Source organism: Actinacidiphila epipremni (assembly GCF_012034175.1).
Lineage (GTDB): Bacteria > Actinomycetota > Actinomycetes > Streptomycetales > Streptomycetaceae > Actinacidiphila > Actinacidiphila epipremni.
In genome coordinates this window covers 1-113037 of sequence record NZ_JAATEJ010000012.1, presented here as the reverse complement: position 1 = coordinate 113037, position 113037 = coordinate 1, and the positions used below count along the sequence as shown (strand labels likewise).

General features: G+C 72.0%; 107 protein-coding genes, 1 tRNA gene and 3 pseudogenes (1 of these 111 only partly in view). 40 read left to right on the top strand and 71 right to left on the bottom strand.

The genetic code is table 11. The features are described from left to right. From HCN08_RS16990 to HCN08_RS16965, 6 genes are all read left to right on the top strand, one after another. Positions 1–299, top strand: the final stretch of a protein-coding gene (locus tag HCN08_RS16990; protein ID WP_206318871.1) for a maltokinase N-terminal cap-like domain-containing protein. Its footprint begins 1054 nt before the window's first position; the window shows 299 of its 1353 coding nt (coding positions 1055–1353); its start codon lies off the left edge, out of view; its stop codon occupies positions 297–299. Positions 300–769: 470 nt separating this feature from the next. Then, on the top strand, positions 770–2920 hold the full coding sequence (gene glgB, locus HCN08_RS16985; RefSeq protein ID WP_407648809.1) for a 1,4-alpha-glucan branching enzyme: 2151 nt from the start codon (positions 770–772) through the stop codon (positions 2918–2920). 168 nt (positions 2921–3088) lie between these two features. Then, positions 3089–3448 (top strand): WXG100 family type VII secretion target, encoded by a 360-nt coding sequence (locus HCN08_RS16980; protein ID WP_167983938.1) that lies wholly within the window; start codon positions 3089–3091, stop codon positions 3446–3448. Continuing rightward, positions 3445–3747, top strand: a complete 303-nt coding sequence (locus HCN08_RS16975; RefSeq protein WP_167983937.1) for a WXG100 family type VII secretion target — start codon at positions 3445–3447, stop codon at positions 3745–3747. Before HCN08_RS16980 ends, HCN08_RS16975 begins: the two co-directional genes overlap by 4 nt. Next, a complete protein-coding gene (locus HCN08_RS16970; protein ID WP_167983936.1) occupies positions 3744–5126 on the top strand; it encodes a hypothetical protein in 1383 nt (460 codons plus the stop codon). The genes HCN08_RS16975 and HCN08_RS16970 overlap by 4 nt, the downstream gene beginning before the upstream one ends. Beyond that, the gene (locus HCN08_RS16965) at positions 5123–5335 is read left to right on the top strand and encodes a hypothetical protein (protein WP_167983935.1); all 213 of its coding nucleotides are present in this window, start codon (positions 5123–5125) and stop codon (positions 5333–5335) included. The genes HCN08_RS16970 and HCN08_RS16965 overlap by 4 nt, the downstream gene beginning before the upstream one ends. Before the next feature lie 64 nt (positions 5336–5399). Here HCN08_RS16965 and HCN08_RS16960 read toward each other — a convergent pair whose 3' ends face one another. Both HCN08_RS16960 and HCN08_RS16955 read right to left on the bottom strand, forming a co-directional pair. Further along, on the bottom strand, positions 5400–6425 hold the full coding sequence (locus HCN08_RS16960) for an ATP-dependent 6-phosphofructokinase (protein WP_167983934.1): 1026 nt from the start codon (positions 6423–6425) through the stop codon (positions 5400–5402). 42 nt (positions 6426–6467) lie between these two features. Further along, entirely contained in the window at positions 6468–7466 is a 999-nt protein-coding gene (locus HCN08_RS16955) for a 2-hydroxyacid dehydrogenase (RefSeq protein ID WP_167983933.1), read from the bottom strand. A gap of 367 nt (positions 7467–7833) precedes the next feature. Here HCN08_RS16955 and pta point away from each other — a divergent pair, with 367 nt between their 5' ends. The 3 genes from pta to pyk all read left to right on the top strand — a co-directional run bounded on the left by pta (position 7834) and on the right by pyk (position 12671). Next, on the top strand, positions 7834–9918 hold the full coding sequence (gene pta / locus HCN08_RS16950) for a phosphate acetyltransferase (RefSeq protein ID WP_167983932.1): 2085 nt from the start codon (positions 7834–7836) through the stop codon (positions 9916–9918). An 86-nt stretch (positions 9919–10004) separates the two neighbouring features. Beyond that, the gene (locus HCN08_RS16945; RefSeq protein ID WP_167984013.1) at positions 10005–11186 is read left to right on the top strand and encodes an acetate kinase; all 1182 of its coding nucleotides are present in this window, start codon (positions 10005–10007) and stop codon (positions 11184–11186) included. 66 nt (positions 11187–11252) lie between these two features. Next, positions 11253–12671, top strand: coding sequence for a pyruvate kinase (gene pyk / locus HCN08_RS16940; protein ID WP_167983931.1), 1419 nt, complete (start codon positions 11253–11255; stop codon positions 12669–12671). A 71-nt stretch (positions 12672–12742) separates the two neighbouring features. On the opposite strand, the gene tgmC is transcribed toward pyk, so the two are convergent. From tgmC to HCN08_RS16910, 6 genes are all read right to left on the bottom strand, one after another. Beyond that, the gene (gene tgmC, locus HCN08_RS16935; RefSeq protein ID WP_167983930.1) at positions 12743–13909 is read right to left on the bottom strand and encodes an ATP-grasp peptide maturase system methyltransferase; all 1167 of its coding nucleotides are present in this window, start codon (positions 13907–13909) and stop codon (positions 12743–12745) included. Further along, on the bottom strand, positions 13906–14862 hold the full coding sequence (tgmB, locus tag HCN08_RS16930) for an ATP-grasp ribosomal peptide maturase (protein WP_167984012.1): 957 nt from the start codon (positions 14860–14862) through the stop codon (positions 13906–13908). Before tgmB ends, tgmC begins: the two co-directional genes overlap by 4 nt. A 5-nt stretch (positions 14863–14867) precedes the next feature. Beyond that, positions 14868–15116 carry a putative ATP-grasp-modified RiPP gene (gene tgmA, locus HCN08_RS16925; protein WP_167983929.1) on the bottom strand — a complete coding sequence of 83 codons (249 nt, stop codon included), beginning with the start codon at positions 15114–15116 and terminating at the stop codon, positions 14868–14870. Between the two features lie 158 nt (positions 15117–15274). Next, positions 15275–16510 (bottom strand): helix-turn-helix domain-containing protein, encoded by a 1236-nt coding sequence (locus tag HCN08_RS16920; protein ID WP_167983928.1) that lies wholly within the window; start codon positions 16508–16510, stop codon positions 15275–15277. Between the two features lie 64 nt (positions 16511–16574). After that, positions 16575–17051, bottom strand: a complete 477-nt coding sequence (locus tag HCN08_RS16915; RefSeq protein ID WP_167983927.1) for an ATP-binding protein — start codon at positions 17049–17051, stop codon at positions 16575–16577. Continuing rightward, entirely contained in the window at positions 17041–17367 is a 327-nt protein-coding gene (locus HCN08_RS16910) for a hypothetical protein (protein WP_167983926.1), read from the bottom strand. The genes HCN08_RS16915 and HCN08_RS16910 overlap by 11 nt, the downstream gene beginning before the upstream one ends. A gap of 394 nt (positions 17368–17761) precedes the next feature. Between HCN08_RS16910 and HCN08_RS16905 the strand changes: the two genes are divergently transcribed. The 5 genes from HCN08_RS16905 to HCN08_RS16885 all read left to right on the top strand — a co-directional run bounded on the left by HCN08_RS16905 (position 17762) and on the right by HCN08_RS16885 (position 20225). Then, positions 17762–18604, top strand: coding sequence for a helix-turn-helix domain-containing protein (locus HCN08_RS16905; protein ID WP_167983925.1), 843 nt, complete (start codon positions 17762–17764; stop codon positions 18602–18604). 16 nt (positions 18605–18620) lie between these two features. Continuing rightward, a complete protein-coding gene (locus HCN08_RS16900) occupies positions 18621–18824 on the top strand; it encodes a DUF397 domain-containing protein (protein ID WP_167983924.1) in 204 nt (67 codons plus the stop codon). 72 nt (positions 18825–18896) lie between these two features. Further along, entirely contained in the window at positions 18897–19115 is a 219-nt protein-coding gene (locus tag HCN08_RS16895; RefSeq protein WP_167984011.1) for a DUF397 domain-containing protein, read from the top strand. A gap of 9 nt (positions 19116–19124) precedes the next feature. Further along, a complete protein-coding gene (locus HCN08_RS16890; RefSeq protein ID WP_167983923.1) occupies positions 19125–19328 on the top strand; it encodes a DUF397 domain-containing protein in 204 nt (67 codons plus the stop codon). A gap of 69 nt (positions 19329–19397) precedes the next feature. Beyond that, positions 19398–20225: an SDR family oxidoreductase gene (locus tag HCN08_RS16885; RefSeq protein WP_167983922.1), complete on the top strand. Its 828-nt coding sequence runs from the start codon at positions 19398–19400 to the stop codon at positions 20223–20225. Between the two features lie 50 nt (positions 20226–20275). On the opposite strand, the gene HCN08_RS16880 is transcribed toward HCN08_RS16885, so the two are convergent. From HCN08_RS16880 to HCN08_RS16865, 4 genes are all read right to left on the bottom strand, one after another. Continuing rightward, entirely contained in the window at positions 20276–21589 is a 1314-nt protein-coding gene (locus HCN08_RS16880) for a hydrogenase expression protein HypF (RefSeq protein ID WP_167983921.1), read from the bottom strand. Continuing rightward, entirely contained in the window at positions 21579–22184 is a 606-nt protein-coding gene (locus HCN08_RS16875) for a DUF6114 domain-containing protein (RefSeq protein WP_167983920.1), read from the bottom strand. The genes HCN08_RS16880 and HCN08_RS16875 overlap by 11 nt, the downstream gene beginning before the upstream one ends. 101 nt (positions 22185–22285) lie before the next feature. Continuing rightward, complete coding sequence (locus HCN08_RS16870; RefSeq protein WP_167983919.1) at positions 22286–22912, bottom strand: DUF6230 family protein; 627 nt, start codon at positions 22910–22912, stop codon at positions 22286–22288. 616 nt (positions 22913–23528) lie between these two features. Next, on the bottom strand, positions 23529–24500 hold the full coding sequence (locus HCN08_RS16865; protein WP_167983918.1) for a tetratricopeptide repeat protein: 972 nt from the start codon (positions 24498–24500) through the stop codon (positions 23529–23531). A 318-nt stretch (positions 24501–24818) separates the two neighbouring features. On the opposite strand from HCN08_RS16865, the gene HCN08_RS16860 reads away from it, so the two are divergent. After that, positions 24819–25529, top strand: a complete 711-nt coding sequence (locus HCN08_RS16860) for a TetR/AcrR family transcriptional regulator (protein ID WP_167983917.1) — start codon at positions 24819–24821, stop codon at positions 25527–25529. Between the two features lie 10 nt (positions 25530–25539). On the opposite strand, the gene HCN08_RS16855 is transcribed toward HCN08_RS16860, so the two are convergent. The 12 genes from HCN08_RS16855 to HCN08_RS16800 all read right to left on the bottom strand — a co-directional run bounded on the left by HCN08_RS16855 (position 25540) and on the right by HCN08_RS16800 (position 35426). Beyond that, entirely contained in the window at positions 25540–25767 is a 228-nt protein-coding gene (locus HCN08_RS16855) for a DUF397 domain-containing protein (protein WP_407648806.1), read from the bottom strand. 107 nt (positions 25768–25874) lie between these two features. Further along, positions 25875–27575 (bottom strand): acyl-CoA mutase large subunit family protein, encoded by a 1701-nt coding sequence (locus HCN08_RS16850; protein ID WP_167983916.1) that lies wholly within the window; start codon positions 27573–27575, stop codon positions 25875–25877. Between the two features lie 101 nt (positions 27576–27676). Next, positions 27677–28018 carry a DUF3817 domain-containing protein gene (locus tag HCN08_RS16845; RefSeq protein WP_167983915.1) on the bottom strand — a complete coding sequence of 114 codons (342 nt, stop codon included), beginning with the start codon at positions 28016–28018 and terminating at the stop codon, positions 27677–27679. A 245-nt stretch (positions 28019–28263) separates the two neighbouring features. Continuing rightward, positions 28264–28773, bottom strand: coding sequence for a MarR family winged helix-turn-helix transcriptional regulator (locus HCN08_RS16840; RefSeq protein ID WP_167983914.1), 510 nt, complete (start codon positions 28771–28773; stop codon positions 28264–28266). Positions 28774–28848: 75 nt separating this feature from the next. Next, positions 28849–30153 (bottom strand): L,D-transpeptidase, encoded by a 1305-nt coding sequence (locus HCN08_RS36195; protein WP_167983913.1) that lies wholly within the window; start codon positions 30151–30153, stop codon positions 28849–28851. A gap of 15 nt (positions 30154–30168) precedes the next feature. After that, the gene (locus HCN08_RS16830; protein ID WP_167983912.1) at positions 30169–31167 is read right to left on the bottom strand and encodes a hypothetical protein; all 999 of its coding nucleotides are present in this window, start codon (positions 31165–31167) and stop codon (positions 30169–30171) included. Further along, positions 31160–31744 (bottom strand): SigE family RNA polymerase sigma factor, encoded by a 585-nt coding sequence (locus HCN08_RS16825; protein ID WP_167983911.1) that lies wholly within the window; start codon positions 31742–31744, stop codon positions 31160–31162. The genes HCN08_RS16830 and HCN08_RS16825 overlap by 8 nt, the downstream gene beginning before the upstream one ends. Positions 31745–32017: 273 nt before the next feature. Continuing rightward, positions 32018–32500 carry a MarR family winged helix-turn-helix transcriptional regulator gene (locus tag HCN08_RS16820; protein WP_167983910.1) on the bottom strand — a complete coding sequence of 161 codons (483 nt, stop codon included), beginning with the start codon at positions 32498–32500 and terminating at the stop codon, positions 32018–32020. Positions 32501–32585: 85 nt separating this feature from the next. Continuing rightward, positions 32586–33317 (bottom strand): AIM24 family protein, encoded by a 732-nt coding sequence (locus HCN08_RS16815; protein WP_167983909.1) that lies wholly within the window; start codon positions 33315–33317, stop codon positions 32586–32588. Beyond that, a complete protein-coding gene (locus tag HCN08_RS16810; RefSeq protein ID WP_167983908.1) occupies positions 33314–33964 on the bottom strand; it encodes an AIM24 family protein in 651 nt (216 codons plus the stop codon). Before HCN08_RS16810 ends, HCN08_RS16815 begins: the two co-directional genes overlap by 4 nt. Next, positions 33965–34603, bottom strand: coding sequence for an AIM24 family protein (locus HCN08_RS16805; RefSeq protein ID WP_167983907.1), 639 nt, complete (start codon positions 34601–34603; stop codon positions 33965–33967). It abuts the gene before it with no gap. A gap of 4 nt (positions 34604–34607) precedes the next feature. Further along, a complete protein-coding gene (locus HCN08_RS16800; protein ID WP_167983906.1) occupies positions 34608–35426 on the bottom strand; it encodes a DUF2127 domain-containing protein in 819 nt (272 codons plus the stop codon). Between the two features lie 221 nt (positions 35427–35647). Between HCN08_RS16800 and HCN08_RS16795 the strand changes: the two genes are divergently transcribed. Together HCN08_RS16795 and HCN08_RS16790 are read left to right on the top strand one after the other, a co-directional pair. Next, positions 35648–35989, top strand: a complete 342-nt coding sequence (locus tag HCN08_RS16795; RefSeq protein WP_167983905.1) for a DUF3817 domain-containing protein — start codon at positions 35648–35650, stop codon at positions 35987–35989. After that, positions 35986–36279, top strand: coding sequence for an MTH1187 family thiamine-binding protein (locus HCN08_RS16790; RefSeq protein WP_167983904.1), 294 nt, complete (start codon positions 35986–35988; stop codon positions 36277–36279). The genes HCN08_RS16795 and HCN08_RS16790 overlap by 4 nt, the downstream gene beginning before the upstream one ends. Before the next feature lie 120 nt (positions 36280–36399). On the opposite strand, the gene HCN08_RS16785 is transcribed toward HCN08_RS16790, so the two are convergent. Next, entirely contained in the window at positions 36400–37389 is a 990-nt protein-coding gene (locus HCN08_RS16785) for an ArsR/SmtB family transcription factor (RefSeq protein WP_167984010.1), read from the bottom strand. Positions 37390–37524: 135 nt separating this feature from the next. On the opposite strand from HCN08_RS16785, the gene HCN08_RS16780 reads away from it, so the two are divergent. Further along, on the top strand, positions 37525–38796 hold the full coding sequence (locus HCN08_RS16780) for an MFS transporter (protein WP_322974491.1): 1272 nt from the start codon (positions 37525–37527) through the stop codon (positions 38794–38796). A gap of 40 nt (positions 38797–38836) precedes the next feature. Here the strand turns inward: HCN08_RS16780 and HCN08_RS16775 are convergent, their stop codons facing one another. Beyond that, the gene (locus HCN08_RS16775; RefSeq protein ID WP_167983902.1) at positions 38837–40117 is read right to left on the bottom strand and encodes a lipid II:glycine glycyltransferase FemX; all 1281 of its coding nucleotides are present in this window, start codon (positions 40115–40117) and stop codon (positions 38837–38839) included. Positions 40118–40392: 275 nt separating this feature from the next. Here HCN08_RS16775 and murJ point away from each other — a divergent pair, with 275 nt between their 5' ends. Both murJ and HCN08_RS16765 read left to right on the top strand, forming a co-directional pair. After that, complete coding sequence (gene murJ / locus HCN08_RS16770) at positions 40393–41934, top strand: murein biosynthesis integral membrane protein MurJ (protein ID WP_167984009.1); 1542 nt, start codon at positions 40393–40395, stop codon at positions 41932–41934. A gap of 86 nt (positions 41935–42020) precedes the next feature. Next, positions 42021–42596 (top strand): PadR family transcriptional regulator, encoded by a 576-nt coding sequence (locus HCN08_RS16765; protein ID WP_167983901.1) that lies wholly within the window; start codon positions 42021–42023, stop codon positions 42594–42596. Between the two features lie 7 nt (positions 42597–42603). Here HCN08_RS16765 and meaB read toward each other — a convergent pair whose 3' ends face one another. Next, the gene (meaB, locus tag HCN08_RS16760; RefSeq protein WP_322974490.1) at positions 42604–43557 is read right to left on the bottom strand and encodes a methylmalonyl Co-A mutase-associated GTPase MeaB; all 954 of its coding nucleotides are present in this window, start codon (positions 43555–43557) and stop codon (positions 42604–42606) included. Positions 43558–43767: 210 nt separating this feature from the next. Beyond that, the gene (locus HCN08_RS16755; protein ID WP_167984008.1) at positions 43768–44946 is read right to left on the bottom strand and encodes an acetyl-CoA C-acetyltransferase; all 1179 of its coding nucleotides are present in this window, start codon (positions 44944–44946) and stop codon (positions 43768–43770) included. A 157-nt stretch (positions 44947–45103) separates the two neighbouring features. On the opposite strand from HCN08_RS16755, the gene mce reads away from it, so the two are divergent. The 5 genes from mce to HCN08_RS16730 all read left to right on the top strand — a co-directional run bounded on the left by mce (position 45104) and on the right by HCN08_RS16730 (position 52324). Next, positions 45104–45565: a methylmalonyl-CoA epimerase gene (mce, locus tag HCN08_RS16750; RefSeq protein ID WP_167983899.1), complete on the top strand. Its 462-nt coding sequence runs from the start codon at positions 45104–45106 to the stop codon at positions 45563–45565. Between the two features lie 195 nt (positions 45566–45760). Further along, complete coding sequence (gene scy, locus HCN08_RS16745) at positions 45761–49324, top strand: polarized growth protein Scy (protein ID WP_167983898.1); 3564 nt, start codon at positions 45761–45763, stop codon at positions 49322–49324. Between the two features lie 105 nt (positions 49325–49429). Beyond that, positions 49430–50365 (top strand): coiled-coil domain-containing protein, encoded by a 936-nt coding sequence (locus tag HCN08_RS16740; RefSeq protein WP_167983897.1) that lies wholly within the window; start codon positions 49430–49432, stop codon positions 50363–50365. A 125-nt stretch (positions 50366–50490) separates the two neighbouring features. Next, positions 50491–51549, top strand: a complete 1059-nt coding sequence (locus HCN08_RS16735; protein ID WP_167983896.1) for an ABC transporter ATP-binding protein — start codon at positions 50491–50493, stop codon at positions 51547–51549. 1 nt (position 51550) lies between these two features. Then, positions 51551–52324: an ABC transporter permease gene (locus HCN08_RS16730; protein ID WP_167983895.1), complete on the top strand. Its 774-nt coding sequence runs from the start codon at positions 51551–51553 to the stop codon at positions 52322–52324. Positions 52325–52346: 22 nt separating this feature from the next. Here the strand turns inward: HCN08_RS16730 and HCN08_RS16725 are convergent, their stop codons facing one another. Beyond that, positions 52347–52664 (bottom strand): ATP/GTP-binding protein, encoded by a 318-nt coding sequence (locus HCN08_RS16725; RefSeq protein WP_167983894.1) that lies wholly within the window; start codon positions 52662–52664, stop codon positions 52347–52349. A gap of 238 nt (positions 52665–52902) precedes the next feature. On the opposite strand from HCN08_RS16725, the gene HCN08_RS16720 reads away from it, so the two are divergent. Then, the gene (locus HCN08_RS16720) at positions 52903–53937 is read left to right on the top strand and encodes an LLM class flavin-dependent oxidoreductase (RefSeq protein WP_167983893.1); all 1035 of its coding nucleotides are present in this window, start codon (positions 52903–52905) and stop codon (positions 53935–53937) included. 51 nt (positions 53938–53988) lie between these two features. Here the strand turns inward: HCN08_RS16720 and HCN08_RS16715 are convergent, their stop codons facing one another. Next, complete coding sequence (locus HCN08_RS16715; protein ID WP_167983892.1) at positions 53989–54381, bottom strand: SCO5389 family protein; 393 nt, start codon at positions 54379–54381, stop codon at positions 53989–53991. 195 nt (positions 54382–54576) lie between these two features. Between HCN08_RS16715 and nucS the strand changes: the two genes are divergently transcribed. After that, positions 54577–55239 carry an endonuclease NucS gene (gene nucS, locus HCN08_RS16710; RefSeq protein WP_167983891.1) on the top strand — a complete coding sequence of 221 codons (663 nt, stop codon included), beginning with the start codon at positions 54577–54579 and terminating at the stop codon, positions 55237–55239. A 300-nt stretch (positions 55240–55539) separates the two neighbouring features. On the opposite strand, the gene HCN08_RS16705 is transcribed toward nucS, so the two are convergent. The 3 genes from HCN08_RS16705 to HCN08_RS16695 form a co-directional block, all read right to left on the bottom strand. Continuing rightward, positions 55540–58236: an ATP-binding protein gene (locus tag HCN08_RS16705; RefSeq protein WP_167983890.1), complete on the bottom strand. Its 2697-nt coding sequence runs from the start codon at positions 58234–58236 to the stop codon at positions 55540–55542. A gap of 193 nt (positions 58237–58429) precedes the next feature. Next, positions 58430–58729, bottom strand: a complete 300-nt coding sequence (locus HCN08_RS16700; RefSeq protein ID WP_167983889.1) for an STAS domain-containing protein — start codon at positions 58727–58729, stop codon at positions 58430–58432. A 137-nt stretch (positions 58730–58866) separates the two neighbouring features. After that, positions 58867–59715, bottom strand: a complete 849-nt coding sequence (locus HCN08_RS16695) for a 3-hydroxyacyl-CoA dehydrogenase family protein (protein ID WP_167983888.1) — start codon at positions 59713–59715, stop codon at positions 58867–58869. Between the two features lie 151 nt (positions 59716–59866). Between HCN08_RS16695 and HCN08_RS16690 the strand changes: the two genes are divergently transcribed. Continuing rightward, a complete protein-coding gene (locus HCN08_RS16690; protein WP_167983887.1) occupies positions 59867–60439 on the top strand; it encodes a cob(I)yrinic acid a,c-diamide adenosyltransferase in 573 nt (190 codons plus the stop codon). 22 nt (positions 60440–60461) lie between these two features. Here HCN08_RS16690 and HCN08_RS16685 read toward each other — a convergent pair whose 3' ends face one another. The 25 genes from HCN08_RS16685 to HCN08_RS16565 form a co-directional block, all read right to left on the bottom strand. Next, positions 60462–60908, bottom strand: coding sequence for a DUF2550 domain-containing protein (locus tag HCN08_RS16685; protein ID WP_167983886.1), 447 nt, complete (start codon positions 60906–60908; stop codon positions 60462–60464). A gap of 201 nt (positions 60909–61109) precedes the next feature. Next, complete coding sequence (locus tag HCN08_RS16680) at positions 61110–61484, bottom strand: F0F1 ATP synthase subunit epsilon (protein ID WP_206318866.1); 375 nt, start codon at positions 61482–61484, stop codon at positions 61110–61112. 109 nt (positions 61485–61593) lie between these two features. After that, the gene (gene atpD / locus HCN08_RS16675) at positions 61594–63042 is read right to left on the bottom strand and encodes a F0F1 ATP synthase subunit beta (protein ID WP_167983884.1); all 1449 of its coding nucleotides are present in this window, start codon (positions 63040–63042) and stop codon (positions 61594–61596) included. A 4-nt stretch (positions 63043–63046) separates the two neighbouring features. Next, complete coding sequence (locus HCN08_RS16670) at positions 63047–63961, bottom strand: F0F1 ATP synthase subunit gamma (protein WP_167983883.1); 915 nt, start codon at positions 63959–63961, stop codon at positions 63047–63049. 4 nt (positions 63962–63965) lie between these two features. Next, entirely contained in the window at positions 63966–65537 is a 1572-nt protein-coding gene (atpA, locus tag HCN08_RS16665) for a F0F1 ATP synthase subunit alpha (protein ID WP_167983882.1), read from the bottom strand. Between the two features lie 160 nt (positions 65538–65697). Beyond that, the gene (locus tag HCN08_RS16660) at positions 65698–66513 is read right to left on the bottom strand and encodes a F0F1 ATP synthase subunit delta (protein ID WP_167983881.1); all 816 of its coding nucleotides are present in this window, start codon (positions 66511–66513) and stop codon (positions 65698–65700) included. An 85-nt stretch (positions 66514–66598) separates the two neighbouring features. Then, the gene (locus tag HCN08_RS16655) at positions 66599–67141 is read right to left on the bottom strand and encodes a F0F1 ATP synthase subunit B (protein ID WP_167984007.1); all 543 of its coding nucleotides are present in this window, start codon (positions 67139–67141) and stop codon (positions 66599–66601) included. 45 nt (positions 67142–67186) lie between these two features. Then, positions 67187–67432: an ATP synthase F0 subunit C gene (gene atpE, locus HCN08_RS16650; RefSeq protein ID WP_167983880.1), complete on the bottom strand. Its 246-nt coding sequence runs from the start codon at positions 67430–67432 to the stop codon at positions 67187–67189. A 93-nt stretch (positions 67433–67525) separates the two neighbouring features. Further along, the gene (gene atpB, locus HCN08_RS16645) at positions 67526–68332 is read right to left on the bottom strand and encodes a F0F1 ATP synthase subunit A (RefSeq protein ID WP_167983879.1); all 807 of its coding nucleotides are present in this window, start codon (positions 68330–68332) and stop codon (positions 67526–67528) included. A gap of 298 nt (positions 68333–68630) precedes the next feature. Then, positions 68631–69047, bottom strand: a complete 417-nt coding sequence (locus HCN08_RS16640) for a hypothetical protein (protein ID WP_167983878.1) — start codon at positions 69045–69047, stop codon at positions 68631–68633. A 214-nt stretch (positions 69048–69261) separates the two neighbouring features. After that, on the bottom strand, positions 69262–70608 hold the full coding sequence (locus HCN08_RS16635) for an MraY family glycosyltransferase (protein WP_167983877.1): 1347 nt from the start codon (positions 70606–70608) through the stop codon (positions 69262–69264). Positions 70609–70776: 168 nt separating this feature from the next. After that, positions 70777–71448, bottom strand: a complete 672-nt coding sequence (locus tag HCN08_RS16630; protein ID WP_167983876.1) for an arsenate reductase/protein-tyrosine-phosphatase family protein — start codon at positions 71446–71448, stop codon at positions 70777–70779. After that, a complete protein-coding gene (locus HCN08_RS16625; RefSeq protein ID WP_167983875.1) occupies positions 71445–72092 on the bottom strand; it encodes an L-threonylcarbamoyladenylate synthase in 648 nt (215 codons plus the stop codon). The genes HCN08_RS16630 and HCN08_RS16625 overlap by 4 nt, the downstream gene beginning before the upstream one ends. Before the next feature lie 61 nt (positions 72093–72153). Further along, the gene (prmC, locus tag HCN08_RS16620) at positions 72154–72999 is read right to left on the bottom strand and encodes a peptide chain release factor N(5)-glutamine methyltransferase (RefSeq protein ID WP_167983874.1); all 846 of its coding nucleotides are present in this window, start codon (positions 72997–72999) and stop codon (positions 72154–72156) included. A 13-nt stretch (positions 73000–73012) separates the two neighbouring features. Further along, complete coding sequence (prfA, locus tag HCN08_RS16615) at positions 73013–74107, bottom strand: peptide chain release factor 1 (protein WP_167984006.1); 1095 nt, start codon at positions 74105–74107, stop codon at positions 73013–73015. A gap of 154 nt (positions 74108–74261) precedes the next feature. After that, positions 74262–74492 (bottom strand): 50S ribosomal protein L31, encoded by a 231-nt coding sequence (rpmE, locus tag HCN08_RS16610; protein ID WP_167983873.1) that lies wholly within the window; start codon positions 74490–74492, stop codon positions 74262–74264. A 122-nt stretch (positions 74493–74614) separates the two neighbouring features. Continuing rightward, positions 74615–75730, bottom strand: a complete 1116-nt coding sequence (locus HCN08_RS16605; protein ID WP_167983872.1) for an LCP family protein — start codon at positions 75728–75730, stop codon at positions 74615–74617. 132 nt (positions 75731–75862) lie between these two features. Next, the gene (locus HCN08_RS16600) at positions 75863–77668 is read right to left on the bottom strand and encodes a trypsin-like serine protease (protein WP_167983871.1); all 1806 of its coding nucleotides are present in this window, start codon (positions 77666–77668) and stop codon (positions 75863–75865) included. 243 nt (positions 77669–77911) lie between these two features. Then, positions 77912–79954: a transcription termination factor Rho gene (gene rho / locus HCN08_RS16595; RefSeq protein ID WP_322974487.1), complete on the bottom strand. Its 2043-nt coding sequence runs from the start codon at positions 79952–79954 to the stop codon at positions 77912–77914. Between the two features lie 361 nt (positions 79955–80315). Beyond that, the gene (gene thrB, locus HCN08_RS16590; RefSeq protein WP_167983870.1) at positions 80316–81239 is read right to left on the bottom strand and encodes a homoserine kinase; all 924 of its coding nucleotides are present in this window, start codon (positions 81237–81239) and stop codon (positions 80316–80318) included. 242 nt (positions 81240–81481) lie between these two features. Further along, complete coding sequence (thrC, locus tag HCN08_RS16585) at positions 81482–82573, bottom strand: threonine synthase (RefSeq protein WP_167983869.1); 1092 nt, start codon at positions 82571–82573, stop codon at positions 81482–81484. Positions 82574–82579: 6 nt separating this feature from the next. Next, positions 82580–83944 carry a homoserine dehydrogenase gene (locus HCN08_RS16580; RefSeq protein ID WP_167983868.1) on the bottom strand — a complete coding sequence of 455 codons (1365 nt, stop codon included), beginning with the start codon at positions 83942–83944 and terminating at the stop codon, positions 82580–82582. 288 nt (positions 83945–84232) lie between these two features. Next, complete coding sequence (gene lysA, locus HCN08_RS16575; RefSeq protein ID WP_167983867.1) at positions 84233–85624, bottom strand: diaminopimelate decarboxylase; 1392 nt, start codon at positions 85622–85624, stop codon at positions 84233–84235. Positions 85625–85879: 255 nt separating this feature from the next. Further along, the gene (gene nrtL / locus HCN08_RS16570; RefSeq protein WP_167983866.1) at positions 85880–86971 is read right to left on the bottom strand and encodes an ArgS-related anticodon-binding protein NrtL; all 1092 of its coding nucleotides are present in this window, start codon (positions 86969–86971) and stop codon (positions 85880–85882) included. 124 nt (positions 86972–87095) lie between these two features. Then, complete coding sequence (locus tag HCN08_RS16565) at positions 87096–87614, bottom strand: response regulator transcription factor (RefSeq protein WP_407648798.1); 519 nt, start codon at positions 87612–87614, stop codon at positions 87096–87098. 160 nt (positions 87615–87774) lie between these two features. Here HCN08_RS16565 and HCN08_RS16560 point away from each other — a divergent pair. The 7 genes and pseudogenes from HCN08_RS16560 to HCN08_RS16525 all read left to right on the top strand — a co-directional run bounded on the left by HCN08_RS16560 (position 87775) and on the right by HCN08_RS16525 (position 94253). Next, positions 87775–87846 (top strand) — tRNA-Arg (locus HCN08_RS16560). Between the two features lie 181 nt (positions 87847–88027). After that, positions 88028–88354: a hypothetical protein gene (locus tag HCN08_RS16555; protein WP_167983864.1), complete on the top strand. Its 327-nt coding sequence runs from the start codon at positions 88028–88030 to the stop codon at positions 88352–88354. 10 nt (positions 88355–88364) lie between these two features. Continuing rightward, complete coding sequence (locus HCN08_RS16550) at positions 88365–89021, top strand: nucleotidyl transferase AbiEii/AbiGii toxin family protein (protein ID WP_167983863.1); 657 nt, start codon at positions 88365–88367, stop codon at positions 89019–89021. Next, a pseudogene (locus HCN08_RS16545) lies at positions 89022–89748 on the top strand (IS5 family transposase); the annotation flags it as partial. It abuts the gene before it with no gap. Positions 89749–89823: 75 nt separating this feature from the next. Further along, complete coding sequence (locus HCN08_RS16535) at positions 89824–90561, top strand: GntR family transcriptional regulator (protein ID WP_167983862.1); 738 nt, start codon at positions 89824–89826, stop codon at positions 90559–90561. 1882 nt (positions 90562–92443) lie between these two features. Then, entirely contained in the window at positions 92444–93613 is a 1170-nt protein-coding gene (locus HCN08_RS16530; protein WP_167983861.1) for a hypothetical protein, read from the top strand. A gap of 388 nt (positions 93614–94001) precedes the next feature. Beyond that, the gene (locus tag HCN08_RS16525) at positions 94002–94253 is read left to right on the top strand and encodes a hypothetical protein (protein ID WP_167983860.1); all 252 of its coding nucleotides are present in this window, start codon (positions 94002–94004) and stop codon (positions 94251–94253) included. A 220-nt stretch (positions 94254–94473) separates the two neighbouring features. On the opposite strand, the gene HCN08_RS16520 is transcribed toward HCN08_RS16525, so the two are convergent. From HCN08_RS16520 to HCN08_RS16510, 3 genes are read right to left on the bottom strand one after another with little or no spacing between them, the layout of a single operon-like run. Then, entirely contained in the window at positions 94474–94785 is a 312-nt protein-coding gene (locus HCN08_RS16520) for a hypothetical protein (protein WP_167983859.1), read from the bottom strand. Next, a complete protein-coding gene (locus HCN08_RS16515) occupies positions 94782–95072 on the bottom strand; it encodes a hypothetical protein (protein WP_167983858.1) in 291 nt (96 codons plus the stop codon). Before HCN08_RS16515 ends, HCN08_RS16520 begins: the two co-directional genes overlap by 4 nt. Beyond that, on the bottom strand, positions 95065–95571 hold the full coding sequence (locus HCN08_RS16510; RefSeq protein WP_206318876.1) for a bifunctional DNA primase/polymerase: 507 nt from the start codon (positions 95569–95571) through the stop codon (positions 95065–95067). Before HCN08_RS16510 ends, HCN08_RS16515 begins: the two co-directional genes overlap by 8 nt. A gap of 256 nt (positions 95572–95827) precedes the next feature. Here HCN08_RS16510 and HCN08_RS36595 point away from each other — a divergent pair, with 256 nt between their 5' ends. Both HCN08_RS36595 and HCN08_RS36590 read left to right on the top strand, forming a co-directional pair. Then, positions 95828–95989, top strand: coding sequence for a hypothetical protein (locus HCN08_RS36595; RefSeq protein WP_206318864.1), 162 nt, complete (start codon positions 95828–95830; stop codon positions 95987–95989). Positions 95990–96701: 712 nt separating this feature from the next. Beyond that, positions 96702–97220 (top strand): hypothetical protein, encoded by a 519-nt coding sequence (locus tag HCN08_RS36590; RefSeq protein WP_322974485.1) that lies wholly within the window; start codon positions 96702–96704, stop codon positions 97218–97220. Positions 97221–97230: 10 nt separating this feature from the next. Here HCN08_RS36590 and HCN08_RS16500 read toward each other — a convergent pair whose 3' ends face one another. Continuing rightward, entirely contained in the window at positions 97231–98148 is a 918-nt protein-coding gene (locus HCN08_RS16500) for an aminoglycoside phosphotransferase family protein (protein WP_167983856.1), read from the bottom strand. A 411-nt stretch (positions 98149–98559) separates the two neighbouring features. Between HCN08_RS16500 and HCN08_RS16495 the strand changes: the two genes are divergently transcribed. Beyond that, entirely contained in the window at positions 98560–99222 is a 663-nt protein-coding gene (locus HCN08_RS16495) for a hypothetical protein (RefSeq protein WP_167983855.1), read from the top strand. Positions 99223–99292: 70 nt separating this feature from the next. Here the strand turns inward: HCN08_RS16495 and HCN08_RS35395 are convergent. The 6 genes and pseudogenes from HCN08_RS35395 to HCN08_RS16470 all read right to left on the bottom strand — a co-directional run. Further along, a pseudogene (locus tag HCN08_RS35395) lies at positions 99293–99463 on the bottom strand (tyrosine-type recombinase/integrase); the annotation flags it as partial. Between the two features lie 160 nt (positions 99464–99623). Then, a pseudogene (locus HCN08_RS16490) lies at positions 99624–100246 on the bottom strand (NF041680 family putative transposase); the annotation flags it as partial. A gap of 96 nt (positions 100247–100342) precedes the next feature. Then, positions 100343–100876 (bottom strand): TerD family protein, encoded by a 534-nt coding sequence (locus HCN08_RS16485; protein ID WP_167983854.1) that lies wholly within the window; start codon positions 100874–100876, stop codon positions 100343–100345. A 340-nt stretch (positions 100877–101216) separates the two neighbouring features. Beyond that, positions 101217–101762, bottom strand: coding sequence for a hypothetical protein (locus tag HCN08_RS16480; RefSeq protein ID WP_167983853.1), 546 nt, complete (start codon positions 101760–101762; stop codon positions 101217–101219). A gap of 65 nt (positions 101763–101827) precedes the next feature. Further along, entirely contained in the window at positions 101828–102148 is a 321-nt protein-coding gene (locus HCN08_RS16475; RefSeq protein ID WP_167983852.1) for a hypothetical protein, read from the bottom strand. Between the two features lie 31 nt (positions 102149–102179). Beyond that, entirely contained in the window at positions 102180–103550 is a 1371-nt protein-coding gene (locus tag HCN08_RS16470; RefSeq protein WP_167983851.1) for a CHAT domain-containing protein, read from the bottom strand. Positions 103551–103758: 208 nt separating this feature from the next. Here HCN08_RS16470 and HCN08_RS16465 point away from each other — a divergent pair, with 208 nt between their 5' ends. Continuing rightward, complete coding sequence (locus HCN08_RS16465) at positions 103759–105819, top strand: tetratricopeptide repeat protein (RefSeq protein WP_167983850.1); 2061 nt, start codon at positions 103759–103761, stop codon at positions 105817–105819. A gap of 349 nt (positions 105820–106168) precedes the next feature. Here HCN08_RS16465 and HCN08_RS16460 read toward each other — a convergent pair whose 3' ends face one another. The 3 genes from HCN08_RS16460 to pflB all read right to left on the bottom strand — a co-directional run bounded on the left by HCN08_RS16460 (position 106169) and on the right by pflB (position 111526). After that, the gene (locus HCN08_RS16460) at positions 106169–108274 is read right to left on the bottom strand and encodes a WD40 repeat domain-containing serine/threonine protein kinase (RefSeq protein ID WP_265738219.1); all 2106 of its coding nucleotides are present in this window, start codon (positions 108272–108274) and stop codon (positions 106169–106171) included. Between the two features lie 163 nt (positions 108275–108437). Next, the gene (gene pflA / locus HCN08_RS16455) at positions 108438–109262 is read right to left on the bottom strand and encodes a pyruvate formate-lyase-activating protein (RefSeq protein WP_167983848.1); all 825 of its coding nucleotides are present in this window, start codon (positions 109260–109262) and stop codon (positions 108438–108440) included. Beyond that, positions 109259–111526, bottom strand: a complete 2268-nt coding sequence (gene pflB / locus HCN08_RS16450; RefSeq protein ID WP_167983847.1) for a formate C-acetyltransferase — start codon at positions 111524–111526, stop codon at positions 109259–109261. The genes pflA and pflB overlap by 4 nt, the downstream gene beginning before the upstream one ends. A 341-nt stretch (positions 111527–111867) precedes the next feature. Here pflB and HCN08_RS16445 point away from each other — a divergent pair, with 341 nt between their 5' ends. Continuing rightward, on the top strand, positions 111868–112551 hold the full coding sequence (locus HCN08_RS16445) for a universal stress protein (protein ID WP_206318863.1): 684 nt from the start codon (positions 111868–111870) through the stop codon (positions 112549–112551). Positions 112552–113037: the final 486 nt, after the last annotated feature.

Sequence of the window (113037 nt, the reverse complement as noted above, 5' to 3'; positions counted from 1 at the left end):
GGCCGCTCGCCGAACGGCGCAAGCCGGCGCCGCCGGTGCAGGACGTCGCCGGCATGCTGCGCTCCTTCGACTACGCCGCCCACCACAGCGGCAACGGCCCCTGGGCCGACCGGCACCGCGACGCCTACTGCACCGGCTACGCGCAGGTCGCCGGGACCGACCCGCGCGAGCAGCCCGTGCTGATACGGGCCTTCGAGACGGACAAGGCCGTCTACGAGGCGCGCTACGAGGCCAGGCACCGGCCGGCCTGGCTGCCGATCCCGCTTTCCGCGCTCGCGCGGTTGGCCTCGACCACGTAGCTCTTGACGTAGGGCCGCACTCCCCCGAACCCTGCCCGACCGTACGAGGAGAAGTTTCCGTGACCCCCGAACCGAAGCCAGGTGCTCTTTCCGAGGCCGCAGCCCGCGGCTACGACGCCACCACCCCGCACCCCGCCGCTTCGGGGACCTCCGCGCCCCTCCGGGGCGCCCCCCGGGAGCCGGCCTCTGCCGCGGGCGGCAACCACCAGGGGCGCGGGGAACTGCGCGAGCAACCACCCACCGGCCGGTGGTCCGGAAACGACAGCAACAGCCCCTCCCGGCCGGTGACGACGCGCGCCGACGACTCGGCTGAGCGCTCCGTTCTCCCCCGGAGCTCCGCCCGGGAGGTACCCCCACGCGCCCCTGAAAAGCTCGCGTCCGACGCCGAAGGCACCCCCGCCGGGGGGACGCCCGAGGGGCGAAGCCCCGGACGCGAAGGCACCCTCGGGGGGGAGGATCGGCGGAGGTTGGTGGAGGGGGAGCATCATGATCCGCATGGCGTGCTCGGGGCGCACCCCGAAGCGGGAGGCGTCAGGGTGCGGGCGCTCAAACCGTTCGCGCGGGGCGTGCGGTTCGTCGGCGAGGACGGGCGCAAGGTCGACCTCGGGTCCGAGGGGGACGGGCTCTTCTCCGTGCTGCTGCCGCAGGCGGACGCCGGCGCGTACCGGCTCGAGGTCACGTACGACGAGGCCGTGGTCCTCGTCGACGACCCCTACCGCTTCCTGCCCTCACTCGGCGAGCTCGACATCCACCTCATCCACGAGGGCCGCCACGAACAGCTCTGGAAAGCGCTCGGCTCGCGCGTGATGACCCACGGCGGAGCCACCGGCACCCGGTTCGCCGTCTGGGCCCCGAACGCCCGCGGCGTGCGGCTCGCCGCGGACTTCACGTACTGGGACGGCACGTCCCTGCCGATGCGCAGCCTCGGTTCCTCCGGCGTGTGGGAGCTGTTCGTGCCCGGCGTCGGGCCCGGCACCGCGTACAAATACGAGATCACCCGCCGCGACGGCTCCCACCAGCTCAAGGCCGACCCGATGGCCCGGGCCTGCGAGGTGCCGCCGGCGACCGCCTCGGTCGTGACGGACTCCGCGTACGAGTGGGCCGACACCGCCTGGATGGAGCACCGCGCCGACACCCCCGTGCACCGCGCCCCCTTCTCCGTCTACGAGGTCCACCTCCCCTCGTGGCGCCCGGGCCTGGGCTACCGCGAGCTCGCGGACGTCCTGCCCGCGTACGTGAAGGACCTCGGCTTCACGCACGTGGAGCTGATGCCGGTCGCCGCTCACCCGTTCAGCGGATCATGGGGCTACCAGGTCACCTCGTACTACGCCCCGATGCCCGCCCTCGGCTCGCCGGACGACTTCCGCTCCCTGGTCGACGCCCTGCACCGCGCCGGCATCGGCGTGATCATGGACTGGGTGCCCGCGCACTTCCCCAAGGACGACTGGGCGCTGGCCCGCTTCGACGGCGAGCCGCTGTACGAGCCGGCCGACCCGCGGCGCGCCGAGCACCCGGACTGGGGCACCCTGGAGTTCGACTTCGGCCGCACCGAGGTGCGCAACTTCCTGGTCGCCAACGCCGTGTACTGGTGCGAGGACTTCCACATCGACGGCCTGCGCGTGGACGCCGTCGCCTCGATGCTCTACCTGGACTACTCACGCGAGGGCGGCGACTGGCTGCCCAACGCGTACGGCGGCCGGGAGAACCTGGACGCGGTCGCCTTCCTCCAGGAGATGAACGCCACCGTCTACCGCCGCTGCCCCGGCGTCGTGACGATCGCCGAGGAGTCCACCGCGTGGGACGGCGTGACGCGCGCGACCCACCATGTGGGCCACACCGGCTTCGGCGGCCTCGGCTTTGGCCTGAAGTGGAACATGGGCTGGATGCACGACTCGCTGGGCTACCTCGCGCACGAGCCGGTGCACCGCAAGTACCACCACAACGAGATGACGTTCTCGATGGTGTACGCGTACAGCGAGAACTACGTGCTGCCGATCTCGCACGACGAGGTCGTGCACGGCAAGGGCTCGCTGGTGAGCAAGGCACCCGGCGACTGGTGGCAGCAGCGGGCCACCGACCGCGCCTACCTCGGCTTCATGTGGTCCCACCCCGGCAAGCAACTGCTCTTCATGGGCCAGGAGTTCGCACAGGGCGGCGAGTGGTCGCACGAGAACGGCCCGGACTGGTGGCTGCTGGACCCCGGCTACTCCGCGGCCGGCGACCACCGCGGTGTGCAGGACCTGGTGCGCGACCTCAACCGGGTCTACCGGGCCACGCCCGCGCTGTGGCAGCGCGACACCGACCCGGCGGGCTTCGAGTGGGTCGACGGCGGCGCCGCCGAGGACAACGTCTTCGCCTTCCTGCGCTTCGACACCGCGGGCGAACCGCTGATGTGCGTCAGCAACTTCTCCCCGGTCGTCCGGCACGGCTACCGGCTGGGCTCCCCCGCCGCCCTGTGGACGCCGGTGCTGAACACCGACGAGGTGCGCTACGGCGGCAGCGGGGTGAGCCTGCCGGACCAGGTCAAGACCGAGCCGGTCCCGTACCAGGGCCGCCCGCACACCCTGGTGCTGACGCTGCCGCCGCTGGCGACGGTGTGGCTCAGGCCCGAGCGCAGCTGACGTAACGCAATCCCCGCCGCGGGCCCGGCAGTTGACCGGGTCCGCGGTTTTGCCGTGTGCGGGGAAGTCCTTTGCCGCGTCTTGGCGGCGCTACCCCGCCGCCCGGGGGTGCACCGGTGCCAGGATCGGAGCAGGAGTGCCACGGGGGACATACGGGGGAGGTGGCCCATGACGGAGCCGCTGCTGAAGCTCACCTCGCAGGACCTGACGAGCCTGGCGGGGAGCATGAGCGAGGCCGAGGGCCTGTTGGAGGCGCTGGAGCGCCGGCTGACGGCGCTCGCGGAGACCGCGGAGGAGTGCTGGCTGTCCGACGCGGCGTCGGAATACCACGACATCCACCGGCGGGTGACCGGTGACACCGGCACGGTCCGCCGGACGCTGGCCTTCGTACGGGAGGCCGTCGAGCTGAGCCGGGACGGCTTCAGCGAGCAGGACCTCCAGACGCTGGAGGACTTCCGCAAGCTGCACGTCGATCCGCCGGCGGCGCCGCCGGCCGGGCAGCCGCGCAGCCGGGTGGCGGACCTGTGACCTCCCGGCTGAAGGTGGAACTGGCCACGCTGGCCGAGCTGTCGACCGAGCTCGGCGGCAAGGCCGACGACCTCGAAGAGCTGCTGACGCAGCTGGACGCGGGCATGAAGCGCTTCGAGAAGTCCTGGGAGGGCGAGGCCCGCAACCGCTTCGGCTCGGTCTTCGCGCAGTGGCGCAAGGCGTCGGCGGATCTGCACCAGGCGCTCAAGGACATGCATCACGTCACGGGTACCGCGCACGGCAACTACCACGCCGCCGAGACGGCGAACCTGCGGATCTGGGGCGGGGGCCGCTCGTGAGTTTCGGCGAGCCGACCGGCCCGATCGACGTCACGCCCTCGGACCTGAACGCCGCGGCGACGACTTTCGCCGGCGGGCAGACCCGGCTGGACGGTATCGCCGACACCCTCGGCGACGCGCTGCGGGCGGCGGCCGGCATGGCGGGCGACGACAAGTACGGCAAGCAGTTCGCCAAGAGCTACGACCCGGCGGTCAAGGCGCTCTTCCGTACGCTGTCGGCCGCGGTCCGCGCGATCGGCCAGTCCGCGGACGGCCTGGTGCGCACCGCGAACAACTACCTCAAGGCCGACCACCACTCCAACCCCCGCGCGGCCAAGAAGCCGCTCCAGCAGTACCCGTGGCCCGGCGTGATCGACGACGTCCTCTACCCCGACCCGCCCTCCGCGATCGGCGCCGGCAGCAACCACTGGCCACCGCCGCTGGACAAATACTGGGCGAACGGGCACCAGGACCGGCTGCGCGACGCCGCGACCGCCTTCCGTGCCGCCGCGACCGACCTCAACAACCTCGGCACGAGCCTGCACCTGCAGGTGCAGGCCATCACGGACTACAACTCGGGCAACGCGATCATCGCGATGGCCGGCTTCTGGGGGCGGATCTGGCACACCTCCGACCCCGGCGGCATGGCGCCGCTGTCCACCGCGCACCTGGCGTGCACCAGACTCGCGGCGGTGTGCGACAAGTTCGCGCAGGCGATCGACCACGCGCACAGCGAGTTCGAGCACAAGGTGAGCGAGGCCGGTATCGCGATCGGCCTGACGACCGCGGTGGGCATCCTCGGCACGGTCTTCACCCTCGGCGGCTCCGACGCGGGCGCCGCCGCCCTGGACGCCGGCGAGGCGGCGGCCCTCTTCGCCTCCGTCGACGGCATCCTGGACGCCGCGATGGCCGACTACGCCGCCGAGGGCATCGCGGAGCTGGAGACGGTGCTCGCCTCGGCCGCCGAGGAGGTGCCCGAGGTCGAGGCAGTGGACGCCGAGACCACCGAGGTCAGCCAGGCGCTGGACCGCGAGATGGCTTCCGCGGAGTCCCGCAGCGGGGGCGGCGGAGGCGGCGGAGGCGGCAAGCCGCCGACGACGACCGGCGGCGGCGACCCGCCCCCGGAGGACCCGCAGGGCGGCGGCAACACCGGCGGCCGGGACGTGCACGGCACCAACCGGGTCGGCCAGCGCGGGGTGGACGTCGACCACGTCTGGAAGAACGGCGACCTCTACATCCAGGACGACGGCCAGATGGTGCGCATCCTGGACAACGGCAACGGTACGTACGATGTGGTCGTCCGCGACCTGTCCAACCCCAGCGGGGCGCCCACGACGGTGCTCAAGGACGCCACCGAGCGGTACGTACAGAACAAGATCGAGAGCGGGAAGTGGTCATGAGTGTGGTGGACGGCGGCCCCGAGCCGCTGTATGTCTCCGAGCGGCTGCGCTGCTGCATCTGCGGGGACGACACGGCGGACGCCGACGACTACGTGCAGCTGACCCTGACCGCCGAGGGCACAAACGCACAACAGGCCCTCGGCGCCCACGCCCGGCACCTGAACGACGTCCTGGCGACGGGCTTCAGCGTGGAGGTGCACCTGATGTAGGGGGCGGCTCGCCGCAGGGGGCACGGCGCCGGGACCGTACCCCCTGCGGCGGTAGGGCATGGGCTCAGAAGACGGATTCCGCCTCGTTCATCCGGTCGTCCGGGACGGTCTTGAGGTAGGTCACCGCGTCGGCGAGGGGGACCATGTCGACGCGGGTGCCGTGGAGGGCGGTCATGTGGCCGAAGGCGCCCTTGTGGGCGGCCTCGACGGCGTGCCAGCCGAAGCGGGTGGCGAGGATGCGGTCGTAGGCGGTGGGGACGCCGCCGCGCTGGACGTGGCCGAGGATGACCGGGCGGGCCTCCTTGCCGAGCCGCCGCTCCAGCTCGCGGGCCAGTGTCGTGCCGATGCCCTGGAAGCGCTCGTGGCCGAACTTGTCGATCTCGCCGACGCCGTAGTCCATGGTGTCCTTGGCCGGGTGGGCGCCCTCGGCGACGCACACGACGGCGAACTTCTTGCCGCGGGTGAAGCGCTCGGTGACCATGCCGACCAGGTCGGTGGGGTCGAAGGGCCGCTCGGGGACGCAGATGCCGTGCGCGCCGCCGGCCATGCCGGCCTCCAGGGCGATCCAGCCGGCGTGCCGGCCCATCACCTCCACCACCATGACCCGCTGGTGCGACTCCGCGGTGGTCTTGAGCCGGTCGATCGCCTCGGTCGCGACGGTCACGGCGGTGTCGAAGCCGAAGGTGCGGTCGGTGCCGTTGATGTCGTTGTCGATGGTCTTGGGCACCCCGACGACCGGCATCCCGGCGTCGGAGAGCATCCGGGCCGCGGTGAGCGTGCCCTCGCCGCCGATCGGGATCAGCACGTCCAGGCCGTAGCGGGCGCACAGCGCGTCGGCCTTGGCGGCGGCCTCGCGCAGCCGGTCGCGCTCCAGCCGGGCCGAGCCGAGCACGGTGCCGCCGCGGGCGAGGATGCCGCTGACGGAGTTGAGGTCGAGCGGGCGGTAGCGGCCCTCCAGCAGGCCGACGAAACCGTCCTCGAAGCCGATGACCTCGTCCATGTGCCCGGTCACCGCACGGTGGACGACGGAGCGGATGACGGCGTTGAGGCCGGGGCAGTCGCCGCCGGCGGTGAGGACTCCGATACGCATGGCGGTCACTCCATCGAAGAAGGGCGGTGGTGCGGCGCGCGGTCAGGGACTGCGCGGGATCAGGGTGCTCTCGGTGATCCGGCCGGCCACGTAGTCGTCGACGTTGCGCAGCGTCGCCGCGGCGATCTCCTGCACGGCGTCCACCGTGAAATACGCCTGGTGGGAACCGATGAGCACCCGGGGGTGGGCCAGCAGCCGGGTCAGTACGTCCTCGGTCATCACCTCAAGGGCTTTGTCGTAGAAGAAGACCCCGGCCTCCTCCTCGTACAGGTCCAGCCCCACCCCGCCGAGCCGGCCCTCGCGCAGCGTGTCGACCAGCGCGGCGGAGTCGATCAGGGCGCCGCGGCTGGTGTTGACCAGGATCGCGTCGTCCTTCATCTCGGCCAGCCGGCGGGCGCCGACCAGGTGGTGGGTGGACGGCGCGAGCGGGATGTGCAGGGTGAGCAGGTCCGCTTCCCGGAAGAGCCTGTCCAGTTCGACGTACTGCATGCCGAGTTCTTCGCACGCCGGGTTGGGCGTGATGTCCCAGCCGAGCAGCCGCATGCCGAAGCCGCGGGCGACGGCGGTGAAGGCGGTGCCGATCCGGCCGGTGCCGACGACGCCGGCGGTGCGGCCGTGGAAGTCCCGGCCGAGCAGTCCGTCGAGCCGGAAGTCGAGGTCGCGGGTGCGGCTCGCGGCCCGGACGATGCGGCGGTTGAGGGCGAGCGCGAGCGTCCAGGCGAACTCGGCGACCGCATACGGGGAGTAGGCGGCGACGCGGGCGACCGTCATGCCCAGCCGCTCGGCGTGGGCGATGTCGATGTTGTTGTAGCCGGTGGAGCGCTGGGTGACCAGTCGGGTGCCGCCGCGCACCAGGCCCTCCAGCACCGGGGCGTCCAGCACCGCGTCGACGCCGGTGGAGACGGCTTCGAAGCCCGCGGCCAGCGGCAGCGTCTCGGCCGTCAGCGACACGTCCAGGCACCGGATGTCGTGCCGCCCGGCGAAGGCGGCCTCCAGCAGCGGTCGCTCGTCGCGCTGCACACCCATGGCCAGGACGTCCATCGCACCGCCCTCCTTGCTTGCTTCCCCTCACCCTACGTGCACGGCGGTGATCCCCGGGAGGGCGCGAACGGGTGGTGTCGTACGGTCCGGGCGTGCCGGGTAGCCGGACATGTGTGCGCCGTTTCCTTCGTCCGTGTCCGCGTCCGTGCGCGGGTCCGTGCCCGGGTCCGTGCCCGGGACCCGCGGCCCCGCGGGAGGGACCTCGGCGGGCGTCGCGGGGGCGGGCACGTTAGCGTCGGCACGTACGCGGTACAGGGGGTGGGGGGACCGCGGGACCCCCGCCGGGAAGCCCGGCGGGACACAGCGAAACGCACAGGCCGTACAGACGGCACAAACCGCACAGACCGCAGAGAAACGGAGCAACCGGGTGACGCGCAGCGTCTACGTCACGGGGATCGGCCGCGGCGACGGCCGCCAGGTGGTCGAGCTGGGGGTGATGGAGCTGCTGACCCGGCAGGTGGACCGGGTCGGGGTCTACCGGCCGCTGGTGCACGACACCCCGGACCGGATCTACGAGCTGCTGCGCAGCCGCTACCGGCTGGCGCAGGACCCGGCGACGGTCTACGGCATGGGGTACGAGGAGGCCGCCGAGCTCCAGGCCGAGCAGGGCCAGGAGGCGCTGACCGCCCGGCTCGTGGAGGGCTATCTGCGGGTCGCCGCCGACTACGACACCGTGCTGATCCTCGGCTCGGACTTCGCGGAGACCAACCTGCCGGCGGAGCTGGGGGTCAACGCGCGGCTGGCCAACGAGTGCGGCGCCTCGGTGCTGGTGGTGATAGGCGGGCGGGCGCAGAGCGCCGAGTCGGTCGTGGCCGAGGTGCGCAACGCCCACCACGCGTACACCAACCTCGGCTGCGACGTCATCGCGATAGTGGCCAACCGGGTGGAGGCGGCCGAGGCCGGCGAGATCGCCGAGCGGCTGGCCCTCGTGCCGGACGTACCGGTGTACGTGCTGCCCGACGAGCCGGCGCTGGCCGCCCCGACGGTCGCGCAGATCGCCGAGACGCTGGGCGCCGAGGTGCTGCTCGGCGACGACGCGGGCATGGCCAGGGACGCGCTGGACTTCGTCTTCGGCGGCGCGATGCTGCCGACGTTCCTGCCGAAGCTGACGCCCGGCTGCGTGGTGGTCACCCCGGGCGACCGGGCCGACCTGATCGTGGGGGCGCTCGCGGCGCACTCGGCGGGCTCGCCGCCGATCGCCGGGCTGCTGCTGACGCTGGACGAGAGGCCGGGCCCGGACATACTGCGGCTGGCCAACCGGCTGGCGCCGGGCACGCCGCTGCTGGCGGTGTCCACGGGCTCGTTCACCACCGCCGCGGGGCTGTTCACGCTGGACGGCAAGCTGGGCGCGGGCACACCGCGCAAGGCCGAGACGGCGCTGGGGCTGTTCGAGACGCATGTGGACACCGCGGAGCTGACCGACCGGCTGTCGGTGGCGCGTTCGGCGCGGGTGACGCCGATGATGTTCGAGCACGCGCTGCTGGAGCGGGCCCGGGCCGACAAGCGGCGCATCGTGCTGCCCGAGGGCGCCGAGGAGCGCATCCTGCGGGCGGCCGAGGTGCTGCTGCGGCGGGGCGTGTGCGATCTGACGCTGCTGGGCGAGGAGGACGCGGTCCGCAAGAAGGCCGGCGACCTCGGCATCGCGCTGGACGACCCGGGGCTGCAGATCGTCGACCCGCAGACCTCGCCCCTGAGGGATCGTTTCGCCGAGCTGTACGCGCGGCTGCGCGCCCACCGCGGGGTGACGTACGAGCTCGCGTACGACGTCGTCGCGGACGTGTCGTACTTCGGGACGCTGATGGTGCAGGAGGGGCTGGCCGACGGCATGGTGTCGGGCGCGGTGCACTCGACGGCGGCGACGATCCGGCCGGCGTTCGAGATCATCAAGACCCGGCCGGGCGCGAAGATCGTCTCGTCGGTGTTCTTCATGTGCCTGTCGGACAAGGTGCTCGTCTACGGCGACTGCGCGGTCAACCCGGACCCGGACGCCGAGCAGCTGGCCGACATCGCGATCCAGGCGGCGGCGACCGCGGCGCGCTTCGACGTGGAGCCGCGGGTGGCGATGCTGTCGTACTCCACCGGCACCTCCGGGACCGGCGCGGACGTCGACAAGGTCCGTACCGCCACCGAGCTGGTGCGCAAGCTGCGCCCGGAGCTGCTGGTGGAGGGGCCGATCCAGTACGACGCGGCGGTCGTGCCGTCGGTCGCGGCGACGAAGATGCCGGGCTCGCTGGTGGCGGGGCAGGCGACGGTGCTGGTCTTCCCGGACCTCAACACCGGCAACAACACGTACAAGGCCGTGCAGCGCTCGGCGGGCGCGGTCGCGGTCGGGCCGGTGCTCCAGGGGCTGCGCAAGCCGGTCAACGACCTGTCGCGCGGGGCGCTGGTGCAGGACATCGTCAACACGGTCGCGATCACCGCGATCCAGGCGCAGCAGGGGGACGAGCAGTGAGCGGCGGCAACGGTACGGGCTCCGGTGGCGGGGCGGGGCGCTCGGCGGCGGGCGCGGCGGCGGGCTCGGCGGCGGACGGCTCCGCGGTGGGCGCGGCGACGTGGGTGCTGGTGCTGAACTCCGGGTCGTCGTCGCTGAAGTACCAGCTCATCGACATGGCGGGGGCGGATGCCGACGGGGGCGCCGAGCGGCTGGCGTCCGGGATCGTGGAGCGGATCGGGGAGCCCGGCGGGGTCGCCGACCACGGCGAGGCGCTGCGGCGGGCGGCGGGCGAGCTGAAGGAGCAGGGCCTCGGGCTGGACTCGCCGCGGCTCGCGGCGGTCGGCCACCGGGTCGTGCACGGCGGCACGCGCTTCACCGAGCCGACGCTGATCACCGACGACGTCCTGGCCGGCATCGAGGACCTGGTGCCGCTCGCGCCGCTGCACAACCCGGCGAACATCACCGGCATCAAGGTCGCCCGCGAGCTGCGCCCCGACCTGCCGCAGGTCGCGGTCTTCGACACCGCCTTCCACGCCACGCTCCCGGAGGCCGCGGCCCGCTACGCGATCGACACCGCGACCGCCGACCGGTACGGCATCCGCCGCTACGGCTTCCACGGCACCTCGCACGCGTACGTCTCCCGGGCGACGGCGAAGCTGCTGGGCCGCGACCCGGCGGACGTCAACGTCATCGTGCTGCACCTGGGCAACGGCGCCTCGGCGTCCGCGGTGCGCGGCGGGGTGTGCGTGGACACCTCGATGGGCCTGACCCCGCTGGAGGGCCTGGTGATGGGCACCCGCTCCGGCGACCTGGACCCGGCGGTGGTCTTCCACCTGGAGCGGGTCGCCGGGATGAGCACCGACGACATCGACCGGCTACTCAACAAGCGCTCCGGGCTGCTGGGCCTGTGCGGCGACAACGACATGCGGGAGATCGGCCGCCGTATGGCGGAGGGCGACAAGGCCGCCCAACTGGCCTTCGACGTCTACGTGCACCGGCTGCGGCGCTATGTCGGGGCGTTCAGCGCGGTGCTGGGGCGGGTGGACGCGATCACCTTCACGGCGGGCGTGGGCGAGAACTCCGCGGCGGTGCGGGGGGCGGCTTTGGCCGGACTTCACAATCTGGGTGTCACTATGGACCCGGTGCGCAACGCCGTGCGGGGCCATGCGCCCCGCCTGGTGTCGGCCGACGACTCCCGGGTGGCCGTCGCGGTGGTCCCCACCGACGAGGAGCTGGAGATCGCCCGCGATACTTACGCACTGGCGGCGGCCCCGCAGGACGGCTGACCGCAGCACAGCCACGCGAAGCCCCAGGAATATTCCGGAGCGGAACAAACCGATAGGATAGCGCCCATGCGCCGAGCCAAGATCGTCTGTACCCTGGGTCCCGCCGTCGACTCCTACGACCAGTTGAAGACACTGGTGGAGGCCGGCATGAACGTGGCCCGACTCAACTTCAGCCACGGCAGCCACGCCGAGCACGAGGGCCGCTACACGCGGGTGCGCAAGGTGGCCGAGGAGACCGGCAGGGCCGTGGGCATCCTCGCGGACCTCCAGGGCCCGAAGATCCGCCTGGCGACCTTCGCCGACGGACCCGTGGAGCTGGTCGCGGGCGACGAGTTCACCATCACCACCGAGGACGTCCCGGGCGACCGCACCATCTGCGGCACGACGTACAAGGGCCTGCCCGCGGATGTCTCGCAGGGCGACCCGATCCTCATCAACGACGGCAACGTGGCGCTGCGCGTCATCGAGGTGGACGGCCCGCGGGTGCGCTCGCTGGTCGTCGAGGGCGGCGTCATCTCCGACCACAAGGGCATCAACCTGCCCGGCGCGGCGGTCAACGTCCCGGCGCTGTCCGAGAAGGACATCGAGGACCTGCGCTTCGCGCTGCGGATGGGCGTCGACATGATCGCGCTGTCGTTCGTGCGTGACGCCAAGGACGTGCGCGACGTGCACCGGGTGATGGACGAGGAGGGCCGCCGGGTCCCGGTCATCGCCAAGGTGGAGAAGCCGCAGGCGGTGCGCAACATGGAGGACGTCGTCATGGCGTTCGACGCCGTGATGGTGGCGCGCGGCGACCTGGCCGTCGAGTACCCGCTGGAGCAGGTGCCGGTGGTGCAGAAGCGGCTGGTGGAGCTGTGCCGGCGCAACGCCAAGCCGGTCATCGTCGCCACGCAGATGATGGAGTCGATGATCACCAACTCCCGCCCGACGCGGGCGGAGGCGTCCGACGTCGCCAACGCGATCCTGGACGGCGCGGACGCGGTCATGCTCTCCGCGGAGTCCTCGGTCGGCAAGTACCCGGTCGAGACGGTCAAGACGATGGCCCGCATCGTCGAGGCGGCCGAGGAGGAGCTGCTCGGCCGCGGCCTCCAGCCGCTGGCCCCCGGCAAGAAGCCCCGCACGCAGGGCGGCGCGGTCGCCCGCGCGGCGGCCGAACTCGCCGACTTCCTCGACGCGAAGACCCTGGTGGCCTTCACCAAGTCCGGCGACACCGCCCGCCGGCTGGCCCGCTACCGCGTCCCCGAGCCCGTCGTCGCCTACACCACCGACCCCTCGACCCGTAACCAGCTCGCCCTGACCTGGGGCGTCGAGGCGTTCGTGGTCGAGCATGTGGAGACCACGGACGACATGGTCAAGATCGTCGACCGCGAGATGCTCAAGCACTCCGACTACACGGACGGCGACACGGTCATCATCACGGCCGGCTCCCCTCCCGGCGTCCCCGGCACCACCAACCTCGTCCGCGTCCACCACCTCGGCGCGTAGCCTCTCCTTCCCACGACGGCCCGCGCCCCCTCTGCGGGGGTACGCGGGCCGTCCGCCTGCTCCCGCACCCGTCAGCCCACCTGGTGCTCCCACCGCATGGCGAGCCGCCCTTCGAGCCAGTACGTGTGCGCGCGGGGCGTGATGCGCAGCCGTACCGTCTCGATGCCGGGCCGGCCGGTTTCCTGCCACCCGGCAAGCGCTTCCTCGACCCGGTCCCAGAGTGCGACAGGCCCGCCCTGCCTCACGGTCCATCCACCGGGGCCGGCGCGGAGGTGGGCGAAGGACTCCCGCTCGGTGTCGAAGAGGTAGCTCTGCTCACCGTCCTCGCCCAGAGCCTTGACGAATTGCGCGCCGGGGACGGCGAGTTGGGCGAGCAAGGCCGGCATCCACTCCTCCAGCACCCGCGGGTCGATCGGAGTGACCCGCTCGGAGTCCGGGTAGGCGGCGCGGGCCGAGAGGTCCCCGGCGGGCGGGACGGCGGCCTGCGAGCGGGCCGGCATGAAGGACGCCCGGCGGATGATCCGCCCTTCGGCGCTGCCGTCCTCCCCCACCGTCACCCGGGCGAGCCCGGTCCCGTACGCCCACGAGCCCACGGTGGCCAGGATCGTGCCGCCGGGCCTGGTCTGCCGGACCCAGGCGTAGGGGATCCGGCGGACGGCACAGGTGGCGATCACCTTGTCGTACGGCGCCCGGAGCGGGTGCCCGAGCAGGCCGTCGCCAATGACGGTCCAGGTCGAGTAGCCCACCGCCTCCAGCGCGGCGTCCGCCCGGGCGGCGACGTCCGGATCGACCTCGACGCTGGTGACCTGGTCCTCTCCCAGCCGGTGGCACAGCAGCGCCGTCGAGTACCCCGTCCCCGTCCCCACCTCCAGCACGCGCTGCCCGTCCCGTACGTCCAGCGCCTCGACCATGCCGACGACGGTGCTCGGCACGGTGGAGGACGACGTCGGAATCCCCCGGACCGGCTCGCCGACCCGGTCGGCGGTCAGGTGCCCGTCGAGCTGGGTGACCAGCGACTCGTCCCGGTAGGCGATCTCCACCCACGCCTCATCCCCGACGCTCCCCGGCGTGACCGGCCGCCACCACCCGCCCTCTTCGGGCAGAAAAACCCCGGCCGCCAGAAACCGCTCCCGCGGCACCGCCTCGACCGCCGCCCGCCAGCCACGGCTCCGCAACTCCCCGCTCACCGTCAACCGCTCCGCGAGCGCCCGCCGCTCGGCCTCTGTATCGCGGGTCATGATCCTCCCTGCGCGAGAAACTCAGCGAATGCGGCGGCCAACGGGAGGCCGGTCTCGTCCTCCAACCACCCCCACTGACCGTTGGGATTCAGCTCGAGCCAATGGTGGTCACCCGCACGGTCGACGGCGATGTCGAAGCTGCCCGACGTGAGGTGGAAGTCCTCCAGGTACTCCACGAGAGCCCTGGCCAGCCGATCGGGCAGGTCCACCGCACGGTAGGTGAGCGCGCTGTAGTCCTTGCGCCAGTCCAGCAGGTCCGAGTCGATCCGCACCGCGAACACCCGCGACCCGATGACCACCACGCGCAGGTCCGCGACCTTGTCCACGCGCGCCTGGAAAAGGTGCGGCACCACCGTGACCGACTCGTCCAGATCCTCCGCGGCAACCGCCTCGGTCCACGTCGTCAGCCCCGTCTCGCCTCGCCGGTACGGCGTCCACCGCAGAACCTTGTACACCACCGCATCATGGGACGCGACGAACTGCCGTATCTCGGCGAGGTCGTTGGAGACCAGGGTCGGCGGCACTCTCAGCCCCAGGCGCTGGGCAGCGGCGAGTTGCAGCGGTTTGTGCTCGGCTGCCAGATTCCGCAGCGGGTGGTTGACGTACCGGCATCCCGGCAGCGAATACAGCACCCCGCCGAGACCGTGCCGCACCTGGGCGACCGCGAAACGGGCGTCCGGCTCGTCCAGGTACCCGAAGTCGGGCCAGGTCGGACGCCGCCAGTACAGCGCGCGGATATTCCCCAGCTCGGCGGTCCTCGATGCGGTGCGGAGCTGCCCGTCCGCAGGTGCCGGGCCGGTGCCGAACCGGGCGGTGACGGCCAAGTCCTGCCCGATGTCGGCGGGATTGAACCTGATGACAGGCACACCGCGCCGGTTGAGTGCGGTGATGACCGCGTCGGCGGTCGGGTCGTCCGCCTCGGTGGCGACCGCGACCGGGCCCTTCGTCGTCATCGCCATCAGTCCTGGGTGCTGTCCTGGTCGTGGTCGGAGTCGTTGCGCGAGTCCAGGTTGGTCGACTGCGGGTTCGTCTCGGTGCCCTTGCTCGTGCCGTGCTTCCCCATCTCGACCACCAGGCCGCCGGCGTCGCGGAACACGCCGAGTTGGGTGGCCGGGTCGATCTCCACGGTGGCGAACGGCTGGACGGTCGTTCGCGGGTACGGTCGCATCCGGCCGATGGCCCACGGGCGTGCCGCGGTCTGCTGCATGGGTGCTCCTCCTGGATCAACCGGCGGGCTGGGCCAGCCGCACCGAAGAACTCTCCGTCAGCAAATCGCGTAGCACGCACAAAAGGAAGAGCACTACGCGCGATCGGGGAATTACTTCGGGTGATGTGACGCACCACGCGTCACTTCGGACCCGGCCGCTACCCGGGCAGGTTCATGTGCCGGGCGAGCGGGGCCAGACCGGGCAGCCTGCGGGACCCCTTGCGTTCCTGGAGCCGGCGTACCAGCTCCCGGGCATAGACCTGGTGGCGCATCCACTCCGGCGCCATAGCCTGCACGCGGCCGAGTGCCCGGACCGCCTCCGCGTCCTGGCCCCGCCAGGTGTGGGCCTGTGCGACGTCGAGGAGGTGACGGCCCCGGGCGACCGGCGGGATACATCTGGTCGGCGGCACGTTCCGGGCCAGCCGCAGGGCCTCGGCCGGCTCCTGCTCGGATATGGCCAGCTCGACCCCGAGCATCGTCACCAGGGACGGGCCGAAGGCGGCGTGGTGTGCGCCGTTGGCAAGGTCCGTGGTGTCGGTGCTCACCACCGCCGTGCACCGGCGGGCTGCTTCCAGCAGTTCGTGGGCGGTGCCATGGTCATCCATCCGTGCGGCGGCGGTCATCGCCGACAGCGTCAGGCGCCCGTACATCCGCACTGCGTGGTAGTCCCCGCGGCTGATAAGGGGATCGAGTTGCCGGGCGGCCCGGGTGGCCACCGTTGCCACCAGGTCGTTCTCCTGCTGGCGCAGCAGGATCCACGCAAGGGCGTTCCAGGCACCCGCGACCAGCACCGGATCATCCGCGTGCTGCGCGGCCGACAGGGACTTCTCCACCGCCGTACGGGCCAGGTCGTCCTGTCCGAGATGGGCCGCCCCCCAGGCAGCGGCCTGATAGCCGCGAGCAAGCGCGGCGCGGGCCGCTCGGCGGTCGGCACCGCGCAGGTCCTCGACGGCCCGACGGGCAGCGGAGAGGAAAGCAGGCAGCGCTGCGACCATCTCCGACAAGGCGCCGTCCCAATACCTCCGCCAGGCGTCCTCGACCTCGGTGTGAAGGTCTGTCAGGGACAGGGCGCCGCGCTCCTGCTCCGCCAACTGCGGGCCGGGCAGGCCCTCCAGAGGGTGGACAGCACGCCGAAGCGCCCGGATCGCTGCCTGCGGTGGGGCGTCGTCCCGATGCAAGGTCTGGCGCTGACCGAGCAGCACCGAGGGTTTCACGTCGAGGGTCCGGGCCAGCTTGGTGAGCGTGCCCATCAGCGCGGTCGTACGGGCGTTGCGCTCCAGACCCCGGATCGTCGGAAGCCCGACCCCGGACCTGGTGGCCAACTCGACCTGCGTGAGTCCGGCCTGCCGACGCAACCGTGCCAGGTTCTCGCCGATCGTGGGTTCTTCGCTCACCGCAGGCTCCCCGTACTGGACTCCCGTTCCGGGACGGTACCCGGAACGGGCGCCCGGCATCGCGTCAGCCACGAGGCACCGCGCTTCCAGGGAGGGGTCCGGCATGCTCGGACCCGGCGAGGGCGAGTTCGGCCCAGGTGGATTTGCCGCCGGTGGGGGTGGGGGTGGTGTTCCAGCGGGTGGAGAGGGCGGCGACGAGGAAGAGGCCGCGGCCGGTCTCGGCGTCGGTGGGGGCGGTGCGGAGGGTGGGGTGTCCGGGGGCGGTGTCCTCGACGCAGATGCGCAGGACGTGGGCGGTCGCGCGGAGTTCGACGGTCACGAGGGGCGCGTCGCGCAGGTCGGCGTGCGGTGGGGCGGGGTGCGGGGTGGCCTTCACCGCGTTGGTGACAAGCTCGCTCATCACGAGTTCCGCGGTGTCGCGGTGGGGGTCGAGGCCCCATGCCGCCAGCGTCCGGCGGAGAAAGGAGCGGGCGGCGGCGGGTGTGCTCAGCAGCGCCGGAAGCGTGGTGCGCGCGAGGCGGAGCGACGGCTCACTGCTCACGGCGGCCCTCCGCGGCGGCGGGCCCCACGGCACGTACCGTCACGGGCTTGCTCACGTACGAGACGCAGCCCTCGATCTTCGCGGCGAGTTCCTCGCGCATGAACTCGGCGATCACACGGTCGTGGTGGAAGTGCTCGGCGCTCGGCACAAGGACGTTGACGATGCCCTCCGACCGGCAGCAGCTGATCAGCTCCGCCCAGATCCCCAGCCGGGCGCCGGGGCGTTGCTCGAACTGGACGCAGGCGACGGCGAGTTCCCGCAGAGCGGCGAACGCGACTAACTCCGTGAGCACACGGTGGACTGCCGCTTCGTCCATGCCGGGCAGTCTCCGCAAGTAGACAGCGGCGGCAAGGGGATCGGTGCGTACGGGCCGGCTGTGCACGGCGCCTCCTTGAGGTGTGCAGGTGGTCGTCCCATGAGCCTCGCTACGTAGAGCAGCGCTGCGCCACTCTGCGTAGCCGGTCGTGGGTACACGTCCGCCGCGCCGGAACCCGAAGGCATGACGCGGCAGCGCTCCGGTACGTGGCTGGAACCAGCCCGTGCCATGCTTGCGCATGCCCAGCATGCCTCCGCCGATGCGGATTATGCAAGGCATGCATTTGATGACCGTGCGAACGCAACACGACTTGCCGACACGGGTGACTGTCGGTCAAACTCGCCTGGATCCGCACGGCAAACGAAGGGTCGAGCCAGTGCCCACGAAGCGGCAGATGCCGACGATCCGCCTTCGCCGGTTGTCCGGCGAACTGCGTCGGCTGCGGGACGCAAGCCAGTTGACCAGGGAGGACGTTGCCCAGCGCACGGGCATCAACGAGGCGACGCTGTACCGCCTGGAGACGGCCCGCGTCCGCCCCCAGCGGCGCACGCTGATGGGGCTCCTCGACCTGTACGGCGTGCAGGACCCGCAGCGCTCGGAGATCTTGGCGCTTTCCAAGCAGGCGGACGAGCAAGGGTGGCTACGGCCGTATCACGCCGATCTGCCCGACGAATACACTGCCTACATCAGCTTTGAGGCCGAGGGACGCAGTGTCCGCAACTACGAGTCCTCCTTCGTCCCCGGCCTGCTCCAGACCGAGGAGTACGCGCGGGCCGTCATTCGGGGCGTGCTCCCGACAGCCACCGCCAAGGAGGTTGACCAACGGGTACGAGCACGCGTTGAACGGCGTCACGTTCTGACGAAGGAACACCCCCTCGAACTGTGGGCCATCGTCGACGAGGCGGCCTTGCACCGGCTGGTCGGCGGAGCGGAGATCATGACGGCGCAGCTTCGGGCCCTGCTCGACATGACCGAGCAGCCGCACGTGACCCTCCAGGTGATTCCCTTCGGCGTCGGTGCCCATCCGGGGATGCCCGGCAGCTTCGTACTGATCGATTTCCCTGCGACCGAGGACCCCGCGGTCGTGTACAACGAAAGCATGGCCGGTGACCTGTTCCTCGAAGCAGAGGCTGACATCCGGCGGTACGAGCAGATCTTCGACCACCTGCGGGCCATGGCGCAGAGTCCTGACGACTCCCGCGCCCTGATCGGCGCGCTGGCACACGAGATCACGTGAAAGGAGTTCCCACCGGATGGAAATTGACCTGACGTCAGTTGAGTGGCGGACGTCGTCGTACAGCGGCGGCAACGGCCAGTGCGTGGAGGTCGCCTCAGCGGCTGAGGCCGTGGCAATACGCGATAGCAAGGACCGCGAGGGGCCTGCCCTCACGTTCACCGCCGAGGCGTGGGGCGCGTTCATCCTCGGCGTCCGGGCCGGCGAACTCGCCGAGGCGTAGGCGCACCGGCGAGCGCGTCCCCTCGTCACGGGCGCTCATCATGGACGCCCTCAAGGAGATGGGTTGAACAAGGTGAAGCCTTACCTGGAATCCGCGGCCGAAGCCGGCCTGGAATGGACCAAGTCCTCCTACTCGGGCCACAACGGCAACTGCGTGGAGGTGGCCCCGCACGACCACCGCATAGCCACCCGCGACAGCAAGAACCCGACCGGCCCCGCCCTCCTCTTCACCCCCGCCGCCTGGTCCGCCTTCGTCGACGCGGTCGCCGCAGGCGAGTTCGACCAGGCGTAAGGGGGCGAGGTGAGGGGCGGCCCGGCGTCCGTTCAATGGCGGACGTCGTCGTACAGCGGCGGCAACGGCCAGTGCGTCGAGGTCGGCGCGGCAACGGCCTCGGTAGCGGTGCGCGACAGCAAGGACCGCGAGGGGCCTGCCCTCGTGTTCACCGCCGAGGCGTGGGGCGCGTTCGTCCTCGGCGTCCGGGCCGGCGAACTCGCCGAGGCGTAGGCGCACCGGCGAGCACGTCCCCTCGTCACGGGCGCTCATCATGGACGCCCTCAAGGAACGGTGTGGCGCATGACCATCCTGATCGTCGGGGGCAGTGGGTTTCTGGGGGCCGAGTTGGTCCGGCGGGCCAGAGCGGCAGGGCACGCGGTGGTTGCGACGTATGCGAGTGGGCCCGGGGCTGCGGGGCCCGACGGGTGGCGGCGGCTGGATCTGCGGGACGCGGGGGGTGTGGATGACGTCATGGCCGAGGTGAGGCCGCGGGTGGTGGTCAACGCGTCGAGTGGGCGTGAGGATTCGGCGGTTACGGCGGCGGGGCCCGTTCAGCTCGCGATGGTGGCGGTGCGGCAGGGGGCCGGCCTGGTCCATGTGTCCTCAGACGCCGTGTTCTCCGGGCGCCGGGGACGCTACGACGAGTCCGCCCCGCCGGATCCTGTCACCCCGTACGGCGCGGCCAAGGCTGCCGCGGAGACCGGGGTGCTCGCCGTCCACCCGAAGGCCGTCGTCGCCCGGCCGTCGCTGATCATCGGTCACGGGCGTTCCCGGCACGAGCAGCACGTGCGCGACCTTGCCTCCGGCGTTGCCGAGGGCGCCTTGTACACCGACGACATCCGCTGCCCCGTGCACGTCGACGACCTCGCGGCTGCCCTGCTGGAGCTGGCGGCCGGCGACGCCGCGGGCGTGCACCATCTCGCGGGGCCCGACGCTGTGAGCCGTTACGAACTGGGCGTCCTCATCGCCCGGCGCGACGGTCTCGACGCCTCGCGTCTTCCCGTGGCCCTGCGGGCCGAGAGCGGCCGGCCCGGAGCCCTCGACGTGCGCCTGGACAGCCGGGCGACCCGGCAGCGGCTGCGCACCACGCTGCGCGGCGCCCGGCAGTTCCTGCGGCCCGGGGGCTGACACAGGTCCGCCCGCCCCCGGGCAACGGAGGCGGGCGGCTGGGGTGGAGGTCAGGAGGGTTGGCCCGGGAGGACCTTCATGCCGGGGACGGTGAGGTCGCCGCCGAATTGGGCGGCCTGGATGACCGTGACGTCGGTGAAGAAGAGGACCGGGAGGGTCAGGGGGGGTGGGGCCTTCGGGGTGAAGGTGATGGGGACGACGCCGAGGAGGTTGCCGCTCAGGGACTCCGTGTACATCGTCACCGTGCCGTTGCGGAAGGTGGACGTCGAGCCGGAGCGGGCGGTGACGTGGGTCTTCGTGCCGTTCGGGCCGTTGACGATCTGGTGCAGGTCACCGATGTCGATACCGGTCGCGGTGAACTTCAGCACGTCCTTCACGCCGCCGCTGTACGTCTTGACCTGCACGATGCCGTCGTACTTCAGGCCGTACAGCGTCAGCAGCGAGCTCTTGAGCACCCACGGGTCGTCGGGCAGCAGCGGTATGCCCTGCTCGGTCTGCGCGTCGGCGAGCGCCTTCGCGTCGTAGGTCGGGCAGGGGTAGCCCTCCGCCCCGCTCCCCGACGCGGCGGGCTTGTCCGCGGGCTTCGCCGACTTCACGTCCTTGGACGTCTTCTTCGCCGCGTCCGTCGTCTTCTTCGTCGTGTCCTTGACCGTGCCCGTGACGTCCTGCACGGTCTTCGTCACGCCGTCGACCGTCGACGTCACCGGGTCCGAGGGCTTGGTCGTCGGGGTGGCGGACGGCGTGGGCGGCGTGGGCGTCGCGGACGGCGACGGCGAGGTGGTGGTGGTGGAGGAGGACGAGCCGGTGAGGCCGCCGAGCAGCCCGCCCAGCAGGCCGCCGAGGCCCAGCGGGTCCGAAGGGTTCGAGGACGTGGCCGAACCGGAGCCCGAACTCGCGCTGGGGCTCGGGCTCGCCGCCGGCGCGGTCGTCGGGTCCGCCGGCTTCGGCTGCGACTTCGCCTTGGCGGTGCCCTCCGGAGACGGGGACGTCGTCGGCTTAGGCGCGGAAGAGCCGTCGTCCCCCTTCGCGCCGGCGCTCGGGCTCGTCGTCGGCTTCGGCGTCGCCTTGCCGCCGGAGCCGGAGCTGGACCCGGAGCCGGTCGACGTGGGCGTCGGCGTCTCGGACTGCGTCACGCACGGGCCCGGCGTGTACGGGCTCTTGGGCAGCTCGTCGGCCTGCGCCAGGTGCGGGGTCAGGCCCATGCCCATCAGCACCGCGGTCGGCATCGCGGCCAGCGCCACCGCCTTGCCCAGCGGCATGTGCAGCTTGGTCAGCAGCGGCTTGCGCGGCGCCGCGTGCCGCGGTCCGGACGTCGCCCTGCCGGGTCCCTCGCTCTCCGCCGGCTGAGCCTCGTCACCCAGCACGGTGCCTCCCGTTCTCCTCGGTGGTCTCTTCGTCGGCCCCTACGCCGGCGTGCACCGGCTCGGGCGGTGTGAACGGGTCCGCGGGCACGGCGGGCACGGCGGCGTCAGCACCCGAGCCGGAATCGGAGCCGGCTTCGTCGCCCGACGCCCCGGGGTCGCCGCCCGGCAGCTCCGCCTTCTCCCCCGGCGCGTCGGGAAGGCTCTTGCCCGGCACCCACGCGACGGCCATGGCCCCGCCGACGAGCGCCAGCAGGAAGCCGATGACGATGCCGCCGAAGTTGGCCACCGGGATCGACACCAGGCCGAGCAGGATCGCCGCGACGCCGGAGAAGATCCGTACCGCGCTCTGGAACCACATCGTCAGGCCCAGCACGGCCAGCAGCACGCCGATGATGAGCGCGCCGGCGCCCGCGGTGGTCGCCATGCGTACGGTCAACTGGCCGAAGGTCACGTTGTTGTACGGGATGTACCCGATGGGGAACCCGGCGAGCATGGTCAGCAGCCCGGCCCAGAAGGGGCGTCCCCACCGCCAGTGCCGGAAGGCGATACGGCCGCGGTTCAGCTGGGCGACAGCCCCTGTCGACTCGGCACTCATGGAAAACAGCTCCCTGGAACTGGCGTTACGTGAAGAAGGTGGCCGGGGCCATGGGCGAGCCGCGCCCCGCACGGCTCGCCCGACGGCGGCTCAGGCCGGGCTCAGAAGCACTCGACCCCGGAACCGGAGCCCAGGTGCACCTTGAGGCTCAGGCCCGCGAGCGTGAAGGTGCCCGCGCTGGTGGCCCAGGCCGTCTGCTGGACGTTGTCCAGGTCGGCCGACTTCGCCGTCTGGGCGAACGAACCCGGGTCGGTGAGGTCCTTGTCCTTGATGCCCGGGCCCGGCTGGCCCTTCGCGCCCGCCGCGACACCGATGTTGATGTCGTTGAACGTGGCGTTGGCGTCGAGCTGGTCGAGGTCGATGTAGAGGTTGTGGGCCGTGACGGCCTTGCTCCCCTTACCCGCCTCCAGCCGCAGCGTCACATCGCCGATCGGCGTCGGGATGACGACCGACTGGCACAGCCCGTGGATGGTGGCGTCGGTGAACGCCGACACCGCCACCGGCACGTACTTGCCGTCCTGCTTGACGTCCAGCGCCCCGTACTGCTCGAAGCCGTCACCGTGCAGGGTGTCGGCCCGGACCTTGAACTGCTGGCCCGACACGCTGAACGACGCCGCGAGCGCCCCCTGTGCGATGGCCACGCCTATCGCGGCGGTGGCGGCCACGCTCGGCACCATGACGACGGCGAACCGGCGCCATCTGGTACCGCCACGAACGTGCGATTCCATGTTTCCTCCTTCTCGGACGTACATCTCCGGCCGGGAAGTGGATCCAGGCCTGGTGATGGGAGAAGTGCTACGTCCTCGGAAGGGGAGCGCCGGGCCGGGCGGCGCCGTCCAGCCCACGGGGAAGCCCCGGCGGGCAGTCCGGACGGCGGTGTCCGTGACGTCGGCGATCACCCCCGAGCGACAACCACTGGCCACGCTCTCGCGCAACCTGCTGGACAGGCTCCATCCGGTTCCATCCGGCGGACGGAGACCCCCCTGTCCCGGAGGGCGCGGCGGCTGCCGCGCGCTCCCGCTCGGCGGGGACCCGTGGGCCGAGGGCCCCGGCTGGCTGCCGGGCACCGGCTACGGACCGAGCTTGGCCGATCGTGGTCCATTCGGGGCCGACGCACAAGGGGCTCATTACTAGCGAGTAACGGATGCGTGTCGCACGTCCGTCGGCCACCCGGCGGATTCTCACACCGGGTAGCGGAAACAGGGCCGGTGAACTCCGGCATATATGACGATGTGCCGACACATCGGTGCCGACATATCACGAGGGGTGACGGCGACCACCCATTGTCACGGTTTGATAAAGAGCGGTCGCCGTATCGCTAAATCACCGAGCAAATGCCCACGCTCAGAACAGCACCCGCGCCAGCTTCGTCCGCGCGGCCACCACCCGCGGGTCGTCGGGGCCGACGACCTCGAACAGCTCCAGCAGCCGCACCCGCGCCGCGTCCCGGTCCTCGCCCGCCGTCCGGCGCACGACGTCGACCAACCGCCCGAAGGCGTCCTCGACATGACCGCCGACCAGGTCCAGGTCGGCCGCGGCGAGCTGCGCGGCCACGTCGCCGGGCGCGGCGGCGGCAGCGGCCCGGGCGGCCTGCGGGTCGGCGCCCTCCACGCGCTGCAGCAGCTCGGCCTGGGCGAGCCCGATCTTCGCCTCGACGTTGGCCGGTTCGTCGGCCAGCACGTTGCGGTACGCCTGGATCGCGCCCGGCAGGTCGCCGGCGTCCAGCGCGTCGTGCGCGGCGCCCAGCGCCAGCTCCTGCGGGGTGGCCGGGCGCGGCGGCGCGGCCTCGGCCGGCTCGGCGGCGGCGCCGGGGTCCACCTCGGGGCCGACGATGCCGAAGCGCTCCTCGGCGACGGCGACGAGCTGGTCGAGCACCTGGGCGATCTGGTCCTCGGGCGCCAGGCCCTGGAAGAGCGGCATGGCCTGCCCGGCGAGCACCGCGAAGACCGCCGGCACGCCCTGCACCCCGAACTGCTGGAAGAGCATCTGGTTGGCGTAGACCTCGGCGGTGGCCAGTACGAACCGGCCGCGGTACTGGCCGGCCAGCCGCTCCAGCACCGTGTTGAGCTGCTTGCTCTGCTCGGCCTGGTCGGCCCAGAAGCTGATGACGACCGGGACCTCGGCGGAGCGCTGCAGGACATCGCTCTCGAAGGTCGCCTCGGTCACCTCGATGACGAGCGGGGAAGCGGGGGCGGCGGAGGCGCCGGCGTCCTGCCGCTGCGCCCTGGCCTGTTCGGCCTTCGCCTTGGCCTCGTTGGCCGCCTTCACCGCGGCGAGGTCGACCACGCCGCTCATGGACATGTTCCGTGGCTGCATGAGGCAATCCTCCCCCCTCCCGGACCCGAACGTGCGCAGACCCGGGATCGGGCCAGGCTCCCCGCCGGTTCGCGAGGCCCCGACCACCCGGTCGTGTGGTGCCGTGCCGCGTCGCCGCGACATGTGTGCGGTGGTACGGATCCCCATCCGTACGAGCGTGGTTGCCGCCGGAACCGCGTGTGCGGAACACCCGCGCCGAGGCGGCGGGGTCTTTCGCTACGACCCGTAGCGTAACTGCACGGGGATCTTCGGCGCGGCACCGGCCGGTGTGAGACCGCTCACTCGTCACGCTACCTACCGGCCGGTATGGTCCGCCCTATGTGTGCCATCCGCTCCGGCCTGTCCTCGGGCAAACGCACCGGGCGCCCGCGAAGTGCCGCCGCCGACCGGGCGATTCTCGCGGCGACCCGGTCCGCGCTGGCCGAGGTGGGCTGGAGCCGGCTCACGCTCGGGGACGTCGCGGCGCGGGCGGGAGTGGCCAAGACGACGCTCTACCGGCGCTGGCCGGGCAAGAACGAGCTGGTGGTGGACGCGGTCGCGGCGCTGTTCGAGGAGCAGCTGGAACTGCCCGACCGCGGGAGCCTGGAGGCCGACATCCGCGGGGTGGTGCTGCGCTTCGCCGAGCTGCTGGACCGGCCGGAGACCAGGACCGCGCTGATGGCGGTGATCGCGGAGGCCACGCACGACGACGCGCTGCGGCTGCGGATCCGGGCGGCGATCGTGGACCGGCAGAAGCACCTGGTGGTGCTGGGCAGGAAGCGGGCGCAGCAGCGCGGTGAGATCCCGCCGGACGACCCGGCGGACCCGGCGGACCCGGAGAACCCTTCGGACCCTTCCGACCCGGACGCCCCGGCGGGCGGCGCGGCGGCGCCGTGGCGGGACAACCTGATCTTCGACGTGGTCGCCGGGGCGGTCGTGCACCGGGTGATGGTGTCGTCGGAGCCGGTCGACGAGGAGTGGGCGCGCCGGCTCGCCGGGCTCCTCGTCGTCGGGCTCGGCGGTCTGCACACCGCCCGGAACCTCTTCTGAGCCGGCGGGCTCAGGACAAATTCCGCGCGGTGGCTGCCTCACCTCCGGCCATTCCGGCCGGCGAACCGGCCATTCCGGCGGCGGCGGAGCCGGCCACGAAGTGGTCGAACTCCCCCGCCAGGACGCCCTTGACGAAGGCGTCCCATTTCGCCGCGGTGGTCACGGCCACCACGTCCGGCTGTTCCGTCTCCCTGATGTAGACCATCCCGTCGTCGCCGACGGTCGCTTCGAGGGCCACACACATCCTTTCCTCAGCAGCGGGACCGGGTCGGCCTCGAATGTACCGACCGCGACCGCGTGCCTGGTCAGCGCCGCAGGGGGCGGATGGAGGGATGTGCGGGGCGCTCAGAAGCGGGCCGGCTCGGCGTACGTGCCCCACTCGGCGCGCAGCACGTCGCAGATCTCGCCGAGCGTGGCCTCGGCCCTGACCGCGTCCAGCATCGGCGCGATCATGCTGCCGCCGTCGCGCGCGGCGGCCAGCATCGCGTCGAGCGCGGTACGCACCGCCGCGTCGTCGCGGGCGGCCCGGCGGGCGGCGAGCAGCGCGACCTGGTCGCGCTCGACCTCGTGGCCGACCCGCAGGATCTCCAGGTCGCCGGTGACCGAGCCGGTGTGGCAGTTGACGCCGACGACCCGCTTGTCGCCCTTCTCCAGCGCGCTCTGGTACCGGAAGGCGGCCTCCGCGGTCTCGCCGGTGAAGTAGCCGTCCTCGATGCCGCGCAGGATGCCGGACGTCATCGGGCCGATGGGGTGCTCGCCGCTGGGCACCGCGCGCTCGCCGAGCTCGCGGATCCTGTCGAAGATCTTCTCCGCGTCCTGCTCGATCCGGTCGGTGAGCGCCTCGACGTACCAGGAGCCGCCGAGCGGGTCGGCGACGTTGGCGACGCCGGTCTCCTCCATGAGCACCTGCTGGGTGCGCAGCGCGATCTCGGCGGCCTGGGCGCTCGGCAGGGCCAGCGTCTCGTCGAGGGCGTTGGTGTGCAGCGAGTTCGTGCCGCCGAGCACCGCGGACAGCGCCTCCACGGCGGTGCGCACCACGTTGTTGTACGGCTGCTGGGCGGTGAGCGAGACCCCCGCCGTCTGGGTGTGGAAGCGCAGCCACTGCGCCTTCTCCGACGTCGCCCCGTACACGTCCCGCATCCAGCGGGCCCAGATGCGGCGGGCGGCGCGGAATTTGGCGATCTCCTCGAAGAAGTCCAGGTGGGCGTCGAAGAAGAACGACAGGCCCGGCGCGAACACGTTGACGTCCAGGCCGCGGCTCAGGCCCAGCTCGACGTAGCCGAAGCCGTCGGCGAGGGTGTAGGCGAGCTCCTGGGCGGCCGTGGCGCCGGCCTCGCGGATGTGGTAGCCGGACACCGACAGCGGTTTGTACGCCGGGATGGCCGCCGCGCAGTGCTCCATCAGGTCGCCGATGAGCCGCAGGTGCGGCTCGGGGGCGAAGAGCCACTCCTTCTGCGCGATGTACTCCTTGAAGATGTCGGTCTGGAGCGTGCCGTTCAGTATGGCCGGGTCGACGCCCTGGCGTTCGGCGGCGACCAGGTACATGCAGAAGACCGGGACGGCGGGCCCGGAGATGGTCATGGAGGTGGTGATGTCGCCGAGCGGGATGTCGTGGAAGAGCACTTCCATGTCGGCGGCCGAGTCGATGGCGACACCGCAGTGGCCGACCTCGCCGAGCGAGCGGGGGTCGTCGGAGTCGCGGCCCATCAGCGTCGGCATGTCGAAGGCGACCGACAGCCCGCCGCCGCCGTTGGCGAGGATGGAGCGGTACCGCTCGTTGGTCTGCCGGGCGTTGCCGAAGCCGGCGAACTGCCGGATCGTCCACGTCCTGCCGCGGTAGCCCGTGGCGTACAGCCCGCGCGTGAAGGGATACTCCCCCGGCCAGCCGATCCGCTCGAACCCCGGCACGTCCGCGCCGGGCGGCGGTCCGTACACGGGCTCGACCGGGTCCCCGGAGAGCGTCGTGAAGTCGGCGTCCCGCCGGCGGCTGGCGTCGTAGCGTGCCTGCCAGCGCCGGCGTCCTGTCTCGATCTCCGCAGCGTCCATACCCTCGAATTTACTAGGACGTCCTAGTAAATGTCGATGACACGCGGCCCACCACATGGATGGGCCGGTTTTTTTACCCGTACGCGCCGGTCGCGCGCGGGCTACACCTTGACGGGCTCGGCGGTCTCCGGGACGACGACCCGGGGGGCCAGCTCACGGGTGACGCGGCGCTCGACGAAGAAGGCGGCGGTCGGGACCGTGCCGGCCAGCAGCACCCAGGCCATCCGGCCGATCGGCCACTTGGCCTTGGAGCACAGGTCGAAGGCGAAGACCAGGTAGACCACGTAGAGCCAGCCGTGGGCGAAGCCGATCACGGTGGTGGCGGTGCCCGCGCCGCTGATGTCGAGCCCGTACTTGCCGATGACGGCGAGGGTGAGCGCGATCAGCAGGACGCCGGTCACGTAGGCCATCACCCGGTAGCGGGTCAGCACGCTTTGTTTCATGCCCATGAGCGTAACCCCGGGCCGTCCCGCCCCGGTTTTCACCCCCGCCCGTCAGCCCTCCCCCTGCCTACCCCTCCCCCTGCCTGGTCGGTCTTCCTCCTCACTCCCTCCGCGGGCGGCCTCGTCCCTCGGCCGACCGCTCCGGGAACTCGCTCGTCAGCCCTCCTCCTGCCTGGTCGGTCTTCCTCCTCACTCCCTCCGCGGGCGGCCTCGTTCCTCGGCCGACCGCTCCGGGAGCTCGCTCGTCAGCCCTCCTCGAAATCCCCCGCCGCTATCCTCAACGGCCTGAGCAGCGCGAAAATCTCCGCGCACTCCTCCGCGTCGTAGACGCCGAGGCCGAAGTCCATCGCCATCAGGTCGCGGGTGGCGGACTCGACGATCTCCCGGCCCTTGTCGGTGATCGAGGCGAGCGTGCCGCGGCCGTCGTTGGGGTTGGGGCGCTTGTCGACCAGGCCGGAGGCCACCAGGCGGTCCACGGTGTTGGTGACCGACGTGGGGTGCACCATCAGCCGCTCGCCGATCTTGGACATCGGCAGCTCGCCGGCCTTGGAGAAGGTGAGCAGCACCAGGGCCTCGTAGCGCGCGAACGTCAGCCCGTACGGCTTGACGACCGCATCGACCTGGCCGAGCAGGATCTGCTGGGCGCGCATGATCGAGGTGATCGCGCCCATGGACGGGACGCCTCCCCACCGCTGGGTCCAGTGCTCGTCGGCGCGGGCGATGGGGTCGAAGGGGAGGCTCAGGGGCTTTGACACGGGCCTGAGCCTACCCGTCGGTCACATGCTGGTCACGGCTGTCTCGGTCCTCGGGCGCAGGCAGCGGCCCGCGCCTCACGCCAGGGCGCTGAGCGCGTGCCACTGGGCCGCGGTCAGGTTCCACTCGCCGTACCCGTTGCCCTTGTCGACGACGGCCCTGGTCGAGCCGGTGGCGATGACCAGGTCACCGCGGGTGGCGGCGGCGAAGAACCACGCGGCGTCGGCGGCGCTGAGGCCGATGCAGCCGTGGCTCTTGTTCTGCTTGCCCATGTACCGGTCGTTCCAGGGCGCGGCGTGCACGAACGTACCCGAGGTGGTGATGCGCACCGCGTCGTGGACGTCCTCGTCGTAGAAGTCGGCGGAGTCCTCGCTGGTGGCGATGTCCACGGAGGACGACGTCATGCGGACCGTCGACTGCTTGGTCATCACGACCATCGTGCCGTTCCAGGTCGGCCAGGCGGCGCTGCCGCCGGAGATCTTGAAGTCCTTGACGGTACGGCCGTTCTCGGTGACGCGCATGCGGTGGGTGGACAGGTCCGCGTACGAGATACGGGCGGTGCCGACGCTGAAGGTGTCGTGGACGTCCCGCCGCAGGTAGCGCCCGCCGCCGGTGTCGATACCGCTGAGCTTCGCGGTGAGCGTGACCTCGGTGCCGGACGGCCAGTACGTGTCGGGGCGCCAGTCGACCCGCTGGATGCCGGTGAGCGGGTCGGTGAGCCAGCCCCAACTGCCCTTGACCGCCGGGGTGGTGGTGACGTCGAGGGCCCGCTCGACGGCGGCCTTGTCGGTGACGGGCTTGTCGAAGGCGAGCGAGACGGGCAGGCCGACGCCGACGACGGCGTTGTTGAGCGGCGTCGCGGTCACGCCGTTGACCTTGGCGGCGGCCGTCGTACGGAAGCCGCTGGACGTCGTGGCCTTCGTGCCGGCGGCGTCGGAGGAGGTGACGGTGACGGTGTAGGAGGTGCCGGGCGTCATGGTGCGGTCGGAGGTCCAGGTGTGCCGGTCGGCGGCGAGCGTGCCGGTGACCTCGACGGGGTCGACGCCGTCGCCGGACCTGCCGTTCGGGGTGACGGTGACGGCGTCGAGGGTGCCGCCGCCCGTGGCGGTGACGGAGACGGGGGTGCCGGGGGCGACGCTGCGGCCGGCGGCGGGGGTGACGGTGACGCCCGGCCGCGGGGCGGCGGCCGAGGTGCCGCCCTTGGCGTCGCCGCCCGGGGCGCCAGGGGCGGTGGCCGCGCCGTCGTGGCCGCCGCAGCCGGCGGCGCCGAGGAGCAGGGCCAGCAGCAGGGCGGGCACGGTGAGCGCCCGCGGGCGGCGCCGGGCGGGTATGGCGGGTCCGGTGCAGGTGCGGGACGCGGTGGGGTGCACGGTGCGGTACACGGTGGTGGGTCCTTGTCAGCAGTCGTCTGCGGTGAGCGTCTTGGCGGGGCCGGCGCCCTGGGCGGGGCCCTTGCCGGCGCTGGTGCCGCCGCGGCTCCCGTAGCTGCCGCCGGTGCCGCCGGAGGCCGTCGAGGGCAGGGCCGCGGGGTAGTGGTCGAGGGCCATCCGGTCGAGGGAGTCGGCGAGGCAGCCGGCCGGGCGCGGCCCGTCGGGCTCGTCCCCCAGGCCCACGGCCACCGGCGACTTCGGGCTGTCGAGCACCAGCACGGCGACGTACCGCCCCTGGCTCTGCACCCACACGACCACGCCGGTGTGCTCGTCGGACACGCCCATGGAGCGGTGCGCGAGCTGCATGCCCCAGGCGCCGGCGTCGGTGGTGGCGAAGGACATGCCGCACGTGGGCGCCATCTCCTTGCGCAGCCCGTCCGCGACATCGGCCGCGGCGGTCGCGTCGGGGAGGACGAAGACCTTCTCGTACGCGGTCGCGGGCACCATCGCGGCCCGGAAGGTACGCGAGGCCGTCGCCGTCGTGCCGGCCATGGCCGGCACGCCGCACTCCGGGGTGATCTTCTTCGCCTCCGCGTCACCGGCCACCGACCACTGCCACTTCACCGGGTACGGCAGCGAGCTGGGCGGCAGCAGCCCGTCCAGCAGCCGCTCGCCGAGCGCCGAGGCGGACGGCACGGGGTCGGGGGCCGCGGACGCGGACGCGGCGGGCGGTGCGGTACGGGTGCCGGTGGCGTCGAGCCGGGGCAGCAGCTGCCAGCCCCCGACGCCGAGGACCAGCGCGGCGGCGGCGCTCACCGCCGCGGCCCTGCGCCGGGCGCGGCGCCGCTCGCCGCGGGAGCGGGCGGCGGCCGGCCCGGCCAGCACGACCAGCGGCTCGGTGTCGTGGGCCAGGTCGCGCAGCCGGTCGTCGATACGGGCGCGGTCGCGGTCGCCGGGGCCGGGGCCGGGGCCGGTGCTGTCGCCGGGGACGGTGCCGGGCGGCCGGTCGTCGGGCGCGTCAGCCATGGAGGGGCACCTCCAGGGTGCGTAGGTGCTCGGGATGGGCGGGTCGGCGGGCGGCGGGGGCCGCGGGTTCGGGGTCCGCGGGCTCGGGATCGTCCCGGAGCCGGGCGCCCAGCGCCTTGCGTCCGCGGCTGAGCCGGGTGCGTACCGCGGCGGACGACACCCCGGTCTCCCGGGCGATCTGCTCGATCGGCAGGTCCAGCAGGTGGTGCATCACCACGGCGGTGCGCTGGTCGTCGCCGAGCGAGCGCAGCGCGTCCACCAGCGCGACCCGGTCCGGGGCGAGCGCGGGCGCGTCGGGCGGCGGCCCGTGCCGGAAGTGGGCGCGCATGCGGTTGCGCGCCTTGCGCCAGGTGCTGACGGCCAGCCGCAGCGCGACGGTTCTGACCCAGGGGGTCGGGTCGCCTTCGGCGGTGAGCGCGTCCCAGCGGGTCCAGGCGCGGGCGTACGCCTCCTGGACGGCGTCCTCGGCCTCCGCGAGGTCGCCGGTGACGGCGAAGACGACGGCGACCATTTTTTTGGCCGTGGCGGCGTAGAAGTCGTCGAAATCCGCGAGGCGCTCCGCGGGTTGTGCGGTCATGTGCTTGCCCTCCCGCTATTGCTCACGCGTGAGGGGGCGCTGAGGTGACGGGGGACTTTGACCCGCGGGTCCGCACCCCACGGGGGTGGGCCGTTCTGCCGGTGCCGGGACCTTCTCGCCGTTTCGGCTGGGCGCGCAGTTCCCCGCGCCCCTGAAAAGCAGGCCCTCCGCGGGGCTCGGGGCGCAGTTCCTCGCGCCCCTGAAAAGCAGGCCCTCCGCGGGGCTCGGGGCGCAGTTCCCCGCGCCCCTGCAGGGCCGGCTCCTCGGCAGTTCCTACCGGGGGCGGGTGGTGCGGAGGTGGGTGGCTACGGGGGAGAGGGCTTCGCGGTAGGCGGCCAGGGCGTGCGGGGGGATGAGGTCGATGAAGTGCTCGCGGACGGAGGCGACATGGCGGGGGGCGACATGGCGCATGGTGTCCCAGCCGTGTTCGGTGAGGACGGCGTAGAGACCGCGGCGGTCCTCCTCGCAGTTCTCGCGGCGCACGTAACCCGCGGCCTCCATGCGGGTGATCTGGTGCGACAGGCGGCTCTTGGACTGGAGCGTGGACTTCGCCAGGTCGCTCATCCGCATCCGGCGGTCCTCGGCCTCGGAGAGGTTGACGAGGATCTCGTAGTCGTTGTTGGTGAGGCCGAAGGGTTGCAGGTCGCGCTCCAGCTGGTACATGAGCAGCCGGCTGACATCGAGATGGATGCGCCACGCGCGCTGCTCATCCTCGGTGAGCCAGGTGGTGGCGCTTTCCGCGGTCTCCGTCGTCATACGGGGAATTCTACCGTCCGTCGAGATTCGTATGTTTACCAGGGTAGTGAGCCGGTCACCGTGTGCAGCGGCCCTGTTGGGCCGGTCAGCTTCGGCTTCCGGGGCGCTGCGCGCCGGGGACGCCGGGGCCCGCGCTCGCCGGGACGCCGCCGGTGTCGGCCTCGGGCATCAGCTGCTCGGTGGACTGGAGCAGCACCTGCCCCGCGCCGCTGAACTCGAACTGGTGCTCCTCGCCGGAGGCGCCGCCGAGGCCGGTCAGCGCGCGGATGCCGCCGAGGACGCCGCGCATGTAGGCGTGGTCGTAGTGGTGGCACGGGCTCGGGCAGTCGGCCCAGCCGACGAGGGCCTGCGGGTCGACCCGGATGGGCGGTTCGACGAAGTGCACCGCGCCGTTGGAGGCGGCGACGAACTTGCCGGTGCCCAGGAGGGTCAGGAAGCCGGGGATGATCGACTGCTTGAGGGTCAGCCCGGGCTGGAAGGCCAGCAGGTTGCCGGAGCGGATGGTGAGGTTGCCCTCGTCGAGGTCGTAGGAGTTGATGTCGTACGCCCGGTCGGCCAGCAGCATCTTGCCGCGGCCCTGCGCGACGACCCACGCGCTGGCGTGCAGCGGGGAGTGGAAGTTGGCGGCGATCAGGTGGTCGAGCGGGCCGTGGCCGATGGCGTGGAAGTCGATCTGCCCGTAGTAGGCGATCATCTTCCCCTTCTGCAGGAACCACTGGCCTTCGAGGTCGACGCTGAAGGCGTACGGGTTGACGTTGTCGTTGCTGGGCAGGGTGGCGGCGTCGTGGACGACGGGCCCGCCGGCCGGGTGGGTCACAGCTTCTCCTCCGACGCCTGGACGTACACCGTGCCCTGGCCGCTCAGTTCGAGCTGGAAGGCCTCGCCGGAGCCGCGGCCGACCATCTCGCGCCAGCCGATCGCGGTGGCGAGCTTGTTGCGGACGTCGCCGCGGTGGGCGACGTACGCCTGCGGGTCGACGTGGACGGGGCGGCCCGGGGCGATGGGCAGCTCGAAGACGCCGCCGTGGGCCATGAACGCGACCGAGCCCTTGCCCTGCAAGGTGGTGGTGAACAGGCCCTGCCCGGTGACCTGGCCCCGTATCACGCCCATGACACCGCCCTGGGAGCCCATGAACATCGTGCCCTGGGCGAGCGAGCCGTCGAAGGCCAGCAGCCGGTCGGCCTCGACGTACAGGGTCTCGCCGCTGAGGTCGACGGTGTGGATGTGGTGGCCGCCGTGGCCGAACAGCACGGTGCCGCTTCCCTCCACCGTCATCAGCGGGGTGGCCTCGCCCGCGACCCGGCGGCCGATCATCGACATCACGCCGCCCTGGCCGCCGACGATGCTGGGCGTGAAGGTGACGGCGCCGCGGTAGGCGAGCATCGCGCCGCGCTGGCTGAACATCCGCTGCCCGGGCACGACGGTGGCCTCGACCAGCTTGGAGTTGACGCGGGTGAAGGGCATCTAGACGTCACCGCCGATGGTGCTGCGCTCGCTGGGCTGGACGTAGACCAGGCCGTCGCCCTCGAAGTGGATGCGGAAGCTCTCCCCCGAGCCCTCGCCGATGAGGGTGCGCAAGCCCACGTAGGAGCGCAGCTGCTGGCGCAGGTTCCCGGTGTGGGCGACATACGCGCCGGGGTCGACGACCAGCGGGGTGCCGGGGGTGACGCGCAGCACGATCGCCGGCCCGTCGGACATGATCGCGGCCTGGCCGGCGCCCTCGACGGTGGTGGTGAACAGCCCGTTGCCCTGCGAGGCGCCGCGCAGGCCGGTGAAAGTGGTGCCGGTGCGCAGGGAGGGCTCGGTGACCAGCAGGTTGCTCGCCTCGACGTGCAGCTTCTCGCCGGTCAGCCGGACGAGGTTGATCTCGGTGGCGCGGTCGGCGAAGTAGACCGTGCCGGTGCCCTTGACCTCCATGACGGCCATGGCCTCGCCGGTGATGCGCCGGGTGACCAGGCCGCGCAGGCCCTCGCCGCCGCCGGTCATCTTCTTGAACGTCACCTCGCCGTCGTAGGCGACCATGGCGCCCTTCTTGGCCTTGACCGCGTCGCCGGCCAGGTCGACGGCGAGCACCCGGGTGCCCTGGAGCCGGAAGACCGCCATGGGCTCAGCCCCCGTCCGTCGCGGCGGCGCGCGGCCGTACCGGCAGCGGCTCCAGCGGTTCGCCGGTGGCGCCGGCGGCCTCCTGGACCTCCAGCAGCGAGGCGCCGCGGCGGGCGGCCTCGAACGCCTTGTGGCCGCCGCGCAGGCCGAACAGCCGCTTGCCGAGCAGGATGTAGAGGACGGCCAGGACGTTGAGCGCCAGGGTGCCGATCTTGAAGTAGCTGACCTTCTCGGTCAGCTCGTAGACCTCCAGCGGCAGGAAGGCGGCGGTCGCGACGACGGTCAGATACTCCGCCCAGCGCTTGGCCCACCACAGCCCGAAGCCCTCAACGATCTCGATCAGCGCGTAGCCGAGCAGGGCGGCGGCGACGATCTGGAGGGTGGACTTCTTGTAGTCGAAGGCCTTCTGGATGGAGTCCACGACCGGCGAGTGGTCCAGGTCGTAGTGGAAGTGGTCGGCGACCGGCTTGAAGACCGTCAGGTCGTCCTCGAAGAGCTTGTGCACCGCGTCCTGGGAGTTGCTGAACTTCCACACCGCCCAGGCGGCCAGGACGATCAGCAGGCCGCGCAGGATCCGCTCGACGGCCAGGAAGCGCAGGATGAACAGGTCGCGCAGCGCCCGGCCGCGCGGCACCAGCGGCGCGCGCTCGGCGGGTCCCGAGCCGTGCGGTGCGCCGAGCACGAAATCCCCGCAGCGCAGGCAGCGCCAGACCTCGCCGACGGCGGTGCTGGCGTGCAGCCGGGCGCGCAGCAGCAGCTCGTCCGGCGCGTAGGTGATATGGCCCTTGCGGGCGCAGTGCCGGCGGTCCCAGTCGATGCTCATCGTGTGTCGGTCCCCGTTGGTGGTTCGTTGTCGTGAACAAGTCCAGGCAAGCCCACGGACAGGCTCGTGCACTGGGACGCTACCGCCCGCCGGGTGGTTTCCTACCCCGGGGACGGTTCTTCGATTCGCGGCGGTGATAATGGAGGAGGGCTTGTGAACGCGCTCACAAGGCGCCGCCCCGACCGTACCGAACGCCCGACCGTACCGACAGTGAGGTTCCCGTGGATCTGAAGACCGCCGGCGCTCTGCGCAGGCTGCGCCTGATCTCCGCCCCGGAGGCGGTCTCCTTCCTGCTGCTGCTGGTCTGCTCGGTGCTCAAGCGCACCACGGACTTCAACGCGGTGCCGGTGATGGGGATGGTGCACGGCGTGCTGTTCATCGGCTACGTCGTCCTGTGGGCGCTGGCGTGGCTGCGGGCCCGCTGGGGCTGGCGGCGGGCCGGCTGGCTGCTCCTGCTGTCGGTGCTGCCGACCGGCGGCTTCTTCGCCGAGCGCACGCTGGCGCGCGAGTGCGAGGACGTGGTCGTGGCCGCCCGGGCCCGTACCGAGGCGGTGGGCGCGTGATCGTCGCCTTCTCCGTGACGCCGCTGGGCGTGGGCGAGGACGTCGGGGAGTACGTGGCCGAGGCGGTGCGGGTGGTGCGCGCCTCGGGGCTGCCGAACCGCACGGACGCGATGTTCACCTCGATCGAGGGCGAGTGGGACGAGGTGATGGACGTCGTCAGGCGCGCGGTCGCCGCCGTGGAGGCGCGGGCGCCGCGGGTCTCGCTCGTGCTGAAGGCGGATCTGCGGCCTTCGGTGACGGACGGGCTGGAGTCCAAGGTGGCGACCGTCGAACGGTATCTGGCCGACTGACGATCGGATCCGGACATGTTGCCGTAGCACGCCGGTCACAATTGCGTCACGCGCACCGGCGTACGGGCCGGGGCGCGCGGGCGGTGTGCGGGCCGGCCTGCATACGGGCCGGGTGCGCGGTCAGAGCAGGCCGCCGCCGGTGGCCAGGGCGATGCCCAGCGCGGTGCGCTCGTAGAGCACCTGGTGCCCGTAGCGGCGCGAGGTGAGCAGTCCGGCGTCGCGCAGCACGGCGAGGTGGGCGGAGACCGACGACATCGCCATGACGTGCCGGTGGGCCAGCGCGGTGGTGGTGCTGGGGGCGTCCAGGCCGCTGAGGATCGCCGCGCGGTTGGCGCCCAGCAGCCGTACCAGCGTCGCCGAGGCGGTCGGGCCGTCCGGCGCCCACAGGCCGCCGATGCCGCGGGCCGGGTAGATGACGACGGGCTGCCAGGGCGGGTCGAAGGCGCTGCCGGCCTCGGGCCAGAAGAAGACGCTGGGCACCAGCACCAGGCCGCGCCCGCCGGGCTCGGGCAGCGGCCCCGAGGTGCCGGAGGTGGTCAGGGCGCCGTCCGACCAGTGCAGCTTGGGGTGCAGCCCGGTGAAGAGCCGCTGCATGCCGCCGTCCGCGAGCCGCCGGGCGTGGTAGGCCACGTCGGCCTCCAGGACCGCCCGCAGCCGCGGCCAGTGCGGGGCCAGCAGCGCGGCCCACACGTGCTCGTACAGGCTCGCCAGCTGCCGTACGGTGCCGCACGGGTCGTTGAGCATGGCCCGGCCCCTGCGGGTGTCGGCGGCGCCCGGCGTCTGGGCGAGCGCGGCGGAGATCTGCCGGCGGGCGGTGTCGGGCGGGGTGGCCCGCACCAGGTCCAGCTCCTCGTCGAGCGTGGCGAGCGGCACCTCGGGTACGGGTTGCAGGAAGTCGGGGCTGTAGCCGTGCTCGGGCGCCAGCAGCCACAGCGGCGCCAGGTCCAGGCCCGCGGCGGCGGCCCTGACCTGCCGCAGCCAGGGCAGGTGGTGGCCGTGCCGGTCCGGCCGGGACAGGGTGCGTACCGCGCCCTGCGTCTCGCGCAGCGGTGAGATGGCGAAACGGCACCTGAGCAGGTCCTCAGCCGCAAATCGCATGCGAAGCGACATCATGCCCCCCAAGATTCGGCTGCACGCGAAAGACTACACGTGGGGTCCGTGTGGCTCCAGGGTGATGGCATGACAACGGACAGCGAGCACCCTCCACGCGGGGCAGACCCCGCTTCGCCGGCCGGAGAAGAGCACGTGGCAGACCACGTGGACGTCGCGCAGAACGCCGCCACCACCCCCGGCGACGAGCAGGAGACCACCGTCGGCTACGGAGCCGTCTTCGCCGTCCGCGAGTTCCGGCCGATCTTCGCCGCTCATGTCCTGTCGCTGCTCGGCGGTGTGCTGGCCGAGGTCGCGCTCGCCGTCCTGGTCTACGCCGAGACCGGCTCCGCCGTGCTGTCCGCCCTGGTCTTCGCGCTGACCTACCTGCCGTACGCGCTCAGCGGCCTGCTGCTGTCCGGTATCGCCGACCGCTACCCCTCGCGCCGGGTGCTGGTGGCCTGCGACGTGCTGTCGTGCGCGTGCGTCGCGGCCATGGCGGTGCCGCACTGCCCGGTGGCGCTGCTGTTCGCGCTGCGGGTGGCGGTGTCGCTGATCTCGCCGCTGTTCACCGGCACGCGTGCCGCGAGCCTGGCCGACATCCTGCACGGCGAGCGGTACGTGCTCGGCCGCTCGCTGGTGCGGATCGTCGCGCAGGGCTCGCAGATCGCCGGCTTCGGGCTCGGCGGCCTGGTCCTGGTGTGGCTCTCGCCGCGCTCGGCGCTGCTGCTGACGGCGGCGACCTTCGCCGGCTCGGCGCTGCTGCTGCGGTTCGGCACGGTGGACCGGCCGGCCCGGGTGACCGGCAGCGGGCGGCTGATGCGGCAGTCGCTCAGCTCGGCCGGCCGGCTCATGGCCGACCCGCGGATCAGGGCGCTGCTGCTGATGTGGTGGGTGCCGCCGATGTTCTTCATCGTCGCCGAGGGGCTGGCGGCGCCCTTCGCGAAGGAGGCGGGCATCGGCTCGGTCGGCTTCGGGCTGTTCCTGGCCGCGATGCCGGCCGGCACGGCGATCAGCGAGGTGCTGGCCGGCACGCTGCTGACGCCGGCCTCGCGGGACCGTATCGCGCTGCCGCTCGCCGCGGTCTCGCTGATCCCGCTGGCCTTCTTCGCCGTCGACCCGTCGCTGCCGCTGGCGCTGGCGCTGCTGGTGCTGACGGGGCTGAGCGCGGCGTACGCGCTGGGCATGGACAAGTGGTTCGTGACGGACGTGCCGGACCAGATGCGCGGGCAGGCCATGTCGCTGCTCGGCGCGGGCCTGATGACGCTCCAGGGCATCGGCATCACGGTGGGCGGCGCGCTGGCCGAGTGGGCGCCGCCGTACGCGGTCATCGCCGGCGCGGGCGTCGGCGGCACGCTGTGCGTGCTGCTGGTGCTGCGCTCGGTGCGCCGTACGCAGGGTGTGCCGGCGGCCGTCCAGCCGGTGTGACGCGCGTTGCTCGGCCCCTGACCTGGGCCGGGCGCGGAGGTCAGCGGCGGGCCAGATAGGCGTTCATGGCGCGGTGCAGGGTTTTGTTGACCGGGCCCTGGAGCGGCAGCTCCCACTCCCCCAGCAGCTCGACGGCCTCGCCGCCCGTGCCGAGCTTCCAGCGCAGCAGCCCGTACGCGCGGGCCGCCGGGTCGAGGTCGTCCGGGATGCCGCGCATGTCGTACACGGCGGCGCCGGCGAGCAGCGCGTCGCACATCATGCGCCATTGCAGGGCGTTGCTCGGCCGCACCTCGCGGCGATGGTCGGCGGAGGCGCCGGTCTGGTACCAGACGCGACCGCCGTCCGGCGCGGTCAGCAGGGTGTGGGCGGCGAGCAGCTCTCCCCGGTGGCGGGCGGTGTAGAGCCGCATCCGGCCGGGCTGCTCGGCGTTCAGCTCGGCGTACTGGCGCCGGTAGTAGTCCAGGTCGCGGCCGAGGTCGAAGCCGTCGCGCCGCTCGGTGATCCGCAGCAGCTCATGGAAGGCCGGCAGGGTGCCCGGGCCCTCCTCGCCGGTCCACACCCCGGACCTGGCGGCCTTCTTGACGTTGCGCCGCCACTCCTGGTTGAGCCCGGTCCACAGGTCGTCCAGGGTGCGCCCGGCGAGCGGCACCTCGAACACCAGCCGGGGCTGCGCTCCCCCGGAGCTCCGCCGGGGCGCCGCCGCGCCCTGGCCGTCCTCGCCGCAGCGCCGCCAGCCCGCCTCGCGCAGCCGGTCGGCGACCGCGGCGCCCAGCGGCTCCACGAGGTCGGGCAGCACGTCGGCCACCCGCCGCCCGGGCCCGGCGGCGTCCTTGAGGGTGCGCGCCGTCCACCGCCGGTAGGCCGGCGGCGGCCCCATCCGTACGGCGAAGGCGCCCGTCCCGCGCAGGTGGTCCAGCAGCGGTTCGAGCCACCGCTCCAGCTGCGGGTCGGCCCACTCCACGCACGGGCCCTCGGGCAGGTAGGCGAAGAAGCGCCGTACGCCGGGCAGCCGGCGGTAGAGCACGAGCGCGGAGCCCAGCAGCCGCCCGGCGTCGTCGAACCACCCCAGGCTCTCCGCCCGCCACCCGGTCTTGACCCGCGCCCACGCGGGGGTCTGCAGGAAGCTCACGGGGTACGGCCCCGGCCGGCGGAGGAACGCGGCGTGCACGTCGGCGGCGATGGGGCGCAGCCATAGGCCGCCGCTGCCGCCCGGCCGTCCGCTCCGGCTTCCGCCCGGCCGTCCGCTCCGGCTTCCGCCCGGCTTGCCGCTCCGGCTTCCGCTCTGCGCCGCGGCGGCCTGCGGGTGATGGTGTGCGGTCATCGTCAAGGCGTCGTCCTCCCCGTCCCCGCGGCCCGGAAGCGGCCCGCTCACGAGGAACACGCGTGCCCGCGGCGGGATGTGACAGAGAGATTCCCGACACCCCGGGCCCCTGTCCCCGGCCCGCCGCCCCGTACGAGACTGGCGCCCGGGGGGCAGGACCCCACGGGCGCGCGGGCGCCCCATGAGCAGGGGGTACGTTGACGGCGACGGCGGCGGGGCGCCGGCATCGGCACCGGGCGGAGCCCAAGGGCGGCCTGCGGCGCAGCGGCGCCGCCATGATGGCCGGCTCGCTGGCCTCCCGGGCGACGGGCTTCGTGCGGCTCGCGGTGATCACCGCGGCGGTCGGCACCGCCGCCACCGGGGACGCCTTCAGCGTCGCCAACACCGTCCCGAACATCGTCTACGCCCTGATGATCGGCGGCGCCCTCCAGTCCGTCTTCGTCCCCGAGCTGGTCCGCGCGGCCAAGGAGCACGCCGACGGCGGCCAGGCGTACACCGACCGCCTGCTGACGCTGTGCGCGACCGGCCTCGTCCTGGTCACCGCCCTGTCGGTGCTGGCGGCCCCGCTCCTGGTGTCGGCGTACGCGCCGGACTTCGGCGGCGCGCAGCGCGATCTGACGGTCACCCTCGCCCGCTACTGCCTGCCGCAGATCCTCTGCTACGGCGTCTTCACCCTGCTCGGCCAAGTGCTGGGCGCCCGCGACCGGTTCGGCGCGCAGATGTGGACGCCGGTGCTCAACAACCTCGTCGTCATCGCGGTGTTCGGCCTCTACCTCGGCACCGCCCGCGGCGGGGTGGACGACCGGGACGCGCTGCTGCTGGGCCTCGGCAGCACCGCCGGGATCGCGGTGCAGGCGCTGGGCCTGCTGCCGAGCCTGCGCGCGGCGGGCTTCCGCTGGCACCCGCGGTTCGACTGGCGCGGGGCGGGCCTGACCGCGCCGGTGCGGGCGGCGGTGTGGACGCTGCTGCTGGTGCTGGTCAACCAGGGCGCCTACTGGGTGGTGACCCGGCTGTCGACGTCCGCCGGCGGGCACGCGCTGGCCGCCGGGCAGCACGCGGGCGTGGGCTACGCGGCGTACAGCAACGCGTACAGCCTGTGGGTCGTCCCGCAGGGCATCGTGACCGTCTCGCTGGTGACCGCGCTGCTGCCGCGGATGAGCCGGGCCGCGGCGGACGGCGACCTCGCGGCGGTCGGCGCGGACCTCACGCGCGGCCTGAACGCCTCGGGCACCGCGGTCGTACCGGCGGCGCTCGCCTTCGTCACGCTCGCGCCGCAGATCACCGGGGTGGTCTTCCAGCACGGCGCGACGACGGACGCGGACGCCGCCGCGATCGGCTGGATGCTCAGCGCCTTCGCGCTGGGCCTGCCCGCGTTCGCCGGGCAGTACCTGCTGGCCCGCGGCTTCTACGCGCTCGGCGACACCCGCACCCCCTTCTTCCTCAACGTCCTCATCGCCGGCGTCAACGCCTCGCTCGCCGCGGCCTCGTACGCGCTGCTGCCCGCGCGGTGGGCGGTGACCGGGATGGCCGCGGGGTACGCGGTCGCGTGCACGGCGGGGCTGCTGACGACGGCGACGCTGCTGCGCCGCCGGCTGGGCTGGCGCCCGGGAGTGCTGGGGCACCATCTGCGGCTGCTCATCGCGTTCCTGCCGGGGGCGTATGTGTCGCTGTGGGCGGCGCGGGTGTGCACCGACCGGCTCGGTACGGGCCTGGCGGGCGATGCCGCGGGGCTGCTGCTGGGCGGTGCCGCGCTGCTGGCGCCGGCGGTGGCGCTGGCCCGCCCGCTGGGGCTGGGCCTGCGGCTGCGCCGCGGGTAGCGTGAAGGGGGCGTACGCGCCGGCGCTCATAGTCACATCCTTGACTATGCTGGCAGGGCATCCATGCCCCGGGGAGGGAGCCCGCGATGGCACTGCGGCACGCCGTGCTGGCGGCCCTGCTGGACAACGAGTACAGCGGCTACCAGCTGGCGAAGGCGTTCGACATAGGCGTCGCCAACTTCTGGCACGCGCTGCCGCAGCAGCTGTACGCCGAGCTGTCGAAGCTGGAGAAGGACGGCCTGGTCACCGGCCGCGAGGTCGTGCAGACCGGCCGCCCCAACAAGCGGGTCTTCACCGTCACCGCGCCGGGATTGGCCGAGCTGGAGCGCTTCGTCGCGGCCGAGCCGCGCCCCACCTTCATCCGTGACGACCTGCTGGTGAAGGTGCAGGCCGCCGACCGGGTCGGCACCGCCGAGGTCCTGCGCCAGCTCGACGCCCGCGCGGCCTCCGCGGCCGAGAAAATGGCCGCGTATGAGGACCTGCTGCTCACCCTGCGCGGCGAGGCGACCGAGGAGGACTTCCTCCGCGACGGCGCCCCCGTGGGCCCCTACCTGACCTGCCGGCGCGGCCTCGCCCTGGAACGCGAGACCCGCGACTGGTGCGTGCACACCGCCGCGGTCCTGCGCGCCCGCCGGCCCGGCGGCGAGGTCCCGCGCGGCTGAGGGCGCGCTAGTCGGTGGTCAGCGCGGCGACGAGGGTGTCGGCGGCGGTGTAGGGGTCGAGGGTGCCCTGGGTGACGCGCTGGGCGAGGGCGGGGAGGTCGTGGGCGGGGCCGGGGGTGGTGATACGGGCCCGCAGGGTGGTCAGCGCGATGGTCTCGATCTCGCGGGCGGCGCGGGTGGTGCGCCGGGTGGCCAGGACGTCGCGCTCCTCCATCCAGGCGCGGTGCTTGTCGAGGGCCTCGACGACCTCGTCGATGCCCTCGCCGCGGGCGGCGACGGTCTTGACGATGGGCGGGCGCCAGTCGCCCGGGGCGCGCGACTCCCCGAGGCCGAGCATGTGGTTGAGCTCGCGGGCGGTGGCGTCGGCGCCGTCCCGGTCGGCCTTGTTGACGACGTAGACGTCGCCGATCTCCAGGATGCCGGCCTTGGCGGCCTGGATGCCGTCGCCCATGCCGGGGGCGAGCAGCACCACGCTGGTGTCGGCCTGCGCGGCGATCTCGACCTCGGACTGGCCGACGCCGACGGTCTCGACGAGGATCACGTCGCAGCCGGCCGCGTCGAGCACCCGGATGGCCTGCGGGGCGGCCCACGCCAGGCCGCCGAGGTGGCCGCGGGTGGCCATGGAGCGGATGTAGACGCCGGGGTCGGAGGCGTGCTCGGACATCCGGACCCGGTCGCCGAGCAGGGCGCCGCCGGAGAAGGGCGAGGACGGGTCGACGGCGAGCACCCCGACCCTGCGCCCCGCCTTGCGGTAGGCGGTGACCAGGGCCGAGGTGCAGGTGGACTTGCCGACGCCGGGCGAGCCCGTCAGGCCCACCACGTACGCCCCGCCGGTGAGCGGCGCGAGCGCGGCCATGACCTCCCGCAGCTGCGGCGACGCCCCCTCGACCAGCGAGATCAGCCGCGCCACCGCCCGCGGCCTGCCCTCCCGCGCCTGCTCGACCAGCAGGGGCACATCCACCCCTTTTCGTGGCTCGGTTCGCCTCCGGCTTCCCCCGGAGCTTCGCCCGGGAGGTGCCCCCACATCCGATGTCGACAGTCGATCGTGCTCGCTCGCTCGTTCCTCGCTCACTGCGCGCGTTCTCCCTTTCGACATCGGCGCCGCCTTTGGCTCACTCGCCGGGCGCGCCGCCCTACGTGTTGCTCGATCCGCACCCGGGCGGCAGGGGGCTCAGCCCGCCGGCGGGACGTGCAGGATCAGGGCGTCGCCCTGGCCGCCGCCGCCGCACAGGGCCGCGGCGCCCTTGCCGCCGCCGCGGCGGCGCAGTTCCAGGGCCAGGTGGAGCACGATACGGGCTCCGGACATGCCGATGGGGTGGCCCAGCGCGATGCCGCCGCCGTTCACGTTCACCTTTTCAGGTGGCACGCCGAGGTCCTTCATGGACTGCACGACGACCGCCGCGAACGCCTCGTTGATCTCGACGAGGTCCAGGTCGGCGACGGTCAGGCCCTCCTTGCCCAGGGCGTGGGCGATGGCGTTGGAGGGCTGGGAGTGCAGCGAGTTGTCGGGGCCGGCGACATTGCCGTGCGCGCCGATCTCGGCGATCCACGGCAGGCCCAGCTCCTCGGCCTTGGCGCGGCTCATGACGACGACGGCCGCGGCGCCGTCGGAGATCTGCGAGGCGGTGCCCGCGGTGATCGTGCCGTCGGCGGCGAAGGAGGGGCGCAGCCGGCTCAGCCCCTCGACGGTGGTCTCGGGGCGGATGCCCTCGTCCTTGCTGATGACCACCGGGTCGCCCTTGCGCTGCGGCACCACCACAGGCGTGATCTCCGCGTCGAAGATGCCGTTCTTCTGCGCGGCGGCGGCCCGCTGGTGCGACAGCGCGCCGAAGGCGTCCTGCTCGGCGCGGCCGAGGCCGAGCCGGGTGTTGTGGTGCTCGGTGGACTCGCCCATCGCGATGTTCTCGAACGCGTCGGTGAGCCCGTCGTGCGCCATGGAGTCCAGCATCTCGATGGCGCCGTACTTGACGCCGGCCCGCCCGCCGGGCAGCAGGTGCGGGGCGTTGGTCATGGACTCCTGGCCGCCGGCCACCACGATGTCGAACTCGCCGGCGCGGATGAGCTGGTCGGCCAGCGCGATCGCGTCCAGGCCCGACAGGCACACCTTGTTGACGGTGAGCGCGGGCACCGACATGGGGATGCCGGCCTTGACGGCGGCCTGCCGGGCGGGGATCTGGCCGGCGCCGGCCTGCAGCACCTGGCCCATGATCACGTACTGGACCTGGTCGCCGCCGATGCCGGCCCGCTCCAGCGCGGCCTTGATCGCGAATCCGCCGAGATCGGCCCCGGAGAAGCCGCGCAGGCCGCCCAGCAGCCTTCCCATGGGGGTGCGGGCACCCGCGACGATCACCGAACGCGTGCTGTTGCTCATGGTGCGGCCCCTTCGACTGAAGAGAGGTTAACGAGGGTTAGCGTCAATGTACTGACGAGTAAAGCCCGAGTCACCCGGCAGAACGTGTGATGGCGCGCACGTTGTGTAATCGCGGCCCTTACGGTGGACTGGTTCCATGCTGACGCGCATCGACCACATCGGGATCGCCTGCTTCGACCTCGACGCGACCGTCGAGTTCTACCGTGCCACGTACGGCTTCGAGGTGTTCCACACCGAGGTCAACGACGAGCAGGGCGTCCGCGAGGCCATGCTCAAGATCAACGAGACCTCGGACGGCGGCGCCTCCTACCTCCAGCTGCTGGAGCCGATCCGGGAGGACAGCGCGGTCGGCAAGTGGCTGGCCAAGAACGGCGAGGGAGTCCACCACATCGCCTTCGGCACCGCGGACGTGGACACCGACTCCGAGGCGATCAGGGACAAGGGCGTCCGGGTGCTGTACGAGCAGCCCCGCCGCGGCTCGATGGACTCCAGGATCACCTTCCTGCACCCCAAGGACTGCCATGGCGTCCTGACCGAACTGGTGACCGCCGCCAAGGACCGCGACCACGCCCCGGACGGCGACCACCCGGACCACTGACCTCTTGAGGACCACTGACCTTATCGCCGTCCTGCCCGGTAGAGTGGCCGGGCCGACCGGGGTGGGGTCTGGGTACGCTCCCGCTCCGCGCCGTTGATCTGACACCATTCTTCGTGGGCCCTGATTCAAACAGGGTCACGGAGAATCTCACCCGGTTGGCGGGTGAGGACGCCAGGAGACCGATGGGACCGCGGAGTGCGGGGCAACGACAGCTACCGGGCTGACGACCACCTCTCTCGTCTCGAAGCCGAGATGGAACGGCTTCGCACCGAACGAGGCAAGGCAGTCGATCACGCCGACGACCTCGGCTACCAGGTCGAGGTGCTGCGCGCCAAGCTGCACGAGGCGCGCCGGATGCTGGCGTCCCGTCCCGCGTACGACAACATCGGCCACCAGGCCGACCAGCTGCTGCGCAACGCGCAGATCCAGGCCGACCAGCTGCGCGCGGATGCCGAGCGGGAGCTGCGCGAGGCCCGGGCGCAGACCCAGCGGCTGCTCCAGGAACAGGCCGAGCACCAGGCGCGCTTCGAGGCCGAGTGGCACGCCGAGGCCATCGCCCGGCGCCGCCAGCTCGACGAGGAGCTGGCCGAGCGGCGCGCCAACGTCGAGAGCCACGTCAACGAGAACGTCGCGTGGGCCGAGCAGCTGCGGGCCCGCAGCGAGTCGCAGGCCCGGCGGCTGCTGGACGAGACCCGGGCGGAGTCCGACGCGGCGCTGAACGCCGCCCGTGCCGAGGCCACCCGGGTCGCCGAGCAGACCAGGGAGCGGCTCACCGCCGACGCCCAGGCCGCCCGCGCCGAGGCCGAGCAACTGCTGCGCCGGGCCCGCGCGGACGCCGAACGGCTGCTGACCGCCGCCTCGGCACAGGCCCAGGAGGCCACCACCGAGGCCGAGCAGCTGCGCTCCACCACCCGCTCGGAGTCCGAGGAGGCCCGGCTGCGGGCCACCGAGCTCTCCCGGCTGTCCGAGGAGCGGCTGCGCGAGGCCGACGAGCGGCTGCGGGCCGCGACCGCCGAGGCCGAGAAGCTGCGCGAGGAGGCCGCGGCGGGCGCCGCTAAGCGGCTGGCCGCGGCCGAGGCCGAGATGGAGCAGCGCACCCGCACCGCCAAGGCCGAGATCGCCCGCATGGTGAGCGAGGCGACCAAGGAGGCCGAGTCCGCGAAGGCGGAGGCCGAGCAGACCGTCGCCGACGCGCGGGCCGAGGCCGAGCGGATCCGTACCGAGGCGCAGGAAGCCGCCAGGGCCGCCGCCGCCGAGGACGCCGCGGCGCAGCTGGCGCAGGCGGCGCGCTCGGCCGAGGAGATCCTGACCAAGGCGTCGGAGGACGCCCGCTCCACCACCAAGGGCGCGAGCGAGGAGGCCGAGCGGATCCGCCGGGAGGCGCAGGCCGAGGCCGACCGGGTGCGCGGTGAGGCGGAGGCGTCGGCGCAGGAGCTGCGCGGCGCGGCCCAGGACGACACCAAGGAGTACCGCGCCAGGACCGTCGAGCTCCAGGAGGAGGCCCGGCGGCTGCGCGGGGAGGCCGAGCAGCTGCGGGCCGAGGCGGTCGCCGAGGGCGAGCGGATCCGCGGCGAGGCCCGCCGGGAGGCGGTGCAGCAGATCGAGGAGGCCGCCAGCAAGGCCGAGGAGCTGCTGGCCAAGGCCAAGGCCGACGGTGACGAGCAGCGGCAGAGCGCGGCCGGCGAGGCCGAGCGGATGCGCGCGGAGTCGCTGGAGCGGGCCTCGGCGCTGAACGTCAAGGCCGAGGAGGCGCTGCGGGCCGCCCGCGCCGAGGCCGAGGAGCTGCGGGCCGAGGCCGAGCGGCAGGGCGCCGCGGTGCGGGAGGCCGCCGAGCAGGCCGCGGCGGCGCAGCGCGCCGAGGGCGAGACGGTCGTGGCCCGGATGCGCGAGGAGGCCGAGGCCGACCTCAGCCGGCTGCGCGAGGAGGCCGAGGCGCGGCTGGCGGCGGCCGAGCAGGGCCTGCGGGAGTCCACCGCGGAGGCCGACCGGATCCGCGCCGAGGCCGCCGAGGAGGCCGAGCGGCTGCGCCAGGAGACCGCCGACCGGGTCCGTACGCTGGTCGAGCAGGCCGAGGCGGAGGCGCTGCGGCTGCGGGACGAGGCGGCGGCGGACGCCGCGCAGACCCGCGCCGAGGGCGAGAACGTCGCCCTGCGGGTCCAGGCGGACGCGGCGGCCGAGGCCGAGCGGATCCGTACCGAGGCGCAGGAGGGCGCCGCCCGGGTGCGGGCCGAGGCGTCCGCGGCGGCCGAGCGGCTGGGCGTGGAGGCCGCCGAGGCGCTGGCCGCGGCCCAGGAGGAGGCGGCCAGGCGGCGCCGGGCGGCCGAGGAGCAGCTGGCGGCGGCCCGCGGCGAGGCCGAGCAGGAGCGGGCGCGGGCCCGCGAGGAGAGCGAGGAGCTGCTGGCGGCGGCCCGCAAGCGGGTCGAGGACGCGGCGGCCGAGGCCGACCGGCTGTCGGCGGAGGCCGAGCAGCGGGCCGCCGAGCTGGTCGCGGCGGCCGAGGCGACCGCGCAGCAGGTACGGGACGCGGTCGCGCATCTGCACCAGGAGGCCGAGCAGGAGATCGCGGGGCTGCGGTCGGCGGCCGAGCACGCGGCGGAGCGGCTGCGCAGCGAGGCGCAGGGCGAGGCCGACCGGCTGCACGCCGACGCCAACTCCGAGCGCGAGCGCGCCTCGGAGGACACCGCCCGGATGCGCCGGGAGGCGCAGGAGGAGGCGGAGGCCGCCCGGCAGCTGGCCGACCGTACGGTCACCGAGGCGATCGAGGAGGCCGACCGGCTGCGTGCCGAGGCGCGCGACGACGCCAACCGGATGCGTACCGACGCCGCGAACCAGGCCGACACCCTGGTCGGCAAGGCGCGCGAGGAGGCCGAGCGGCTTGCCAAGCAGGCCCGCGCGGAGCTGGCGCAGGCCGAGCAGGAGGCGGAGGCGTCCCGGGCCGGCTCGCAGCGGGTCCTGGACGAGGCGCGGGAGGCGGCCAACAAGCGCCGCAGCGAGGCCGCCGAGCAGGCCGACGAGCTGGTCGGCAAGGCGCAGGCGGAGGCCCGCAAGCTCGCCGAGGCCGCCGAGAGCCGGGCCGACACCCTGGTCGCGGCGGCCCGCGCGGAGTCCGAGCGGCTGGTGGCCGAGGCCACCGCGGAGGGCAACGGCATCGTGGAGCGGGCCCGTACCGACGCCGACACGCTGCTCGGTGAGGCCCGCCGGGACGCCACGACCATCCGGGAGCGCACCGACGAGCTGCGCCGCCGGGTGGAGTCGGAGGTGGAGGCGCTGCACGACCGGTCGCGCAAGGAGGCGGCCGAGGCGATGCGGGTGGTCGGCGAGCGGGTCGACAAGCTGGTGGCCGCCGCGACCGAGCAGCTGCGCGAGGCGGAGCAGAAGGCCGCGGAGATCAAGAACACCGCGACGTCGGAGGCGAGCAAGGTCCGGATCGCCGCGGTGAAGAAGGTCGAGGGGCTGCTGAAGGAGGCCGAGCAGAAGAAGGCGGAGGCCGACCGCGAGGCCGAGCGCGTCAAGCGGGAGGCGCACGCCGAGGCGGAGCGGATCGTGACGCAGGGGCGGCGGGAGTTGGAGACGCTGGCCCGCAGGCGCGAGGACATCAACGCCGAAATCGGCCGGGTGCAGGATGTGTTGGCGGCCCTGGAGCAGTTCGAGGCTCCGGGTGGCGCGACGAAATCCTCGAAGAGTACGGTCTCGGCTGGGGCCGCCACCGGGTCCTCCCGGGCAGGTGGCAAGCGCAGCGACGATCAGCCACTCGATTGAGCGCACATTCTCCATGCCGAATGCGCAATGGCTCGGTGACACGCCGCTGCGCCATCTAGGATTCCCTCTATCACCTCACCGGTCTGAATCATCGACAGGAACCCCATGAGCGACACTTCCTCCCCCTTCGGCTTCGAGCTCGTGCGTCGCGGATACGACCGCGGACAGGTGGACGACCGCATCACCAAGCTCGTCGCCGACCGTGACAGCGCGCTGACCAGGATCACCGCGCTGGAGAAGCGCATCGAGGAGCTCCACCTCGAAACCCAGAACGCCGCGGCCCAGGTGAACGACGCCGAGCCGTCCTACGCCGGCCTCGGCGCCCGGGTGGAGAAGATCCTCCGCCTGGCCGAGGAGGAGGCCAAGGACCTGCGGGAGGAGGCCCGTCGGGCCGCCGAGCAGCACCGTGAGCTGGCGGAGTCCGCCGCGGCCCAGGTGCGCAACGACGCGGAGGCCTTCGCGTCCGACCGCAAGGCCAAGGCCGAGGACGAGGGCGCGCGGATCGTCGAGAAGGCCAAGGGCGACGCCTCGCAGCTGCGTACCGAGGCCCAGAAGGACGCGCAGGCCAAGCGGGAGGAGGCCGACGCGCTGTTCGAGGAGACCCGCGCCAAGGCCGCGCAGGCCGCCGCGGACTTCGAGACCAACCTGGCCAAGCGCCGTGAGCAGTCCGAGCGGGACCTGGCGTCCCGTCAGGCCAAGGCGGAGAAGCGGCTGGCGGAGATCGAGCACCGCGCCGAGCAGCTGCGGCTGGAGGCGGAGAAGCTGCGCACCGACGCCGAGCGCCGGGCCCGCCAGACGGTGGAGACCGCGCAGCGGCAGTCCGAGGACATCGTCGCGGACGCCAACGCCAAGGCCGACCGGATCCGCAGCGAGTCCGAGCGGGAGCTGGCGGCGCTCACCAACCGCCGCGACAGCATCAACGCGCAGCTGACCAACGTCCGCGAGATGCTGGCCACGCTCACCGGTGCGGCGGTCGCCGCGGCCGGCTCCCCCGACGACGAGCCGATCTCGCGCAGCGTCCCGGCCCAGCAGTCGCGCTGACGCCGCGCGCCGGGCGGCCCCCCCGTCCGCCCGACGCGGGCGACAGGTCACTGTTCGCCGCGATTTCCCGGAACCCCCGCACACTCCGTGCGGGGGTTCCGCCGCGTCTTGCTAGCCTCGCCCCCATGATTGAGTTGCAGGGGCTCACCAAGCGGTACGGGGACAAGACCGCAGTCGACCATCTGACGTTCACCGTGCGCCCCGGCGTGGTGACCGGTTTCCTCGGGCCCAACGGCGCCGGCAAGTCCACCACGATGCGGATGATGCTCGGCCTGGACTCGCCGAGCGGCGGCGACGTCCGGATCGACGGCCGGCATTACGCGCAGCTCAGCGAGCCGCTCAAGCACATCGGTGCGCTGCTGGACGCCAAGTCGATCCACGGCGGGCGCACCGCGTACAACCATCTGCTGTGCATCGCGCAGTCCAACCGCATCCCCCGGCACCGGGTGGACGAGGTGCTGGAGACGGTGGGCCTGACCGCGGTGGCGCGCAAGCGCTCCAAGGGCTTCTCGCTCGGTATGGGGCAGCGGCTCGGCATCGCGGCGGCGCTGCTGGGCGATCCGGAGATCCTGATGTTCGACGAGCCGGTCAACGGGCTCGACCCGGAGGGCATCCACTGGATCCGCAACCTCATGAAGGGGCTGGCCGCGCAGGGTCGTACGGTCTTCGTCTCCAGCCATCTGATGAGCGAGATGGCGCTGACCGCCGAGCACCTGATCGTGATCGGGCGCGGGCGGCTGCTGGCGGACACCTCGATGGCGGACTTCATCGAGCGCAACTCGCGCTCGTACGTACGGTTGCGCACGCCGCAGCCGGAGCGGCTGAAGGATGTGCTGTCGGCCGCCGGGCACACGGTGGTGACCACCGGGGACGGTGCTTTCGAGGTCACCGGCGTGGAGGCCGCGCAGCTCGGCGAACTCGCCGCGCAGCACCAGTTGGTGCTGCATGAACTGAGCCCGATGCGGGCGTCGTTGGAGGAAGCTTTCATGCAGCTGACCGCCGAGTCGGTCGAATACCACGCGCACGGCACGGTGGCGCCGGTGGGCGGCCCGGTGGCCGCGGGGGCGCACTTGGCGCCGGTGCCGCAGGGCCAGCCGGGACAGCCCGGACAACCCGGTCAGCCCGAGCAGCAGCCGCAGTGGGGCGCGCAGTGGCGCAACCCCGGCTCCGGGAAGGGGCGCTGACATGGCCGCTCCCGCCGCCGTCCTCCAGTCGGAGTGGACGAAGATCCGGTCGGTCCGCTCCACCGTGTGGACCCTCGCGCTGGCCTTCCTGGTGACCGCGGCGCTGGGCGCCGTCATCTCCCTGGTGTTCGACAACAACTGGGACTCGATGTCGGACAGCGACAAGGCCACCTTCGACCCGACCGCCGTCAGCTTCTTCGGCATGACGCTCGGCCAGCTCGCGCTCATCGTCTTCGGTGTGCTGGTGATCTCCAGCGAGTACAGCACCGGGATGATCCGCACCTCGCTCACCGCGGTGCCGCAGCGCGCCACGTTCTACACCAGCAAGGTCGCCGTCGCCGGCGGCCTGGCGCTCGTGGTGGGCATGCTCACCAGCTTCATCACCTTCTTCCTCGGCCAGGCGCTGCTGGGCTCGCACAAGGCGCGGATCGGCGACCCGGGGGTGCTGCGCGCGGTGGTCGGCGCGGGGCTCTACATGACGCTGCTGGTGCTGCTGTGCGTGGGCGCGGCGGCGATGCTGCGCAGCCCGATGCTGGGGCTCGGCATCCTGATGCCGTTCTTCTTCCTGGTCTCGCCGATCCTGTCGGCGGTGCCGAAGGTCAAGACGGTCGCGCACTACTTCCCCGACCAGGCCGGCCAGAAGATCATGCAGGTCGTGCCGTCCACCGACGACCATGTGTCGTACGGGCCGTGGGGCGGTATCGGCATCATGGCCGTATGGGTCGTGGTGGCGCTGATCGGCGGCTACATCGTGCTGCGCCAGCGCGACGCGTGAGGCGCGCCGCCGCCGGCCCGGCTCAATAACGGGGCGCGTTACGGGACCGCTGCACCTTGCTGGTGCGGCGGTCCCTGGCGTTCCAGCACGCGCGGTGCCAGTGCCGCCGGTCGTCGAGGCCGTCGTACTCGCGCCAGGCCACCACATGGCCAACGCCGGGCGGGATCTGCTGGTCGCAGCCCGGGCAGCGGTAGTGCTTGGCGGACGCCGAGCCGGCGATCGGCCGGACGACCCATTCCTCGCCCTGCCACTCCTGGGTGGCCGAGCCGCCGACCCCGGACTCCTCGCGGTCCTGCGCGGGGCGTCTGGCGCCGTGCGGGTGGTTACGTCGCGGCGACACGGGACACCTCGCCCTCTGCTGGCTACGCGGTCCCGACCAGGGTACGCGCCGGGGGCCCGGGTGCCCGAACGGACGCATCCGCGACACCTCGGCAGAAAATCATGAAATCGCGGTGGAAAGCCGTGCCTTTGGCACGTGCCAGACGTTAGTCGGGGAAGAACCTGAGTCGGGGAAGAACCTGGACGACGGGTCGCGGCGGGTCACGCAGGGGCACGGAGGGACACGGAAGGAGGGGCCGATGCGCGTGGGCACATTCGTACTCGCGGCTCAGTTCCCCGGTCAGGGCCAGGCCGAACCCCTGCACCGGGCGGTCTCGACGGCCGAGGCGGCGGAGGCCGCCGGGCTGGACGCGGTGTGGCTGGCCGAGCACCACTTCGTGCCGTACGGGGTGTGCCCGTCGGCCGTGGTGCTCGCCGGGCTGGTGCTGGGCAGGACCCGGCGGATAGGCGTCGGCACCGCGGTGAGCGTGCTGCCGACCGCGCATCCGGTCGCGCTCGGCGAGCAGGCCGCGCTGCTGCACCTGGTCTCCGGCGGCCGGTTCACCCTCGGGGTGGGCCGCGGCGGCCCGTGGATCGACCTCGCGGTCTTCGGCGGCGGACGGGCCGCCTACGAGCAGGGCTTCCCCGAGTCGCTGGACCTGCTGCTGCGCTGGCTGCGCGAGCCCGCGGTGGACGGGCCGGGCCCGCGCTACGCCTTCCCGCGGGTGCCGGTGGTGCCGCGGGCCGACGAGATGGCGCCGGACGCCGTACGGGGCGGCCCGCAGGTCGTGGTGGCGTGTACGTCGCCGGGCACCGTGCGGCTGGCGGCCGAGCGCTGCCTGCCCATGCTGCTCGGCATGCACTGCGGGGACGAGGAGAAGGCCGGCATGGTCGCGCTGTGGCGGCGGGCCGCGCTGGAGGCCGGCCACCCGCCGGAGGCGGTCGCCGCGGCCGGGCATGTGTCGGCCGGTGTCGCGCAGGTCGGCGACACCCGCGCCGCCGCCGCGGAGACGCTGCGCAAGGCCATGCCGGGCTGGCTCCAGCAGGGCCTGGCCGCCCACCGCACCGTGGACGGCGCCCCGCGCGCGATGCGCGACCCGCACGCGTACACCGAACTGCTGTGCTCGCTGCACCCGGTCGGCCCGCCGCGGCTGTGCGCCGACCGGCTCGCCGCGACCGCGGAGCGCACCGGCATCACCCGCTTCGCCCTCCTGGTGGAAGGCTCCGGCGACCTCGACACGACGCTGGAGAACGTCGCACGGCTCGGCGGTGACGTGCTCCCGGAACTGGCCTGATCGTACGGGCACGGCCCGCCGCGGGAGCACGCCCGCTTGCCTCGCCGCCGGTCAGCAGTCGCGCAGCTCCGGCGACTGGTTGAGGATCTGCGAGCGCACCGACGTGAAGTCGGCCAGGCTCGCGCTGTCGGCCGCGTCGAGCGGGAAGACCGCGACGCGGTGGCAGTTCTGGAAGGCCAGCCGCACCCCGAAGTGCCGCTGCAGGGCGCCGCGGATCGCATCGCTCGCCAGCGCGCGCAGCAACTGGCCGCGCTCGCGCTCACTCGGCGGCGGCACCAGGTTGTCCGCGAAGTCCCCTCCGTCGACCTTGAGTTGCGCCACCAGTGAGCTGATCAGCTCCCACGCGTAAGGGAGGGACGTCCGGACGCAGTCGACGAACTCCTGCTCGTCGACCTCGCCTCGCTCGGCCTGTTCGAGCAGGGCCGCGGAGACGTCGAGCGACATGGCTACTCCTCTCGGTGACCCCGTGGTGGGCACGGGGCCGTACGGACGGGATCACGGAGGAGCACGGCAGGCGGGGTCACCGCACGTCGGCCTCCGGTTCCCCACCGTAGGCGCGCAACGCCACCCGCACCAGGAGACGGTACCCACAACCGGCCATTTTTCGGCCCCGGGCGGCGTCCGGTAGCGTGAGCGACCATGCGCCTCGTGATCGCCCGCTGCTCCGTCGACTACGCGGGCCGGCTGTCCGCCCATCTCCCGTCCGCCACCCGGCTGTTGCTCATCAAGGCCGACGGCAGCCTGTCCGTCCACGCGGACGACCGGGCGTACAAGCCGCTCAACTGGATGTCCCCGCCGTGCACCCTCAAGGAGGGCGAGGACGGCATCTGGACGGTCGTCAACAAGGCCGGTGAGCAGCTCGTCATCACGATAGAGGAGGTGCTGCACGACACGTCCCACGAGCTCGGGGTGGATCCCGGCCTGATCAAGGACGGCGTCGAGGCGCACCTCCAGGAGCTGCTGGCCGACCGCATCGAGATCCTCGGCGAGGGCTACACCCTCATCCGCCGCGAATACCCCACGGCGATCGGCCCCGTCGACATCCTCTGCCGAGACGCCTCCGGCGGTACGGTCGCGGTCGAGCTCAAGCGCCGCGGCGAGATCGACGGCGTCGAGCAACTCACGCGCTACCTTGAGCTGCTGAACCGTGACCCGCACCTTGCGCCGGTGCGGGGCGTGTTCGCGGCGCAGGAGATCAAGCCACAGGCGAGGGTCCTCGCCACCGACCGCGGCATCGACTGCGTCGTCCTCGACTACGACGCGATGCGCGGCCTGGAGGACGACAAGCTCCGCCTCTTCTGAGCTTCGGACTGCGCCCGACCCCGCGGCTGCGGCTTGCGCCGCGGGGTGCTTTTTCAGGGGCGCGGGGCTGTGTTTGATCTGCGGCTGCCGCCGCGTGGGCGTCCCGGCCGGGGGCTTGCGGCTGCGCCGCCGGGTATCCCCCAGGGGCGCGGGGAACTGCGCGACCAGCCATATGCGGCCTGCAGGTCGTCACCGACCCAAAGGGGCTGTTCGGTCCGATCCGGACCACCGGCCGGTGGCCGGCTGAGCGCGCAGTTCCCCGCGCCCCTGGGGGGCGCCCCGCGGCGCAGCCGTAAGGCCCTAGTCGGTGGCGTCGTCCGTCGGCGTGACGGACTGCGTTGCGGCGCTCTCGGACGTGGGGGCGGGCGGCTCCACCGGAACGGAGCGTGTCGCGGTCGGGCTGTCAGCTGTATCCGTCGGGCTCGGTGATCCCGTGTCCGGCGGCGTGGTGGGCGGGGTGGTCGGCGGCGTCGTCGGCTGGGTCGGCGGCGTCGTCTTGGGGGGCTTCGGGTGGCCCTGGGAAGGGGAGGACGGGGGCGGGGTCGTGGAGCCGGTGCCGGGGTGGGGCGGGGGCTGGGACGTACCGGGCTGGGGGACGCTCGCTGTGGGCGAGGTCGAGGGAGTAGGTGACGTGCTGGCCGGCGAGGAGGATGGGGGCGCGGACGGCGCAGTCGTCAGGGGGTCGGGGAGGGCCGTGGAGGGGTCGCCCGTGTCGGAGGCGGTGTCCAGGGGTTTGACCTGGTTGCGCTGGTCGGAGCCGTCCGCTCCGGACGTCGCGCCCAGCGTCACGATCGTGCCCAGGACCGCCGCCAGGAGGACCCCCGTGCTCGCGGCCACGAGGTTGCGGCGGGTGCCGACCAGGGCGAGGCGCTTGGGGCCGGGCGGGAGGGTGACGGGGAGGGGGGCCGTCGCGGCGGGCGGGAGGGCGGGGGGCTCGTCGAAGGGGGACGCCGGGTCCAGGGCGGGCGGGGGCGTCGGGGACGCGTCCTCGACGAGGGCGAGGGTGCGGCGGCCGACCACCGTGCCCTTGCGGTCGGCGAGCGCGCCCCGCAGCGCGATGGACGCCTCCAGTTCCGCCCGGGCCCGGTCCGTCGTGCCGTTGCACAGTGCCAGGACGCCCAGCTCATGGTGGAAGTACGCCTCTTCGGCGACCTCCCCGGACAGCCGCGCGGCCTCCTGGCCGATCCGCAGCGTCCGCTCCCACGCCCCCCAGTGCAGCGCCGCCGCGAAGACGGGCGCGACGGTGCGGGCCAGCAGCACCGCGGCCGTGGCGTTGCCGTTGTCCCGGCAGGCGGCCATCGCCGCGATGATCGCCTCGGACTCCGCGGCGGCGCGCTCCGGGCTGACGGAGGGGTGGCCGGTCCACCAGGCGTAGTGCAGCGCGGCGGTGTGCGCCTGCACCTCGCTGAGTTCGCCCTCGGCGGTGAGCGCCGCGGCGAGCTGCTGGGCGACCCCGGCGGCGAGCCGGTAGTGCGTGGCGACGGGCACCGCGAGGCCGACGGACGTCAGCTCGCCGAGCGCCGCGTCCCCGTGGGTGTCGCCGACGAGCGCCGGCAGGTGCGAGGGGTGGGGTATCTCGCCGTCCAGCGCCACGGCGAAGGCCAGCGCCTCCCGGGCGGCCTCGCTGAGCCGTGAGGCGAGCAGGTCGGCGGGCGCGGCGCTCTCCGCGAGGGAGGGCAGCGGCACCTCGGTGACGGGTATCCGCGGGGTCGGCGGCGCGACCGGCGGTATCGGCAGCGGCGCGTCCGGATCGGCGGCGGCGCCGCCCCCGGCGCCGGGGACACCGGGGACCGCGTCGAAGCCGGTGAGGTCGGGTATGGGCGGCCCCGCGGGCTCGGCCGGCGTGCCGTTCTCCCACACCGAGTCGTCCCAGTCGGGCTCCGGCGGGTAGCGCAGCGCGTCCCGCTGCCGCAGCAGCGCGCCGGCCTGGACGAACCGCAGCGGCAGCCCCTCGGACTCGAACCACAGGTCGGCCGCCCACGCGGTCTCGTCCTCGTCCAACGGCCGCCCCGCGGCGAAGGTGAGCAGGTCGACGCAGCCGGTGCGGGACAGCCCCGCGAGGTAGACCTCCTCGACGCCGGACTCCGCGGCGGGCGCGGGCACCTCGGGCGTCGCGGACAGCAGGAACGCGCACTCGGGCGCCGCGGCGAGCAGCTCGGCCAGCGCGGTGCCGCCGAACTCGATGTCGTCGACGATCACGACCGCGCCGATCTCCCGCAGCAGCGCGGGCAGTTCGGCCCGCCCGGGGCGGTACTCCGCGCCGGCGTAGACGGTCGCGTACAGCTCCTGGAGGACGTCGCCGACGGTGCGGCGGTAGCCGGACAGCCACAGCACGCCGTCGGGCGCGAGCTCGCCGCCAGCCTTCGCGGCGGACTCCAGCAGCGCGGTGCGGCCGGCGCCGGAGGAGCCGGTGACGCGCACCGAGCCGCCCCGGGACAGCAGCCGCACGATCCGCTCGCGCTCCTCCTCCCGCTCCAGCAGCGGCAGTTCGGGCGCGGGCGGGCCGGGCGGCGGGGCGGGCCGGCCGGCGGCCTGGTGGGCGGCGCGCTCGTCCTTGGTACGGCGGACCGGCGTATGCCGCTCCTCGGGCGGGCACACGGCGACCTCGGTGCCGTCGACCGCGTTGAGGGTCAGTACGTACTCCGCGGTGGCGACCCGCCGGACCCCGCCGGTGCCGGCACCGGCCGTGCGCGGCCCGGCCAGCAGCTCCAGCGGCTCGCGCGCGGCCCGTACCGCCTTGGGCAGCGGGGCGGCGGCGTCGAAGAGCGAGGGCTCGACCGGGCGCAGGCCGTCGAAGGCGCTGGGGTCGGGCGCGTCCGCGGCGGCGAGGGCGTCGTAGGGCTCGGGGGCCTGCGGCTGCTGGTACGGCACGAGTGCCCCGCGCTCGCCGGCCCCCCGGTCGGCGCCGCCGCCCCCCGCGCCCTTCCTGACGCCGAACGCGTCGAAGGGCTCGTCCTGCCCCGAGTGCTCGCCGGGCTCGCCGTTGTGCTCGTCCATGTCCATTACGCCCTCGTGTGGTGCGTCACGTGCGTCACGTCAGGGGCGCCGCGGGCCGCCGTGCGCGCGGGCAGGCGTGGGCGATTCCCCTGGTCCGGCGTACGGGAGAGCACGCCTGCGGGCAATCCGCGTGACGACTCTAGAGGCTCGGGCGGTTTCTATGAAGCGCAGGGGGGCCGAGGGTGCCCTTACGTCACCTTTCGGCCTCGATCGCGAGGATGCGGTGCAGCCGGGTGGCGACCAGCAGCCGCTGCATCTGGGGCGGCACGTTGCGCAGCACGAGCCGGCGGTTGGCGCGGCCGGCCCGGCGGTGGGCGCCCATGATGACGCCGAGTCCGGTCGCGTCCCACGAGTCGAGTTCGGTGAGGTCCAGGACCAGGTCACCGCGGCCGGCGTCGACCGCGGTGTGCAGGGCCGTACGGGCGTCCGCCGCGCTGCGGACGTCGAGGCGGCCCCCGACGACCAGCTTGGCGTGATCGCCCCTGATATGCATGATCAGTCTCCCGAAGAGTTCGGCACCGGCGGATATCTGTGGTCCGTATGTCTTCACACAACTGACGGCCCATCGCAAAGAGAAGTTGCCGTCTGTGAGCGAACCGATACCGAATTCACTCCTGTGAGTGACGTCGGTTAGTACGGGTAGAACCCCTGGCCGCTCTTGCGCCCCAGGTCGCCCGCGTCGACCATGCGTCGCATCAGTTCCGGCGGGGCGAACTTCTCGTCCTGCGACTCGGCGTAGATGTTGCCGGTGGCGTGCAGCAGGATGTCCACGCCCGTCAGGTCGGTGGTGGCCAGCGGGCCCATCGCGTGGCCGAAACCGAGCCGGCACGCGGTGTCGATGTCCTCGGCGGTCGCGACCCCGGACTCGTACAGCTTGACGGCCTCGACGACGAGCGCGGAGATCAGCCGGGTGGTGACGAAGCCGGCGACATCGCGGTTGACGACGACACAGGTCTTGCCGACACTCTCGGCGAACTCGCGGGCGCGGGCCAGTGTCTCGTCGCTGGTCTTGTGGCCGCGGACCAGCTCGCACAGCTGCATCATCGGCACCGGCGAGAAGAAGTGCGTGCCGACGACCCGCTCGGGCCGCCCGGTCGCCGCGGCGATCTTGGTGATCGGGATGGCCGAGGTGTTGGACGCCAGCACCGCTTCCGGCGCGGCGAGCCGGTCCAGCTCGCGGAAGATCTCCTGCTTGACCTCGATCTGCTCGAAGACCGCCTCGACCACGAGGTCGGCGTCCGCGACCGCGCCGAGGTCCGTGGTGGGGTGGATACGGGCGAGCGCGGCCTCGGCGTCGGCGGCCTCCAGCTTGCCCTTGGCGACGAAGCGGTCGTAGGAGGACTTGATGCCGTCGGTGCCGCGGGTGAGGGCCTGCTCGGTGATGTCCCGCAGCGTCACCTCGTATCCCGCCTGCGCGGCCACCTGCGCGATGCCCGCGCCCATCAGTCCGGCTCCGACGACGGCGAGCTTCTTCGCCACGGCACACACCTCTCCCTCGGGGTATTCGCTGGGACCCTAGCGCCGCCCGCGGCCCGGGCGCAGCATGATGTCGGCCGCGTCACCGTGTGTCCTTGGTCGCACACACCGCCGCTGCCCCGCCCGCTCCCCCGTACGCTCTACGCTTCAGCGCATGGTCAACCTCACCCGCATCTACACCCGCACCGGCGACGACGGCACGACCGCGCTCGGCGACATGAGCCGTACCGCCAAGACCGACACCCGGATCGCCGCGTACGCCGACGCCAACGAGGCGAACGCCGTCATCGGCACCGCCCTGGCGCTCGGCGGCCTCGCGCCGGACGTCGCGGCCGTCCTGGTCCGCGTGCAGAACGACCTGTTCGACGTCGGCGCGGACCTGGCGACACCGGTGGTGCCCGACCCGCAGTACCCGCCGCTGCGGGTGGAGCAGTCCTATGTCGACCGGCTGGAGGCCGACTGCGACACCTACCTGGAGGGCCTGGAGAAGCTGCGCAGCTTCATCCTGCCCGGCGGCACGGCGGGCGCGGCGCTGCTGCACCAGGCGTGCACGGTGGTGCGCCGCGCCGAGCGCTCGACGTGGGCGGCGCTGGCCGAGCACGGGGAGACGATGAACCCGCTCACCGCCACGTATCTCAACCGGCTCTCGGACCTGCTGTTCATCCTGGCCCGCACCGCCAACAAGGAGCAGGGCGACGTGCTGTGGGTGCCGGGCGAGAACCGCTGACCGACCGGGGCGGCCGTACGGCTCAGGCGACGTTGACGCGCTGGCCCGGCGGGGCGGCCTCCAGCCAGGCCAGGAAGCCGGTCAGCGCGTCGTCGCTCATCGCCAGCTCCAGCCGCAGCCCGCGGTGCTCGCACGCCAGCACGACGGCGTCCGACAGCAGTGCCAGCTCCTCGGTGCCGTGCGGCTCCCGCCGTCCCTCGACCTCGATCGCGTGCCGCTCCAGGACCTGCCGCGGCCGGGGCGCGTAGGAGAAGACCCGGAACCACTCGACGCGGTCGCCGCTGTAGCGGGCCACCCCGTACACCCAGCCCTTGCCCCCCGGCTCGCTGCCCTCCGGCGGGGCGAGCCGCAGGCTGCAGTCGAAGGTGCCGCCGGAGCGCTGGATGAGCCGGCGCCGCAGCCCGAAGACGAAGAGCCCGAGCAACACCGCGGCCACGACCGCGCCGATCACCTCGACGGAGAGGATCATGTCCACCGGCCTCCTCTCCTGGCTCCCGCCCTGACTGTCGTCGGACACATCACGCCGATACGCCGACGTCTGGCACATCACTCGGATACATCACTACCGGAGCCGCGGGCCGCCCCCTGAGGGGCGACCCGCGGCGCCGTGGTCCTGCTCGTCCTGCTCTCCCGCGCACCGCGCCCGGCCGGACGCGGGTGCGGTTGTCGTCTAGTGTGCGCCCGCCGCGGCGGCCAGCCGGACCTCCGCGCGGCGCTGCGCCCCCGCGTCGGACTCGGACCTGGAGCGCTCCAGCGCCCGCTCGGCCCGTGCGACGTCGATCTCCTCGGCGAGTTCGGCGATCTCGGCGAGCACCGAGAGCTTGTTGTCGGCGAAGGAGAGGAACCCGCCGTGCACCGCGACGACCACGGTGCCGCCGTCGGTGGTACGGATCGTCACCGGGCCGGAGTGCAGCACCCCGAGCACCGGCTCGTGCGACGGCATGATGCCGATGTCGCCCGACAGGGTCCGGGCGATGACCAGGGCGGCCTCGCCGGACCAGATGCTGCGGTCCGCGGCCACCACCTCGACGTGAATTTCGGCCAAGACGGCTCCTCGGGTCGGCACCCACCGGAGGACGGGGGTGCGTAAGACAAAGAATAAGGGCTGCGCGAGGGGGGCAGATGCCGGCTGCCCCCCTCGGTGCCGCCCTGGGTCAGCTGACGCCGAGCTTCTTGGCGTTCGCCTTGAGGTCGTCCAGGCCACCGCACATGAAGAAGGCCTGCTCCGGGAAGTGGTCGTACTCGCCGTCGGCGATCGCGTTGAAGGCCGCGACCGACTCGTCGAGCGACACGTCGGATCCGTCCACACCGGTGAACTGCTTGGCCGCGTGGGTGTTCTGCGACAGGAAGCGCTCGATGCGGCGGGCCCGCGAGACGGTGAGCTTGTCCTCCTCGCCGAGCTCGTCGATACCGAGGATGGAGATGATGTCCTGGAGGTCCTTGTACTTCTGCAGGATGCCCTTGACGCGCGAGGCGGTGTCGTAGTGGTCCTGCGAGATGTAGCGCGGGTCCAGGATGCGGGACGTGGAGTCCAGCGGGTCCACCGCGGGGTAGATGCCCTTCTCCGAGATCGGCCGCGAGAGCACGGTCGTCGCGTCGAGGTGGGCGAAGGTGGTGGCCGGCGCCGGGTCGGTCAGGTCGTCCGCGGGGACGTAGATCGCCTGCATCGAGGTGATCGAGTGGCCGCGGGTCGAGGTGATCCGCTCCTGGAGCTGGCCCATCTCGTCGGCGAGGTTCGGCTGGTAGCCCACCGCGGACGGCATGCGGCCGAGCAGCGTGGAGACCTCGGAACCGGCCTGGGTGAACCGGAAGATGTTGTCGATGAAGAACAGCACGTCCTGGTTCTGCACATCGCGGAAGTACTCCGCCATGGTCAGGCCGGCCAGCGCCACGCGCAGCCGGGTGCCCGGCGGCTCGTCCATCTGGCCGAAGACGAGCGCGGTCTGCGGGAGCACACCGGACTCGGCCATCTCCGCGATGAGGTCGTTGCCCTCACGGGTGCGCTCGCCGACGCCGGCGAAGACGGAAACGCCCTCGTGCAGCTTGGCCACACGCATGATCATTTCCTGGATGAGCACGGTCTTGCCGACGCCCGCGCCGCCGAACAGGCCGATCTTGCCGCCCTTGACGTACGGGGTCAGCAGGTCGACGACCTTCAGGCCGGTCTCGAACATCTCGGTCTTCGACTCGAGCTGGTCGAACGCCGGGGCCTTGCGGTGGATCGGCCAGCGCTCGGTGACCTCGGACTCGGCCTCCGGCTCGTTGAGGATCGCGCCGAGGGTGTTGAAGACCCGGCCCTTGGTGACGTCGCCGACGGGCACCGTGATGCCGTCGCCGGTGTCGGTCACCGGGGCCTGGCGGACCAGGCCGTCGGTGGGCTGCATGGAGATCGCGCGGACCAGGCCGTCGCCCAGGTGCTGGGCGACCTCCAGGGTCAGCGTCTTGGTCGCGCCGGCCTGCGTCGGGTCGGCGACGTCGACCTTGAGGGCGTTGTAGATGTCGGGCATGGCGTCGACGGGGAACTCCACGTCGACGACCGGGCCGATGACCCGCGCCACCCGACCGGTGGCGGTGGTTTCAACGGTGCCAATAGTGGCAGTCATGTGGTCAGTCACTCCCCGCGTTCGCGTCGGCAAGAGCGCTGGCGCCGCCGACGATCTCGCTGATTTCCTGGGTGATGTCGGCCTGTCGGGCCGCGTTGGCAAGCCGCGTGAGCGACTTGATGAGATCTTCCGCGTTGTCGGTCGCCGACTTCATCGCCCGGCGGCGGGCCGCGTGCTCGGAGGCGGCGGCCTGCAGCATCGCGTTGTAGATGCGGCTTTCGACATAGCGCGGCAGCAGCGCGTCGAGCACGCCCTCGGCGGACGGCTCGAACTCGTACTGCGCCCTGGCCTGCGGCTGCTTGTCGGTGCTGACGGACTTGTCCGACACCGCCAGCGGCAGCAGCCGCCGGTCGACCGGGGTCTGCGTCATCATCGAGACGAACTCGGTGAAGACGACATACAGCTCGTCGACCCCGCCCTCGGCGGTCTCCTTGAGCACCGACTCGATCAGCGGTGTCGCCACCGCCTTCGCGTTCGCGTACTGCGGGCTGTCGGAGAAGCCGGTCCAGGAGTCGGTGACCGCGCGGTCGCGGAAGGAGTAGTACGCCACCGCCTTGCGGCCGACGAGGTAGTGCAGGACCTCCTTGCCCTCCGCGCGCAGCCGCTCGGTGAGCCGGTCGGCCGCCTTGATCGCGTTGGACGAGTAGCCGCCGGCCAGGCCGCGGTCGCTCGTGATGAGCAGGACCGCGGCGCGGGTCGGCTGGTCGACCTCGGTCGTCAGCGGGTGCTTGGTGTTGGAGCCGGTCGCGACGGCCGTCACCGCACGGGTCAGTTCATCGGCGTACGGGGAGGAGGCGTCCACCTGGCGCTGTGCTTTCACGATGCGCGAGGCGGCGATCATCTCCATCGCCTTGGTGATCTTCTTCGTGGCGGTGACGGACTTGATCCGGCGCTTGTAGACCCGAATCTGTGCGCCCATGCGATCAGCCCTCGACCAGCAGCGCGCCCGAGGACGTCTCGAACTGCTTCTTGAAGGAGGAGACCGCCTCGGTGAGCGCGTCGATCGTGCCGTCCTCGAGCTTGCCGGTCTCCACGATGCCCGTGAGGATCGACTTGTGCTCGCGGTGCAGGTAGTCGAGCAGCTCGCGCTCGAAGCGCCGGATGTCCACGACGGGGACGTCGTCCAGCTTGCCGGTGGTGCCGGCCCAGATGGAGACGACCTGGTCCTCGACCGGGAACGGTGCGTACTGGCCCTGCTTGAGCAGCTCGACCATCCGCTGGCCGCGCTCCAGCTGCGCCTTGGACGCCGCGTCCAGGTCGGAGCCGAAGGCCGCGAAGGCCTCCAGCTCGCGGAACTGGGCGAGGTCCACGCGCAGCCGGCCGGCGACCGAGCGCATCGCGCGCACCTGCGCGGAGCCGCCGACGCGGGAGACCGAGATACCGACGTTCAGCGCGGGGCGCTGACCGGCGTTGAACAGGTCCGATTCCAGGAAGCACTGGCCGTCGGTGATGGAGATCACGTTGGTCGGGATGAACGCCGAGACGTCGTTGGCCTTGGTCTCGACGATCGGCAGGCCCGTCATCGAGCCGGCGCCCAGGTCGTCGGAGAGCTTCGCGCAGCGCTCCAGCAGCCGGGAGTGCAGGTAGAACACGTCGCCGGGGTAGGCCTCGCGGCCCGGCGGGCGGCGCAGCAGCAGCGACACGGCGCGGTAGGCGTCGGCCTGCTTGCTCAGGTCGTCGAAGACGATCAGGACGTGCTTGCCCTGGTACATCCAGTGCTGGCCGATGGCCGAGCCGGTGTAGGGGGCCAGGTACTTGAAGCCCGCCGGGTCGGACGCGGGGGCGGCGACGATGGTGGTGTACTCCAGCGCGCCGGCCTCCTCCAGCGCGGCGCGCACGCCGGCGATGGTGGAGCCCTTCTGGCCGATGGCGACGTAGATGCAGCGGACCTGCTTCTTCGGGTCGCCGCTGCGCCAGTTGTCGCGCTGGTTGATGATCGTGTCGATGGCCAGGGCCGACTTGCCGGTCTGCCGGTCGCCGATGATCAGCTGGCGCTGACCGCGGCCGATCGGGGTCATGGAGTCGACGGCCTTCAGGCCGGTCTGCATGGGCTCGTGCACCGACTTGCGCTGCATGACGGTGGGGGCCTGGAGTTCGAGGGCGCGGCGGCCCTCGGTCTCGATCTCGCCGAGGCCGTCGATCGCGTTGCCGAGCGGGTCGACGACCCGGCCCAGGTAGCCCTCGCCGACCGCGACGGAGAGCACCTCACCGGTGCGGTGCACCGGCTGGCCCTCCTCGATGCCGTTGAACTCGCCGAGGACGATCGCGCCGATCTCGCGCTCCTCCAGGTTCAGCGCGAGGCCGAGCGTGCCGTCCTCGAACCGCAGCAGTTCGTTCGCCATCGCCGAGGGCAGGCCCTCGACCTTCGCGATGCCGTCTCCGGCAACGCTGACCGTCCCGACCTCCTCGCGCGAGGCCGCGTCCGGCTGGTACGACTGGACGAAGGTCTCCAGCGCGTCCCGGATCTCCTCCGGCCGGATCGTGAGCTCCGCCATCTGGGTTCCCTGCTCTCCTTGTTGGGCCCGAAGTCTTCTTGGGGGCGTTCGGCCCAACGCGGGCCGTCAGTGCTTGTCTGTGGTGCTTGTGTGCGCTTGTCAGGGCCGGTCGGCGCTGGTCGGCGGCTGCCGGCAGCGCCCGCCGGTGCGGTCGGCCCGGTCAGCCGGCCATCCTGCGGGTCGCCTCGTCGAGGCGGTCCGCGATCGTGCCGTTGATGACCTCGTCACCGACCCGGACCCGGACCCCGCCGAGGACCGAGGGGTCCACGTCCAGGTTCAGGTGCACCGGGCGGCCGTAGATACGGGCCAGGGCGTCCGCGAGCCGGCGCCGCTGCGTCTGGCTGAGCGGGGTCGCCGAGACCACCTCGGCGACCGTCCGGCCGCGGCGGGCCGCGGCCAGCTTGGACAGGGATTCGATCCCGCCCTCCAGGCTACGTCCTCGCGGTGCGGTCACCAGCCGTACGACCAGCCGCTCGGTGACCGGCTTGGCACGGCCGCCCAGCAGCGTGTGCAGCAGCTGCGCCTTGGCGGCGTCCTCGCCGGTCCGGCTGCCGAGCGCCGCGCGCAGCTCGCTGTTGTTCGCGGCGATCCGGCCGAAGCGGAACAGCTCGTCCTCGACGTCGTCGAGGCTGCCGTCCTTCTCGGCCGCCGTGAGGTCGGCGGTGTCGGCCAGCTCCTCCAGCGCGTCCACCAGGTCGCGGGACTGCGACCAGCGGGCCCGCACCATGCCGGCGACCAGGTCGGTGCTGTCGGCGCCGAGCTGGCTGCCGAGCAGCCGCCGGGCCAGCGCGGCCTTGGCCTCACCGGGCTGGCCCGGGTCGGTCAGGGCGCGGCGCAGCCCGGACTCGCGCTGCAGCAGCGCGGTCACGGCGGCCAGCTCGTCGGCCAGCCGGGTCGCGTCGACCGAGACGTTGTCGGTCAGCGCGTCCAGCCGCTCACGGGCAGCGGCCAGCGCCTCGCGGCTCGCTCCGTTCATCGGTCACACTCCCCGGCTCGCTCGGCCGCGTACGCGGCGCCGAGGCCGACGGTCGCGTACGCTCGCCGGCTCGTCGTTCCGGCGTTCATCGCGCCGCCTCAGCCGTCGACGCGTCGTCCAGGCTGTCCAGGAAGCGGTCGATGGTGCGGCTCTGCCGGGCGGAGTCCTCCAGGGACTCGCCGACCAGCTTGCCGGCCAGGTCGGTGGCGATCCGGCCGACCTCCTGGCGCAGCGTGACCGTCACCTGGCGGCGGTCGGCCTCGATCTGGGCGTGACCGGCGGCGACGATGGCGTCACGCTGGCGCTGGCCCTCCTCGCGCATCTCGGCGATGATCTGCGCGCCCTGCTCGCGGGCCTGCTCGGTGATCCGGGCCGCCTCGTGGCGGGCGCCGGCGAGCTGCGCCTTGTACTCCTCCAGCGTGCGGTTGGCCTCGGCCTGAGCCTTCTCCGCCCGCTCCAGGCCACCCTCGATCGCGTCATGCCGCTCCGCAAGGGTCTTCTGGATGTTCGGCAGGAGCTTCCTCCCGAGGAGGCCGAAGACGATGAAGAAGCAGAGCAGGCCGACAACCAGTTCCGCGGTGTCGGGGATGAGCGGGTTCTGCGCCCCCTCCTCCGCAAGGAAGGTCATCATGTCTGAACCTTTCGTCGAGTGGCTGCTGGCGGTGGGCGCCGGTCAGCTCTGGAAGATGAAGGGGACGACCAGGCCGAGGAGCGCGAGCACCTCACAGAGGGCGAAGCCGAGGAACATGTTGGTGCGGATGATCGGCATGGCCTCGGGCTGGCGGGCCATCGCCTCGATGGAGTGACCGAAGACCAGACCGATGCCCACGCCGGGGCCGATGGCGGCGAGGCCGTAGGCGACCGCGCCGAGGCGGCCGGGAGTGGTGGCAGCGGCGAGGTTAACGAGCTCGGCAGACATTTCCCTGTCTTCCTTTTTGATGCGGTCCGTTGGGGGGCTTCCCAGCGGAGGTCTGTGGTGGTGGGTCGTACGGGCGGCGGCTCGGTGCGGGGCTCAGTGGCCCTCTTCGAGCGCTCCCTGAATGTAGATCGAGGCCAGCAGCGTGAAGATGTACGCCTGCAGGAACTGGATCAGCAGCTCGAAGGCCGTCATGAAGATCGCCAGCCCGAAGGAGCCCGCGGACACCGCCGTCAGCCAGGTCGGCGTCAGCAGGTACCAGCTCGCGACGCTGAACATGACGATCAGCATGTGGCCGGCGAACATGTTCGCCCACAGCCGGACCGCGAGGGTGAACGGGCGGGTGATGACGTTCTGGATGAACTCCAGCAGCACGATCAGCGGGACCAGCGGCTTGGGCAGGCCCGAGATCCACACCAGGTTCTTGACGCCCTTGCGGAAGCCGTGCGTCTTGAACGTGAGGTACATGTACGTGATGAAGACCAGCGCCGCCAGTGCCACCGGGAACGCGAACCGCGAGGTCGCCGGGAACTGGGCGAACGGGATGATCGACATGATGTTCATGAACCACACGAAGAAGAAGATCGACGTGAGGAAGGGGACGTACTTGTCGCCCTTCTTGCCGATGACTTCGCGGGCGATGCTGCGGGCCACGAACGTGTAGCCGATCTCGCCGACCAGCTGGAGCTTGCCGGGGACCAGCTTGGGCTTGTTGAACGCGGCCCAGAAGAAGCCCACCACCAGCAGCATGCAGAGGATCGCCAGCAGCATCGGCTTGGTGAAGTCGAAGCTGCCGATGCTGAAGATCGGCTTGAAGTCGAACGAGTGAAGGCCCGGAGCAGGGAAACCGCAGTCCTGCTTGATGTGACAGCCAGCCTCAGCGAGCAGCGTGTGGGCACTCACCCGTGACTCCTTCGTCGTGACGCATAAGTAACGGCAACCTTGTGTGTCAGCGCGGCTGGTGAGGCCGCTGGTCGGCACGGCGGACGAGGCGTGGCGAAGTCACCACTGTCCGCTGGGAGCCCGCATCGAAGACCGGGAACCCGGGCTCCGCGCCGCGTCCGCGGCGCCGGTTCCGAGTACACCGATGGGCGCGGGGGCAGCACCTTCTCCAGGTGAGAGGGGCCTCCACGTCCAGATGCGTTTCCGGACGATAGCAGATGGAATTGCAGCCTCTTTACCCGGCCCTTGGCCCCGCGCATCATTCGGCCGGCGGGACGGACGGGACGGGGTCGACGTAGAGCATCCGGGAGGTCAGGCTCTGCCTGACCTGGCCGCCCACCCAGGACAGGGCGGTCGCCAGCAGGCTCAGGCCGAAGGCCTTGCCGCTGAAGAGTGTGGTGTCCTTGAAGACGACGATGAAGACGCCGATCATCAGGATCTGCACGGCGTAGACCAGCATGCCGGCGGCCATCGCGATCTGCGGGCGCTCGGCGGTCATGGTCATCAGGGCCCAGGAGCCGAAGGCGAAGAAGACCCCCACCACGAGGACCGCCATCAGGCCGCCGAGCAAGCCCTTTTCGCCCGCGAGCACGGCACTGAGGACGGTGGCGACAACTCCGACGGGGGCGGCGACGTACGCGGCTCCCCTGAGGATTCGGGCGTCGTTCTGCTGCATGGTGACGGCTCCTCCGGCGGGAGTTGGGGCAAGCGGATGTCGTCGGAGACGAGCGTAGTCAGGGACCGAGGACGTGCCTCACGCCGGTCGACCGCTCACGGGGTCCAACGACGCGTGCCCTGCTTTCGTGAACGGTATCACAAAGTATTTGATGCGGTCTTTACCATGGAGATGTGCTGCCTGTCACAAGACTGTGGTCGCGACACGCCGCCCGTTATGGGTGAGTTACGTCTCGGCTCACATCGCGGCGGGCGGCGGTGGCCGACCGGCGGTCCGGGCGCCGGTCGGCGACCCTGGCCCGGGCGCCGATCGCGGTGGAGCCGTGCAGCGCGGGGCGGTCCGCCGAGCGCATCTCCCGCTCGGCCGCGGCGGCACCGGCCGCCAGCCGCCGCCTGCGCCGCCGGTAGCGCGGCGGCACCACGGCCTCGGCCCAGTCCGGGGCGGCCGGCTTGAAGCGCGGCAGCAGCAGCACGACCAGGCCCAGCGCGCTCAGCGCGACGATCACCAGCACGATCCACAGGCTCGACGACGTCACCGAGAACGCGACCGCGGCGAACGCGAACAGCGCCGACCAGAAGTACATGATCAGCACCGCCCGGCTGTGCGAGTGCCCGATCTCCAGCAGCCGGTGGTGCAGATGGCCGCGGTCGGCGGCGAACGGCGACTGCCCGCGCCAGGTCCTGCGCACCACCGCGAGCACCAGGTCGGCGGCGGGGATGGCGATCATCGTCAGCGGCAGCAGCAGCGGCATGTAGACCGGCACCATGAAGTGCACGGTCTGCCGGGTCGACCCGGTGAAGGACGTGATCGCGTCCGGGTCGACCTGCCCGGTGATGGAGATCGCGGCCGAGGAGAAGACCAGGCCGATCAGCATCGACCCGGAGTCGCCCATGAAGATCCTGGCCGGGTGGATGTTGTGCGGCAGGAAGCCCAGGCACATGCCGATCAGCACCGCGCTGAAGAGCGTCGCGGGGGCCGCGGCCTCGACGCCGTAGCCGTACCACATGCGGTAGGCGTACATGAAGAACGCGATGGACGCGATGCACACCATGCCGGCCGCGAGGCCGTCCAGGCCGTCGACGAAGTTGACCGCGTTGATCGTGATGACCACCAGCGCGACGGTGAGCAGCGTGGACTGCACGGGGGTCAGCGCGACCGGGCCGATGCCGGGGACCGGCAGCCACAGGATCGTCAGGCCCTGGAGCACCATCACGCCGGCGGCGATCATCTGCACGCCCAGCTTGACGAGCGCGTCCACGCCCCACTTGTCGTCCAGCACGCCGAGCACCCAGATCAGCCCGGCCCCGGACAGCAGCGCGCGCGGCTCGTTGGACACCGAGAACACGTCGCCGATGTCGTTGAGGTGCGCCGCGACCAGCAGCCCCGCGCACAGGCCGCCGAACATCGCGATGCCGCCGAGCCGCGGGGTGGGCTCGCGGTGCACGTCACGCGCCCTGATGGGCGGCATCGCGCCGGCGGCGATGGCGAACTTCCGCACCGGTCCGGTCAGCAGATACGTGACCGCGGCGGAGACGAAGAGGGTCAGCAGATACTCGCGCACGAGCCGCCTCCGACGGTTCCGGGGGCGTAGCGGGCTTGCGCACACGTCCGGGGGTGGTACCTCACAGCGTCACACCCTAGTGGTGGCCGGGCCGGGTCGGCGAACACCAGGGGAGACTCACAGCATGCCCGCGCGGTTGCACCGGCCCGCGCGGTCATGGCCGGGCGGTCATGACTGGACGGTGGCGCCGACGCCGGTCAGCGCGGTGACCGTCGGCTCCAGGGCGTCGTGGATCTCCGCGCCGACACTGCGGAAGTACGACAGCGGGGCGCCGTACGGGTCGCGGACCTCGTCGGCGTCCGGGCTCGGGGCCAGCAGCCAGCCGCGCAGCGCCGCGGCGGCCCGTACCAGCGCCCTGGCCCGCTCGGTCACGCTGCCCTCGGGCAGCGTGGTGGTGTCGATGGCCCGCACCAGGCGGGTGAACTCCTTGAGGGTGAAGGTACGCAGGCCCGCCGCGTGGCCCATCGAGATCACCTGGGAGCGGTGGTCGCGGGTCGCGGTCAGGACCAGATCGGCGTCGATGACGTGGTCGTCGAGCAGTTCACGGCCGGTGAAGCCGGACGCGTCGGCCCCGTACTCGGCGAGCACGGCCGCGGCGTGCGCCTCCATGGGGGCGCCCTCGTGGCCCCATGTGCCGGCCGACTCCACGATCATGCCGGCGGCGCCGTCGCCGAGCCGGCGCACCAGGCCGAGCCGGGTGAGCCGTTCGGCGATGGGCGAGCGGCAGACGTTGCCGGTGCACACGTGCAGGATGCGGAAGGCGTCGGCGCCGCCGGGGACGGCGGCCGGCACGTGCCCGGGGTGTCCGCGTATGCCGCGCCCGTCGGGGGGCGTGGTCAACGCCGCTCCTGCAGGTCAGGGACGACCGTGCGCAGCTCCTCCGCGCTGATCGCGCCGGCCCGCAGCAGCACCGGCACCTTGCCCGTGACGTCGACGATCGACGACGGTACGGCGGCCGGGGTGGGCCCGCCGTCGAGGTAGACCGCGACGGAGTCGCCGAGCATGCCCTGGGCGGCGTCGCAGTCCTGCGGCGAGGGCATACCGGTGAGGTTGGCGCTGGAGACGGCCATCGGGCCGGTGGCGGTGAGCAGTTCGATGGCGACCGGGTGCAGCGGCATCCGCACGGCGACGGTGCCGCGGGTGTCGCCGAGGTCCCAGCTGAGCGACGGCTGGTGCTTGGTGACCAGGGTCAGCGCGCCGGGCCAGAAGGCGTCGACGAGTTCCCACGCCTGCTCGGAGAAGTCGGTGACGATGCCGTGCAGGGTGTTGGGCGAGCCGACCAGGACGGGCGAGGGCATGTTGCGACCGCGGCCCTTGGCCTCCAGCAGGTCGCCTACCGCCTCGGCGTCGAAGGCGTCGGCGCCGATGCCGTAGACGGTGTCGGTGGGCAGCACGACGAGTTCGCCGCGCTTGACCGCCGAGGTGGCTTCGCGCAGGCCGGTCGCCCGGTCGGTCGCGTCCGCGCAGTCGTATCGCCGTGCCATGGGATGACCTCCGAAGAAAGCTGTGCTGCTGCCGGGTCCGGCGCCGGGGCGGGGTGCCTGGTCACGGCAGTGCCTTGCGGGCCGAGGTGAAGCGCGGGCGGTTGTTGAGATCGGGGTGGTCGGCCGCGTCCGCCCAGCCCGCGTCCTCCTTGAAGATCCACGGCACCTGCCCGCCCTGGGAGTCGGCGTGCTCGATGACGACGACGCCACCGGGCCGCAGCAGCCGGTGCGCGGTGCGCTCGATGCCGCGGATGGTGTCGAGACCGTCCTCGCCGGAGAACAGTGCCATGTCCGGGTCGTGGTCGCGTGCCTCGGGGGCCACGTGCTCCCACTCGGTGAGCGGGATGTAGGGCGGGTTGGAGATGACCAGGTCCACCTGGCCGTTGAGGTCGGGGAAGGCGGTCAGGGCGTCGCCGTGCCGCAGGTCCACCTTGCTGCCGGCGGTGTTCTTGCGGGCGTAGTCCAGGGCGGCCTCGGACAGTTCGACGGCGTGCACCCGGGAGCGGGGCACCTCCTGGGCCAGGGCGAGCGCGATGGCGCCGGAGCCCGTGCACAGGTCGACGATGCGCGGCTCCGCCACGTCCATGGCGCGGACGGCGTCTATGGCCCAGCCGACGACCGACTCGGTCTCCGGGCGGGGCACGAACACCCCCGGCCCGACGCTGAGTTCGAGGTAGCGGAAGAAGGCCCGGCCGGTGATGTGCTGGAGCGGTTCGCGGGCCTCCCGGCGGGCGACGGCCTCCCAGTAGCGGGCGTCGAACTCGCTGTCGGCGACGCGGTGCAGCTCGCCGCGCTTGACGCCGTGGACGTAGGCGGCCAGCTCCTCGGCGTCGAAGCGCGGCGAGGGCACTCCGGCGTCGGCGAGCCGCTGGGCGGCCTGTGCGACCTCGGCGAGCAGCAGGTTCACCGTGCGCCGCCCCTCAGCTCTGGTCGCCGGCCGCGGCCAGCTTGGCGGCGGAGTCGGCGTCGGCGCAGGACTGGATCAGCGCGTCGAGGTCGCCGTCGAGCACCTGGTCGAGGTTGTAGGCCTTGAAGCCGGTGCGGTGGTCGGAGATGCGGTTCTCCGGGTAGTTGTACGTGCGGATGCGCTCGGAGCGGTCGACGGTGCGCACCTGGCTGCGGCGGGCGTCGGACGCCTCGCGCTCGGCCTCCTCCTGGGCGGCGGCCAGCAGCCGGGAGCGCAGGATGCGCATCGCCGACTCCTTGTTCTGCAGCTGGCTCTTCTCGTTCTGGCAGGAGACGACCAGGCCGGAGGGCAGGTGGGTGATGCGGACCGCGGAGTCGGTGGTGTTGACCGACTGGCCGCCGGGCCCGGAGGAGCGGTAGACGTCGATCCGCAGGTCGTTCGCGTTGATCTCGACCTCGACCTCCTCGGCCTCGGGGGTGACCAGCACGCCGGCCGCGGAGGTGTGGATACGGCCCTGGGACTCGGTGGCCGGCACCCGCTGGACGCGGTGCACCCCGCCCTCGTACTTCAGCCGCGCCCAGACGCCCTGGCCCGGATTCGTGGCGTGTCCCGCATGGGAACGGGGGGCCTTGACGGCGACCTGGACGTCCTTGTAGCCGCCGAGGTCGGAGGGGTTGGCGTCGAGGATCTCGGTCTTCCAGCCGACCCGCTCGGCGTAGCGCAGGTACATCCGCAGCAGGTCGCCGGCGAACAGCGCGGACTCCTCGCCGCCCTCGCCGGCCTTGACCTCCAGGATGACGTCCTTGTCGTCGCTGGGGTCGCGCGGCACCAGCAGCAGCCGCAGCCGCTCGGTGAGCTCGTCGCGCTCCTTGTCCAGCTCCTTGACCTCGGCGGCGAACTCCGGGTCGTCGACGCCGAGTTCGCGTGCCGTCTCGATGTCCTCGCCGGTCTGCCGCCAGGCCCGGTAGGTGCTGACGATGGGGGTCAGCTCGGCGTAGCGCTTGGTGAGCCGCCGGGCGTTGGCCTGGTCGGCGTGGACGCTGGGGTCGGCCAGCCGCTTTTCGAGGTCGGCGTGCTCGCCGATCAGTTCCTCGACCGCCTCGAACATCATCAGTCCCTGCGTTTTCGAAAGTGCCGAAATGTATCGGAAGTGCCGGAAGGCGCCGGCCCGTACCGGAAAGTGCCGGAAGGAGTAGGGGGACGACAAAGCGCCGGTCCGGTCGCCCTGGGCGGGGCGACCGGGAACCGGCGCTTGCGGGTCGCTACTTCTTCTTGCCGCCGGCGGCAGCCGCCTTGCCGAAGCGGGCCTCGAAGCGGGCCACCCGGCCGCCGGTGTCGAGGATCTTCTGCTTGCCCGTGTAGAACGGGTGGCACTCGGAGCACACCTCGGCGCGGATCTGGCCGCTGCTCTCGGTGCTCCGGGTGGTGAACGACGCGCCACAGGTGCAGGTGACCTGGGTCTCGACGTACTCGGGGTGGATGTCGCGCTTCACGGATGCTCCTAGGTATCGGGAGGGCGCCGGGTCGCAGGGCGGGGTTGCCGAACGTGAACCGGGGCCGACGGACCAGTGTGCCAGTACCGGCCGCATCTCCCAAAACCAGGTCCGCTACCGGATCATTCCCGGCCCTGGTGGCCGGGCCGGACGACCTTGCCGGCGTCGACCCGGTCGGCTGCCGAGCCGCTGACCGCGGAGGGCGGTACGGGCTTGTCGGCCCGCAGCGCGCCCCACACCTGCGCGGCCTTGGCGGGGATGGGCTGCACCCGGTTGTGGTCGGCGGGCGCGTAGCGCACCGGGAGCGTCACCATGTGGATACGGCCGGAGTGCAGGCCGCGCACGCTCTGCGCCAGGCCCATGAGCCGGCCGACCGAGCCGAGCCCGGTGTCGGTCGTCACGGCGCTCGTGGCGGTGTCGGCGACCGAGAACAGCTTGCCGGGGCTGGTGAGCAGCCCCAGGCCCCGTATGCGGTCCATGAGGGCCTTCATGAACGCCTGCTGGAGCTGGATACGGCCCAGGTCGCTGCCGTCGGCGACGCCGTGCCGGGTGCGGACCAGGCCGAGCGCCTGGTCGCCGTCCAGGGTGTGGGTGCCGGCGGCGAGGTCGAGGTGGCTCTTGGGGTCGCGGATGGCCTGCGTGGTGGTCAGCGGGACCCCGCCGAGCGCGTCGACCAGGTTCTTGAAGCCGGCGAAGTCGACCTCGACGTAGTGGTCCATGCGCAGCCCGGTCATCTTCTCGACGGTCTTGACCGCGCAGACCGGGCCGCCGACCTGGTAGGCGCTGTTGAACATCGCCTGCCGGACGGCCGGCGCGGTGCCGCCGCCGGGCTTGGCGCACGCGGGGCGGTAGACCAGGGTGTCGCGCGGGATGCTGACCACGGTGGCGTCCTTGTGGCCCTTGGCCAGGTGCACGACCATCGCGGTGTCCGAGCGGGCGGTGCCGCTGTCGTGGCCGTAGCCGCGGTTGGCGCCCGAGCGGGAGTCGGAGCCGAGGACGAGGATGTCCATGGAGCCGTGGCCGAGCTTGACGGGGCGGTCGCGGCCGAGGGCGGAGTCGATGTCGACGCTGTGGATGTTGCCGTTGAGCCGGGTGTAGAGGTATCCGGCGCCGCCGGCGCCGGCGAGCACCAGGCCCGCCGCGGCCCATGCGGTGATCCGCAGGCCGCGGTGCCGGCGCCGCCTGGCCCCGACGGGCGTGGCGCCGGCCGGCGGCCGTGGGTCGCCTGTACCGGACATTCCTCCATCGTGCGCCTCGGGTACCGGGGTCGGCATCCGCAGCGCACCGGGACCGCCCGCGTACCCCCAGGTCAGAGGGTACGCGGGCGATTTTTTCGTCACATACGGTGACGGTCTGCCACCGCGGTCGGCTCAGCCGAGCTGGGTGTAGGCGCCCCAGCCGGCGCCGATCCGGATCCGGGCCGCGTAGGGCGCGGTCGTCGAGCCGGTGCCCGGGTAGAGCCACAGCACGCCGGTGGTGTCCCGCGCGATCAGGTCGGCGTGGCCGTCGCCGGTGATGTCGCCGGTGGCGGCGAACAGGTCGTACTGGCCCCAGCCGGCGCCGACCCTGGTGCGGGCCGCCCATACGCCGGGCGCCTTGCCGGTGCCCGTGTAGAGCCACAGCACGCCCGTGGTGTCCCGGGCGACCATGTCGGGCCGGCCGTCGCCGGTGAGGTCGCCGGAGCCGTACAGGGTGCCCGCGTACTGGCCCCAGCCGGTGCCGATCTGGCTGCGGGCGCCGAAGCCGCCCTTGCCGTTGCCTGGGTAGAACCAGGACGTGCCGTTGGTGTCGGTGCCGACCAGGTCGGGCAGCCCGTCGCCGCTCAGGTCGCCCGGGGCGACCAGGGAGGCCATCGAGTTCCAGCCGGAGCCGACCCGCGAGACGGTCGTCCCGTTGTCGACGAACAGCTGGCCGTCGGAGTAGCGCTCCAGCAGGTCGGGGAAGCCGTCCCGGTCCAGGTCGGACTGCCGCAGCAGGGTGAGCCCGGGGTTGGCGCCCTCGTCCCTGCGGGCCTCGAAGGCGTTGCCGGTGGAGAAGTACAGGTACATCTCCCCGGTGGACGTCACGCCCCACAGGTCGGCCCGGCCGTCGCCGCTGACGTCGGCGTCGTCGATCCGCGGCTGGACGACGCCGTCGTACGCGCTGACCTTGGTGAAGACGCTGTACGTCCCCTCGGCGACGCAGGACTGCGAGGCGCCGGACGTCACGCCGACCAGCCGGCCGGCCACGACCAGCGGGCCGCCGGAGTCGCCGTTGCAGACGCCGGTGGTGCCGTCGTCGGTGCCGGTGGCCGCGGGGCCCGCGCAGACCTGGTGGGCGGCGTTGAACTGCGTGCCGTAGGCCGCCGTGCAGTCGGCCGCCGGGTCGATCGGCAACGTGGCCTTGCGCAGCGTCTGCGACAGGTCCTCGCTGGTGGAGGACGTGCGCCCCCAGCCGTAGACGGTGGCGTTCGTGCCCACGGCGTAGTCGGCCGTGTCGTCCGCCGGCGCCAGCGGCAGCGGGGTGGCGGTCACGGGCGTGTCGAGGGTCAGGACGGCGATGTCGTTGTCGAGCGTGACGGCGTTGAACGACGGGTGGCTCCACTGCCGCCACACGGCCGTCGGGGTGCCGCCGTGCCAGTTGGTGGTGTTGTCGGCGTTCACGGTGGGCAGCTGGTCGGTGCCGGTGAGCGCGAAGCCGAAGACGGTGCCGTCCGGGTTGGTGTCGTCCCAGTGCTCACCGGCGGCGCAGTGGCCGGCGGTGACGACCTTGGTGGGGGCGACCAGGACGCCGCTGCAGAAGAAGGCGTCGTCGTCGGAGAAGTCGGCCGGGGTGCCGTTCTCGTCGTCGTACCACAGCTGCACCGCCCAGGGGGCGCTCGCGATGGTCGTGGTCGTACCGCCGATGATCTTCGGGTCGAGCGGCGCCGCCTTGCCGGTCGCGCGGCTCTGAGCCGCGGCCTTGTCGCGCGCGTGGACCGCCGGGACCGCGTGGGCCGCGGCGGCGCCCAGCTGCGCCGCGGAGGGCGCCTGGGGGTGCACCGGGGCCGGCGCCACCGGTGGCCGTACGGGGGTGCCGGCCTGGGCCGGTGCCACGAGCAGCACACCGGCGGCACCGGCGCCGAACGCGACCGCGCCGGCGGCCAGCGGCAGCCGCCGCCCCCGTCGCCGGTCCGCGCTCTTGCGGGCAGGGAACATCCACGACTCCTGTCGTCGGTAACGCGCCGCCGTACGCGGTGGGTTCACCGGTGCGCGGCGGCATAGCCGGCCGACTGTAGGACTGCGGACATCCGTCCTGGCGGGCGCCCGGATGGCGGACGGCGTAACGCCGTACGAACAAACGTCGTACGCGCCCGCCGTCCGCGCGGGTGCGGCACGGCGAAGGGCCCCGCCTGCCGGTCGTGCCGGCGGGCGGGGCCCTTCGCTGCGGGCGGTGCGGGGTCAGTCGTTGTTCTGGCCCGGCGTGGTCTTGGCGATCTGCATCAGGAACTCGCCGTTGGACTTGGTCTGCTTGACCTTGTCCAGCAGCAGCTCGATCGCCTGCTGCTGGTCGAGGGCGTGCAGCACCCGGCGCAGCTTCCAGATGATGCCCAGCTCCTCGCCGCCGAGCAGGATCTCCTCCTTGCGGGTGCCGGACGCGTCGACGTCCACCGCGGGGAAGATGCGCTTGTCGGCGAGCTTGCGGTCGAGCTTGAGCTCCATGTTGCCGGTGCCCTTGAACTCCTCGAAGATCACCTCGTCCATGCGCGAGCCGGTCTCGACCAGCGCGGTGGCCAGGATGGTCAGCGAGCCGCCGTCCTCGATGTTGCGGGCGGCGCCGAAGAACCGCTTCGGCGGGTAGAGCGCGGTGGAGTCCACACCACCGGACAGGATGCGGCCCGAGGCGGGCGCGGCCAGGTTGTAGGCGCGGCCCAGCCGGGTGATCGAGTCCAGCAGCACGACGACGTCGTGGCCGAGCTCCACCAGGCGCTTGGCGCGCTCGATGGCCAGCTCCGCGACCGTGGTGTGGTCCTCGGCGGGGCGGTCGAAGGTCGAGGAGATGACCTCGCCCTTCACCGACCGCTGCATGTCGGTGACCTCTTCGGGACGCTCGTCGACCAGCACCACCATGAGGTGGCACTCGGGGTTGTTGGTGGTGATCGCGTTGGCGACCGCCTGCATGATCATGGTCTTGCCGGTCTTCGGCGGGGCCACGATCAGCCCGCGCTGGCCCTTGCCGATCGGCGAGACCATGTCGATGATCCGGGTCGTCAGCACGCCCGGGTCGGTCTCCAGCCGCAGCCGGTCCTGCGGGTAGAGCGGGGTGAGCTTGTTGAACTCCGGACGGCCGCGGCCCGAGTCGGCCGCCATGCCGTTGGCGGAGTCCAGCCGCACCAGCGCGTTGAACTTCTCGCGCCGCTCGCCGTCCTTGGGCTGCCGCACCGCGCCGGTGACGTGGTCGCCCTTGCGCAGCCCGTTCTTGCGGACCTGCGCGAGCGAGACGTACACGTCGTTGGGGCCCGGCAGGTAGCCGGAGGTGCGGATGAACGCGTAGTTGTCGAGGATGTCGAGGATGCCCGCGACCGGGATCAGGACGTCGTCGTCGGCGACCTGCGGCTCGCCGCCGCCGCCGAACTCCTCGCGGCGGTTGCCGCGCCCTCTGCGGTCGCGGTACCGGCCCCGGCGCCGGCCGCGGCCGTCACCGAACTCGTCGTCGTCGTTGCCGCCGCCCTGACCGCCCTGGCCGCCCTGCTGCTGGCCCTGCTGGCCGCCGCCCTGCTGCTGGCGGTCCCGGCCGCCGCCCTGGCCGCCGCCGTCCTCGCGGTTGCGCTGCCGGTCGCGCTGGCGCTCCCGGCGGTCGCCGCGGCGCCGCTCCTGGCGGTCGTCGCCGCCGGCCTGCTGCTTGCCGTCGCCCTTGGCGTCGGTGCGGCCCTCGGCGGTGTCCACCGCGGCCTGCGCGTCCTTGTCCGAACGGTCCGTGCGGTCCGTACGTTCCGTACGGTCGCCGCGCTCGGCGCGCTCGGTCTTCGCGGCCTTGGCCTGCGGCTCTCCGGCCGGCTGGCCGGGGATCTCGATCTGCTTCTGCTCCTGCCGCTGCTCACGCTGCTCGGGCGCCGCGGTGGCCGTCGCGGTCGCGGCGGCGCGCGGGGCGCTCTGCTCGCCCTCGGCCGCCTGCTCGACGCGGGCCTTGGACGTCGCCCGGCGCTTGGGCTTGTCCGCGCCGCCGTCGGCGACCGCGGGCGCGGCGGGGGCGGATCCGCCGCCGGCCTGGCGCTCCTTGATGGTCTCGATCAGCTGGCTCTTGCGCATCCGCGCGGTGCCCTTGATTCCGAGACCGGAGGCGAGCTGCTGCAGTTCGGCCAGCACCATGCCGTCCAGGCCGGTCCCGGTGCGGCGGCGCCGCGCCGGGGTGGCCGTGGCGGCACCGTTGGCAGGCGCGGCGGCATCGGACGAGGCGACAGTGTCATCTGCGCGCACGCCCATCAGATCGGTGGTGTCGCTCACGAAGGGTCCTTCCCTGGAGCGGGCGTCGGCCTGTCTGGCTCGGCGACCGGTCGTGCTGTCCGGATCTGGGCGTTCCCGCTGTCCAGAACCGGGGCGGTGGTCCGCCTGATGGCGGCAGAAATACATACGTGCCTTCGGCACGGAGGGAACTCGTACCGAATATCCGGAGCGTGCTCAACATCGCTCGGGTCGGGAATCCGTGTCAGCGGATCAGGCCCTATGCGAGGTGGGAGGCTCCCGGAAGAAATGCGGTCCCGTGTGAGGGACGCGGTGCATCCGGCCCGTCGGGCATCGAATGCAGGCTTGAGGTTAACACTACCGGATCCAGCAAACATTCCCCCTCTCACGACCGGCAACCGTGTCACTGCCCCCCGGCGAGCGGCAGTACACACGCCCCGTCCGCGTCCAGGGACAGGCGGTGCGCCGCCCATGCCCCGCCCGCGAGCCGGGAGACCTTGTCGGCGGCCCCGTCGTCGGTCAGCGCCAGGACGGTCGGTCCCGCGCCCGACACGACAGCAGGGACGCCCTCACCGCGCAGCCGGTTCACCAACGACAGCGTTTCCGGCATCGCCGGAGCCCGGTACTCCTGGTGCAGCCGGTCCTCGGTGGCCGGCAGCAGCAGGTCGACCCGCCTGGTCAGCGCCTCGACCAGCAGCGCCGCCCGGCCGGCGTTGGCGGCGGCGTCCACGTGGGGGACGCTGCGCGGCAGCAGCCCGCGCGCGGTCTCGGTCAGCAGCGGCGTGGCCGGCACGAAGACCACCGGGACCAGCGACGGCGCCGGGTCCATCCGGACGGCACGGGCGGCCCCGCCCTCGCTCCAGGCGACGGTGAAACCGCCCAGCAGACACGCCGCGACGTTGTCGGGGTGCCCCTCGATCTCGGTCGCCAGCTCCAGCAGCGCGGTGTCGTCCAGGACGGACGGCCCGCCTATGGTCACCGCCCGCGCGGCGATGATGCCCGCGCAGATGGCGGCCGAGGAGGAGCCGAGGCCGCGGCCGTGCGGAATGCGGTTGGCGCACACCACCTCCAGGCCGCGCGGCTGGCCGCCGAGCAGGTCGAAGGCGGTCCGCAGCGAGCGTACGACCAGGTGTTTCTCGTCCCGCGCGAGCGTGTCGGCGCCCTCGCCGGCTATGTCGACGTGCAGGCCGGCGTCCGCGACCCGCACCACGACGTCGTCGTACAGCCCCAGGGCCAGCCCGAAGGCGTCGAACCCGGGCCCGAGGTTCGCGCTGGTCGCGGGGACGCGCACTCGTACTGCGGCAGCGCGGAACGCGGGACCGGCCATCGTTCGACGAATCTCCTTGTGCGGTTCGCCCTGCGGGCGCGGCACCATTGCCGGGCGGCGGGGCGGGGAGTGGCGATGCGGGGTTGGCATCCGCCGGATTCGGGGCACACTGCGGTGCCGCTGGTTCCAGCTTATCGAAGGAAGGTTCTCCTGCGACATAGGGCGCACGTACAGCGCGTGATGCGTGTCGCCTCCCCGACGTGCGCCCCTGCCCCGCCGGACGGGGCAGGGGGCGCAGGCCCTTACGCCAGCCCGAGGCTCCTGGCCGCGGCGTCCGCGTCGACCGGGACCGTAAGAGGGGCGGGGGCGCCGGCGACGGCCCAGTCGGGGTCTTTGAGGCCGTTGCCGGTGACCGTGCAGACGATGCGCTGGCCGGGGTCGACCCGGCCTTCTTCCGCGGCCTTGAGCAGGCCGGCGACCGAGGCCGCCGAGGCGGGCTCGACGAAGACGCCCTCCTTGGCCGCCAGCAGCCGGTAGGCCGCCAGGATCTGACGGTCCGTGACCGCCTCGATGACGCCGCCGGACTCGTCGCGCGCCTGCTCGGCGAACTGCCAGGACGCCGGGTTGCCGATCCGGATCGCGGTGGCGATCGTCTGCGGCTGCCGCACCGGAGCGCCGTTGACGATCGGCGCGGAGCCGGACGCCTGGAAGCCCCACATCCGCGGTTTGCGGGTGGCCATCCCGTCGGCCGCGTACTCCTGGTAGCCGCGCCAGTAGGCGGTGATGTTCCCGGCGTTGCCCACGGGGAGCAGATGCAGGTCGGGCGCGTCGCCGAGCGCGTCGACGACCTCGAAGGCCGCCGTCTTCTGCCCCTCGATGCGCACCGGGTTGACCGAGTTGACCAGCGCCACCGGGTACTTCTCGCTCAGGCCCCGCGCCAGGTCCAGGCAGTCGTCGAAGTTGCCGTCGACCTGGAGGATGCGGCTGCCGTGCACGAGGGCCTGCCCCATCTTGCCCAGCGCGATCTTGCCCTGCGGCACGAGCACCGCGCACACCATCCCGGCCCGTACCGCGTAGGCCGCGGCGGAGGCGGAGGTGTTGCCGGTGGAAGCGCAGATGACGGCCTGCGCGCCGGCCTCCTTGGCCTTGGAGATGGCCATGGTCATCCCGCGGTCCTTGAAGGACCCGGTCGGGTTCGCGCCCTCGACCTTGAGGTACACGTCGCACCCGGTCCGCTCGGACAGCAGCTGGGCCGGGACCAGCGGGGTGCCACCCTCCAGCAGCGTGACCACCGGGGTGTCCGCGCCGACCGGGAGCCGGTCGCGGTACTCCTCGATGACACCGCGCCACTGGTGGGTGCCGGACATTCGTGGCTGGTCGATGGTTGCGTTCATAGCGGGTTACTCCCCTTCCACGCGCATGATGCTGGCGACGCCGCGTACGGTGTCGAGTGTGCGCAGGCTCGCCACGGTCGCCGAGAGCGCGGCGTCCGGCGCGCGGTGGGTGACGACGACGAGCGAGGCCTCGCCGCCCTCCCGCAGCCGCCCGGCGCCGCCCGGCGCGTCGGCGGCACCGTCGTTGGTGTCACCGCCCAGGCCCTGGCTCCTGCCCTGCTGCCGCACCGTGTCGATGGACACGTCGTGCTCGGCGAACACCGTGGCGACCTGTGCCAGGACGCCCGGTTTGTCCGCCACGTCAAGGCTGATGTGGTAACGGGTGACCACATCGCCCATCGGGCTCACCGGCAGTTGCGTGTACGCGGACTCGCCGGCTCCCGTGGTCGCCGCCAGCTTGTTGCGGCAGGCGGCCACCAGGTCGCCGAGTACGGCGGAGGCGGTGGGTGCACCGCCGGCGCCGGGACCGTAGAACATCAGCCGCCCGGCCGCCTCCGCCTCGACGAAGACGGCGTTGTAGGCCCCCCGTACGGAGGCCAGCGGGTGGCTGAGGGGAATCATCGCGGGGTGCACCCGCGCGGTGACCGAGCGGCCGTCGCGGGCCCGCTCGCAGATGGCCAGCAGCTTGACGGTGCAGCCCATCTTCTTCGCCGAGGCGATGTCCGCCGCGGTGACCTCGGTCAGGCCCTCGCGGTGGACGTCGTCGATGGTGACGCGGGTGTGGAAGGCGATCCCGGCCAGGATCGCGGCCTTCGCGGCGGCGTCGAAGCCCTCGACGTCCGCGGTCGGGTCGGCCTCCGCGTAACCGAGCGCGGTGGCCTCGTCCAGCGCCTCGCTGTAGCCGGCGCCGGTGGTGTCCATCTTGTCGAGGATGAAGTTGGTGGTGCCGTTGACGATGCCGAGCACCCGGTTGACCTTGTCGCCGGCCAGCGACTCGCGCAGCGGCCTGATCAGCGGGATCGCCCCGGCGACCGCGGCCTCGTAGTAGAGGTCCACGCCGTGCTCGGCGGCCTGGGCGTGCAGGCTCGCGCCGTCCGCGGCCAGCAGCGCCTTGTTGGCCGAGACGACCGAGGCGCCGTGCTCGAAGGCGGTGGTGATCAGCGTGCGGACCGGCTCGATACCGCCGATGACCTCGACGACGACGTCGAGGTCGCCGCGTTTGACCAGCGCGGTCGCGTCCGTGGTCAGCAGCTCGGCGGGCACGCCCTCGCGCACCCGGTTGGGCCGGCGCACCGCGATACCGGCCAGCTCGATCGGCGCGCCGATACGGGCGGCGAGGTCGGCGCTCTGCGTCGTGATGATGCGCGTGACCTCGGAGCCGACCACACCGCACCCCAGCAGCGCCACCTTCAGCGGACGCGTACGCATCATCCGACCTCGTCTCTCGTACGGCCTCCCGTGTCCGGGTGCCGTTTTCCCGTGTCCCGTGCCGTTCCCGTGCCGTCCCCGCGCCGCGTACGGATCCGGGCCCGGGCCCGTACGCCGTGGAGGGAACCAGTCTCACCCACCGGATGGGAGAAGCCACGCCCTGTCCGGAATGCGAGACCATCCGGGCGAGCCGTGAGATTTGCTGCGCGGGCGGCAGGCGGGGCGGTGTTTCGGCCCGCCGGGCGGGTCCGGACCGTAGATCCTTTTTACGGTCCGGACGGTTGCGGTGGCTCAGCCCACGTCCAGGCGCAGCAGGTCCTCCTCGGTCTCCCGGCGGACGATCACCCGCGCCTGCCCGTCGGCGACCGCGACCACCGGGGGGCGCAGGGCGTGGTTGTAGTTGCTGGCCATCGAGCGGCAGTACGCGCCGGTCGCCGGCACCGCGATGAGGTCGCCGGGCGCGAGGTCGGCGGGCAGGAAGGCGTCGCGTACGACGATGTCGCCGCTCTCGCAGTGCTTGCCGACGACCCGGCTGAGCATCGGCTCGGCGTCGCTGCGCCGGGAGACCAGCGCGACGCTGTACTCGGCGTCGTAGAGGGCGGTGCGGATGTTGTCGGACATGCCGCCGTCGACGCTGACGTACGTGCGCAGGCCCTCCAGCGGCTTGACGGTGCCGACCTCGTACAGCGTGAAGGCGGTCGGGCCGACGATCGCCCGGCCCGGCTCGACCGACAGCCGCGGCAGGTCGAGGCCGGCCGCCTCGCACTCGCGGGTGACGATCTCGGTGAGGGACTTGGCGATCTGGTGCGGCTCGGCGGGGTCGTCGGCGGAGGTGTACGCGATGCCGAGGCCGCCGCCGAGGTCGATCTCCGGCAGCTGCACGCCGTGCTCGTCGCGGATCTCGCCGAGCAGCCCCACGACGCGGCGGGCGGCGACCTCGAAGCCGGACATGTCGAAGATCTGCGAGCCGATGTGGCTGTGGATGCCCACCAGCTCCAGGCTCTCCAGCTTCAGCACCCGGCGCACCGCCTCGGCGGCCTGCCCGCCGGCCAGCGGGATGCCGAACTTCTGGTCCTCGTGCGCGGTCGCGATGAACTCGTGGGTGTGCGCCTCGACGCCGACCGTGACCCGGATCTGCACCCGCTGCCGCCGCCCGTGCCGCTCGGCCGCGGCGGCGACCCGGACGATCTCCTGGAAGGAGTCCAGCACGATGCGCCCGACGCCGGCGGCGACCGCGCGGTCGATCTCGGCGGGCGTCTTGTTGTTGCCGTGCATCGCGATCCGGTCGGCGGGCATGCCGGCGTCCAGCGCGACCGCGAGCTCCGTGCCCGAGCACACGTCGAGGTCGAGCCCCTCCTCGTGCAGCCAGCGCACCACCGCGCGGGACAGGAACGCCTTGCCGGCGTAGAAGACGTCCGCGTCCTTGCCGAAGGCCGCCCGCCAGGCGCGGCAGCGGGCCCGGAAGTCGGCCTCGTCCAGGACGTAGGCGGGCGTCCCCTGCTCGGCGGCCAGGTCCCGCACGTCGATCCCGCCGACCTCGACGGCACCGTCGTCATTGCGCGTGACGGTGCGCGACCAGACGTGGGGGTCGAGGTGGTTGAGGTCGGCGGGCGGGGCGCTGTAGTGGCCTTCGGGCAGCACGTCGGCGTGCCGGGGACCGGCGGGGTGTGCGGATCGGCTCACGGCGGTGGTTCCTCGTTCTCGGGGGGGGGGCTTTTTTGGGGTGGGGGGGTGGAGCTCGGGGCGGGCGAGGCTCCTCGGGCCTGGCTTTTGGGCTGGGCCTTCGGGCTGGGCCTGCGGGCCCGGCCTTCGGGCCTGGCCTTCGGGCTGGGCCCTGCGGGTCGGGCTCTCGGGCCTGGGCTGCGGGCCCTTGCGGTGCCGGCCTGCGGGGCGGGATCGGCCGCCGGGTGGGGGCCGGCCACCGGGTGGGGGCCGGGGCTAGAGATGGTCGGGCGCGGTGATGCCGAGGAGGTGGAGGCCGCCGGCGAGCACGATGCCGGTCGCGTCGGCGAGGCGCAGCCGGGCAGCGTGGACGGCCGAGGGTTTCTCGTCGCCTTTGGGTAGCGCGGGGCACTCGTCCTGGAAGCGCAGGAACGCGTCCCCCAGCCGCTCCATGTGCCGGGCCACCCGGTCGGGCGCCCGCCGCCGCGCGGCCGTCTCCACGACCCGCGGAAAATCCGCGACGAGCCCGAGCAGCTCCGTCTCCGCGGGGTGCCGGTACGGGTCCCGCTCCCGGCCCTCGATCCGTACGCCCAGGTCCTGGGCATTGCGCAGCAGCGCACGGGTCCGGGCGTGAGCGTAACGGACCCGGAAGAGGGGATTGCTTTCGCGCTGCTCCAGCAGGCTCGCCGTGAGCCGGGGCGTGTCCTCGCCGGGCGGGCGCAGCAGGGCCCACCGGGTCTCGTCGGGCCCGAGGGCGGGGGCTGCGGTGCCGGGGTCGTCGGTCGCGCGATGCGCGGGGTCGGGCACGGGCGCGGGGGGCTGCGCCGGCTCGGCGACCCGGAGCGTTTCCTCGCGCCCGGGGCGGGCGCCGGCGGCGTGCAGCAGCGTGTTGACGACCTCGGCGACAAGCCGGGCCCGCACCCCGACTCCCCCGGCTACTCCGCCTACGCCGGCTCCCCCGGCCGCCCCACCCAGGCCGCCGTCCGCCTCCGGCACGACGGTGACCCGCTCCCCGGCGAGCCCGTCACCGTACCCGTACCGCTCGCCCTGCTCGCGCACCTGCCGTACGACGTCGGCGTACGCCCGGGCGCTCAGCGTGATGTTCAGAAACCCGGCGCCGGCGATCTCGACCTGCGCGATGCCGGGCTCCTTGGCGAGCCGGGGCGCGAGGATCGCGGCGACCTCGTACGCACTGCGCCCGGCGGCTCCGGCGAGCTGCAGGGCGACGTTGGTGGCGTAGTCCCCGCACCCGGGCCGCGGCGGGCGCTGCACGACCACCTTCTCCGGCACAGCCACCCGCAACTCGTCGGCGGCGACGGCACGCCGGACCGTACTCAGCACGGTCCACGACAGCTCAGCGGGGGTCACGGCCCCCAGCGTAGGCGAGAACCCCCCACCCCCGACGACCGTATTTCCCCGGGCCCGCCCAGCTCACGACAAGGAGAGGCGCACCCGCACACCCACCGCAACCGGCCCGGAGAACAAATTCTGCTCACGAACCCCCCGGAGCGGCGGCGGCCCGCCCCCACTCCTCATCGTCGAGGTCGACGTCCCCCACCACCTCGCCGGCGACGTCCTCCCCCTCCGAAGCCTCGTCACCCCCCTCACCGCACTCCCCACCCCCGGCGGCGTCACCCGCCCCCTCCTCCTCGACGTCAGCGGCCCGCCGCCCGGCCAACCGCCGTACCGTCTCCACGAGCTCGGCCGGCTCGAAGGGCTTCCCCACATACGCGTCCACCCCACCCGGCACCCCGACGCCCTCCGGCGCACTCCCCCCGCTGACGATGACGATCCCGACCCCCCGCGTCCACGGATCCCCATCGGCCCGCAACCGCGCAGCCGTCCGCACCCCGTCCAACCGCGGCATGGCAACGTCCAGCGTCACCACATCCGGCCGCACGCTGTGCACGATCTCCAGGCACTCGGCACCATCAGCCGCGGTCACGACCTCGAAGCCCTCCAGCTCCAGGTTGACCCTGATCAACTGCCGGATCACCTTGTTGTCATCCACAACAAGCACCCGGCCGGTCGCTCCCGCCACACCCCGAAGCGTAGGCGCGCGACTACTGATGCGTCCGCGTTTTGCCCATTTCTTCCCCGCCACGGGTTCCCCCCACCCCCGCAAACCCTGTCCGCCCCACCCTCCCCTACCTGGTAGTGTTCTTCCCGTCGCCCCCGTAGCTCAGGGGATAGAGCAACGGCCTCCGGAGCCGTGTGCGCAGGTTCGAATCCTGCCGGGGGCACCCAGGTGACGATGGAGATACTTGAACACCCACCTCGCGACCAGCCACCGCTGGCAGCGAGGTCTTTGCGCGTAAGCGGCCCAACACGGCTCCCCCTCCCTATCGGCCACGCCCTAGTCCCGTAGTCCCGTCAGCGGCACGAATACTCGCGCCCCCTCACCACCCCAGGCATACTCGCCTTATGCATGCAGGGGCGCGCTACGCGGACATCCGCCCGTACACGGTTCCCGAGTCGCTCAGCGAACTGGCCGGACCGACCTACGGCTTCGTCGACCTGCCCACGAGCCTCGACTGGTCACAGCAGCACCGCTACGACCTCAGTGTCGACAAGGACTGTCGCCGCCTCTACGAGACGGTCATCCGCGAAGCCATGGCGCCGTCCGACCTCCGGCGGTTCCTGAACAAAGAGTTGCTGCTGCAACTGTGGCCCTCGCTCTGGCTGCCCTCCCACGTCAAATCCCTCTGGCAAACCAGATTCCCCCAGCTGAGGTCGGCGGCAGCCGCTTAGTCTGACGCGCATGGACCACCTGCACGCCCGTCTCACCCAGCTCGCGCTCGCCGCGGCGGCAGAGGACGGTTTCGTACTCGCCGGCGGATACGCCGTCCAAGCCCACGGCATCCTCAACCGTGTGTCGGACGACGTCGACCTGTTCACCGACCAGGGCGACCCCCGCAGATTCGATGCCGCGGTGGACGCCGTCCGCGATGCCTACACGGCCGACGGCCTGAGCGTCGAGGTGATGCGGGCGGGGAGCGTCTTCGCCCGCCTTCTGGTCACCGATGAGGCCGGTCGGCAGACCAAAGTCGAGATGGGCTACGACTGGCGGGCCGAACCCCCCGTCATGATGGGCGTCGGCCCGGTCCTGCACCCTGACGACGCAGTGGCGAACAAGGTCTCCGCCCTCTACTCCCGAGCAGAGGCACGCGACTACGTCGATGTCCATGCCACGCTGACCAGCGGTCGCTACACGCCCGAAGCACTCCTCCGCCTTGCCGAAGAGCGGGACCCTGGCTTCGACCGCGCCATGTTCGCCCAGGCCCTCCGCGCTTCAAGACGCTGGGACGACGAGGATTACACGGCCTACGGCCTCGACGCCGAGGCCGTCGAACGGCTCCGATCCACCATCGAGTCCTGGGCGGACGAACTCGAAACCCCCACGCGCGGCGACACCTAGGTGTATCCGCAAAGTGGTTGGGTTCGTTGTTGGTGTGTGGTGCGTCGGCATGAGTTGACTGATCAGGCGTGGGAGCGGATCGAGCCGTTGCTGCCGGTGTCCCGGTTGGGGCGTCCGGTGCGGGACCGGCGGGAAATCATCGACGCGATCTTGTGGAAGCTGTCCACGGGGGCCGCGTGGCGGGATCTGCCCGAGCGGTACGGGCCGTGGAAGACCGCCTACGAGCGGTTCCGCCGCTGGTCGGCCGACGGCACGTGGGACCGTCTGCTGGTCCGGGTGCAGCAACACTTGGACGCGGTCGGCGAGGTGGACTGGTCGGTGGCGCGTGGACTCCACGATCGTGCGTGCCCATCAGCACGCGGCCGGGGCCCCGTGCAAAAAGAGAGCGTCGGTCCGGTGGGCCGAACCCTCGGCCGGTCCCGGGACGGGCTGAGCACCAAGATCCACCTGGTCGTCGACAGCCGCGGCCCGCCGCCGGCATTCACCCTCACCGCAGGCAACGTCAACGACTGCACCCAACTCACGGACCGACCCTTCTACTCCGGCAAGCACAAGGAGCACGGCGTGAACGTCCGGGTCCTCACCGATCCGTTCGGCCGACTGCTGTGGGCCTCGCCAGCCCTGCCCGGAGCAATCCACGACATCCGTGCGGCCCGCGAACACGGCATCATCGACGCCCTCTCCCAGGCCGACGCCGGACGGCACAGTCCGCATCCCATATCGGGGATGAGGGAGGCTTGTTCACGTTCGCGAACGAGAACAGCGACCACGGGTCGCGAACCACGACCACACGGAGCGACGGATGCCCCAGGAGAACACGCAGCCCAAGTACCGCCAGATCGCGGACTACCTGCGGCGCGGCATCTTGGACGGGACGTATCCCGCTGGCCAACCGCTCCCCTCCGAGGAAGCGCTGGCGAAGCAGTTCGGCGTGACGCGCCCGGCCGTCCGCCAAGGCCTCGCGGAGCTGCGCGCATCGGGACTGGTCGAGGTCATCATGGGCCGGGGGACGTTCGCCCGTTCCCCGCACAGCCGCCCGAGCCTCACCCGCCCCCGCGGCGTCCGCCGCACCCCGCAGGGCACCTACGCCGAAGCGGACGGCATCACCTGGACCGCCCACGAGGAGCCACTGGCCACCCGCACAGACGCGCCCCTCGCCTTGGCGGACCTCCTCCGCATCCCGCCCGGCGAACCGCTCTACACCTACGACGCGTTGGAGACCGCAGCACCCGGCCTACGCCAACTCCACCGCACGTACGTGCCGTTCTCCGTACTGGTCGACACCAAGTACGAGACGGAAGCACCCCCGCCGGCGCCCCAGCTCTACACCGCCCTGAGCGACCTCGGCCACGAACTCCACTTCACCGAGTACCTGCGCCCCCGGATGCCCCTCCCCGACCAGGCCCAGGCCCTCCGCCTCCCCGAAGGCGTCCCCCTCCTGACCATCCTCCGCGTCACCCACACCCCGGAGGACAAGCCCCTAGCCCTAGAAGAGTTCCACCTCCCCGGCAACGACTTGGAACTCTCCTACCCCCTCTAACCCGGCCTCCGGTCCAAACTTTCTCTACTCCATCAAGGCGGCTCGCTACCGCTCGCCGCGCGCTGCCCGGCTCACCGCCGGGGACGCCGCTCCTGTCTCCGCCCCGCTCCGCCCCCGGCTCCGCCGGTCGCGCGCCAGCAGCAAGCCACACGGCCAGGCCCAAACGGGGCCAGCCGTGGCTAGCCCCGGTCGGCTCCACGGCTTTACCCACCTCCCCGGTCCGGGACCCGCGTCGGGCATGGGCAGGGGGCCACTCGGACACATTGCGGTCAGGCCCAAAGACCTGCCCGAGTTGCCAACCAGCGTACGGCCCCCTGCCCATGCCCGACCCCGGCCCAGGCAGGCCACCGGCCAAACCCGCTCCACCGACCTCCTCTACCGGTTGCGGCGCCCCGGCACCACCAATGCCGCGGTAGTTACCGGAGGGATCAATTCCGGATGGCTACACGCACCTACGAATACCAAGATCACCAACAACCAGCGTCGAAGATCTTGGTCCGAGGCTTGCGAAACCAGAGGTCGGACGGTTTTCAGCACTTGCAGCCAGAGCTTGTTGGACATTGAACCTCCGTATAGAAGTCACACGGTTGAGCACTGCGCGAACGCATCGCGCTACGTCGCCGACCGTGCCAACCCACTGGATGACCGCAAAGAGGTGTCGGACTGCACAGGGCGATGAGCGGTTACCCTGATGCTCACCAACGTGTCCGACTGGTCCGAGTCGGACCACTTCGGCGCGCGGCAGGAGGCGCAAGTGTCTGGTGGGGCACCTGGGGAAATTTTGCAGGAAGAGCTCAGGTCCTTAGAGAGGCGCGCACAGGCCGCCCAAAAAGTACGAGGACGGGCCTGGACACGGAATACGGCCACTCAGATGTCGGGGCTCGCTAAGCAAACGGTTAGTGGATGGTTCAGCAAATCACGACCAAGAGTTCCAGCTGATTCTGACGAGTTGTGGAAATTGGTGACTACCTATAGCCATTGGGCTAACGAAAAGGCGTCACGTAAGTATTGGAATGACCTATGGGGAGTAGCTCAAAGGGCCACCCTTGTCGACAGAAAACTTAGCAGTCCAAGTCGGCGGATTTCCGAATGGACGGATCCATTCTCCCTAGAAGTCCACCGGTCGATTGACTCCGGGGCGGAAGCTCTTGGGCTCCCCGCACTCCCCACCTATGTGCGTCGGCCCCACGACGACGAGCTCGATGCCCGAATAGCACGCGCGGAAGCGGGACAAAATACCCTCGCTATCCTCGTGGGTGAATCATCTACGGGAAAGACTCGCGCTTGCTGGGAAGCGGTTCAAAAGATCTCGGCTTCTTGGACCTTATGGCACCCCATTTACCCGGGACACGCCGAGGCGCTTATGGCGGCCCTTGAAGACGGAATACCTCCTCGAACCGTCTTGTGGCTAAATGAGACGCAGCTGTATCTGCAAACACCGGCAAGCAATCTCGGGGAAAGGGTCGCGGCGGGACTACGGGAACTCATGAGACGATCTGAGCTAGGTCCAATCCTGATACTTGGAACTATTTGGACAGAGAATTGGGACAACTTGACCCGGCCTCCGCAACAGAGTGGCAGTGACAGTCACACTCAGGCTCGATCACTTCTCGGAAATGCTGGAATACCAGTACCTAGTAGCTTTTTCGGCGAGGCGCTCGAAGACTTGAAGTCCTCCGCCAATTCCGACCCGCGCCTGCTGGCCGCGTACACAAACGTCGCTGACACAAGCGCTCGAATTGCACAATTCTTGGCAGGCGCCCCAGCGATAATGGAGCGGTACCAGAATGCCCCTTTCGTTGCCAGATCCATACTAGAATCTGCCATCGACTTGCGGCGGATGGGGTACACGCAAAAAATACCTGGGCCATTACTTGCTGATATGGCTGGCGCCACGATGGAAACCGATATATTCGATTCACTCCCAAGCGATTGGTTCGAAGATGGCTTAGATTACGCGCTGGCCAAATGCGTGGGTACACCAGGGCCAATAAGCCGAGTGCGAGCACGGAGAATATCAGCCAAGAATAATGAGGCAACATACCGCGTAGCAGATTATCTCGAACAAACCGGCGGGGAATCGCGCCGCTTTCTTCCGCTGCACCCGAAATTTCTCGACGTAGTCATCGCGCATGTTGATCAAGTCGATCAGCTTAAATCGATCGCCTCAGCCCTGGAACACAGGGGGCGTCAGTTCTGGGCTGCACAACTATATCTGAGAGCGTGCGATTTGGGGGATTTTGAGTCTTCTCTCGCACTTGCCGCCATCCTGAGCTTCGCGGGTGATCCTGCCGGAGCAGCGCAAACAATGAGGATCCAATGCGGAAGCAGCGATCCTCGATACGGCGAGTTTCTTGCTTTCTACCTCCACAGAAGCGGGCAAGTCGAAGCAGCCGAGGAGGTATGCATATCAGAATTCAATCGAGGCAACCTAAGGCCATTGCTCCGCCTCAAGGAAGCGTATGAACTTGCCGATACTGATACCAGAATCGACGACCTCCACGCGAAAGTGATAAGCAGTAAGTATCCTGAGATCTTCAAGTTTATAACTGAGGCCCAAGAGGAATTTCACACGACTTTGCACAAAGTGAGCACCTTGGTGGCGAATCGGCTCAGAATAACTCGCGAGCACGCAGAATTACAAGTGCTCGAAGAGATAGACCTTGCACTTCCGAGGATTAAGTCTCTCTCTGAAGCAATGGACTTGCACACAAGAGAGATGCAAGATTCCGTAAGACGTCTCCGAAGTCTAGTCGAAGATAGTTCTGAAGATGAGCGCCGTCGTGAAGTCAAAGAAATGCGTGCTAGGATTTCCCTACTTGAACAAGCAGGTGAAATCGAGACTGCGCGAAAGTTGATTACGGATGGATTGAACGCCGGAATAATCGGGCTGGAGACCTTGGGGAGCCACCTTTCCCTTCAGGATGAGTCGAATCATATTGAATATATTGAGGGACGGGGCATCGATTGGGACGGTGCTCTCAATCAGCCCTGGAAACTCAGCGATGTGCGGCGTGCGTGTTATAAGTCTCTACGCGGTGAAGGCTTATAATTCTCATCGCCTCATGCCTATCTTTCGGACACGATACGTGAACCCAAGCGCTTCGCAACGTCCGCAGGGCGAGGCGTCTAGGCACTCGCGCACAAGACTCGACAGTAGATTTCACCTGGCTGCAACAGGTTGAGCCCGTCCGCTGTGCAGACGCGTGCCCGGTGCGTGCCCGATCGGGCGGTGAACCCCGGTCAGACGCGGTCATCAGAGAGGCCCGCCAGGGGGGCCACGGCTCCACTGTACGCGCAGGTCAACGCCGGCTTCCAGGCCTCGAAGCCCCGTGATTCCCGCGCTCAGGTGCGATGTTTGAGAAGGCCGAAGGTGAGCCGAAGTCACCACCACCCCTCAGACGGGTTCCCGTCCGCGGATGGAGGGTATCGAAGCTGCCATGAGTGATGCCCAGAAGAATGAGGTTCGCGATCTCGTCAGCGCCTTGGGGGCCGACATCCACGATCGGCACTGCCAACCCGCCTACAACGCCGCCGCGAACATCTGCTCCGAGGTCTTCGACTCCATCCCTGTCGATCTACATGATCTCGTACAGGAGGCAGCCGCCGCCGGGTATGCGGCTGCCCTCAGTGACCTAGAGAACGGGAGGCTGGATGAACAGGTGCGAGAGCGGTCCGAACTCCTCGACTGAGCCGCCGACCTTCGCCTTGAGGTCGAACCTGTGAATAACTCGGTCTCATCCTCTTCTCTTGTTCGGCGCCGTTCAGCGCAGTTCGAACGATGAGTAGGGCTGCCTTGCGCCGTTGAGCCAAGACGTGCGTCAGCAGCACACGACATGGCCTCCCGTCCGGGCTGCGGCGCTGGGGCGCCGGTCCCGGCCGGGAGGCCGAAACGCTACGTGCTTGAGGCAGTCAGGGGCTGGGCGCCGCCGCGGCATCCTCCGTGGACCATTCATCCATCTTCTCGGCGAGCAGCCCGACCGCCAGGAGAGCCGAGAGGCGGAGGGCGGTTTCCGGGAGGATCTTGCCCAGGCTCACTACTCCGTCGCCGAGGATGTTGACGTCAGCGTGGAGGGACGCGAAGCCGTCCGCCAGGTCGGCGAGGACGAGTTGTTCGGCCAGTGTCTCAGCGGCTCGCCTGCCCTCCGCCCAGCCGCGGACGTAGGGAATGTCGGGGGCGAGCATGCCAGCTGGTTGGGCGCAGGCGCCGCGGGGGTCGGTCATGTTGGGTCTCCTTCTTCGGCAGGGTCGGGGCGGACGAAAGCGAGGCCGCGGCGGAGGAGTTCAGCCAAGCGTTCCGCCGTGTTCGGGGCTACACGGCCAAGCTCCACGTAGCCCTGGCCGAAGGCGTTCAGGTCGGCGCGCAGGTAGGGGACGTCCCGTTCGAGGCTGGTCAGTTGCAGGGTCTCGCGCAAGTGGGCAACCGCGTGCCGGGCCGACTGCCATTGCGGGCTGTCGATCGCCGGGGCGGTCACGTCATCGCGGCTCACGGTCGGGTCGTCCTCACGCATCGGCCATCTCCTCCCCGTAGCGCTCGGCCCGCGCGATCAGGCGGGCGGAAGCCGCGAGCATCACGCCGAGGGCAATCGTCTGGAGCGGCGAGCAGTGCTGAGGCCGCAGCAACGGGCTCAGCCACTCGAAGCGGTCGCCGGGCAGGGGCACGGGCCCCGGCAGGACGACGTACGAGCCGTCGCTCAGGTAGCGGTACGCCGGGGGCGTCACCGTCTCACGCGTCACGGTCCGCTCGAAGAGACCGCGAGTGCCAGGGGGCACCAAGAAGCCGGTCCGGCCCGCAGCACGGTCGATCAACGCCGCTCCCGCGGGCATTCCCCGTCGCCGGAGCTGGTCCAAGGTCTCGATGCCGAGTGCCTGCTGCGTCACCACGACGTCGAACAGCGAGCCGGCCGACACCACTTGAGGCTGGCGCGGGTCGTCCGACCAGATCATCCGGAACTGTTGCGGATCGCCGGAAGCCTCGCTGAGCCAGTCGATGCTCCGCCGCGTCACCATCTGCACGCGCCATCACCCCATGCCACCCCGCGACGGTCCATCCGCCGCTGAATCCAGCGTCGGGCGGTAGGGCTGAGCCGGGCAGATGACGACGGGTGACGTCCAGGGGTGACGTGGGGGTGACGCGGAAGGTACCCGCGTCGCCGTCCGTCATCCCCCGCGAGAGGCCGAGCGCCATAAACGGGCGGAGCAGTGACGGTGCACGCGCGTACAGTGATGGGCCAGTCACCCGCGTGAGACAGGCGAGGAGGACGCGGTGGAGGAGCCGAACGGGCGAGTCGCCGACGTGATCCGGGACGCCCGTCATTCGCGCGGCTGGGGACAGCTTCGGCTTGTGAGCGAGCTGCGGCGCGCCGCCGCGAAGCGCGGGAAGACATTGGCCTCCGACGCCAGCGTGAAGCGCCGGATCGCCAGCTAGGAGAACGGGCACAGCCGGCCGGATGACTTCTACGGTGGGCTGTTGGTCGATGCGTTGGGCATCTCCGCCGCGGATCTTGGGCTGACCGCCGATGAGGTGACGACCGGCCCCGCGGTGGCGGAGGCGCGGTACCCGGACAGCTCCGAGGGCGCACTCACGACCATGGTGGAGCTCTGGCACGCCGACCTTGCGGACGTACCGGCGCTGGCACAGTCGCCCCTGTCGGACCGGGCGTGGGCCGACGCCTCCTTACGTTGGCTGGTCACCCCGGAGAGGAAGGCGCCCGCGTCCCGCAGCCAGGGTGGGATGCGCGTCGGGATGGCCGACGTCGCCATGGTGAAGGCCACGCCGGACACCTTCGCCACCCTGGACGACCGGTTCGGCGGAGGCCACGCCCGCCGGGCCGTCATCCAGTACCTCAGCCACGACGTGGCGCCCCTCCTGCACGGCACCTACACGGAGTCGGTCGGCCAGGCCCTCTTCTCGACCGTCGCCGAAGCGATGTTGCTCGCCGGCTGGATGTCGTACGACGCCGGACATCATGGGCTCGCCCAGCGCTACTACCTCCCCGCACTCCGACTCGCCCAGGACGCCGGCGACCGGCGCCTTGCGGGAAGCGTGCTCTCCGCGATGAGCCACCAGGCCACCTTCGTCGGCCGGTTCCACGACGCTGCGACGCTCGCGGCGGGCCGCGCGTATGGGCATCTCCGGCGTGGCGACGCCGACTCTCATGGCGCAGTTCTGGGCGATGGAGGCCCGCGCCCTGGCCCGCACGCCCGACCATCGCGCGACGCAGCACGCGCTCACCGAGGCCGAGCGCTTCCTCGACCGGCGCAACCACGCCGACGAGCCCGAGTGGATCACCTACTTCGACGACGCCGAGCTGTCCGCCGAGGCCGCCCACTGCTTCCGCGACATCAACAGCGCTCAGCGGTCCGTGGAGCACGCGGGGAACGCCATGAGCGGCAGCCACGTCCGCAGTGACTTCTTCGCCACGATGGTTCTCGCCGACGCGCACCTGCGGGCCGGGGACATTGAGGAGTCGTGCCGCGTCGCCCTGGACGCCCTCGACCTTGGCGGGCAGCTGCGGTCGGCGCGGGCCGTCAGCTACCTCGCGGAGTTCCGCACCGCCCTGACGCCGTTCGGGGCAAACGGCCACGTGCGCGACCTGCACGAGCAAGCCGCCGAGCACCGGTTGTGGGCGGCAGCTGGCAGCGGACCTGACGCGTAGAAGCGCGTAGTCAGAAGGGTTGCCAAAGGTGCCGGTCGCCGCCTGTACGGATGGACTCGACACGGCGGGCGAACTCCTCGGCCGCCTTGGGCTCCGCCGCCGCCTTGCCGCCGAGCCAGAGCGTCATCATCAGCTCGCGCAGGTCGGCCAGCACCTCGTAGCCGGGCCAGTTCATGACGTCAAAGCCGTAGTGGTCGACGAAGGACGCGTACTCGGCGCGGGTGTGCCAGCCGAAGCGGTCGTAGAAGAGGGCCGTCTGGATCAGGTCCCACTCGCGCGGGGCGAGCGCGAAGTCGTCCAGATCGATGAGCACGGCCCGGCCCGCACGGTTGCGGAGCACGTTGCCGATGTTGGCGTCACCGTGGATCAGGCCGAAGGGTAGGACGAAGTCCAGCCGGCCGTACTCCTTCTCCAGCCGGTCCGCACGCTCGCACAGGAAGGCCGCGTCCTCCGGTCGGACGCCAGCGCCCAAGCCCGCGAGGCCGGCGCGCACCTTCGGCGCGGGATCGAAGTACGGCAGCGCCAGCGCTTCCGGCTCGTCCAGCCAGTGGAGCTGCTTGAGCAGGTCCGCCAGCTCCGGCAGCGTCGCGTACTCCTCGTCGTCCTGGACGCTCTCCCAGAACGTCACCGCGTGGCCCTGGACGACTCGCGGCTGGGCGATGCCGGACACCAGGCGGTTGGCCGGGAGGTGCACCTCCGCCAGCCACCGGGCCACGGCCACGGTCCGCGCCACCTCCGCCAGCTCCTCCGCGTCCGCGGTGATACGGACGATCACCCGGCCGTCCGCGAGCGCGTACACGGCGTTGGACCCGAGCCGCACCAGCCGAGCCCCAGCCGCGTCGAGTCCCACGTCACCGCACGCCGCTTCCAGCGCCCGCCCCGCGGCCTCGACCGTGAACCCCGACTCACCCGTACCGCCGCTCGCCATGCCATCGACCCTACGGGCCGCGCTACTCCCCCGGGACCGCCTTCACGTCATAGGGGCGTAATGATCAAGCCGTTCCCGGCCGTCCCAACGGCCGAGTGCCAAGCTCAGCGCCCTGAGCCCAGCGGCAGGCGCCGTAGCCTCCGGAGCCGTGTGCGCAGGTTCGAATCCTGCCGGGGCACCTTGCAGAAGGTGCCGACAGACCCCGCCACCAGCCGTGTTGCTGGGTGCGGGGTCTTCGTCTGTGCGCAGCCGAACGCGGCTCGCGGCAGCCGTTCGCCAGTGATCACATTGGAATAGCGTGTTGATCTTCACGGCATTTGCAACTGCGCCGCAACTAGCGTCGTCCGGACCTACGACAGCCGCCGGGCACCTGGCGAGGCGAAACCGCTTAGTCGTGCATGATCAGAGGAATTGGACAAGGCCCCGGGGGTCAATTTGAGCATGATGGGCATGTGGGTCATGGGCGCTGTGGCCGATGAGCAGATACATGACGCGCTCTGCGCTGCCGCGCAGACGCCATCGCCGACGCCAGCACACGCCAACGCGTCAAGGGAACTGGCTTGGTGGCGTGACGAGGCCCAGGGGTCGCTGTTCCGCCCTTCGACGGCCGTGGCCGGCGAGTGGCAAGCAGGCGATGACGCCTTCCGCCTGAGCGACTTCCTCGACACTTGCCGTGACGACTCAGACCAGGTGGAAGCGCTGCGCGACGCGCTTATGGACCATTTTCCGACGGAGGGCGAGGGGCTGTTCATAGCCACAGCACGGAAGGCCAGCCCGTTCTCCGCGCTTGCCTACGCACTCGGCCCTGACGCAGTGATCCGACTACCCGGCTGGTTGGGCGACTTTCTGCTCAAGTCCGACGAGGTCCGCGCCGCACTCCCCGCAGCCGAGGAGGCCCTGGCCCTGGACGGAGCCCGGCGTCGGCAAGCCGTCGAGCGCATCCACGCCTGGATGACCGGCCTGGGTGACGCCCCCGACCACGACGCCGACGGACTCCTTGACGGCCCTCTGCGCGTGCTCCGCCACGCCGCTCGCACGGGCCAGGGCGCGGCCGGCCACGTCCGCTGGTACTGACAAGCACAGACGGCGACATTTTGAACGGGGTCCCGGATAGTTCCGAGACCCCGTATCTGCCGTGTTCCGCTTCCCGCAAGCCCTGCATGATCCGGTCGTTCATCTCCGCCTCTTGGCCGTCGATGCACTTGGCGTAGATCTTGAGCAGCACGTCCTTCGAGTGCCCGGCGCGGGCAGCGATTTCCGGCGCCGCGACGCCGGAGTTGAGCCGCTGCGAGGCCCCCGCCTGCCGCAGGTCGTACCCGGGCAAGCCGAGCGGGCGCGGCTCAGGGCGTCAAGGTCGTTCGTACAGTGGTGGGTTTCGAGAGGCTCGGTCGAGGTGCAGGCTGAGGATCAGTACGCCGTACCGTCGTCGCCAGTCACGGGCTTCGCGTAGTCGAGCACGTACTCAACTTGTTTTTTCAACCGGTTCGTCGAGGTTTGGTGCCCACCTTGTGGCGGGCCGGTCGCTGGTACGGCTCGTTGCCGGTGAGAACTCGTCCCACGTCGTGGCGGGTGGCGGGTCTCCGGTTCTTCGAGCCGGGTGGGCGGCCGGGGCCGGGTGTGGTGGGTTTCGGTGCACCGGCGGGTGAGCCGGTCGTCGTGCGGAGGTTCCGGAACCCTCGCCGGACGCGGGCCGGGGTGAGCTTGTCCGGCGGTGCCGGCTTCTCCCACGGCCGGCGCAGGTCGGTGGCGAGGGGGCGGGCGAGGCGGAGTTGGTGTGGGCGGCGATGATCAGCCAGGTCCAGCGGTCGGCGGCGGCCGAGTCGCGCAGGCGCGGCCGGGTCCAGCCGAGGGTCAGCTTGAGCATGCGGAAGGTGTGCTCGATGTCGAACCGTCGCAGGAACGCCTGCCAGCACCGGTCGACGTCGGCCGGGGTGGCACCGGTCCTCGACCGCCACAGCCAGACCGGCTTGTTCACCCCACCGGAGGGCAGGTGCTCGACCGTCAGGCGGATGGCCATCCCGTCGATGACGGGCAGCGGGCTGTCGTGCTCCAGCCAGGCGGGCCGCTGGGTCAGTCTGGGGTGCAGCCGGTCCCACGCACATGATCACACCAAGGCCGCACCACTGTCGCACCAGCCCTCGCAGGCCAACCGACCCTCAACTCGGCTTGCCGACAAGATCGTGAAAAAACAAGCTCAGTCCGGCAGGCGGCCCATCGTGCGGCTGAGGGTGTCGGGGTCGGCGTCGTAGCCGACCAGCAGGCTGTGGAATTGCCATGCGCCCGACGCGGCGCGGGTGAACTCCGCGATCGTCGCGCCCGTGGCGGGGGCGACCGAGGTGAAGTCGCCCTCGGCCAGCACGGTGTAGCCGGCTACGAGTTGGTAGGCCGGGTTCGCCACGCCCTGGAACTCCAGTCGGCCGAAGCCCTGTTGGATCGCCACGCCCACCACGACCCTGCCGTACTCGGAACTGAGCCGGCCCAGGTCGAGGGTCATCACCTCGTCGAAGCCCAGGCCCTTGCCGTTGGTGCTGTCGCGGTTGAGCCAGATCGTGCCGTCGGGCGAGAACCGGCTGCCGAAGGCGACCAGGTACGCCGGGTCACCGTGCTCCGCCCCGACCCGGTACGTCGCCGCGATCAGGTCCAGATCGCTCGGCGGCGCCCCCAGCGGGCTCGGGTCCCACTTCAGGCGCGCCTCGGCCCGTTCGATGCCCTTGCTGAGGCCGCTCATCAGACGCCTCCCCTTCGGGCGGCCGTGCACGGGCCGCCATCTCTCTTTGTCGATTAACTCCCGCACCTTGCCCACTGTCCACAGTTCCCCGCCCCGGGGCTGCCTTGAACGGCGTCTTCAAGCCGTCCCCGCCCGCGCGCGGGGACGGCTTGCCAGTGCAGGGTGCGACGGCGGCGGTGGCCTGGTCGGCCGTGGCCGCTGCCGTGGCGGCGGGGACCTGACCAGGGGGGCATGGCGTGAGTGGCGTGCGGACGGCAGGGCGCCGACCGCGGTCGGCGGGATGCCGGCTCGCCCATCGGTCCGGCGGCGCCGCTGATGTCCGTTCCGCTCCCACGAATCGTCATGGACACGTATCGGCGACCCGGATCACGCTCCCCGCCGGCAGCGCCAGGGTCACCTCGCCGTCTTCGGTGAGCAGGCGCGCCTGGCCGTCTCCCAGACGCAGGACCGTCCCGCACAGGGTCTCCTGCGGTGTGACGACCACCACCCGTGCGGTTTCCTTCGCGGGGCCGTACCAGTTCGTGGCGACAGCGCCGGCCAGGAACAACACGCACAGCAGAGTGCACCTCACCCCCCACCGCAGGTACCGGGCCGAGGTGAGGGCCTCCTGGTGATCGGCCGCAGCCCGGGTGGGCAGGCCGGCTGTCCGGGTGGTGCGGTAGGTGCCGTGCGAGGCGCGCATGAGGCACAGCGCCCCGCTCAGACCGGCCAGCAGGGCGACGGCCAGGAGCAGCCCGACGGTGACGGCCCACGGGCGGGCCAGTTCGCCGATGTCGGTGCGGCCCTGGATGAGGCCGAAGCCGAGCAGGCCGGCCAGCAGCGCGGCCAGGCCGGTGCGCCAGGCGATCGCCGCGGCCCGCACTCGCGGCAACTCGGCGCGGAGCATTTCCCTGCGCTCCCGTGCCCGCCTGCGGTCCGCCGACGTGGCCGGGGGAAGGGGCTGCGGCTGGGTCATCTGCGGTTGTCCGGTACCCGGTACAGCCAGGTGGCGCCGCACCCCGTCTCACCCTCGGGACTGCCGGGGTGGGGGCGCTCCTTGCCTTCGCAGAGGATCGGTTCCGTCATGCCCGCCAGGCCGCCGGGCGACTTGAACACCTCGGCCACGAGCTCCACCTCCATCTCGCACGAGCAGCGCGGACACGGCCCGCTCAGCGTGAGGGAGCCACCTCCGTCGTGCCAGGTCCGGGTGAAGGTGCGGGCGGCGGTCTCCGCGTACCCGGGCTCGCTGATCTCCTGGTACGGCAGACAGTCGTTCCGGCGCCGCGTCGGCACGGGTCGATCGCCTCCTCCTGGTGCGGACCGCTCACGGCCCGGTATGGGTGAAAGGCGTCCAGAAGCTCAGGCCGGCGCCTGCCGCCCTGAGGTTCAGGACGGCCTGGTGCACGGCGCGCGCAGCATGCTCGGGCCGGAAGACACCCCCTTGGCACAGGTACCCGTAGACGTCTGCCGCGAACGCGGCGGCTGCGTCGTCGCGGACCGACCAGAGGGTTGCGACGACGTGGCGGAAGCCGGTGTGGTGCAGGGCGGCGGCCAAGGTGACGACCTCGTCGGGCAGACCGACGCCGCCGGTGGCCGACTTGCAGGCGGACAGGAAGGCGAACGTCCCGGTGTGCCGGCCCGCGCTGATCTCCGCCACGCTCAGCAGCCCGTCGGCCAGCAGGACCCCTCCGGCGGACGGATCGGTGAGGTCCTGGGTGCCGTGGCAGCTGAAGTGCACGTTCGGGCTGTCCCGCAGCGCGCGGCGCACCCTGTCCCGGGTGGCGGCGGGCCCCTCCAGCACTGTGTGCCGTGACCCGGCGAACAGCCGCGTGAGCAGAACCCGGTCCTCCACGGCGCTGCGCAGGGGGGCTTGGCCGGGGCCGTCGGGCATGCTGACCACCAGCATCTCCTGCTCCTGCTCCTGCTGTTGCTCCTGCCTCCGCGGCCCGGCAGAAGTCCGCGCGCGGGCGGTCTCAAGGGCGCGCACGGTCGGCGTGTACGAAGAGACCACCCGGTCCAGCACACTGTCCATGCCGCAGGACGGCGATGCGTCGTGATATCCGGCTGCGTGCAGCGGCAGAACCGTCAGCGGCCCCGTGGGGCACCACCACAGGCGCGCCGGGGGCAGGCCACCCGCGGGCCGCGCGCCCGGCGGGGAGGACGGCGAGGACGGCGAGGGGGGCGAGGGGAGACCGCCGAGCGAGGAGAGGACCGGTTCGGTGATCGTGTCCCACAGCCAGGCCAGCACCGCGCGCAGCGTCCGCTCCTGCTCCTGGTGGGTCTCCCGCAAAGTCCGCACCGCCGCGCGTCGCCCTCGCGCGGAGGAGGAAGACGGGTCCGCGGTGTAGGCGCGCAGTGCCAAGTCCGCTTCCTGCCGGGCCTGTTCGACCCGCTGCAGCGCTTCGAGATAGCTGTTGGCCTGTTCGCCGACTGCTTCCTGGGTCAGTTGGGGATACTCGACGACCTCGACACCCTCCGGATGGACCACCAGCGCGTCGCAGCGCCAGCGGCTCGCGGTCAGGACCACGACCGGGCCGTCCGCCGCCGCGCCCGTCAGCCGGCCGATCTCGGGTGGCCGCAGGAAGTCGTGGAAGCCCGGCAGGTCGCGTACGCGCGTCAGGGTCCGATCCCATTCCCGGGCCAGTTCCATGCGCCGCCCCGCCGACTGCGAGGCGTGGTCGCGCGCCGACGTCATGCCGCACCCCCTCCGGGATCCCCCTGGCTCCCGTATGTTCCCAGTATGCGCGGTACGCGTACCCGGCGACCGGACTTTCCGTACGGTGGTGGGGCGGAGGGCTTTCTGGCGCTGTGACGGGAGAGAGCGTCATCTCGGCGAGGGCGGTGTGCTGTGGGCCGTCACGACGTGGACGACGACGGGGGTGGAGTGCATGTGGAATGCCGTGTTGGCGGAGCGGGCACAGTCGGCCATGCGGCGGGCGCTGGAGACGAACTCGCAGGCCGACCTGGACGCCGCCGTCGGTCTGTTACGTCGGCTCCGCCGCGCCACCGCGCACACCGACGACGGACGTACGTCCCTGACGCTCAGTCACTTCCTGGTCCGGCGCTACGAGTTGTCGGGGCGCAGGGACGATCTGGACGAGGCGATAGACCTGTTGGAAACGCTGTGCGCGCGAGGTGACCTCCCCACGGCGCTTCGGCCCATGGCTGTCGACCAGTTGGGCACCGCGCTGATGCGCCGCCACGAGTCCTCGGGCGCGGACGGTGACCTGCGGGGCGCCGAGGCGGCCCTGCGGCAGGCGGTCTCGCTCCACCTGCCCGGCGACCTGCGTACGGGGGCCACCGACGCACTGGGGGTCGTCCTGCGGATGTGCTTCGTCCGCTGGGGCGAGGCGGACGTCCTGGAGGAGGCCGTGGCGATGGGCCGGCGGGCGGCGGCCCCCTCGGGGGGCGTCGGCAGCGACCGCTTCTCTGCCCTCAACAACCTGGCCGTGACCCTGCGGATCCGCAGCGAGCGTTTCGGACGCCTCGCCGACCTCGACGAGGCCGTCACTCTCGGACGGGAGGCGCTCGCGGTGATCGCGCCCGGCCACCCCCGCCTTCCCGGCTTGCGCTTCAACCTCGGCCAAGCCCTGCGCCTGCGGGCGGCGCGTGCCGAGCCCGGCCCGCAGGCGGAGCGGGACCTCGACGCGGCCATGGAGCTCCTGCTGTCGGCCGCCGCCGCCCTGCCGCCGGGCAGCCCGGAGCGCTCCCGCGCGTCCGCGGGGCTTGCCACCGCCTACCGCGAGCGCTTCGACCACACGGGGGACGAGGGTGACCTGGAGGCGGCCGTCCGCTGGACCCGCGACGCGCTCGCCCGCGCCGAGGGGGGCCGCGCCGACCGTTACGCGATGCTGTCCAACCTGGGCACGGCCCTCGGCGCGCGTTTCCGGTTGCGCGGCTCCACCCAGGACCTGCAGGACGCGCTCGAAGCGCTGAAGGCGGCAGCTTTGGCCCTGCCGGACGACCACGCGGCGAAACCCCTGGTCCTGGCCGAGTCGGGCATCCTGCTGTGGGAGCTGCACGAGCGCACGGGCGACCCCGCCGTGCTGGACCGCTCCGTCCTTGTGCAGTCGCGTGCCCTGGAACTGATGCTGCCGCAGAGCCCCGAGGAACCCGGTCGGCGTTCGAACCTCGGCCTTGCCCTGCGCACCCGCGGCATCCTCACCGGCAGCGTCGACGACCTGGACGCTGCCGTGCGTGAAGGGGAGGCGGCGGCCGACGCGGAGCCGCGCGGCAGCCGGCGGCGCCCTCTCGTGCTGAGCGTCCTCGCCGGAAGCCACTGGGCCCGCTTCGAGGCGAGCGGCGAGCGCGCGGACCTCGACGACACGGTTCGTGCCGCCGAGGAGTCGCTGACCGGCCGGTCCGCCGCGGACCCGGGCCGGGCCGAGGCGCTGCGCACGCTGGGCACCGCGCTCGCGGCGCGCGCCGGGCAGGCCGGGAGTGAGCACGACCGCTCCCGGGACCTGCGCCAGGCGGTGGCCGCCCTGCGGGAGGCGGCCGGTACCGAAGGAACCGCGGCCCGGCTGCTGGTGGACAGCGCCCGCAGATGGGGTGAGGTCGCGGCGGCCCTGGAGGACTGGGACGACGCGGTGGAGGGCTTCCGGGCAGCCGTCGGCGCGCTGCCGACGCTGGCCTGGCCTGGCATCGTACGAGCCGACCAGGAGCGCCTGCTCGCCGAGAACGACAGCCTCGCCCAAGACGCCGCAGCCGCCGCGCTGCGGGCCCGCGCTCCGGAGACCGCCCTGTGCCTCCTCGAACAAGGGCGCGGGGTCATCTGGTCCCATCTGCTGGACGCCGAGGGGGCGCGCGCCGAGATCGGCCGGCTTCGGCAGACCCGCGAGGGGGCGGAGCTGGCCGACCGCCTGGAAGCGATCCGGCAAGAGATGGACACCCTCGGCCCGCTCGGGCTCTCAGGCACCCCGCCAGGAACCGTATCGGGCACCATGCGTGAGGCTTCCCCGTGATCGTGGACACCTGGAGACCGGGACGGTTCAGGGGGCGGTGTCCCGCACGAAGTAGAGCCGGTTTTCGATCACCACTGTGACCTCACGATCTTCGCGATGCGTTCGGGAGCGGCCTGGCGGCTGGTCAGGTCGGCGATGACGTGGACGGCGACGAGCCGGCCTCATCGAGGACGAGGAAGGGGTGATGCAGAGGGTGTCAGGCGAGCAGGGTGGGTGCGGGGCGGGCGGATTCGGTGGGTTCGGCGTGGTCGTTGTCTTCGGCGGTGCGGAGGCGGGGGTCTCCGGTCGTAGGGGCGGGAGGGCCTACGGCTCGGGCGGCGGATTCAGCGGCGGTGGGTGGGTGGTGGGGTCAGGTGGTGGGGGTGAGGAGGGCGGAGACGTCCCATTGGCGGAGGGTGGCGTCGGTGGCGCCTGTGGTGAGGGTGGGGTGGGTGGGGCTGAAGGCGAGGGTGGTCACCGTGTCGGTGTGGCCTCGTAGGACGGTGCGGGTGGAGTGGGTCTTGGCGTCGAGGAGGTGGACGTCGTGGGCGTCGGCTATGGCGAGGACGGTGCCGTCGGGGCTGAAGGCCAGGGCGGTGCCGCTGAGTTGGGCCATGACCTCGGTGGGCTTGCGTGCCGCTGCCGTCGGGTTCCAGAACCGGGTGCCGACGCCGCCGGAGACGAGTTGCCGGCCGTCCGGGGAGAAGGCCAGGGCGGTGACCGGGTCGTCGGACGTGAGCTGGGCGTAGGGGGTGTTCGGGGTGTTGGACTGGAGGTTGCAGAGGTAGATCGCGCCGTCGTCCAGGCCGATGGCGATCTCGGAGGTGGTGCGGGGGCGGGCGGCGACGCTGCGGGTGGTGGCCTTGCTGTCGGACGGGAGGACGAGGCTGTTGGCCTTGGAGGTGGCGCTCAGGGGCTGGGTGCTCCACCAGAGGGTGCTCAACGCGCCGCTGCCGGCGAGGAGTTCCTTGCCGTCGGGGGTCCAGGTGACGGGGTCGGCCGCGTACGACAGACCTTCGAGCCTGACGGCCAGGGCTTGCGTCGCGACGTCCCAGATGGCGACGAAGCCGGCGTCCTGGGCGTGGGTGTTCATGAACGCGACGGCCAACCGCTTGCCGTCCGGGCTGAACGACGCCGTGCGCGGGCTGCCGGACGTCTCGCTCGACGTCAACGTGGCGCGCCAGCGGTTCGGGTCGGTGTCGTAGAGCGAGACCGAGCCGTCCAGGCTCGTCACGGCGAGGCTCGTACCGTCCGGGCTGTAGGCGACGCTGTTCACCGCGGTGTCGTCGAAGCCGCGCAGGGTGCTCAGCAACTCCCGACTGGTGCCGTGGCCTTGGTCGCGCAGTGCCAGCGCCGCCGCCGTGCCGCCGCCCGCCGCCGCCACGACCGCCGCGCCTGCCCAGAGGAGTGTTCTGCGGCTCGGTCCGCGTGACGTGGTGACGGGGGGTGTAGGAGTTGGGGTTCCCTCTTCCGTGGCGCCCCTCGGTCGCGGGGCCGTCCGGGTGGGCGCTGGGCGGTCGGTGCGGTCCAGGACCGTCGCGGGATGCGTCAGCGGCTCGGGCCCCTGCCTCTCCGGAGTCACGGGCGACGCCTCGGCGACCGCAGCCGCGCCCTGCGCCAAGGGGGCTGGCTGCGCGGCCAGTTCGCGGAGGCGGGCCGCCACGTCCTCCGCGCTCGGGCGCTCCGCCGCGTCCTTCGCCAGCAGCGCGGTGAGCACCTCCGCGAGCGGGCCCGCGTGCTCGGGCGGGGCCGGGGGCTGGGTCAGGATCGCGACGTACAGCGCGGTGAGGGTCGGGGCGTCGAACGGGGCGCGGCCCTCGACGGCGGCGTAGAGGGTCGCGCCGAGCGCCCACAGGTCGGCCGCCGACTCGACCGTGCGGCCCTCCAGTTGCTCGGGCGCCATGTACTGCGGGGTGCCGACGATCGTGCCGGTGTGGGTGAGGCGGGTCGTGGCGTCCAGGACGCGGGCGATGCCGAAGTCGGTGATGACCGGTCCGCGGTCGGCGAGCAGGACGTTGTCCGGCTTGAGGTCGCGGTGGACGATGCCGGCGGCGTGCGCGTGGGCCAGTGCGGCGGCGATCTGGGCGCCGAGGGCGGCGACTTGGGGCCAGGGCAGGCGCCGCGCCGGTTCGCGTACGGTACGGGCCAGCGACTCGCCGGGCACGTACTCCATCACGATCCACGGCTCGGCCGACGCGTCGGGCGTGCCGTCGGGTGCCTCGCGCACCACGTCGTGCACGGTGACGATGCCGGGGTGGCGCAGCCTGGCCGCCGCGCGGGCCTCGCGCAGCGCCCGGGCGACCATCGCGGCGCGCTCCTCGCCGGTGAGCTCGACCGGGAGCAGGACTTCCTTGAGGGCGACCTCGCGGTGCAGCGTCTCGTCGTACCCCCGCCAGACGCGGCCCATTCCGCCCCGCCCGACCGTTTCCAGCAGCCGGTAACGGCCGCCCACGACGCGTTCCGCGCCCATCCCCATCCCCACGCGGGCAGCATAACGACGGCTACGGCCCGTGTCAGTCGCGTCGCGAGGCCCGTACGGCGTTGCGCACGGGGGCAGTTGGGCGGGCTGTCGGCCCGCGGGTTACCTGGGGCTTCGCGGCCTTGCGCACGTCACCCGGTGTCCCGTACGCCCCGGCGGCTCACAGGGCGCGCAGGCCGTGTTCGCGGAACTGGGCGCGGACCCGGTCGACGAGGTCGGGGGACGGGGTCGGGGTGTCGCGCAGCGGGAAGGGGAGGCCCAGGGCGTCGTACTTGGCCGCGCCGAGCTTGTGGAAGGGCAGGACGTCGATCTGCTCGACGTTGCCCAGGCCGGCCGCGAAGGAGGCGAGGCCGTCCACGGCGGTCTCGTCGTCGGTCCAGCCGGGCACGAGCACATAGCGGATGCGGACCGGTACGCCGAGCCGGTCGAGGCGGGTGGCGAAGCTCAGGGTGGGGGCCAACGAGCCGCCGGTCAGGGCGCGGTAGGCGCGGACGTCGAAGGACTTGACGTCGAGCAGGACGAGGCTGGTGTCGGCGAGGAGCTCGTCGGTGGCGCGGGCGCCGAGGAAGCCGGAGGTGTCCAGGGCGGTGTGCAGGCCCAGTTCGCGGCAGCGGCGCAAGATCCTTGCGGCGAAGTCGGGTTGGAGGAGGGGTTCGCCGCCGGTCAGGGTGACGCCGCCGCCCGCGGCGGTGATGAAGGCGGTGTAGCGGCCGATCTCCGCCATGACGTCGTCGACGGTCATGTGCCGGCCGTCCCGCATGTGCCAGGTGTCGGGGTTGGCGCAGTACAGGCAGCGCAGGGGGCAGCCGCTGAGGAAGAGGACAAAGCGGGTGCCGGGTCCGTCGACGCCGGTGGACAGGTCCCAGGAGTGGACACGGCCGGACGCGCCTGACGGCGTCGCGCCGGCGGGTGCCCTCCCCGCCGGGGCGTCGTCCGCCGGGCGGCTCACCGCGTGCTCGCCCGCCCGGCGGGCGTCCGTGCTCATCGCGCACCGTGGAACGTGCGGCTGATCACGTCGAGTTGCTGCTCGCGCGTCAGGCGGACGAAGTTCACCGCGTAGCCGGACACCCGGATCGTGAGCTCCGGGTACCGCTCCGGGTGGGCCATCGCGTCCTCAAGGGTCGTCCGGTCCAGGACGTTGACGTTGAGGTGGAATCCGCCGGTCGCGGTGTAGGCGTCGAGGATGCCCGCCAGGTTCGCGGCCCGCTCGGCAGGGTCGTGGCCGAGCCCTTCGGGGGTGATGGTCGAGGTGAGCGAGATGCCGTCGCGGGCCTGGGCGTAAGGGATCTTGGCGACGGACATCGCGGAGGCGATCATGCCGTGCCGGTCGCGGCCGTTCATCGGGTTCGCGCCCGGCGCGAAGGGGGCTCCGGCGGGCCGTCCGTCGGGGGTGGCGCCGGTGTGCAGGCCGTAGACGACGTTGGAGGTGATGGTGAGCACCGACTGGGTGTGCTCGGCGTCGCGGTAGGCGGGGTGCCGGGCGATCTTCGCCATGAACGACTCGACCAGGCCGGTCGCCAGGGCGTCGGCCCGGTCGTCGTTGTTGCCGTAGGCCGGCCAGTCGCCGTCCGCCCGGTAGCCGACGGCGAGCCCGGTCGCGTCCCTGATGACCTTCACCCGCCCGTACTTGACGGCCGAGAGGCTGTCCGCGGCGACGGACAGTCCCGCGATGCCGCACGCCATGAAGCGGTGCACCGGGTGGTCGTGCAGCGCCATCTCCAGCCGCTCGTAGGCGTACTTGTCGTGCATGTAGTGGATGACGTTGAGGGCGTTGACGTATGTGGCGGCCAGCCAGTCCAGGGTGCGGTCGTACGCGGCGGCGAGTTCGTCGTAGTCGAGGTACTCGCCGGTCAACGGCGGTGCGGGCGGGGCGACTTGCTCGCCGCTCATTTCGTCGCGCCCGCCGTTGACCGCGTAGAGCAGGGCCTTGGCGAGGTTGACGCGGGCGCCGAAGAACTGCATCTGGCGGCCGACCGCCATCGCGGAGACGCAGCAGGCGATCGCGGTGTCGTCACCGGTGCGCGGGCGCATCAGGTCGTCGGACTCGTACTGGATGGCGCTGGTGTCGACGGAGACCTGGGCGCAGAACTTCTTGAAGCCGTCGGGGAGTTGCGGCGACCACAGCACCGTGAGGTTGGGTTCGGGCGCCGGGCCGAGGTTGTAGAGGGTCTGCAGGAAGCGGAAGGAGGTGCGGGTGACCAGGGTGCGGCCGTCGGTGCCCATGCCGCCGATGGACTCGGTGACCCAGGTGGGGTCGCCGGAGAACAGCGCGTCGTACTCCGGGGTGCGCAGGAAGCGCACGATCCGCAGCTTGATCACCAGGTCGTCGATCAGCTCCTGGGCGCGGGTCTCGTCGAGGAGGCCGGCGTCGAGGTCGCGCTGGAGGTAGACGTCGAGGAAGGTGGAGGTGCGACCGAGGGACATCGCGGCGCCGTTCTGCTCCTTCACCGCGGCGAGGTAGCCGAGGTAGAGCCACTGGACGGCCTCGTGGGCGGTGGCGGCCGGGCGGGTGACGTCGCAGCCGTAGTCGGCGGCCATCCTGGCGAGTTCACCCAGCGCGCGGATCTGCTCGGCCAGTTCCTCGCGGTCGCGGATCATGTCGGCGGTGGAGGGCAGCGCGTCGAGGCGGGCGCGTTCGGCGCGCTTGGCGTCGACCAGGCGGGCGGTGCCGTAGAGGGCGACGCGGCGGTAGTCGCCGATGATGCGCCCGCGGCCGTACGCGTCGGGCAGGCCGGTGATGATGCCCGCCTTGCGGGCGCGGCGCATCTCGGGGGTGTAGGCGTCGAAGACGGCGGCGTTGTGCGTCTTGCGGTACGTGCCGAAGATCTTGCCGACGGCCGGGTCGGGCTCGTATCCGTAGGCGCGCAGGCCCTTTTCGACCATGCGCAGGCCGCCGGCCGGCATGATCGCGCGCTTCAGCGGCGCGTCGGTCTGCAGGCCGACGATCAGCTCGCGGTCGCGGTCGATGTAGCCGGGGGCGTGCGACGTGATCGTGGAGGGGGTCGCGGGGTCGACGTCGAGGATGCCGCGGCGGCGCTCCTCGGGGAGCAGGTCGGTGATGCGTGACCATACGGCGAGGGTGCGTTCGGTCGGGCCGGCGAGGAAGCCGGAACCGCCCTCGTAGGGCGTGTAGTTGGCCTGGATGAAGTCGCGTACCGCGATGTGCTCGCGCCAGTGCCCGCCGCTCGCGAAGCCGGCCCAGGGGTCGGCGGTGGCCGCCTGCGGGGTGAGGTCGGTGATCGCCGTCATGTCGGGAACTCCCTTGTCGCGTCGTCGGCTTGCTTGATCGCGTCGGCCGGCCTGTCGCGTCGGCCGGCTTGCCTGTCGCTTCGGCGGCTTGCCTGTCGCTTCGGCGGCTTGCCTGTCGTGTCGGCCGGCCGCTTGTCGTGTCGGGCGGCCTGCCTCGATGGTCGCCGGGCGCCGGCGGGGGCGGGGAGGGCCGACCGGGGCCGGTCCGGCGTGCCGAACGGCCCTGCCGCGAGGGCGGGTCGGCCTGCGGGCGGGTGCGGGGCGGCCCCTCCCGTACGGCGGCGGGCGGTGCGGAGGATCGGGGCGGCAGTGCTCGGACCGGGACGACGGAGGCGGCGGACATGTGGGCGCGTGCGGTGGTGGTGGGGATGGACGGATCGGTGGCGGCCTTCCGGGCGTTGGACGCGGCGGCGTGCGAGGCGGAGCGCCGGGGCGCCGTGCTGGAGGTCGTGCACTGCGTGGCGGATCCGGACGAGGCCGGTCCGGTGCTGCGGGCGGCTGCGGCGCGGCTCGCGGAGCGCCGTCCGGGCCTGGCGGTACGGCAGTCGGCGGTCGTCGGCGACCCGGTGGAGGTCCTGGCGGAACGCAGCGGGGCGGCGGAGCTGGTCGTGGTCGGCTCGCGGGGCGCGGCCGGCCTCGGCCGGTTGCTGACGCATTCGGTGAGCCGTCGGCTGGCCGCCCGTACGCGCGGGCCGCTGCTCGTCGTACGGGGCACAACGCGCGCGGCGGCTACGGGAGTTCGGGGCGGGGTGCTGCTCGGGGTGGCGGGTGACGGGGACGCGGAGGCGGCGCTCTTCGCCTTCGAGGAGGCCGCGTTGTGCGGATGCGGCCCCGGGCTCGCGGTCGACGCCCGGTCGGTACGGGCCGGGCAGTGCCGGGCGCTCATCGAGGCGTCCGGGACGTCCCGGCTGGTGGTGCTGGCGGCGCACCGCCGACGGGGGCTGCCCGGCCGGGAGTTGGGGGCGGTCACGGCGGGGCTGCTGCGGCATTCGCGCTGCCCGGTGGTCATCGTGCCGGTGCCGTAGCCGGCGTTGTACGCGTACGTCCGAGGGGCCCGTCAGGTACGCCTGGCGGGCCCTAGGTGCGTAACGGGACTGCGGGGCGGGGCTGTTGGGGCCGGGGCGTAACGGGCCTGCGTGCTCTAGCCGTTGGGCCCGGCGGCGTAACGGGCTTGCGGCCCGCAGCCGTTGGGCCAGGCGCGTAACGGGACCGCCGGCCACGTTCGTTGGGCCCCGCGCGGACCGACCGGGCCCGGAGGCAGGGCCGTTCGGCCCACCGCACTCGGGCCCTGCGCCTCCAGTGCCGCAACCCCCGCCCGCAGGACAGTAATGGCGTACCGAACGACCACCACCGAACGAACAGGGAGCACACCATGGCCGTCCACCACCCCACCCGGCAGCACAGCGGATTCCACCTCCCCAGCTGGAACAAGGCGTTCGCCGCCCCGGTGGAGGACGCGAAGGCCGTCGCCGCCGGCCACACCCTCGCCGCCAGGTCCCTGGCGGTGGCCC

Excerpts from the sequence above, each read along its gene's own strand:
- mce (WP_167983899.1), top strand. The coding sequence starts at position 45,104 with ATGCTGACGCGCATCGACCACATCGGGATCGCCTGCTTCGACCTCGAC.
- HCN08_RS16865 (WP_167983918.1), bottom strand. The coding sequence starts at position 24,500 with ATGCAGCCACGGAACATGTCCATGAGCGGCGTGGTCGACCTCGCCGCG.
- HCN08_RS16805 (WP_167983907.1), bottom strand. The coding sequence starts at position 34,603 with ATGGCGGTCTTCCGGCTCCAGGGCACCCGGGTGCTCGCCGTCGACCTG.
- thrB (WP_167983870.1), bottom strand. The coding sequence starts at position 81,239 with ATGGCCGGTCCCGCGTTCCGCGCTGCCGCAGTACGAGTGCGCGTCCCC.
- HCN08_RS16500 (WP_167983856.1), bottom strand. The coding sequence starts at position 98,148 with ATGGCGAGCGGCGGTACGGGTGAGTCGGGGTTCACGGTCGAGGCCGCG.
- HCN08_RS16520 (WP_167983859.1), bottom strand. The coding sequence starts at position 94,785 with ATGACCGACCCCCGCGGCGCCTGCGCCCAACCAGCTGGCATGCTCGCC.
- HCN08_RS16670 (WP_167983883.1), bottom strand. The coding sequence starts at position 63,961 with ATGGGCGCACAGATTCGGGTCTACAAGCGCCGGATCAAGTCCGTCACC.
- atpE (WP_167983880.1), bottom strand. The coding sequence starts at position 67,432 with ATGTCTGCCGAGCTCGTTAACCTCGCCGCTGCCACCACTCCCGGCCGC.
- HCN08_RS16765 (WP_167983901.1), top strand. The coding sequence starts at position 42,021 with ATGGCACTGCGGCACGCCGTGCTGGCGGCCCTGCTGGACAACGAGTAC.
- HCN08_RS16445 (WP_206318863.1), top strand. The coding sequence starts at position 111,868 with ATGTGGGCGCGTGCGGTGGTGGTGGGGATGGACGGATCGGTGGCGGCC.
- HCN08_RS16530 (WP_167983861.1), top strand. The coding sequence starts at position 92,444 with ATGGCTGGCGCCACGATGGAAACCGATATATTCGATTCACTCCCAAGC.
- HCN08_RS16910 (WP_167983926.1), bottom strand. The coding sequence starts at position 17,367 with ATGGACGAAGCGGCAGTCCACCGTGTGCTCACGGAGTTAGTCGCGTTC.
- pflA (WP_167983848.1), bottom strand. The coding sequence starts at position 109,262 with ATGAGCACGGACGCCCGCCGGGCGGGCGAGCACGCGGTGAGCCGCCCG.
- HCN08_RS16900 (WP_167983924.1), top strand. The coding sequence starts at position 18,621 with ATGGAAATTGACCTGACGTCAGTTGAGTGGCGGACGTCGTCGTACAGC.
- HCN08_RS16965 (WP_167983935.1), top strand. The coding sequence starts at position 5,123 with ATGAGTGTGGTGGACGGCGGCCCCGAGCCGCTGTATGTCTCCGAGCGG.
- HCN08_RS16850 (WP_167983916.1), bottom strand. The coding sequence starts at position 27,575 with ATGGACGCTGCGGAGATCGAGACAGGACGCCGGCGCTGGCAGGCACGC.
- HCN08_RS16515 (WP_167983858.1), bottom strand. The coding sequence starts at position 95,072 with ATGCGTGAGGACGACCCGACCGTGAGCCGCGATGACGTGACCGCCCCG.
- HCN08_RS16580 (WP_167983868.1), bottom strand. The coding sequence starts at position 83,944 with ATGATGCGTACGCGTCCGCTGAAGGTGGCGCTGCTGGGGTGCGGTGTG.
- HCN08_RS16875 (WP_167983920.1), bottom strand. The coding sequence starts at position 22,184 with ATGAGTGCCGAGTCGACAGGGGCTGTCGCCCAGCTGAACCGCGGCCGT.
- HCN08_RS16685 (WP_167983886.1), bottom strand. The coding sequence starts at position 60,908 with ATGATCCTCTCCGTCGAGGTGATCGGCGCGGTCGTGGCCGCGGTGTTG.
- HCN08_RS16960 (WP_167983934.1), bottom strand. The coding sequence starts at position 6,425 with ATGCGTATCGGAGTCCTCACCGCCGGCGGCGACTGCCCCGGCCTCAAC.
- HCN08_RS16830 (WP_167983912.1), bottom strand. The coding sequence starts at position 31,167 with ATGGCTGACGCGCCCGACGACCGGCCGCCCGGCACCGTCCCCGGCGAC.
- nucS (WP_167983891.1), top strand. The coding sequence starts at position 54,577 with ATGCGCCTCGTGATCGCCCGCTGCTCCGTCGACTACGCGGGCCGGCTG.
- HCN08_RS16860 (WP_167983917.1), top strand. The coding sequence starts at position 24,819 with ATGTGTGCCATCCGCTCCGGCCTGTCCTCGGGCAAACGCACCGGGCGC.
- HCN08_RS16905 (WP_167983925.1), top strand. The coding sequence starts at position 17,762 with ATGCCGACGATCCGCCTTCGCCGGTTGTCCGGCGAACTGCGTCGGCTG.
- HCN08_RS16845 (WP_167983915.1), bottom strand. The coding sequence starts at position 28,018 with ATGAAACAAAGCGTGCTGACCCGCTACCGGGTGATGGCCTACGTGACC.
- HCN08_RS16740 (WP_167983897.1), top strand. The coding sequence starts at position 49,430 with ATGAGCGACACTTCCTCCCCCTTCGGCTTCGAGCTCGTGCGTCGCGGA.
- HCN08_RS16535 (WP_167983862.1), top strand. The coding sequence starts at position 89,824 with ATGCCCCAGGAGAACACGCAGCCCAAGTACCGCCAGATCGCGGACTAC.
- HCN08_RS16820 (WP_167983910.1), bottom strand. The coding sequence starts at position 32,500 with ATGACGACGGAGACCGCGGAAAGCGCCACCACCTGGCTCACCGAGGAT.
- HCN08_RS16690 (WP_167983887.1), top strand. The coding sequence starts at position 59,867 with ATGGTCAACCTCACCCGCATCTACACCCGCACCGGCGACGACGGCACG.
- HCN08_RS16470 (WP_167983851.1), bottom strand. The coding sequence starts at position 103,550 with ATGACGTCGGCGCGCGACCACGCCTCGCAGTCGGCGGGGCGGCGCATG.
- atpA (WP_167983882.1), bottom strand. The coding sequence starts at position 65,537 with ATGGCGGAGCTCACGATCCGGCCGGAGGAGATCCGGGACGCGCTGGAG.
- HCN08_RS16705 (WP_167983890.1), bottom strand. The coding sequence starts at position 58,236 with ATGGACGAGCACAACGGCGAGCCCGGCGAGCACTCGGGGCAGGACGAG.
- tgmA (WP_167983929.1), bottom strand. The coding sequence starts at position 15,116 with ATGCAGCAGACCGCGGCACGCCCGTGGGCCATCGGCCGGATGCGACCG.
- HCN08_RS16730 (WP_167983895.1), top strand. The coding sequence starts at position 51,551 with ATGGCCGCTCCCGCCGCCGTCCTCCAGTCGGAGTGGACGAAGATCCGG.
- murJ (WP_167984009.1), top strand. The coding sequence starts at position 40,393 with ATGATGGCCGGCTCGCTGGCCTCCCGGGCGACGGGCTTCGTGCGGCTC.
- HCN08_RS16485 (WP_167983854.1), bottom strand. The coding sequence starts at position 100,876 with ATGAGCGGCCTCAGCAAGGGCATCGAACGGGCCGAGGCGCGCCTGAAG.
- HCN08_RS16525 (WP_167983860.1), top strand. The coding sequence starts at position 94,002 with ATGAGTGATGCCCAGAAGAATGAGGTTCGCGATCTCGTCAGCGCCTTG.
- HCN08_RS16600 (WP_167983871.1), bottom strand. The coding sequence starts at position 77,668 with ATGTTCCCTGCCCGCAAGAGCGCGGACCGGCGACGGGGGCGGCGGCTG.
- HCN08_RS16640 (WP_167983878.1), bottom strand. The coding sequence starts at position 69,047 with ATGCAGCAGAACGACGCCCGAATCCTCAGGGGAGCCGCGTACGTCGCC.
- tgmC (WP_167983930.1), bottom strand. The coding sequence starts at position 13,909 with ATGACCCGCGATACAGAGGCCGAGCGGCGGGCGCTCGCGGAGCGGTTG.
- HCN08_RS16625 (WP_167983875.1), bottom strand. The coding sequence starts at position 72,092 with ATGGCACGGCGATACGACTGCGCGGACGCGACCGACCGGGCGACCGGC.
- HCN08_RS16785 (WP_167984010.1), bottom strand. The coding sequence starts at position 37,389 with ATGTCGCTTCGCATGCGATTTGCGGCTGAGGACCTGCTCAGGTGCCGT.
- HCN08_RS16655 (WP_167984007.1), bottom strand. The coding sequence starts at position 67,141 with ATGACCTTCCTTGCGGAGGAGGGGGCGCAGAACCCGCTCATCCCCGAC.
- HCN08_RS16810 (WP_167983908.1), bottom strand. The coding sequence starts at position 33,964 with ATGCCCTTCACCCGCGTCAACTCCAAGCTGGTCGAGGCCACCGTCGTG.
- HCN08_RS16660 (WP_167983881.1), bottom strand. The coding sequence starts at position 66,513 with ATGAACGGAGCGAGCCGCGAGGCGCTGGCCGCTGCCCGTGAGCGGCTG.
- atpD (WP_167983884.1), bottom strand. The coding sequence starts at position 63,042 with ATGACTGCCACTATTGGCACCGTTGAAACCACCGCCACCGGTCGGGTG.
- pyk (WP_167983931.1), top strand. The coding sequence starts at position 11,253 with ATGCGCCGAGCCAAGATCGTCTGTACCCTGGGTCCCGCCGTCGACTCC.
- HCN08_RS16460 (WP_265738219.1), bottom strand. The coding sequence starts at position 108,274 with ATGGGGATGGGCGCGGAACGCGTCGTGGGCGGCCGTTACCGGCTGCTG.
- thrC (WP_167983869.1), bottom strand. The coding sequence starts at position 82,573 with ATGAACGCAACCATCGACCAGCCACGAATGTCCGGCACCCACCAGTGG.
- HCN08_RS16605 (WP_167983872.1), bottom strand. The coding sequence starts at position 75,730 with ATGTCCGGTACAGGCGACCCACGGCCGCCGGCCGGCGCCACGCCCGTC.
- HCN08_RS16715 (WP_167983892.1), bottom strand. The coding sequence starts at position 54,381 with ATGTCGCTCGACGTCTCCGCGGCCCTGCTCGAACAGGCCGAGCGAGGC.
- HCN08_RS16800 (WP_167983906.1), bottom strand. The coding sequence starts at position 35,426 with ATGAGCATCGACTGGGACCGCCGGCACTGCGCCCGCAAGGGCCATATC.
- pflB (WP_167983847.1), bottom strand. The coding sequence starts at position 111,526 with ATGACGGCGATCACCGACCTCACCCCGCAGGCGGCCACCGCCGACCCC.
- HCN08_RS16720 (WP_167983893.1), top strand. The coding sequence starts at position 52,903 with ATGCGCGTGGGCACATTCGTACTCGCGGCTCAGTTCCCCGGTCAGGGC.
- HCN08_RS16480 (WP_167983853.1), bottom strand. The coding sequence starts at position 101,762 with ATGCTCCGCGCCGAGTTGCCGCGAGTGCGGGCCGCGGCGATCGCCTGG.
- HCN08_RS16700 (WP_167983889.1), bottom strand. The coding sequence starts at position 58,729 with ATGCATATCAGGGGCGATCACGCCAAGCTGGTCGTCGGGGGCCGCCTC.
- HCN08_RS16955 (WP_167983933.1), bottom strand. The coding sequence starts at position 7,466 with ATGGACGTCCTGGCCATGGGTGTGCAGCGCGACGAGCGACCGCTGCTG.
- prfA (WP_167984006.1), bottom strand. The coding sequence starts at position 74,107 with ATGTTCGAGGCGGTCGAGGAACTGATCGGCGAGCACGCCGACCTCGAA.
- HCN08_RS16555 (WP_167983864.1), top strand. The coding sequence starts at position 88,028 with ATGCATGCAGGGGCGCGCTACGCGGACATCCGCCCGTACACGGTTCCC.
- HCN08_RS16550 (WP_167983863.1), top strand. The coding sequence starts at position 88,365 with ATGGACCACCTGCACGCCCGTCTCACCCAGCTCGCGCTCGCCGCGGCG.
- HCN08_RS16510 (WP_206318876.1), bottom strand. The coding sequence starts at position 95,571 with ATGGTGACGCGGCGGAGCATCGACTGGCTCAGCGAGGCTTCCGGCGAT.
- HCN08_RS16885 (WP_167983922.1), top strand. The coding sequence starts at position 19,398 with ATGACCATCCTGATCGTCGGGGGCAGTGGGTTTCTGGGGGCCGAGTTG.
- HCN08_RS16980 (WP_167983938.1), top strand. The coding sequence starts at position 3,089 with ATGACGGAGCCGCTGCTGAAGCTCACCTCGCAGGACCTGACGAGCCTG.
- tgmB (WP_167984012.1), bottom strand. The coding sequence starts at position 14,862 with ATGACGACGAAGGGCCCGGTCGCGGTCGCCACCGAGGCGGACGACCCG.
- HCN08_RS16735 (WP_167983896.1), top strand. The coding sequence starts at position 50,491 with ATGATTGAGTTGCAGGGGCTCACCAAGCGGTACGGGGACAAGACCGCA.
- HCN08_RS16825 (WP_167983911.1), bottom strand. The coding sequence starts at position 31,744 with ATGACCGCACAACCCGCGGAGCGCCTCGCGGATTTCGACGACTTCTAC.
- HCN08_RS16775 (WP_167983902.1), bottom strand. The coding sequence starts at position 40,117 with ATGACCGCACACCATCACCCGCAGGCCGCCGCGGCGCAGAGCGGAAGC.
- HCN08_RS16870 (WP_167983919.1), bottom strand. The coding sequence starts at position 22,912 with ATGGAATCGCACGTTCGTGGCGGTACCAGATGGCGCCGGTTCGCCGTC.